This is a genomic window from Cupriavidus sp. 22TCCZM04-2 (genome assembly GCF_057798895.1).
In genome coordinates this window covers 113874-227026 of the sequence record NZ_JBYOJS010000009.1, presented here as the reverse complement: position 1 = coordinate 227026, position 113153 = coordinate 113874, and the positions used below count along the sequence as shown (strand labels likewise).

Here is a 113153-nt window from a genome sequence, read left to right as displayed (position 1 = left end):
GCGCGCGTTTCCTGGCGCTGATGCCGTACACCGACCTGCACAAGAACTGATAGTCCAGGCCATAGGTCCGTAAAGGAGAGAACACGATGCAAATTATTCTGCTGGAAAAAGTGATCAACCTGGGCAACCTGGGTGACATCGTCAAGGTGAAGGATGGTTACGCCCGTAACTTCCTGATCCCGAGCAAGAAGGCCCGTCGCGCCACGCAAACCGCGATCCAGGAATTCGAAGTGAAGCGCGCCGAGCTGGAAAAGGCCGCCGCCGAGAAGCTGGCCGCCGCGCAAGCCGAAGGTGAGAAGCTGAACGGCCAGACCGTTCAGATCTCGCAGAAGTCGGGTGTGGATGGCCGTCTGTTTGGTTCCGTGACCAACGCCGACATCGCTGTGGCCCTGGGCAACCAAGGCTTCAAGCTGGAAAAGGCTCAGGTTCGTCTGCCGAACGGCCCGCTGAAGACGGTGGGCGACCACCCGGTCAGCGTTGCCCTGCACACCGACGTGGTGGTCGACGTGACCGTTGCCGTCGTGGGCGAGCAAGTCTAAGCACGACCTTGCCGTGCCGGTCCATCCGGCACATGCAAGCGAAAAGGCAGGAGCATGGCTCCTGCCTTTTTCTTTGTCTGCAGTACCGGCTGCATGGCCGCCCGTTTTGCTGCACACCCGGCGCTGTCAAGGCCTGATGTCAAATTGTTGCCGCTCAAATGTCAGTCGGGCAGCGTCCACCCGCCGGTATAATCTCACCCCATGAACGCGCCCGTCGCCGACCCCCAACTTGAAAGTCTCAAGGTACCGCCGCATTCGATCGAGGCCGAGCAATCGGTGCTTGGTGGCTTGTTGCTGGACAATTCCGCCTGGGACCGCATTGCCGATTTCATCTCCGAAGCGGACTTCTACCGCTTCGACCACCGGCTGATCTTCCAGAACATTGCGAAGCTGATCTCGGCGACCAAGCCCGCCGACGTCATCACCGTCTTCGAAATGCTGCAGGTGGCTGGAAAGGCCGAGGAGGTAGGCGGCCTGGCCTACCTGAACTCGCTCGCGCAGAACACGCCCAGCGCTGCCAACATCCGCCGCTACGCGGAGATCGTGCGCGAACGCTCGGTGCTGCGCAAGCTGGTTACCGTGGCGGACGATATCGCGTCGTCGGCGTTCGCTCCGCAGGGGCGTGAAGTCCGCGAATTGCTGGATGCGGCCGAATCGAAGGTCTTCGCTATTGCCGAAGAAGGTTCGCGCGGGCAGAAGGGCTTCCAGGAAATCCAGCCACTGCTGACGCAGGTGGTGGAACGTATCGACGAGCTGTACCACCGCGATTCGACCACCGACGTGACCGGCGTGCCGACCGGCTTCATCGACCTCGACAAGATGACCAGTGGCATGCAGGCCGGTGACCTGATCATCGTGGCGGGTCGTCCGTCGATGGGTAAGACGGCATTCTCGCTGAACATCGGCGAACACGTGGCCGTGGAGCAGGGGCTGCCGGTCGCGGTGTTCTCTATGGAAATGGCGGGCACCCAGCTGGCCATGCGTATGCTGGGTTCGGTCGGCCGCCTGGACCAGCACCGGCTGCGTACCGGCCGGCTGCTCGACGAAGACTGGCCGCGCCTGACCCATGCGATCCAGCGCATGAACGACGCGCAGCTCTTCATTGACGAGACGCCGGCGCTCAACCCGATGGAGCTGCGTGCACGCTCGCGCCGGCTGGCGCGCCAATGCGGGCAGCTCGGCCTGATCATCATCGACTACCTGCAGCTGATGTCCGGCTCCGGCGGCGGCGAAAACCGGGCGACCGAAATTTCGGAAATCTCCCGTTCGCTCAAGGGTCTGGCGAAGGAACTGAACTGCCCGGTCATCGCGTTGTCGCAGCTGAACCGAAGCCTGGAACAGCGTCCGAACAAGCGCCCGGTGATGTCCGACCTGCGTGAATCGGGCGCTATCGAACAGGATGCCGACGTGATCCTGTTCATTTACCGCGACGAAGTCTACAACCAGGACTCCCAGGACAAGGGTACGGCCGAAATCATCATCGGCAAGCAGCGTAACGGCCCGATCGGCACGGTGCGCCTGACCTTCCTGGGGCAGTTCACGAAGTTCGATAACTTCAGCGGCGGCCCGGCCTTCTTCGACAACGACAACTGAAGTCAAGCCTGCCGGCAACCGAGCGTCTCGTTTGCGACATATCGGCAGGCATTGCTGCAACAACCCTGTAAAATATTGCGCTTTGATGACGGTGGCCGGAAATGCCGCTGTCGCGCGATGCATTGCGCAACCTCCAGCAACAAACCAAGCGGCGTACTGCGCTGCGACAAGGAACATTCCATGTTCGGCCGATTCATGCCCACAGAGGGCAAGTTCTTCGAATACTTCAACCAGCATGCCGACTGCGCGGTGACCGCCGCCCACGAACTGCAGACCCTGGTCAATGACTTGCCCAATGCCGAGGCGCATGCCCGCCGGGTCCAGGCGACCGAAAAGAAGGCCGACCGGATCACGCACGACACCATCGACCTGCTGCACAAGACCTTCATCACGCCGCTGGACCGCGACGAGATCCACAAGCTCATCACGACCATGGACGACATCCTGGACCTGATGGAAGACGTGGCCGAGACCATCTCGCTGTACGACGTGACCAGCCTTACCGACGAGGCGCTGCGCCTGGCGGCCATCTGCGTGCAGTGCTGCGACCAGGTCAAGATCGCGGTGGGCCTGCTCGAGGACATGGGCAATGCCAGCACCATCCTGAAGACGGCCCAGCAGATCGACCAGCTCGAATCGGAAGCCGACCGCGTGATGCGCTCGGCCATGTCCAAGCTGTTCCGCGACGAGACCGACGTCAAGCGCCTGATCAAGCTGAAGGCCATCTACGAGCAGCTCGAAACGATTACCGACAAGTGCGAGGACGTGGCCAACATCATTGAAGGCATCGTCCTGGAAAACGCCTGAGCGGAATCGGCATGCATACCATTCAAATGAGCCTGTGGGTGATCGGCCTGCTGGTGGCGCTCGCGCTGCTGTTCGACTTCATGAACGGCTTCCACGACGCGGCGAACTCGATCGCCACAGTGGTCTCCACGGGCGTGCTCAAGCCTCACCACGCGGTGGCGATGGCAGCGATGTGCAACGTCGTCGCGATCTTCATCTTCCACCTGAAGGTGGCAGCCACCGTGGGTACCGGCACCGTAGACGTCAATATCGTTGACCACTACGTGATATTCGGTGCGCTGGTCGGGGCCATCGCCTGGAATGCGATCACGTGGTACTACGGCATTCCGTCGTCGTCCTCGCATGCACTCATCGGCGGCCTGGTCGGCGCAGCGGTGGCCAAGGCGGGCACCGGCGCGCTGGTGGGCAACGGCTTGCTGAAAACGGTGGTGTTCATCGTGGTCTCGCCGCTGCTGGGCCTGATCCTGGGTTCGCTGATGATGGTGATCGTGGGCTGGACGTTCTTTCGCACGCCGCCGTCGCGCGTGGACCGCTGGTTCCGCCGGCTGCAGCTGGCATCGGCCTCGCTCTACAGCCTGGGCCACGGTGGTAATGATGCGCAGAAGACCATCGGCATCATCTGGATGCTGCTGATCGCGAGCGGCCATGTCGCCGCTGGCGGCGAGCCTCCGATCTGGGTGATCGTAAGCTGCTATGTGGCCATCGGCATGGGTACGCTGTTCGGCGGTTGGCGCATTGTGCGCACCATGGGCCAGAAGATCACCAAGCTGAAGCCGGTCGGCGGCTTCTGTGCCGAGACCGGCGGCGCCATTACGCTGTTCATCGCATCGGCGCTGGGCGTGCCGGTGTCGACCACGCACACCATCACTGGTGCCATCGTCGGTGTGGGCTCCGCGCGGAAGATGTCGGCGGTGCGCTGGGGCGTGGCCGGCAATATCGTCTGGGCGTGGGTGCTGACGATTCCCGCTTCCGCGTTCATGTCCGCGATTGCGTGGTGGATCGGCCGCCATATCCTGTAAGATGCGGCGGTTCCTCCGGTCATGACAAAGAGCCAGGCAAGTGCCTGGCTTTTTGTCATTCATGGCGCCCTATTTGTTGGCGAAGGCGGCGATCGGGTCGTCGTCGACCGGCGGCGCGGATTCGGGCGGCATTGCCGGCGTCGGTACGGGAGCCGGTACCGGGCTCGCTGCCGGGGCCGGCAGCGGCTGGTTGACCGCCGCCACCACGCGTCGCGCGCCGTTGTACCGGGATGCCCAGTAAGACTTGCCCATGTCCTCAAGGCGCACGGTGCCGCCGGTGGATGGCGCGTGCACGAAGCGGTTCTGGCCGACGTAGATGCCGACATGGGAGTTGGCGCGGCCCGTGGTGTTGAAGAAGACCAGGTCACCCGATGCGACCTCGCTGCGGTCCAGAGCGGAGCCGCGCGTACCCATGGCTTCGGTGGTGCGCGGCAGGTTGACGTTGGCGGCGCGCGCAACCACGTATCGCACCAGGCCACTGCAATCGAAGCCGCTGTCAGGCGTGTTGCCGCCGTAGCGGTAAGGCGTGCCGACCAGTGACATGGCCTGGATGGAGATTTCTTCGAGCCCGGCGCTCGGGTCGATCATCGGCTTGCCCGGCGCACGGGGCAGATTGGCATGGCGGGACGGGGTGCCGGCGCAGGCCGCCAGCAGCAGGGCGGCGGCACAAACCAGCGGCAGCCGTGCCGCGATGGGAACCGCGGGCAGGCGCAGCCGGATGGCCCGAAGGGCAAGGGATTGGCGCGAAGGCATCCTGTCTGGGTCGGTCGCCAGCCCCGACCCCGGATTTTCGCTACCAGCGCAACTGAGCGTCGCGGCTTCCGGTGCCGATCCTGATGGTCTTGGTCTGGCCCTTGTAACTGGCCTCGATATTGTAGCTGCCTTCGGGCGCACGTATGAGGCAGCGTGGGCCGGCGGCACGGAAGGCCGCGACCTCCTGCTCGTCGCGCAACAGCCGCACGGCGACGTCCGAGAGGAACTCCCCATTGTTGCCCTGTGTGAACAGGATACCCATGTTGAAGTTCTTTTCCAGGCCGGCCAGCGCCGCGCGTTCGTCGTCGGCAACGCCGCCGCAGACATAGCTCACCGGGCCCATGGTGCGGATCACCATGGGGTCGGCCGCCCGCGCTGGCCGCCAGGCGGTGGCCAGAGCCATGGCCGCCGCGGTCAGTGCGACGAGCGCCAGCATGCGCTTGCGGTCCCATCGGGGACACACGGCGCGCGTGCATAGCGCGGTGGGGCGATGCTGGCCCGGCGATTGCTGATGACTCATCGATGCCTCCTGTCGAGCGATCTCATCGCGAACAAAAAAAAGCGCCCGCGGCACGGGCCGGGGCGCGGATTCTGGCCGCCGGCCTCGCTGCGGGGGCAGCCCGGCGGCACGCCTTACAGCACGTCGCCGGCGTGGTCGGCTAGCCGCGAGCGCTCGCCGCGCGCAAGGGTGATATGGCCGCTATGGCTCCAGCCCTTGAAACGATCGACCACGTAGGTCAGGCCCGACGAACCTTCGGTCAGGTACGGCGTATCGATCTGCGCGATATTGCCCAGGCAGATGATCTTGGTACCCGGGCCCGCGCGCGTGACCAGCGTCTTCATCTGCTTCGGCGTCAGGTTCTGCGCTTCATCGATGATGACGAACTTGTTGACGAAGGTGCGGCCGCGCATGAAGTTCATGCTCTTGACCTTGATGCGCGAGCGGATCAGCTCCTGCGTTGCCGCGCGGCCCCATTCGCCCGCGCTGTCATCGCTTTTCTGCAGGACTTCGAGGTTGTCGTCGAACGCGCCCATCCACGGCTGCATCTTCTCTTCCTCGGTGCCGGGCAGGAAACCGATGTCCTCGCCGACCGGTACGGTGGCGCGGGTGACGATGATCTCGTTGTACAGCTTCTGGTCCAGCACCTGCTCCAGGCCCGCCGCCAGCGCCAGCAGCGTCTTGCCGGTACCGGCCTGGCCGAGCAGCGTGACGAAGTCGATGTCCGGGTTCATCAGCAGGTTGAGCGCGAAATTCTGCTCGCGGTTGCGGGCGGTCACGCTCCACACGTTGTTCTTGTGGTGCGTGTAGTCCTTGAGCGTCTGCAGCAGCGCGGTCTTGCCGTTGATCTCCTTGACCTGCGCATAGAGCGGCAGGCTGCCATCCACGGGTTCGAGATAGACGAACTGGTTGACCAGGAAGGAGGGCACCAGCGGACCGGTCAGGCGATAGAACATCGCGCCGGTCTTCGGATCCTGCCAGCTCTCGACGCCCTTGCCGTGCTTGGCCCAGAAGTCGCCGGGCAGTTGCATCACGCCGGCGTAGAGCAGGTCCTTGTCTTCCAGGACCTGGTCGTTGTAATAGTCCTCGGCCGGCAGTCCCAGCGCACGCGCCTTGATGCGCATGTTGATGTCTTTCGACACCAGCACGACCTGGCGCTCCGGGTACTGCTGCTGCAGCGCGCTGACCACGCCCAGGATCTGGTTGTCGGCCTTGCCCTGCGGCAGGCCTTCGGGCAGCTTGATGTCGTTGAGCCGGGTCTGGAAGAATAGCTTGCCCTGCGCGTCGCGGTTGCCGAGCTTGGCCAGCGGCAGGCCCTCGTCGAGCACGCCGCCGGTGTCGCTTACCAGCGAATCGAGCGTGCGGCTGACCGTGCGCGCGTTGCGCGCGACTTCGCTCATGCCCTTCTTGTGGTTGTCCAGTTCCTCGAGCGTCATCATGGGCAGATAGACGTCGTGCTCTTCGAAGCGGAACAGGGAACTCGGGTCGTGCATCAGCACGTTGGTGTCGAGCACGAACAGCTTGCTCGGGCCTTCCGACTTGCGTGCGCGGCGCGTCGGGCCGGCCGCGGGTTTGACCAGGCTGACCGGGGCCGTGGCGACCGGCGTTTCCGGCAAGGTTGGCGCTGGGGTCGAGCGGGCGCGGGTACCGGCGGCGGCGCGCGCCTTGACGGCGGGCGCGCCGGTTTCACCGGTTTCCAGCAATGCCACGCGCTCGAGTGCCGACACAGGTTTCTTCTGCTGTGCGACGGCTTTGGCCTTGGGCACCGCGGAGACCGGAGCAAACTCGCTCGGATCCAGCAATTGGGCAGGCTTGGCGGGCATGGTGGGCAGCGGCATGCTTGGCTTTCCTTTCAGGGGGACAAGATGGGGGCGGAACTATCCGTGCGGCATTTCGCAAGGAAAATGCCAACAGCCACCGGAGCATGCACGCGCGAGGCACCCGGGGCATCGGATAAACAAAAAAGCCGCCATTCCTGCGATACAGGTTTGGCGGCTTGCATGCGGACCTGCGACACGGCAGATCCGCCACCGGCCTGCGGCGCGAACCGCCTGGGCCAGGAAGTCGAATCAGCGTGGCATCCGGAATCTGAACTCATTACGAGCCAATGTATCCGAAGGTTTTGGGTTTGGCAATTGCCACTCATGCGGAGAAAGTGCGGTGTCGCGGCGATGCCAAACGGGCCCGTCTCGCCACCTCGTTGGATGGTGGCCATGCGCATGCGTGTCAGAGGCCGCGAACGATCTCCAGCACCTCGTCCACGTGGTTGGGCACCTTGATGCCGCGCAGCTCGTGGCGCAGGATGCCCTTGCCGTCGACGATGAAAGTACTGCGCTCGACGCCGCGGTGCTCCTTGCCATAAAGCTTTTTCATTTTCATGACATCGAAAAGATTGCAGACCGCCTCGTCCGGGTCCGAAATCAGTTCGAACGGCAACTCGAGCTTCGCCTTGAAATTCTCGTGCGAGCGCAGGCTGTCGCGCGAGATGCCGAACACGGCTACGCCGGCCTTGACGAAGTCGTCGTGCTGGTCGCGGAAGTTCATGGCCTCGGTGGTGCAGCCGGGGGTGTTGTCCTTCGGGTAGAAGTACAGCACCACGGTCTTGCCGCGCTGCTCGGACAAGCGGAAGGTGCCGCCGTCGCCGGTGACCGGCGCGCTGAAGTCTGGTACGGCCTTGTTGAGACTGACTGTCATTGTTGTGGCTCCAGGGGAGGGGCAGTATCGGAGAGGCTGCGAGGGTCCGCACGAAGGCCGCGCGGGTAGCGCGCCTGCGTCACGAGGGGAGCAGATTGGGGCGCGCGCGCGGACTTCAAGCGTGGCGCCTTCTCAACTTTTCCAGTCCGGCCAATGACGGCTCAGCGGCCTGCGGCTTCGGGTTCCAGCAGCAGCACGGCGGCCACCTTGCGGCCTTCGGCCATCAGGATATTGTAGGTGCGGCATGCGGCCTGCATGTCCATGGCATCCACCCCGACATGCTTGCGGGCCAGGGAGGCCGTCAGCCGCGGGTGCGGAAAGCGCAGGCGAGAACCCGTTCCCAGCAGCACGACCTCGGGCGCCAGTGCCGCCAGCGCCTCGAAGTGAGCGGGTTCGAGGTCTTCGAAGCGGTCCACCGGCCACGGACGGATCTCGCCCTCAGGAAGCACCAGGATGGAATGCGTGTGACGTATCAGGTTGATTTCAATGTAGTCCGGCCCATAGGCGGTGACGGTATTGAGCGCCTGCGGCTGGTCGGCGTGAAGTTTCAATTGGGGGCCCCGAAGGCTGTCTGGCCGGCGCCGTGGCGTTCCGCCCGGGGCGGATGGCCGGCAGCGCGGGCAGGCAGCGGGTTGGCGGCAGTGATGCAGGCGCCGGCGGCGGCGGGTTTCGCCGGGGGCCGGGGCACGCTGCAATGCAAGAATTGCTGCCGAAGTCTGTCATAATCCGATAAATTATAGCTTTTGCCTCCGTGTCTGCCACGTTCACGGCACGACAGCATTGCACCGCAACGGACGGCGCACCCAAACTCCATCCGGATCCCCATGTTCGCTGCCGCCGACGCGGCAGTTTTCGCCTCCGCCGACATCGCCGTGAAACCCATCCAGAAATCCAACAAACTCAATAACGTTTGCTATGACATCCGCGGCCCGGTGCTGGAAAAGGCCAAGCAGATGGAGGAAGAGGGGCACAAGATCATCAAGCTGAATATCGGCAACCTGGCCGTATTCGGTTTCGATGCGCCGGAGGAAATCCAGCAGGACATGATGCGCAACCTGCCGAATTCGGCGGGATACTCGGATTCGAAGGGCATTTTCGCCGCGCGCAAGGCGATCATGCACTACACCCAGCAGAAGAATATCCAGGGCGTCGGCCTGGAAGACATCTACGTGGGCAACGGCGCCTCCGAACTGATCGTGATGGCGGTCAACGCGCTGCTCAACAGCGGCGACGAAGTCCTGGTGCCGGCGCCGGACTACCCGCTGTGGACCGCCGCGGTGAGCCTGTCGGGCGGCACGCCGGTCCACTATATCTGCGACGAGTCCAACGAGTGGATGCCTGACCCGGACGATATCCGCGCCCGCATCACGCCCCACACCAAGGGCATCGTCATCATCAACCCGAACAACCCGACCGGCGCGCTGTATTCGGACGAACTGCTGCTGGAGATCGTCGCGATCGCGCGCGAGCATGGGCTCATCATCTTCGCCGACGAGATCTACGACAAGGTCCTGTACGACGGCAACGTCCATACCTCGATCGCCTCGCTGTCGACCGACGTGCTGACGGTCACGTTCAACGGCCTGTCCAAGAACTACCGCTCGTGCGGCTACCGGGCTGGCTGGATGGTGGTGTCTGGCGACAAGCGCCCGGCGCTGGACTATATCGAGGGCCTTAACATGCTGTCCTCGATGCGCCTGTGCGCCAACGTGCCGGGGCAGTGGGCCATCCAGACCGCGCTGGGCGGCTACCAGAGCATCAACGACCTGGTGGCAGAAGGCGGCCGCCTGCGCCGCCAGCGCGACCTGGCGTACGAGCTGATCACGGCGATTCCGGGCGTCACCTGCGTCAAGCCCAAGGCCGCGCTGTACCTGTTCCCGAAGCTGGACCTGTCGATGTACCCGGTGCAGGACGACCAGGAGTTCATCTATGAACTGCTGCAGGAGTCCAAGGTGCTGCTGGTGCAGGGCTCCGGCTTCAACTGGGACAAGCCGGACCATTTCCGGATCGTATTCCTGCCGCACGAGGAAGACCTGCGCGAGGCGATCAACCGCATCGCGCGCTTCCTGGAGGCGTACCGAAAACGCCACGGCAAGGTGGCTGCCTGATCGGGCGGCCGCTGCATCTCATCCTTAGCAACCTAGAGTCAGATTGTCCATGAACCCCATCAAAGTTGGCCTGCTCGGCATCGGTACCGTCGGTAGCGGCACGTTCAACGTGCTCAAGCGCAACCAGGAAGAAATTCGCCGCCGCGCCGGCCGCGGCATCGAGATCGCCCTGGTGGCAGATCTCAACACCGAGCGCGCACGCGAGCTGACCAACGGCGAAGTCGAGATCGTCAACGACGCCAACGTGGTGGTGACCCGCCCGGACATCGACATCGTGGTCGAGCTGATCGGCGGCTATGGCATCGCGCGCGAGCTGGTGCTCAAGGCCATCGAGAACGGCAAGCACGTGGTCACCGCCAACAAGGCGCTGCTGGCCGTGCACGGCAACGAGATCTTCGAAGCCGCGCGCCGCAAGGGTGTGATCGTCGCGTTCGAAGCGGCCGTGGCCGGCGGCATCCCCATCATCAAGGCGCTGCGCGAAGGCCTGACCGCCAACCGCATCCAGTGGATCGCCGGCATCATCAACGGCACCACCAACTTCATCCTGTCCGAAATGCGCGACAAGGGCCTGGATTTCGACACGGTCCTGAAGGAAGCGCAGCAGCTCGGCTATGCCGAGGCTGACCCGACCTTCGACATCGAAGGCGTCGATGCCGCGCACAAGGTCACGCTGATGAGCGCGATCGCCTTTGGCATGCCGGTGCAGTTCGACAAGGCCCACGTGGAAGGCATCACCAAGCTGGCCGCGACCGACATCAAGTACGCCGAGGAACTGGGCTACCGCATCAAGCTGCTGGGCATCACGCGCCGCCGCGACGACGGCGTGGAACTGCGCGTGCATCCGACGCTGGTGCCGGCCTCGCGCCTGATCGCCAACGTGGAAGGCGCGATGAACGCCGTGCTGGTGCAGGGCGACGCCGTGGGTGCCACGCTGTACTACGGCAAGGGCGCCGGCGCCGAGCCGACCGCTTCGGCCGTGATTGCCGACCTGGTCGACGTGACCCGCCTGCACACTGCCGATCCGGGCCACCGCGTGCCGCACCTGGCGTTCCAGCCGGACGAGCTGTCGAATGTGCCGGTGCTGCCGATCGAGGAAATCAACAGCGCCTACTACCTGCGCATGCGCGTGGCGGACGAGACCGGCGTGCTGGCCGAGATCACGCGCATCCTGGCCGAGGCGGGCATCTCCATCGACGCCATGCTGCAGAAGGAATCGCGCGAGGGGGAGCCGCAGACCGACATCATCATCCTGACGCACGTGACCCGCGAGAAGCAGGTCAATACCGCCATGGCGAAGATCGAGTCGCTGCCGACCGTGCTGTCGGCGGTCACGCGCCTGCGCATGGAAGAACTGAACTGAGCGGCAGGATATTCCGGACCCATGAAATACCAGTCGACCCGCGGCCATGAAGTGCCGCAAACGTTCTCCGAAATCCTGCTGGGCGGCCTGGCGCCGGACGGCGGCCTGTACCTGCCCGTGCAGTATCCGCAGGTCACCGCCGACGAGCTGGAAGCCTGGCGCAAGCTCTCGTATGCCGATCTTGCGTTCGAGATCCTGAGCAAGTTCTGCGATGACATCCCGGCCGAGGACCTGCGCGCGCTGACGCGCAAGACCTACACCGCCGAGGTGTACCGCAACGCGCGCGCCGGTGACAACACCGCCGACATAACGCCCCTGCGCACGCTTGGCGAAGAAGGCGGCACCAATCTCCAATTGCTGGGCTTGTCCAACGGCCCGACGCTGGCCTTCAAGGACATGGCCATGCAGCTGCTGGGCAATATGTTCGAGTACGCGCTGGGCCGCGCCGGGCTGGAGCTGAACATCCTCGGCGCCACCTCGGGAGATACCGGCAGTGCTGCCGAATACGCGATGCGCGGCAAGCGCGGGATCCGCGTGTTCATGCTCAGCCCGCACCGCAAGATGAGCGCGTTCCAGACCGCGCAGATGTTCAGCCTGCAGGACCCGAACATCTTCAACCTGGCGGTGGACGGCGTGTTCGACGACTGCCAGGACATCGTCAAGGCGGTTTCGAACGATCTGGACTACAAGGCCCGCCAGCGCATCGGCACGGTCAACTCGATCAACTGGGCGCGTGTAGTGGCCCAGGTGGTGTACTACTTCAAGGGCTGGCTGCTCGCGACCTCGGGCCCGGGCCAGAAGGTGTCGTTCTGCGTGCCGTCGGGCAACTTCGGCAACGTCTGCGCCGGCCATATCGCGCGCATGATGGGCCTGCCGATCGACAAGCTGGTGGTGGCCACCAACGAGAACGACGTGCTCGACGAGTTTTTCCGCACCGGCGCGTACCGCGTGCGCAAGTCGGCCGAGACCTACCATACGTCCAGCCCGAGCATGGATATCTCGAAGGCGTCGAACTTCGAGCGCTTCATCTTCGACCTGCTCGGCCAGGACGCCGGCAAGCTGTCGGCGCTGTTCCGCGACGTGGAAGAGAAGGGCGGCTTCGACTTGTCCGGCACTCCGGAATTCGAGCGCATCCGCGGCGAATTCGGCTTTTTCTCGGGCCGCAGCACGCACGACGATCGCGTGGCGACCATCCGTGACATGTCGGCCCGCTACGGCATCACCATCGATACCCACACCGCCGACGGCATCAAGGTGGCGCGCGAGCATCTCAGCGCCGGCGTGCCGATGGTAGTGCTGGAAACCGCGCTGCCGGCCAAGTTCGCGGACACCATCCGCGAGGCCCTGGGCCACGAGCCCGAGCGTCCGGCTGCGTTCGAAGGCATCGAGAAGCTGCCGCAGCGCTTCGAGGTCATGGCCAACGACGTCGGCCAGATCAAGGCCTTTATCGCCGGTCACACCGGCCTGTAAGCGCGGGCGCCTCCGGGTGGCTGCGGCGCCGCCGCATGCCTTGGCGGCGTCAACTCGCTACAATCAGGCTAGCCGTGGCCCAGACCCGGCCCCCGCATTGCCCGCACCCGTCGATAGACGCTGTGCGACGCAATGCGCGGGCCGTTTTTCATGGGCGCTCCGAACCCACACATCCCATCATGACCCAAGCTGCAGCGTCTTCCCGCCCCCCGATGCTGACCATGGCCCAGGCGCTCGACGCCCTGCTGGCCGCCGCCCGTCCGCTGGCCCAGGTTGAACACGTCGACACCCTGGCCGCCAACGGCCGCGTGCTGGCTGCTCCGGTCACCAGTTCCCTGCAGGTACCTCCCGCCGACAACACCTCGATGGACGGCTACGCGATGCGCGCCGCCGATGTGCCTGCCGCGGGAACGCGCCTGCCGGTGTCGCAGCGCATTCCGGCCGGCCATGTCGGCACCGACCTGGCGCCCGGCACCGCCGCGCGCATCTTCACCGGCGGGTTGATCCCGCCCGGGGCCGATGCCGTGGTGATGCAGGAGCAATGCGTGGCGGATGGCAACGACGTGATCGTCAACCACGTGCCGCAATCGGGCGAATGGATCCGCAGGGCCGGCGAGGATATCGAGGCCGGCAGCGTCATCCTGCCTGCCGGCACGCGGCTTACGCCGCAGGCGCTGGGACTGGCCGCCTCGGTGGGCCAGGCACGCCTGGACGTGGTGCGGCGCGTGCGTGTCGCGGTGTTCTTCACGGGCGACGAACTGGCCATGCCGGGCGAACCGCTCAAGCCCGGGGCGATCTACAACTCGAACCGCTTCACGCTGCGTGGCCTGCTGGAAAACCTGGGCTGCGAAGTCAGCGACCTGGGCATCGTGCCGGACACGCTGGCCGCCACGCGGGAGACGCTGCGCAAGGCCGCACAGGGCCATGACCTGATCATTACGTCGGGCGGCGTCTCGGTCGGCGACGAAGACCACATCAAGCCCGCAGTGGAAGCCGAAGGGCGCCTCGACATGTGGCAGATCGCCATCAAGCCGGGCAAGCCGCTGGCGTTCGGGCAGGTCGGCAACGACGGCAGCGATCCGGCGTTTTTCCTCGGCCTGCCGGGCAACCCGGTATCGAGCTTCGTCACCTTCCTGCTATTTGTGCGGCCCTTCATCCTGCGCCTGCAGGGCGTGGCCGACGTGACGCCGCGGCGCCTGCCGCTGCGCGCGGACTTCGAGTTGAAGAAGGGCGATCGCCGCAACGAGTTCCTGCGCGCGCGCATCAATGCCAATGGCGGCCTGGACCTGTTCCCGAATCAAAGCTCGGGCGTGCTGACCTCCACGGTGTGGGGCGACGGCCTGATCGACAACCCGCCCGACCGGGCAATCGCGCACGGCGATACCGTGCAGTTCATTCCGTTCGACGGCCTGCTGGCATAGCGGGCGGTGCGGACGGTGCAAGAAGTCGTGATGAACATCGAACTACGTTTTTTTGCCAGCGTGCGTGAACAGGTCGGCGTTGCCGCTGAGCGCACGGAAATCCCCGCCGATGTGCGCACGGTGGGCGAGGTCCGCCAGTGGCTGCGCACGCGCGGCGGAGCCTGGGCCGAGGCGCTGGCAGAAGGCCGCGCACTGCGCATGGCCGTCGACCACGCCGTGGCCCGAGCCGATACGGCCATTGCCGATGGCTGCGAAGTGGCCTTTTTCCCGCCGGTAACCGGAGGCTGATATGACCGTCAGGGTACAGCGCGAAGATTTTGACCTCGGCGCAGAAGTCGCCGCCCTGCGGGCCGGCCGGCCCGGCGTTGGGGCGGTGGCAAGCTTCATCGGCACCGTGCGCGATGTGAGCGAGGGCAGCGCGGTCAGCGCGATGGAGCTTGAGCACTATCCGGGCATGACCGAGAAGGCGTTGGCGCAGATCGAGGCCGCTGCCTGCACGCGTTGGGAACTGTTGGGCGTGACCATCATCCACCGCGTCGGGCCGCTGCTGCCGCTCGACCAGATCGTGATGGTGGCCGTGGCGTCCGCGCACCGCGGCAACGCATTCGCGGCATGCGAATTCATCATGGACTACCTCAAGTCCGAAGCACCGTTCTGGAAAAAGGAAGAAACGCCGGAAGGCGCGCGCTGGGTCGATGCCCGCGTGACCGACGAGGCGGCCCTGAAGCGTTGGGGGATCCCGTCCATCAACGCCAGCGGCGCCGAGGCCGGCAGCGACGGCGGCAACTGATGGGCCCGCTGGGGTTCGTGGCGGTCGGCATTGGCGCGGCGATCGGCGCATGGCTGCGCTGGGGGTTCTCGGTCATCTGGAACGCCCTCAATCCCGCCTTGCCCTACGGCACCCTGGCCGCGAACCTGCTCGGCGGCTACCTGATCGGCGTGGCCGTCGGTTTCTTCGATTCCCATCCGGGGCTGCCGGCCGAATGGCGCCTGCTGGCCATTACGGGCTTCCTTGGCGGCCTGACCACGTTTTCCACGTTTTCCAGCGAGGCGCTGGCCAACCTCATGTCGGGCGACTACGGTTGGGCGCTGCTGCATGTGGCCAGCCATCTGGGTGGCTCGCTGCTGCTGGCCGGGCTGGGTTTGTGGACTTACCGCTTTTTGGCCTGACCGCAGGCGGGCGCGGCGCGGGTGCCGCATGGTACGGGAAAGCCATGCATTGACATCGGCCGCCGGCGGTCTATACGATGAAACGTGAATCAGCCCTCACGTTTCGCGGTGCCGCACCGGGCAGAGGAGGCCGGACGGCGGGGCAGGTCGCGGGACGCTGGTAACGCACACAGAGGGCGCCCGAGCGCCACAGTGGAGACACGATGTCCCAGACCGAATCGGGCAGGACTGACTCCGGCATCTGCCCGCCCAAGACAGCGCGCGGGCAGAAGACCCGCGAATCGCTGCTGCGTGCCGCCGAAAAGGTGTTCGGCGAGAAAGGCTACTACGTCGCATCGATTTCCGAGATCACGCAGGAAGCCAAGGTCGCCATGGGCACCTTCTACCTGTACTTCAAGGACAAGGAAGACATCTTCCGCGCGCTGGTCCACCACATGCTGGAGTTGTTGCGCGCCCACCTGCGCAACCACCTGGCATCGGCCACCAGCCAGCTGGACGCCGAACGGCTCGGACTGAAGGCTTTCCTGTCTTTTGTTTCCCGACACAAGAATCTCTACCGGATCGTGCTCGACTCGTATTCGGTGGACGAGACCATCTATAGCGGCTACTTCCAGGTCTTTGCGGACCTGTACAGCCGGCGCCTGAGCCGCGCGGCCGAGCAGGGCGAGGTGTGCCCGGGCGACGCCGAGGTGCGCGCCTGGTGCTTGATCGGCATCAGCAATTTCCTTGGCATGCGCTACGCACTGTGGAAGCGGCCGGCCTCGATGGACAAAGTGGTCGATGCCGCCTTCGACATGATCACGCGCGGCTTGCAGGCGCGGTGAGGGCGTTCTTACCGTGGTCTTCCGCACAGTCTGCACAGTGCCGTCGGCCATATTCGCTACCATGACCGGTGTGTTGCCGGCAGCGGCTGCTGTGGCTCGGGTTGCAGTCGCGCCCTGAACCGCGCCATGCACGCCGACCGGCAAGGTCGAACAACACATGCTGCGCGCACGCTTCCCGGGCCCGGGAAGGCGGCGGGTGGCCCGGCAGTTTGCAGTTCGGAAGTCTTCTCGGCATGAGCGGATAGTCAGCAAACCAGGAGGGTCCCATGCAGCATGACAACTTTCATCGCCGCGGCAAGATGGCTTTTGCTGCGGCCGCGGCATTGCTGTCCGCGGCCTGTGGCGGCAGCGACAGCGGCGACGGCAACACCAACCCCAATATCAAGCCGGCCAATATCGGCACGGTGACGATCAAGGCCTATGACGGCATCACGGACGACTTGCTGACCGCCGGCCTTGGCAAGGATGGGTTGGCAAGCGCCACGGCGCCGGTGCCCGCCAGCCCCAACGCGCCAACCGCGGCCGAGCTGCGCCGCTACGCGATCTACACAAACTACCGCGCGATCGTGGACACCACCGCCGGCGGGGGCTTCGGTACGTTCTACGGGCCCAATGTCGATGCGCAGGGCAATGTCACGACCGGGCAGGGCAGGATCGCCGGCGTCGAATACCTGGCCTTCTCCGACGACGGCAGCGGGCAGGAGAACGTGACGATGCTGGTGCAGATCCCGAACACGTTCAATCTCAGCAAGCCTTGCATGATTACCGCGACTTCGTCGGGTTCGCGTGGCGTATATGGCGCGATTTCCGTGGGCGAGTGGGGCCTGAAGCGCGGCTGCGCCGTCGCTTATACCGACAAGGGCACTGGCGCCGCACCGCACGACCTCGATACGGACACCGTGCCGCTGATCGACGGCACGCGCGCGACGCGCAGCGCCGCCGGCAGCAACGCACAGTTCGCGGCCAGGCCGGGCATCCTGTCGCTGGCCGATTTCACGACGCAGGCACCGCATCGCCTGGCCTTCAAGCATGCCCATTCGCAGCGCAACCCGGAGAAGGACTGGGGCAAGTTCACGTTGCAGGCCATCGATTTCGGCATTTGGGCGATCAATGACCGCTTTGGCCTGGTCGCCCGAAATGGCGTGCGCCAGCGGACCCTGGGCAAGAACGCGATCCTGGTGATCGCCTCCAGTGTCTCCAACGGTGGCGGGGCGGCGATCGCGGCGGCCGAGCAGGACGCCACCGGCATGATTGACGGCGTGGCCGTGGCCGAGCCCAACCTGAACCTGCCGCCGAATGCCAACATCCTGGTCAAGCGTGGCGGCAGGCAGGTCAATGCATCGGGGCGCCTGCTGTATGACTACATCACCACGGCCAACCTGCTGCAGCTATGCGCGTCGCAGGCGACCTCGCTGGTCAATGCGCCGGCGTTTGCGACCAACCAGTTCTACATCGCCCGGTGCCAATCACTGGTCGACAACAACTTGATCTCCGGCACCACGGTCAGCGACCAGGCGGCAAGCGCGCTGCAAACGCTGCACGATTCTGGCTGGGAGCCGGAATCGGATGCGCTGCATCCGTCGCTGGCCCTCTTCGACACGGCGGCCTCGATTGCCGTGACCTATGCCAATTCCTACGCCCGGGCCAGCGTGACCGACCGGCTGTGCGGCTACAGCTTCGCCGCCACGCTGACCGACTTCAAGCCGGCGGCGATCGCGCCCGCGGCGCTGGCATCGATGTTCTCGACCGGCAACGGCGTACCGCCGACCAGTACGGTGCAACTGATCAATGACCGCGACCTGCAGCATGGCCCGTTCCTGAATGGCCAGTCGGTGTCCGCCTCCAGCAACCGGCCCGATGCCAACTTCGACGGAGCCAGATGCCTGCGGGACTTGCTGACTGGCACCGGTTCCCAGGCGTTGGCGCTGCAGTCGGGCCTGTCCGAAATACAGCGTTCGGGCAACCTGCGTGGCAAGCCTGCGCTGATCGTGCACGGCCGCAGCGATGGCCTGTTGCCGGTCAATCACACCTCGCGGCCATATCTCGGCTTCAACCGGCAGCAGGAAGGCGCAGCCAGCAAGCTGTCGTATATCGAGGTCGAGAACGCGCAGCATTTCGATGCCTTCATCGGCGCCGTGTCGGGTTACAGCAACCGCTACGTGCCGCTGCACCTCTACCTGATCCGGGCGCTGGATGCGGTCTATGACAACCTCACGACCGGCAAGGCGCTGCCGCCGTCGCAGGTGGTGCGGACGATCCCCCGCGGCGGCGCCACCAATACCACCACCGCGCCGACGCTGCTGCCGGCCAACGTGCCGCCGATCTCGGCAAGTCCGGACAACGGCAACCAGATCACCGCGAGTACCGGGTCTGTACAGGTACCGGATTAATCCGTGTTCCGGATGGGCTCGCCGATGGGTCGGCGAGCCGCGCCCCGGTGGCGTATCCGCCGCTTGGGCCACTGACCTGCCTGCTCGCGCCATAGACCGATTTCTGCACTTTTTATCGTGCGAGGATCGCGTCGGCGTGGTCTTGAAATGTCAAGCCGAAGCCTTATCTTTCGGTAAGACATACAGTGTCCGGCCGGGCGAGCTCCCTAGCATCAGGACACTCACCGAGAGAGGGAATCCTATGCGTCTTGACAAACTGACTACCCGGTTCCAGGAAGCGCTCGCCGATGCGCAAAGCCTGGCACTGGCCAATGACAACCAATACATCGAACCGCAGCACCTGCTGCGCGCGCTGATCGCGCAGAACGACGGCGCCGCCAAGGCGCTGCTGCAGCGTGCCGGCGTGAATGTGAACGGGCTGCAGACTGCGCTGGACGCGGCCATCAAGCGCCTGCCGCAAGTGCAGGGCACGAGCGAGGTCCAGGTGGGCCGCGACCTCGTCAACCTGCTCAACGCCGCCGAGAAGGAAGCCATCAAGCGCGGCGACCAGTTCATCGCCAGCGAACTGTTCCTGCTAGCCGTGTCGGAAGACAAGGGCGACGCGGGCCGCATTGCGCGCGAGAACGGGCTCAACCGCAAGCCGCTGGAAGCGGCCATCCAGGCCGTGCGTGGCGGGGATACCGTCAACAGCGCCGACGCCGAAACGCAGCGCGAGGCACTCAAGAAGTACACCATCGACCTCACCGAGCGCGCCCGCCTGGGCAAGCTCGACCCGGTGATCGGCCGTGACGACGAAATCCGCCGCGCGATCCAGATCCTGCAGCGCCGCACCAAGAACAATCCTGTGCTGATCGGCGAGCCGGGCGTGGGCAAGACCGCGATCGTCGAAGGCCTGGCGCAGCGCATCGTCAACGGCGAAGTGCCCGAGACCCTGAAGAACAAGCGCGTGCTCGTGCTCGACATGGCCGGCCTGCTGGCAGGCGCCAAGTACCGCGGCGAGTTCGAGGAACGCCTGAAGGCGGTGCTGAACGACGTCGCCAAGGATGAGGGCCAGACCATCGTCTTCATCGACGAGATCCACACCATGGTCGGCGCGGGCAAGGCCGAAGGCGCGATCGACGCGGGCAATATGCTCAAGCCGGCGCTGGCGCGCGGCGAGCTGCACTGCATCGGCGCGACCACGCTGGACGAATACCGCAAGTACATCGAGAAGGATGCCGCGCTCGAGCGCCGCTTCCAGAAGGTGCTGGTGGACGAGCCGTCGGTGGAAGCGACCATCGCCATCCTGCGCGGGCTGCAGGAAAAGTATGAGCTGCACCACGGCGTGGAGATCACCGACCCGGCCATCGTCGCCGCGGCGGAACTGTCGCACCGCTATATCACCGACCGCTTCCTGCCCGACAAGGCGATCGACCTGATCGACGAAGCCGGTGCGCGCATCAAGATGGAAATCGACTCCAAGCCGGAGTCGATGGACAAGCTCGAGCGCCGCACCATCCAGCTCAAGATCGAGCGCGAAGCGGTCAAGAAAGAGACCGACGAAGCCTCGCTCAAGCGCCTGGACCTGATCGAGCAGGAGATCACGCGCCTGGAGAAGGAGTACGCGGACCTCGACGAGATCTGGAAGGCCGAGAAGGGCGCCGCGCAGGGCACGGCCGCGCTGAAGGAAGAGATCGAGAAGGTCAAGCTGGACATCGCCAAGCTGCAGCGCGAAGGCAAGCTCGACAAGGTGGCCGAGCTGCAGTACGGCAAGCTGCCGGGCCTGGAAGGCAAGCTCAAGGCTGCGACCGACGCCGAGGCCAGCGAGCAGAAGCAGCCCAACAAGCTGCTGCGCACGCAGGTCGGCGCCGAGGAAATCGCCGAAGTGGTGAGCCGCGCGACCGGTATTCCGGTGTCGAAGATGATGCAGGGCGAGCGCGAGAAGCTGCTGAAGATGGAAGACCGCCTGCACAACCGCGTGGTGGGCCAGGACGAAGCCGTGCGGCTGGTGTCCGATGCCATCCGCCGTTCGCGAGCGGGTCTGGCGGACGAGAACAAGCCCTATGGCTCGTTCCTGTTCCTGGGACCGACCGGCGTCGGCAAGACCGAACTGTGCAAGGCACTGGCCGAATTCCTGTTCGACTCGGAAGAGCACCTGATCCGCATCGACATGAGCGAGTTCATGGAGAAGCACAGCGTGAGCCGCCTGATCGGCGCGCCGCCCGGATATGTCGGCTACGAGGAAGGCGGCTACCTGACCGAGGCCGTACGCCGCAAGCCGTACAGCGTGGTGCTGCTCGATGAAGTCGAGAAGGCCCACCCGGACGTCTTCAACGTGCTGCTGCAGGTACTGGACGACGGCCGCCTGACCGACGGCCAGGGACGCACGGTGGACTTCAAGAACACGGTGATCGTGATGACGTCCAACCTCGGTTCGCAGATCATCCAGTCGATGGTGGGCGAGCCGCAGGAAGCGGTGAAGGGCGCCGTCTGGCAGGAAGTGCGCACGCATTTCCGTCCGGAGTTCCTGAACCGGATCGACGAGGTCGTGGTGTTCCACGCGCTCGACCAGAAGAATATCGAGTCGATCGCGCGCATCCAGCTGCAACGCCTGCAGGCCCGCCTGGCCCGCATGGACATGACGCTGGAGGTCAGCGAGCTGGCGCTGGAGAAGATCGCGAGCGCGGGTTATGACCCGGTGTTCGGGGCGCGTCCGCTCAAGCGGGCGATCCAGCAGCAGATCGAGAACCCGGTGGCGCGCGCCATCCTGGAAGGCAAGTTCGCCGCCAAGGACGTGGTGCCGGTGGACTACGAGGACGGCGAGTTCACGTTTGGGCGCAACCTCGACTAAATCGACCGGACGGTGTGCATCCAATAAGGACCTCTGAGGAGGTCCTTATTTTTTGTCCGCAATCGTGGGGCGGTTGATCTTCATCAACTGGCCAATGGGAACGGCCCGCTAATATCTGAACCGTCATGGAGATGCGGGGGCGCTCTTCATGACTTGTCTACCCGTTTCCAAATGGAAACTTGGCCCGCACCGCTAACACGGTGCGGGCGTTTTCTTTTGGGCATCCGGTTTTCGGCTCGGGCCGCCGTGCTACAGCTGGCGCATGTCCATTGCGCCATGCGCGCCCGACAGAATCACTCTGCAATGTCCTTGCATCTGGCGCTGGCAGGGCCCGGATCGGTGCCGTGCGCAGGCATGTGCATATTTCCGACCGATCTTATGCGGAAAACACGCAAGGTTCGGCGAAAGCATTCGTTCCGTTCAGATAGGCCGCTCGGTAGTCTTGCTCCTGACAGAAGCCCAGCCGCCACGGCGGGCAGCCAATGAGGCGCTCCAGCGCCATTCACGACACCTGACGGGAGCAACTAGATGATTCGCAAGCTGGCCATCGGCCTGGCCGCAGTGGCCGCCCTTGGCGCCGCGCAGACAGCGACGGCAACCACACTGCTCAATGTTTCCTACGATCCGACGCGCGAGCTGTATGTGGACGTGAACGCCGCATTCGCCAAGGCATGGAAGGCGCAGGGCGGCGATGCCGTGACGGTGCGCCAGTCGCACGGCGGCTCGGGCAAGCAGGCCCGTTCGGTGATCGACGGGCTGGATGCCGACGTGGTCACGCTGGCGCTCGGCTACGACATCGACGCCATTGCCGAGAAGGGCCTGCTCAAGTCCGACTGGCAAAAGCGCCTGCCGCACAACGCTTCGCCCTACACGTCGACCATCGTGTTCCTGGTGCGCAAGGGCAACCCCAAGGGCATCAAGGACTGGAACGATCTGGTCAAGCCGGGCGTGCAGGTTATCACGCCGAACCCCAAGACCTCCGGCGGTGCGCGCTGGAACTACCTGGCGGCATGGGGTTATGCGCTGCGCCAGCCGGGCGGCAATGACGCCAAGGCGCGCGATTTCGTCGGCGAGCTGCTCAAACACGTGCCGGTGCTCGATTCGGGCGCGCGCGGCGCCACCACCACGTTCGTGGAGCGCGGCCTGGGCGACGTGCTGATCGCCTGGGAGAACGAAGCGATCCTGGCGATCAAGGAGCTGGGACCGGACAAGTTCGACATCGTCGCGCCGTCGGTGTCCATCCTGGCCGAGCCGCCGGTTGCCGTGGTCGACAAGGTGGTGGACAAGAAGGGCACCCGCAAGGCGGCCGAGGCCTACCTGCAGTTCCTGTACACCGACGAAGGCCAGGAGATCGCGGCCAAGAACTATTACCGGCCGATCTCCCCGAAAATCGCCGCCAAGTACGCGGCGAACTTCCCGAAGGTCAAGCTGTTCACGATCGATGAAGTGTTCGGCGGCTGGCAGACGGCGCAGAAGACCCACTTTGCCGATGGCGGTTCGTTCGACCAGATCTACCTGCCCGGCAAGAAGTAATCCACCGAGACGGACGGGCCGGGGCCGGTGTCCCGGGCATCCGGCACCGTCCCGCCAACCCGAAGAAGGAAGCCCCGATGTCCATCCTCACCCTGTCCGGCAGTCCCTCGGCGCAATCGCGCTCCGCTCACCTGCTGGCCCACCTGCGCGGCGAGCTGGAAGCGGTTGGCGAAGGCACCCGCCACATCGACCTGCGCGGACTGCCCGCCGGCCCTCTGCTGGCCGCGCGCGCCGATGATCCCGCCATTGCCGCCGCCGCGCGCGCCGTCGCCGAGGCGCAAGTGGTGGTGCTGGCCACGCCGGTCTACAAGGCGGCGTACAGCGGCTTGCTGAAAGCCTTCCTCGATTTATTGCCGCAGACCGGCCTGCGCGACAAGGTCGTGCTGCCGATCGCCACCGGCGGCAGCCTGGCGCATGCGCTGGCGATCGACTATGCCCTGCGTCCGGTCCTGTCGGCACTCGGTTCGCGCCATATCCTGCCCGGCATTTTTGCCGTGGACCAGCAGATCGAGATCGACGGAAGCGAGCCCGCGCGCTTTGACGCCGCGCTGGCTCTGCGCCTGGAAGAGGGCGTGCTACGCGTGCGCGAGGCACTGGCCCGTGCGCGCATCGACGTCCCGCTTGAATTCGTGCCGGTCCCGCCGGCCCGGCGCGCCGTGCAAGCCGCGGTGGCGCAGCGATGTCCTGCCTGAGCTGATCCGTAGCCCGGCCGGCCACTAGCGCGTCAGCGCTGGCCGGCCTCACCGGCAATCCTGTTGTCATGCCGCCTGTGCACCAGGCCGGCAGGGCGGGTTGTTGCCCGGGTTGCTGCACACATCGGCCGACGATCCGGCCAAGACCATCCATCCATGCAGGCAGATTGCCGGACGCGTGCCGGCTCAGGAAAGAATCCATGACATCGTCGACCTTGTCGCCGCTTGCCGGCGAATCCGCAACCACTTCGCGCCACCCGCAGATCGCGAACCAGCGTCGGCGCCGCGCCCTGATTGCTGCACTCGTGATCGCCACCGGCGTGGCCTATGGCCTGGTGCCGGGCCGTGCCGAAGCCCAGTCGAAGACCGTCGATGCCAAGGTGCTGCGCATCGGCTACCAGAAGTACGGCACGCTGACGCTGCTGAAGGCGCGCGGCACGCTGGAGAAGCGCCTTGCGCCGCAGGGAATCACCGTCAAGTGGACCGAGTTCCCGGCCGGCCCGCAACTGCTGGAAGGCCTCAATGTCGGCGCGATCGATTTCGGCACCGTTGGCGAGGCGCCGCCGATCTTTGCGCAGGCCGCCGGTGCACAGCTCGCGTATATCGGCAACGAGCCGCCGGCGCCGACTGCCGAAGCCATCGTCGTGCCCAAAGGCTCCGCCATCAAGAGCGTGGCGGATCTGCGCGGCAAACGCGTGGCGCTGAACAAGGGCTCGAACGTCCATTACCTGCTGGTGCGCCAGCTCGAGAAGGCTGGCATTCCTTACAACGAGATCCAGCCGGTCTATTTGCCGCCGGCTGACGCGCGCGCTGCCTTCGAACGCGGCGCGGTCGACGCATGGGTGATCTGGGACCCGTTCCTGGCTGCCGCCGAAAAGCAGCTCGGCGCGCGCGTGCTGGCCGATGGCCGCGGCGCGGATGGCAAGAACGTGGTCAGCAACCATCAGTTCTATCTGGCGTCGCGCCCGTATGCGGAGGCAAAGCCGGAGATCGTAAGGCTGTTGCTCGATGAACTGGCATCGCTGGGTGCGTGGGCCGAGAAGAACCCGAAGGACGCGTCAGCAGTTCTGATCAGGGAGGTCGGCCTGGAGCCTGCCGTGCTGGAACTGGCCGTATCGCGGTTCTCGTATGGCGCGCGGCCGGTGAACGCCGAGGTGCTCGCCGAGCAGCAGCGCATTGCCGATGTCTTTCATTCGCTCAAGCTGATCCCGAAGCCGATCAAGGTCTCGGACGCAAGCTGGCAGCAGGCGCAGCGCTGAGGCGCGCGGCCACAACGATAACGAGGTTCCGACATGCAAGTTTTCTGGTTTATCCCGACACACGGCGACAGCCGCTACCTGGGCACATCCGAAGGTGCGCGTGAGGTCGGCATCGACTATCTGAAGCAGGTAGCCGTCGCCGCCGATACGCTTGGCTATGAAGGCGTGCTGATTCCTACCGGCCGCTCTTGCGAAGATCCGTGGGTAGTGGCTTCTGCGCTGGCTGCCGTGACACAGCGCCTGCGTTTTCTCGTGGCCGTGCGCCCGGGATTGATGACGCCGACGCTGGCCGCGCGCATGGCCGCCACGTTCGACCGCATCTCGAATGGCCGTCTGCTGGTGAATCTGGTGACGGGCGGTGACGTGGCCGAGCTGGAGGGCGACGGTTTGTTCCTCGATCACGCTGCGCGCTATGAGGCCTCGGCCGAATTCATCCGCATCTGGCGTGACGTGCTGGCGGCAAGCCACGACAGTGGCGAGATCAGCTTTGAAGGAAGTCATCTCAAGGTGAAGGGCGCGCGCGTGCTGTACCCGCCGTTGCAACGGCCGCATCCTCCGGTGTACTTCGGTGGTTCTTCCGCAGCCGCGCACGAACTCGCGGGTGAACAAGTCGATACCTACCTGACCTGGGGCGAGCCGCCGGCGGAGGTCGCGCAGAAACTCGCCGATGTGCGCAGGCACGCGGCACGCCACGGCCGCACGGTGAAGTTCGGCATCCGCCTGCACGTGATCGTGCGCGAGACCGAAGCCGCCGCCTGGGCCGCGGCCGACGATCTGATTAGCCGCCTCGACGACGACACCGTGGCGCGCGCGCAGGCGGTGTTCGCAAAGATGGATTCGGAGGGCCAGCGCCGCATGGCCGCCTTGCATGCCGGCGGCGGCAAGCGCACGCGCGAGGCACTGGAAATCGGTCCGAACCTGTGGGCCGGCGTGGGCCTGGTGCGTGGTGGCGCGGGCACGGCGCTCGTCGGCGATCCGCAACAGGTAGCGGAGCGCATGGGCGAATACGCGGAACTGGGCATCGACACCTTCGTGCTGTCCGGCTATCCGCATCTGGAAGAGGCCTACCGTTTCGCGGAACTGGTGTTCCCGCTGCTGCCGCGTTCGGTGCGTAGCAAGTTGCCGGGCCAGGTGCTGTCGGGGCCGTTCGGTGAAGTCATGGCGACCGGCATCGTGCCGCGCGCTTCGCAAAGCTGAGGAGATCGCCATGTCTGCTTCCTTGATCGCATCGCGCCGCGAATGGCGCACCGTGGCGCGCACGCTGGCGCCATGGGTAGTGCCGGCGCTGCTGTTCGTCGCCTGGCAGGCCGCATCGGAGTTCGGCTGGTTGTCCACACGCGTGCTGCCCGCGCCATTGGCCGTGGTGCGTGCTGCGTGGGAGCTGGCCCGTTCCGGTGATCTGTGGACTCATGTCTGGGTCAGCACGTGGCGCGCCGCTGTGGGCCTTGCCGTGGGCGGTGGCCTGGGTTTGCTGCTCGGACTGCTGACCGGCACGTTCCGCAGCGCTGCCACGCTGCTCGACAGCACGCTGCAGATGATCCGCAACATCCCGACGCTGGCGCTGATCCCGCTGGTGATCCTCTGGTTCGGCATCGACGAGACCGCCAAGCTGTTCCTGGTTGCGCTGGGTGTGTTCTTTCCGGTGTACCTGAATACGTTCCACGGCATCCGCTCCGTCGATCCGGGGCTGGTCGAAATGGCGCGCAGCTATGGGCTGTCGGGCTGGTCGCTTTATCGCGAGGTGATCCTGCCCGGCGCGCTGCCCAGCATCCTGGTTGGCGTGCGATTCTCGCTGGGCCTGATGTGGGTGATCCTGATCGTGGCCGAGACTATCTCCGCGCAGTCGGGCATCGGCTACATGACCATGAACGCGCGCGAGTTCCTGCAGACCGATGTGGTGCTGGTCGGCATCCTGCTCTATGCGCTGCTCGGCAAGCTGGCCGATGTGATGTCGCGCGGGCTGGAGCGCTTCTGGCTGCGCTGGCATCCGGGTTATCAAGCCGCCTGAAGCAAGGGAGAACTGACATGCAAAGCAATCCGGTAGAACAGGCCGCGCTCGCGTATGCCGATGCAAATCTGAAGGAAGTGCGCCGGGCGCGCCAGGCTGATGCGCCCGGCGGCGGTGTGGCGCTGCACGTGCATCAGGTGATCAAGCGCTATGACGGGCGCGCGGTGCTGCACCGTATCGCGCTGAGCGCGGCACCGGGGGAGTTCGTCGCCATCGTCGGGCGCAGCGGCTGCGGCAAGAGCACCTTGCTGCGGCTCGTTGCCGGGCTGGAAGCCACGGACGAAGGCACCATCACGCTCGATGCGCAACCGGCCCGCGCGCGGCAGCAGGACATCCGCGTGATGTTCCAGGACGCGCGCCTGCTGCCGTGGAAGCGCGTGCTGGAAAACGTCGCGCTGGGCCTGCCGCGCGAGCGTCGCGAAGAGGCAGCGGCGGTGCTGGCGCAGGTCGGCCTGGCGGATCGCGCGGAAGCATGGCCGGCACGGCTTTCCGGCGGCCAGCGCCAGCGTGTTGCCCTGGCGCGCGCGCTCGTGCATCACCCGCGGTTGCTGCTGCTTGACGAGCCGCTCGGCGCGCTGGATGCGCTCACGCGCATCGAGATGCAGGGGCTGATCGAATCGCTGTGGGGCCGGCTCGGCTTTACCGCGCTGCTGGTGACGCACGATGTGTCCGAGGCCGTGGCACTGGCGGACCGCATCGTGCTGATCGAGGACGGCCACATTGCGATGGATGAACCCGTCGCGCTTGCCAGGCCACGGCAGCACGGTTCGGCAGCGTTCGCGCAGTTGGAAGAGCGTGTGCTGCGTCGAGTCATGCAGCACACCCCGTCCGTCGGCTCGCCACCGCAGGTGGAGCAGGAACCCACGGCGGACTGGTCGCTGGTACGCACGGTGGAGTCGGTGCGCTTCGCGGTGTAACGCATCCGAAACCCGCACATCGTCATTACACAATCTTCATACGCCTTCACCAAAGGAGCTTCTATCATGAGCATTCAGGCCATCAACGTACGCAACCAGTTTCGCGGCAAGGTCGCCGCCATCATCGAAGGTCCGGTGGTTTCCGAAGTGGATGTGGAAACGCCGGCCGGCATCGTTACCTCGGTCATTACCACGCGCTCGATTCGCGACCTCGGCCTGACGCTGGGCAGTGAAGTCGTTGCGTTGGTCAAGGCGACCGAGGTATCCATTGCCAAGCTGTAAGTTGCCGCGGGCCATGTGCGCACGGCCCGCAGCGTGAACATCAAACGAAATCCCCGTGCCGGGAGGCGCGAAAGGAAACAGAAGCATGGCCATCGCAGGCGCGAATGCACCCGAAGCCAGGTCCAGCGCTCTCGAGCGCTACCTTGACACGCTGCCGCGGCAGCCGCTGGCCGACCGCCAGCTGTGGCGCGATGCGCGCGGCCAGGTGCAGGGCCAGTTCTTCAACTGTTCGCTGACCAGCGCGTTCGAGCCGCTGGTGACGCTGGCCGACCGCGAGGTCGTGGCACACGAAGGCGCAGTCCATACCTATGCGGAGGATGGCATGGGCCTGGCCGCGTGGAAGCTGTTTGCCATGGCGGCCGATGACACGACGCTGGTGTCGCTGGACCGGCTGTCGCGCCTGCTGCATGCGATCAATTACTTTGCGGCCGAAGGTTCGCACAAGCTCGTGCTCAATGTGCACAACCGCTTGCTGGCCGCGGTGGCGGATGACCACGGCGCCGCGTTCCGGCGCGCGCTGCAGTCGCTCGGACTGCCGCTGGAGCGATTCGTGATCCAGGTGCCGGCCAGTGCCAATGATGACCTGCCGCTGCTGCTTCACGTGGTGGGAAATTATCGCCGCAATGGCTTTGCCGTGAGCCTGCAGGCCTCCGACCCGGCCGAGGCCGGCGCGCTGATGGCGCATGCGGTGCCGGACTGGCTCAAGCTCGACATGCGCCGCACCTGGACCGATCGCCAACTCGCCGGACTGCGCGCGAGCGCGGCCAGTTCCGGCGTGACGCTGATCGGCCGGCGGCTGCAGGACGCGCTGAGCGTGGAGCGCCTGCAGGCGGCCGGCATCGGACTGGGGCAGGGGGTATTTGCCGGTGGACTGGTAACGCCCGCAAACCTGCGTGACGCGCGGACATTGAGCGAGGAGGTGGTATGACGGATCGCAGTAAGCCGGTTCCCCGGCTGGACATCCCCCGGCATCTGCAGGTGCTGACCGTGCCGGGCTTGCATGGCAGCGGCCCCGGCCACTGGCAGAGCCGCTGGGAGCAGCGCTTTCCCGACTGGCAGCGCGTGGAACAGCATGACTGGTCGCGTCCCAGCCTGCCGCTGTGGGCCGAACGCGTGTCGGAGGGCGTGATGCGCGCGCAGCGCGTGGCGGCACGCGGCGCCGTCCTGGTCGCGCACAGCTTCGGCTGTCTGGCGACGCTGCGGCAGGCGGCGCTGGATCCGGCCTGGATTGCGGGCGCGCTGCTGGTGGCGCCGGCCGACCCGGACAAGTTCGGCGTCGCCCACCTGCTGCCTACCTACCGGCTGCCGTTCCCGACGATCCTGGTGGCGAGCCGCAATGATCCATGGATGCCACAACGCACGGCCTTCAGCTGGGGCACGCTGTGGGGCAGCGAGCTGATCGATGCGGGCAGCCTGGGTCACATCAATGCCGATTCCGGCTTGGGCGAGTGGGGCGAAGGGCTGGCCCTGCTCGGCACGTTGGTGCAGCGCATTGGATTCGAAGGTAGCGCAGAAGCCACGGGAGACCAGGCTGGCCCGTGGGAAGCAGGCGTAGAAGTGGCTTCCGCGGTTCCTTATATCTAATTCGTCTAAGAAAATTCGTAAAGATTCGTTCTGTTTATAAGGACGAATCTGCAGAATTTGTCTCGTAGGCCGGCGCTTTATGCGCCGGTTTCATAAGTGAGGCCCGTCTGGCGAGGGGCCCACCACAGACGAGACCACATGCCACCCTCCATTTCCCTGGCGGAGACGCCATCCCCGGCCGCGCCAGAATCGGGCGCCACCCGCAGTGCGCCGGGACGCAACGGCCGCCAGCGCTTCACCGTGCTGCCCGGCTTTGGACTGTCGCTGGGCTTCACGATCTTCTATCTGACGCTGATCGTCCTGATTCCGCTGTCGGCGGTATTCCTGAAGACGTTCACGATGACGTGGGATGGCTTCTGGACCACGGTGACGGCGCCGCGCGTGGTGGCTTCCTACCAGCTGAGCTTTGGCGCGTCGCTGATCGCGGCAATCATCAATACGGTCTTCGGGCTGGCGGTGGCGTGGGTGCTGGTGCGCTACCGCTTTCCCGGCAAGCGCCTGATCGATGCGCTGGTGGACCTGCCGTTCGCACTGCCTACCGCGGTGGCGGGTATCGCGCTAACGGCACTGTTCGCGGGCAATGGCTGGATCGGCCGCTACCTGGAGCCGCTCGGCATCAAGGTCGCCTTCAGCCCACTGGGCGTGGTGGTCGCGCTGACGTTCATCGGCCTGCCGTTCGTCGTGCGCACGGTGCAGCCGGTGCTGGAAGACGTCGAACAGGAACTGGAAGAGGCCGCTGCCAGCCTCGGGGCCACGCGCCTGCAGACCTTCGGGCGCGTGATTCTGCCTGCCATCCTGCCGGCGCTGTTGACGGGCTTTGCGCTGTCGTTCGCGCGGGCCACTGGCGAGTACGGCTCGGTGGTGTTCATCTCCGGCAACATGCCGATGGTCTCGGAAATCGCGCCGCTGATGATCTATTCCAAGCTCGAGCAATACGACTACGCGGGCGCTACCGCGGTGGCCGTGGTGATGCTGGTGATTTCCTTCGCGCTGCTGCTGCTGATCAACCTGCTGCAGGCCTGGACCCGCCGCCACCAGTCTGGCGCGCGCGACGGCCTGGCACTCGAAGCGCCCGCCACGGGCAAGGAACACTGACATGGCCGGCGCAGTTTCGGGCCGCCTCGGGCGGCAGGGCACGGCCCACCATAAATTTGACGCGACCAACGAAGCGCCGTGGGTGCGTTACACGCTGATCACCGTGGCGGTGCTGTTCCTCGCGCTGTTCCTGTTCGTGCCGCTCGCTTCGGTCTTCTACGAGGCGCTGCGCAAGGGCGTGCAGACCTACTGGGAAGCGCTGGTCGAGCCGGATGCCTTGTCCGCGATCCAGCTCACGCTGACGGTGGCCGCGATCGCCGTGCCGCTGAACCTGGTGTTCGGCGTGGCGGCGGCGTGGGCCATCGCCAAGTTCGAGTTTCCCGGGAAGAACCTGCTGATCACGCTGATCGACCTGCCGTTCTCGGTGTCGCCGGTGATTTCGGGCCTGGTCTATGTGCTGCTGTTCGGCGCGCAAGGCTGGTTCGGGCCGTGGCTCGAGACGCATGACATCAAGATCATGTTTGCGGTGCCGGGCATCGTGCTGGCCACCATCTTCGTGACCTTCCCGTTCGTGGCGCGCGAGCTGATTCCACTGATGCAGGCGCAGGGCAGCGAAGAGGAAGAAGCGGCCATCGTGCTGGGCGCATCGGGCTGGCAGACGTTCAGGCATATCACGCTGCCCAATATCCGCTGGGGCCTGCTGTACGGCGTGATCCTGTGCAATGCGCGGGCGATGGGGGAGTTCGGCGCGGTGTCGGTGGTGTCGGGCCATATCCGCGGGCTGACCAATACCATGCCGCTGCATGTCGAGATCCTCTACAACGAGTACAACTTCGCGGCGGCATTCGCGGTGGCATCGCTGCTGACGCTGCTGGCCCTGGTCACGCTGGGCATCAAGACGCTGGTGGAACTTAGCGCCCGCAAGGAAAACGAAGACGCTGCCGCGGAAGTCCCATTGGCCGCTTTGCAAGGACAGGCATCATGAGCATTAAGGTCAAGAACGTAGAGAAGCGCTTTGGGGATTTTGTCGCGCTGGACAACGTCTCGCTGGACTTCGAAGAGGGCGAGCTGACTGCGCTCCTCGGGCCATCAGGCTGCGGCAAGACCACGCTGCTGCGCATCATCGCGGGCCTGGAGCGTGCCGACGCGGGCCAGATCGTACTGGCCGGGCGAGATGCCTCGCAGCAGCATGTGCGCCAGCGTCAGGTGGGCTTCGTGTTCCAGCACTATGCCTTGTTCAAGCATATGAGCGTGTTCGAGAACGTGGCCTTCGGCCTGCGCGTGAAGCCGCGCGCCGAACGCCCGAGCGAGGCGCAGATCCGCGAGAAGGTGAAGTCGCTGCTGGAACTGGTGCAGCTCGACTGGCTGGCCGACCGCTATCCCGCGCAGCTGTCTGGCGGCCAGCGCCAGCGTATCGCACTGGCCCGCGCGCTGGCGGTGGAGCCGCGCGTGCTCTTGCTCGATGAGCCATTCGGCGCGCTCGACGCCAAGGTGCGCAAGGAACTGCGCCGCTGGCTGCGGCGCTTGCATGACGATCTGCACGTTACCAGTGTGTTCGTCACGCACGACCAGGAAGAAGCGCTGGAAGTGGCCGACCAGGTGGTGCTGATGAACCGTGGCCATGTCGAACAGTTTGGCTCGCCTGAAGCGGTCTACAACCATCCGGCCACGCCGTTCGTGTTCGGCTTCCTCGGCAACGTCAACCTGTTCCACGGCCGCCTGGAAGTGGGCGAGAGCGGCGGCCTGCTGCACACCGGCGAAGCGGTGCTGCCGGTGGTGGGCAGCGGCCACGAGACCGCCGGCGATGCGGTGGCCTATGTGCGCCCGCACGACCTCGATCTCGAGCGCTATGCGCCGGGCACCGACGGCATCGCCGTCACGCTGCGCCGCGCGCTGACGCTGGGCCCGGTCGCCCAGCTCGAACTCGAGCGCGAGGACAACCAGGACGTGATCGAGGTGGCCCTGCCGCTGGAGCGCTACCGCCACGCGGGCTTCCGCGAAGGCGAGCTGCTTGCGGTACGGCCGCGCCAGCTGCGCGTCTTCAACCAGCCGACACCATAACAATCGAACGCGCGCGGCAACGGCGCGGCAACAAGCCGACAAGGGGCAGGGCAATGAATTTCCAGCAACTCCGATCCATCCGCGAGGCGGTGCGCCGCCAGTTCAACCTGACCGAGGTCGCCAACGCGCTCTACACCTCGCAGCCGGGGGTATCGCGCCAGATCCGCGAACTGGAGGAAGAACTCGGTGTGGAGATTTTCGAGCGCTACGGCAAGCGCCTGACCGGGCTGACCGAACCGGGCCGCGAGATCGTGCGCATTGTCGAGCGCCTGCTGCTCGAGGCGGAGAACCTGCGCCAGGCTGGCGACGAATTTGCTGGCCGCCATACCGGTCGCCTGACGGTCGCCACGACCCACACGCAGGCGCGCTACGCCTTGCCCCGCGTGGTGCAGTCGTTCCGCCGCGCCTATCCGCACGTCACGCTGGCGCTGCAGGAAGCGTCGCCCACGCATATCGTCGAACTGCTGCTGACCGGGCAAGCCGACATCGGCATTGCGACCGAGGCGCTGGCCACCGAGTCCGGACTGACCTCGTTCGACGCCTACACCTGGCAGCACGTGCTGGTGGTGTCGCCGGATCATCCGCTGACACGCCTGCCCGAACCGACGCTGGAGGACGTGGCCGGCTTCCCGCTCATCACGTACGACGCTGGCTTTACCGGACGGCGCAAGATCGACGGCGCCTTTGCCGAGGCTGGCCTGCAGCCAGAGATTGTGCTGACCGCGCTGGACGCCGACGTGATCAAGACCTATGCGGAGCTGGAACTGGGCGTGGGCATTATCGCGTCGATGGCCTATGACGAGCGCAAGGACACCGGCCTGGTGCGGATTTCCGCGGACCACCTGTTCGCCTCCAATACCACCAGCGTGGCGTTGCGCCGAGGCGCCTACCTGCGCGGCTACGCGCACGCCTTCATCAATATGTTCGCGCCGCACCTGTCGCGCGACACCGTCAGCAGCGCACTGGGCGAAGCCGACACGCAGCAGGCGCTGGCAGCCTGAGACCCGCGCCAGGCTGCACCAATCGCCACACGGGCCACGGCGCTGGCCCGCTGCTGTGCGGGCTGCTGCGCACGCCGCAGTCCATCCGGCCACCGCGCGGTTCGCGCCGCGCGCCCGCCATTCGTCGCAAGACGCTTTCCTTCTGGCCCACAAGCGTCGTAAAGTGCCTGCACATGCCGGGGAAGCCGTCTCTCCGGTCCATGCCGCAGCGCAACAGATATTGCGCGCGATCCCATCGACGAAGGAGAGAGACCATGAAAGCTGGCCGCAACGGCCGGGGCGTGTTTGTCCCGTTGATCCTGACCCTGGCTGGGGGCGTACTCCTGCTGCAACACCGCGGCATGCTGCCCGCGCAGTTCGCCCACGACTGGTGGCCCGTGCTGCTGATGGTGGCGGGCGTGGTCCTGCTGGCACGCCGACTTGCGCTGCGGTGCTGATCCCGTCGACTGCCCGACGACCGCGATGCGCGTTGACCGCCCGCATCCGGACCCTCCCGCATTGCACCCGGCACAGGCCGCGCTAACATGAATGCCATGGACCGCTGTCTTTCCTCCGCCCATCCTTCGCGGCTGACCATGCTTGGACGCGACCTGCTGTTCGTGCTATGCATGAACACGGTGATCGCCGTCAGCCTGAACTATGGCTTCCAGACCGGCGGCACGTTGTGGCACAACTTCGTCTATAGCCACCTGATTGGCTTGTCGATCTGGCTGCTGATCGATATCCCGCGCGTGCTGATCTGGTGGAATGAACGCCCGCGGCGCTGGCCATTCCTGATCCTGGCCGCCGCCGCCGTGCCCATGGGCGTGGTCCTGGGCAGCTGGGCCACGCGCGAGGTGCTGGACTTGCCGCCAAAGCTTTCCGCCGAAACCGGGGACATGCTGCGCATGTGCCTGGTGGTGGGCATGCTGGCGTCGGCGAGCATGATCTACTTCTACTGGTCGCGCGAAAAGCTCGCTTACCTGGAGCGCCAGGCCGCTCTGGACGCCCTGCAGCGCGAGGAGGCAGAGAAGCAGCTCGTACGCGCGCAGCTGATGGCGCTGCAGGCGCAGATCGAGCCGCATTTCCTGTTCAATTCGCTGGCCAACCTCGACGGGCTGATCGCTACCGACCCGCGCACGGCGCGCAAGCTGCTGCAGCGGCTGATCGGGTTTCTGCGCACCTCGCTGCTGCATACGCGCGCGGAACAGTGCACGCTGCGCCAGGAGTTCGAGCTGCTGCGCAGCTACCTGGATATCCAGGGCATGCGCTTCGGCACGCGGCTGGGCTATGACATCGACCTGCCGCCCGCGCTGGACGGCGTGGAGATCCCGCCCATGCTGATCCAGCCGCTGGTGGAGAACGCGGTGACGCATGGCATCGAGCCCTGCATGCGCGGCGGCCATATCACGCTGTCGGCGCGCGCGGCCGGGGACGATGCGGTGCAAGTCATCATTGCCGATACCGGCGTCGGGTTTGGCCATGGCTCGGGCAAGGGCTCGGGACTGGGCCTGACCCATGTGCGCGAACGGCTGGCGCGTATTTTCGGTGCGGCGGCCAGCATGCAGATGGAAGAAAACACGCCGCGCGGCGTGGTGGTGCGGCTGACGCTGCCGCTGACCCGGCACACCGAGTTGCCGGTGCCGCCGCCGGTGCACGCCGCGGTGCCGGCCACGCCTGCCGGCGTAACGCCGGCCATGCCGCGCCCTTGATCATTCGAGTCGGGCACCGTCCAATGCCCGCTCATTCTGCCTACTGACGCTGGTCACGCCCCCTGATCTCCGCCATGACCCCAACCCTGCTGATTGCCGATGACGAACCTTTGCTGGCCCGCGTGCTGGAATCCGAGCTGGCGGTGCTGTGGCCCGAAGCCAGGATCGCCGGCGTAGTCCATGACGGCGTGTCGGCGCTCGATGCGGCGCGCCAGTACCAGCCCACCGTGGTGTTCCTCGACATCCGCATGCCCGGCATGAGCGGCATGGATGTGGCGCGCGAGCTGGTCGACTTCGATGTGCCGCCGCTGGTGGTATTCGTTACCGCCTACGACCAGTTCGCGCTGGAGGCATTCGAGCGTGCCGCCGTCGACTACGTGCTCAAGCCCGTGCAGCACGAGCGGCTGGAGGCGACCGTCGCGCGCCTGAAGGCGCGCCTGGCGGCGGCCCTTGCCGATGCCGAGCCAACGGCCCCGATCGACAACGGCCAGCTCGCCCAACTGCTCCATCGCCTCGAAGCGCTGGAACACCCGGCCCTGGGCGCGCGCGGCGCGCCGGAGCCGCAGGGCAACTACCTGCGCTTTATCCGCGCGCTGGTCGGGCAGGAGGTGCGCATCATCCCGGTCGACGAGGTGATCTACCTGGAAGCCACCGACAAGTATGTCAACGTGGTCTCCGCCGGCGGTGAAGCGCTGATCCGCACCAGCCTGCGCGAACTGACACAGCAGCTCGATCCGGAGCGTTTCTGGCAGATCCACCGCGGCACGGTGGTCAATATCGCATGCGTGGCCAGCGCGGTCACGCAGTCGCTGGGGCGCGTGTCGCTGCGCTTGCGCGACCGGCCGGAAGCGCTGCCCGTGGCCAGGCAATACGCGTACCTGTTCAAGCAGATGTAGCGGCCGCGGACATTGCGGCGCGCGCTGCACCGGTATGCAGCCGGTTGCGGTTTTCCTCTATGATGCGAGCTTCGGTACGCGCAGTTGCCTGCCCTCGGGGACAGGCGTGCGGCGCGTCTGCCCGCCCAGCTGGCTCCATCCCGCGAATCCGCCGCCATGACTACCGCCGCTCTCGATCCCAGCCGCAATCCGCTTCGCCATGATGCCCAGGTGATCGGCCTGGTCGGGCTGGCGCATGGCGTCTCCCACTTCTATCACCTGCTGCTGGCACCGCTGTTTCCGTGGATCAAGGCGGAGTTCGGCCTGAGCTATGCCGAGCTTGGCCTGCTGATGACGGTCTTCTTCGCGGTGTCGGCGGTGGTGCAGACGGCTTCGGGTTTCGTGGTCGACCGCGTCGGGGCGCGGCCGGTCTTGTTTGCCGGGCTGGCGTTCCTGGGCTCGGCCGCCTTGCTGCTGTCGGCCAGCTCCGGGTATGCCGCGCTGCTGCTCGGGGCCGGCGTGGCGGGGCTGGGCAACGGCGTATTCCATCCGGCCGATTTCACGCTGCTGAACAAGCACGTGTCGCAGCCCCGGCTGGGCCACGCGTTCTCGGTGCACGGCATCTCCGGCAACCTCGGCTGGGCGGCCGCACCGGTGTTCCTCGTGACCATTGCCAACCTGGCCACGTGGCGCGTGGCACTGGCTGCCGCGTCGATCGTGGCGTTCGGCGTGCTGGCGGTGCTGCTGGTCCTGCGCCACGTGCTCGACCCGCGCGAGCTTGGCAGTGCGGTGGGCCGTCCCAGGGCCGCGCAGGCCGGCGCCGGTGGCAGCCTGCTTGGCTTCCTGAAGTTGCCGCAGGTGTGGGTGTGCTGGGCCTTCTTCCTGCTGACCACGTTCTCGGCGGCCGGCATCCAGAGCTTCGCACCGACCGCGCTCACGCAGCTCTACGGCATTCCGTTCACGCTGGCCACCGCGTCCTACACCATCTACATGCTATGCAGCGCCGGCGGCATGCTGGTCGGCGGGTTTGCCGCCAGCCGCACCAGCAACCATGACCGCCTGATCGCGCTGAGCTTCACCGTGTCGGGGCTGATGGCCATCCTGGTAGGCCTGAACGTCGCGCCGGGCCTGCTGGTGCCGGCGCTGCTCGGCGTGATCGGCTTCGGGGCGGGTACGGCCGGCCCTTCGCGGGACCTGCTTGTGCGTGCGGCGGCCCCTGCCGGTGCCACGGGGCGCGTGTACGGCGTGGTCTATTCGGGCCTGGACATCGGCCTGGCCAGCGGGCCGCTGTTCTTCGGCGCGCTGATGGACGCACACTTGCCCAACTGGGTGTTCTTCATGATCGGCGGCTTCCAGCTGCTGTCGATCTTCACCGCGGTGACGGTCGGCAACGGCAACCGTTCACGCCGCGGCGCCGCGGCACAGGCGCCTGCCGTCTAGGCCGGGCTGCCGCGGCGTCGCATTCCCGCGCGCCGGCCACGCCGGCGCTCCCGCGTTTCTCCGAGGACCCTTCATGTCATCCAAGCCTGTTTCCGCCGGCACCGCGCAGCCTGAACCAATGTGCGGCGGCCATATCCTGGTCGACGCGCTGCTGGCGCACGGTGCCGAGCTGGCCTTCGGCGTGCCCGGCGAGAGCTACCTGGCGGTGCTCGACGGCTTTCACCGCCGGCGCGACCAGATGCGCTTTGTCATCTGCCGCCAGGAAGGCGGCGCGGCGGTCATGGCCGAAGCCTATGGCAAGCTCACGGGCCGCCCGGGGCTGGCCTTCTGCACGCGCGGACCGGGCGCGACCAATGCCAGCATCGGCGTGCACACTGCCTTCCAGGATTCGACGCCGATGATCCTGTTCATCGGCCAGGTCGGCCAGGACTTCGCGGACCGCGAGGCCTTCCAGGAGATCGACTACCGCCGCATGTTCGGCCAGATGGCCAAGTGGGTCGCGCAGATCGACCGCGTTGAACGGATTCCCGAGTACATCGCGCGCGCCTACCAGACCGCCACCTCGGGCCGGCCGGGCCCGGTGGTTCTGGCCTTGCCCGAAGACATGCTGGCGCAGAAGGCGGTCGTGCCGCAGCTCGCGGCCTACCAGCGCGTACTGAGCTGGCCAGGCGATGACGATATGCAGCGCCTGTCGGACAGGCTCGCGGCGGCGGAGCGCCCGTTCCTGCTGCTTGGAGGCAGTGGCTGGACGCCCGAAGCGTGCGTGCAGATCCAGCGGTTCGCCGAACGCTTTTCACTGCCGGTGGGTTGTGCGTTCCGCGGCCAGGACCTGTTCGACAACCGGCACCCGAACTATGCCGGCGATGTCGGCATCGGCATCAACCCGGCCCTAGCCGAACGCGTCCGCAATGCGGACCTCGTGCTGGCAATCGGGCCGCGCCTTGGCGAGATGACCACGGGCGGCTATGCGCTGATCCGCGCGCCACGGCCGGCGCAGCAACTGATCCATGCCCACGCCGGGGCGGAGGAGCTGGGCAGCGTCTACCAGGCGGACCTGATGATCCACGCCTCGATGCCGGCGATTGCCGCGCGCCTCGCGGCATTGCCGTCGCCGGCGGCGCCGCCGCGCTGGCAGGGCTGGGCACGCGACGCGCATGCCGACTACGAACGTTACCTGGCCCCTGCCGCCTATACGGGGCAGGGCGTCGACATGGCCGACGTGATCCGCACCCTCGACCGCCTGCTGCCTGCGGATGCCGTCGTGACCAACGGCGCGGGCAATTACGCCAGCTGGCTGCACCGCTATTTCCACTATCGTCCGTTCGCGGGGGGCGGCCGCGGCCAGCTTGCGCCGACCAGTGGCGCCATGGGCTACGGCGTGCCGGCTGCCGTGGGCGCAAAGATTGCGTTCCCGCAGCGCACGGTCGTGGCGCTGGCGGGCGATGGCTGTTTCCTGATGAACGGGCAGGAACTGGCCACCGCCATGCAATACAACGCGCCGGTGATCATCATCGTCGTCAATAACGGCATGTATGGGACCATCCGCATGCACCAGGAGCGTGAGTACCCGGCCCACGAATCGGGCACGGCGCTGCAGAACCCGGACTTTGCCGCGCTGGCCCGTGCCTATGGCGCGCGCGGCGCGACGGTGACGACGACCGGGGCGTTTGAACTCGCGCTGCGCGAAGCGCTGGCCGCACCGGTGTCCACGCTGATCGAGATCCAGGTGGATCCGGATGTGATCACGCCGCGCACCACGCTCAGCGCGATACGCGCGCAGGCGCTGGCCAGCGGCAAGCCGTAAGGCCCGACTGTCCGACTTCCGTCGGTACCGATTTTCTTCCTTGCAGGAGTTTTCGATGAAACATGCCACCACCGATCTGTGCGATGCCAACGAACTGCGCCTGGCCGACGGCACGCTGCGCGTCATGGCGCCGGGTTTCCGTGCGCTCGGCAAGCAACTGGCCTTTGCCGGCCAGGCCGCCACGCTGAAGGTCTTTGAAGACAATGCGCTCGTGCGCGAGGCACTGGAATCGCCGGGGCAGGGCCGCGTGCTGGTGGTCGATGGCGGCGGCTCGATGCGCTGCGCGCTGGTAGGGGGCAACCTCGGGTTGCTGGCCGAGAAGAACGGCTGGGTCGGCATCATCGTCAACGGCTGCGTGCGCGATACGGCCGAGCTGGAGGTCTGCGACATCGGCATCCGCGCGCTGGCCACGCATCCGCAGAAGAGCCAGAAGCGCGGCGCCGGCGAGCGTGACATCGCGGTGCAGATGCCGGGCGCCGTGGTGCGCCCGGGCAACTGGATCTACGTCGATGCGGACGGCGTGCTGGTGTCCGAAGAACAGCTCGGTGCCTGACATGACCAGGGTCTTTGTCTACGGCACCCTGCGCGCCGGCGAGGTCAACGACCTGAACGCCGCGGCGCGCCAGCACGGCATTGCCGGGCCCACGCTGCTCGGCACGGCGACCATTGCAGGCCGGCTCTATGACTTCGGTACCTATCCGGGCCTGGTGCTCGATCCCCAGGCCGGCCCGGTGGTCGGTGATCTCTATGAGGTGCCCGACGCGCTCGTGCCGGTGCTCGACGAGATCGAGGAGATCTATCCCGGCCAGTCCTCGCTGTTCGTCAGCGCACAGCACGCCGTGCTGCACGATGGCCAGCTGGTGGCCTGCCTGCTGTATCCCGTGGCCGATGCTGCGGTCGCGGGCCTGCCGCGGATTGAAGGCGGCGACTGGGTGGCTTACCGCAAGTCGCGTGATACCGCTGCGGTCTGATACCCCTTCGTAACTGAGTCGAAACGGCGCCCATCTGTGGCGCCTTTTTTATTTTGTGGCGAGCGGTCCGCGCGCGGGTGTGCCGCCCCAGCGCCCATGCGAAGTTCCTTTTTCTGCGCAAATTTCATAATGTGGAAATATGTTTTGAACGGCAAAATTGCGTAGTTTGCAGAGCACAACGTCATTTCTCATGATGAAAAACCATGTTTCGTATTATGAAATAAATTATGTAATTATTTGATTTAATTGAATAAAAAAGCAGTATGCAAGCTGCATTCAAGGCTGTTGCGTCGCGGGATGCTTCTCTAAACTCTTATATAAGACACAGCATGCGCGGCGGCAAAAACGCTTCCCTCGGCCAGAAGAACGGAACAGGGGGCGCACGTCACCAGTTTTCTTTGCCATTCCCCAATTTGTCGCTAGGAGAGTGATATGAACCGCGAACAACAGATCCAGGCACTGCAGAAGGATTGGGACACCAACCCCCGCTGGAAAGGCGTCCGGCGCAATTTCACTGCTGAAGACGTGGTACGCCTGCGCGGCTCCGTCCAGGTCGAGCACACGCTGGCCCGGCGCGGTTCAGAAAAGCTGTGGAACCTGCTGCAGACCGAGCCGTTCGTCAACTCGCTCGGCGCGTTGACCGGCAACCAGGCCATGCAGCAGGTGAAGGCGGGCCTGAAGGCGATCTACCTGTCGGGCTGGCAAGTCGCCGGCGACGCCAACCTGGCCGGCGAAATGTACCCAGACCAATCGCTTTACCCGGCCAATTCCGTGCCGCAGGTGGTCAAGCGCATCAACAATACGTTCCAGCGCGCTGACCAGATCCAATGGAGCGAAGGCAGCGGCGACACCGATTTCTTTGCCCCGATCGTGGCCGACGCCGAGGCCGGTTTCGGCGGCGTGCTGAACGCGTTCGAATTGATGAAGTCGATGATCGAAGCGGGCGCCGCCGGCGTTCACTTCGAAGACCAGCTGGCCTCGGTGAAGAAGTGCGGGCATATGGGCGGCAAGGTGCTGGTCCCGACCCGCGAAGCCGTTGCCAAGCTGACCGCGGCCCGTCTGGCTGCCGATGTTTCCGGCGTGCCGACCCTGGTGATCGCCCGTACCGACGCAGAAGCTGCTGACCTGCTGACCTCGGACGTGGACGAAAATGACAAGCCGTTCTGCACCGGCGAACGGACCGTGGAGGGCTTCTACCGCGTCCGCAACGGCCTGGAGCAGTCGATTTCGCGCGCCCTGGCCTACGCGGAAGTGGCGGACCTGGTGTGGTGTGAAACCGGTAAGCCGGACCTCGAGTTCGCCAAGAAATTTGCCGACGCCGTGCACGCCAGGTTCCCGGGCAAGATGCTGGCCTACAACTGCTCGCCATCGTTCAACTGGAAGAAGAATCTCGACGATGCCACCATCGCCAAGTTCCAGAGGGAACTGGGCGCCATGGGCTACAAGTTCCAGTTCATCACGCTGGCCGGCTTCCACTCCCTGAACTACTCGATGTTCAACCTGGCCTACGGCTACGCCCGCAACCAGATGAGCGCATTCGTGGAACTGCAGGAAGCCGAGTTCAAGGCGGCCGAGAAGGGGTTCACCGCCGTCAAGCACCAGCGCGAAGTCGGGACCGGCTACTTCGACGCCGTGACCCAGACCATCGAAGGCGGCCAGTCGTCGACGACCGCCCTGAAGGGATCGACCGAAGACGAGCAGTTCTTCGAAGACAAGAAAGTGGCCTGACTCTCCTGGCCACCGTTTGCTGAAACATAGATCGGGGGGAACCGAGTAGTCTCTTGGTTCAGCAGACCACAGGAAGCGCGTGCGACCATCACGCGCTTCTTTTTCAGGCACCGCGCCGTTTCTCTCAGGAGGCGGCGCGGTTTTTTTTAAAAAGGGGGCTGCAGCACGGAACAAGTCAAATGTAATCAATTGTCATAATTGGTGGTTATCGCGTATCAGCTCGTCCCCTCTGCCGCAAAAGTGGAATAAAGTCCCCGTGGCCTTGAATGAATGACACATTCAATGCACATCCAAAACACATTCCATTTGCACGCCTGACGTGCGTTGATTCCGCGACAACATGAAAGCACCTCTCTACATTGCCCTGGCAGCGACGGCTGCCGCGTCCCTGGCCGGCTGTGCCGGCACCAACCTTGACGACATGATGGCTGCCGGTTCGAGCCTGGCCAAGGCGGCTACGCTCAGCGACGCCGACGTCAGGAGCTTGTCGGACCAGGCTTGCACCGAATCGGACAAGACCAACAAGATCGCAGCAGCCAACAGCACCTATGGCCGGCGTCTGGCGAAGGTTATGGCCGGGCTGAAGAACTCCGACGTGCCGAACGTCAACGCCAAGGTCTACATGACGAAGGACGTCAACGCCTGGGCCATGGCCAACGGCTGCGTGCGCGTGTATAGCGGCCTGATGGACATGATGACCGATGAGGAGGTGCGCGGCGTGCTGGGCCACGAGCTTGGCCACGTGGCGCTGGGCCACACCAAGAAGGCGATGCAGGTGGCCTACACCGCGACCGCCGCACGCGGCGCGGCGGCAGCAGCCGGCAACGGTGCGGTGGCCGCGCTGTCGTCGTCGCAACTGGGCGAGCTTGGCGAGAAGCTGATCAACGCGCAGTTCTCGCAATCGCAGGAATCGGCGGCCGACGATTACTCGTTCGACCTGCTGACGAAGAACAAGGCCGGCACCAGCGGCCTGGTAACCGCGTTCCAGAAACTGGCCAAGCTCGATGGCGGCAAGTCCAGCATGTTCTCCTCGCATCCGGGTTCGGAAGCACGCGCTCAGCATATCCAGGAGCGCATCAGCAAGGGTTCCTGAGCCCGCTGCGTAAGCCAGCGTCCAATGAGGAAGGGCCGGGAAATTTCCCCGGCCCGGTCAGAGATCAGCGGCCCACGGCCGACGATCTGAGGTCAGCGATATACGATCACCGGAATGTCGGTGTGGGTCAGCACCTTCTGGGTTTCGGAGCCCAGCAGCAGGCCGGACAAGCCGCGCCGGCCGTGCGAAGCCATGAAGATCACGTCGCAGCCGTGGCGCTCCGCGGCGTCGATGATGCCCAGATAGGGCACCGCGAACGTCGACATGTCGGAGTCGAAGGTCACGCCCGCAGCCGCGGCGAGACCCTCCACCTCCTTGAGGTACAGCTTGGCCTGGTTTTCGATACGGTCCTTGAAGGCCTGCGGCGCCTCGACCACGATTTCGCTGAACGGGGTGTACGGATACTCCTCAAGGCAGACATAGGCGGTGATGCGCGCGCCAATGGCCTTGGCCAGCTCCAATCCGCCGTTGATTGCCTTCTTGGAGAGTTCGGAACCGTCGGTGGGAAGCAGAATGTGTTGGAACATGCAGGACTCCTTTCATGCGGGGGATGAGGGGAGGGGCAGGCCCGGTTGCCACCTTTACACGACCTTGGCTTGCGACCGGAAAAGCGCCTGTCTGAACTGCATTGTAGTCAGTGTGCCGAGTAGGGCATTGCGCTATATCAATTGCAACAAAGTGCGACAGCGCACGCTCGCACGCGCGTGCCTCGTTTTAGCTGGCCATGGCGGCCATTGCCGGGTGCGCCGGTGCGGGTTCGGTCCGGCGCCAGTAGGCCGGGTTGCCATAGGTGTTCTTCAGATGGTCGATGAACAGCCGTACCCGCAGTGGCAGGTGCTTGCGCTGCGGAAACACCGCGTGGATGCCGATCGGGGGCGCCTGGAACTCGTCGAGCACCGTCACCAGCCGGCCGCTTGCAATTTCGTTGCCGACCTCCCACCACGACCGCCATGCCAGCCCGTGGCCTTGCAGGCACCATTCGTGCAATACGGCGCCGTCGGTGCATTCCATCGTGCCGCCGACCTTGACCGTAACCGCTCGGCCTTCCTGCTGGAAGACCCAGCCGCGCTGGACGTTGGCGCTGGCGCCGAAAGCCAGGCAGTTGTGACGCTGCAGGTCCTCAGGCAATGCTGGCGTGCCCGCGCGCGACAGATAGTCGGGTGATGCCACCACCACACGCCGGGTTTCCGCCAGGCGGATGGAAACGAGGCTGGAATCGGGCAGGTCCCCCAGGCGGATCGCGCAATCGAAGCCTTCATTGACCAGGTCCACCACGCGGTCGGACAGATCCAGCGTAATCGTCACATCCGGGTGCGATTCAATGAACAGCGGCACCAGCGGCGCCACATGCTTGCGTCCATAGCCCGCTGGCGCCGTGACGCGCAGGTGGCCGCTGGCCTTCACGCCACCCGCGGAAACGCTGGCCTCGGCGTTGTGCAGGTCGTTCAGGATGCGCTGGCAGTCTTCCAGAAAGGCGGACCCCTCGAAGGTCAGGCTGATCTTGCGGGTCGTGCGGATCAGCAGCTTGACGCCCAGCCGTTCTTCCAGCGCGTCGATGCGCCTTCCGATGATGGCCGGCGCGACGCCTTCCGCCGCAGCTGCAGCGGACAGACTGCCGCGCGAGGCCACGGATACAAAAGTCTCCAGTTGTTTGAAATGGTCCACGAATGATTATTTGCGATGCCTGCGCGATCACCCGGGCGTGCCCGCGGACGGCGATCTTGCGCGAATGAGAGGGAATTGGTGTTTATTGTCGAACAAGTCAGCCAAGATTAGATGCCGAAAAGTAAAAGATCAAGTGACCCGGGCCGACTTTGCCGCACTGCAGCGTCTGCCTACAATTCGATGCATTCAATGGTGTACAGCCCCACGCAACAGCCTGCGGCAAGACCTGACCCAGGAAACCAGAGCGCCCCATGAACAAGATCCGCGCAGTCGTCTTCGACGCCTACGGCACGCTGTTCGACGTGTATTCCGTCACGGCGCGCGCGGAGCAACTGTTCCCGGGCAAGGGCGAGGCCCTGGCGCTGCTGTGGCGCGAACGGCAGATCGACTACACCCGTGTCCGCACCATGGCGAGCCCCGATGGCAAGTACTACAAGCCATTCTGGGCCCTGACCGTGGATTCGCTGCGCTATGCCGCGGAACGGTTGAAGGTGAAGCTGGACGACGCGACCGAGGCGCAGCTGCTCAAGGAATATGCATGCCTGTCGGCCTTTCCCGAGAATCTGGGCGCGCTGAAACGGCTGCGCCGCGCCGGACTGCCGCTGGGCATCCTGTCCAACGGCAATGCCGAGATGCTCGATATCTCGGTCAAGAGCGCGGGCATGCATGGCCTGTTCGACCATGTGCTGTCGGTCGACGCCGTACGTCAGTACAAGACCGCCCCGGAGGCCTATGCGCTCGGGCCGAAGGCATTCGAGCTGCCAGCCGAAGAGATCCTTTTCGTCTCATCGAACGGCTGGGATGCCTGCGGCGCCACCTGGTTCGGCTACACCACGTTCTGGATCAATCGTGCCGGCCATCCGGCGGAGCGGCTCGACGTAGCGCCCTCCGGCACCGGGCACGACATGAATGACCTGCTCGATTTTGTCCGCGCCAGGGGCGTGGACGTCTGAACGACAACGAGGGGTCGACTCTCTAACCAGCTATCGACTAACAGGAGAAGACTGATGGCTATCACGTTGCCCGCGGGCATGAAGATTACCGGCGAGATCCTGCCGGCCTACGAAGATATCCTCACGCCGGAAGCCCTGGCGCTGGTAGACAAACTCCACCGCGCCTTTGAACCGCGCCGCCAGGAACTGCTGGCCGCCCGCGTCGAGCGCGCCAAGCGCCTGGACGCCGGTGAAGTCCCCGACTTCCTGCCCGAAACCAAGCACATCCGCGAAGGCGACTGGAAAGTCGCGCCGATCCCCAAGGCCCTGGAATGCCGCCGCGTGGAAATCACCGGCCCGGTCGAAGCCAAGATGGTCATCAACGCCTTCAACTCGGGCGCTGACAGCTACATGACCGACTTCGAGGATTCCAACACCCCGAACTGGCACAACCAGATGCAGGGGCAGGTGAACCTGAAGGCCGCCGTGCGCCGCACGCTGACCCTGGAATCGAAGGGCAAGCAGTACAAGCTGAACGACAAGATCGCTACGCTGCAGGTGCGTCCGCGCGGCTGGCACCTCGACGAAAAGCACGTCACCATCGACGGCAAGCGCGTCTCGGGCGGCATCTTCGACTTCGCGCTGTTCCTGTTCCATAACGCCAAGGAGCAGATCGCCCGCGGCGACGGCCCGTTCTTCTACCTGCCGAAGATGGAAAGCCATCTGGAAGCACGCCTGTGGAACGACATCTTCGTGATGGCACAGAACGAAATCGGCCTGCCGCAAGGCACCATCAAGGCCACCGTGCTGATCGAGACCATCCTCGCCGCGTTCGAGATGGACGAAATCCTGTACGAACTGCGCGAGCACAGCGCTGGCCTGAACGCCGGCCGCTGGGACTACATCTTCTCGTGCATCAAGAAGTTCAAGAACGACAAGAACTTCTGCCTGGCCGACCGCGCCAAGGTCACCATGACCGCGCCGTTCATGCGCGCCTACGCGCTGCTGCTGCTGAAGACCTGCCACTACCGCGGCGCGCCCGCCATGGGCGGCATGAGCGCACTGATTCCGATCAAGAACGATCCGGAGAAGAACGCCGTCGCCATGCAGGGCATCATCAGCGACAAGCGGCGCGATGCCACCGACGGCTACGACGGCGGCTGGGTGGCCCACCCGGGCCTGGTCGAGCCCGCCATGAAGGAATTCGTGGACGTGCTGGGCGACAAGCCCAACCAGTTCGAGAAGCAGCGTCCGGACGTGAACGTGAAGGGTTCGGACCTGCTGGACTTCCAGCCGGAAACCCCGATTACCGAAGCCGGCCTGCGCATGAACATCAACGTCGGCATCCACTACCTGGGCGCCTGGCTGGCCGGCAACGGCTGCGTGCCGATCCACAACCTGATGGAAGATGCGGCCACCGCCGAAATCTCGCGTTCGCAGGTGTGGCAGTGGATCCGCTCGCCCAAGGGCAAGCTGGAAGACGGCACCAAGGTCACCGCCGAACTGGTGCGCACGCTGATCCCGGAAGAGCTGGCCAAGGTGAAGGCCGAGGTCGGCGGCGAGACGAAGACGTATGATCGCGCTGCCGAGATCTTCGAGCAGATGTCGACGTCGGAAGATTTCGCCGAGTTCCTGACGCTACCGCTGTACGAAGAAGTCTGAGACAGACAAGGCTCGATGAAGTGAAAAACCCGCGGTGTTCGCCGCGGGTTTTTTGTTCCTGGAAACGCGCGGCGCTTTCACCGGGTCGTGTGCGAATCCGGCACGATGGTCCTCAGCATTGCCTTTCGGTAGGTGCGTTGCACGGCAAGCGTTCGGCACAGCAAGCGCAGAACCCTCATCGAATGATGCGTGGGGTGGCCTTTCGATTTCAGCACCCGCAAATGATGCAGGCGCACGCGGATTTCTTTCCGCAAGGTTGCAATGCGCTGATCCAGCGGCAATATGTCCCGCTCCATCAGCAGGAGCCGCCGAAGCTCCTGCAGCTCCTGCCGGCTATAGCGCATGCCTTTCATTTCGCCCCTCCTCCTAATCGTGAGAGGGGTTCCGCATCTTTCGTTCCCGACACCATCGCGTGGAGAGCGGCGTGGCCTGACATTGTTATGGCGCGGACCGAAAGTACCGCGCGAAGGCCATATTGAAGTGGCGCGGCTTGCCGACTGTCGGTAATGAAGCGGTCACGAACCGCTATGCCTTCCGACGTAGGGCTTGCGCTGCTCCATCGCGTTTCGCCTTTGTACCTGCCAGCAATAGAAATAAGTACACTGCAGTGCAATTTCTACATTGCGCGCATGCCGCAGCGCACGAAGGCTTTCCCGCAAAAGGCGGAGCAGGCGATACGCGAAGTGCGTATCCTGGCCTTCCTGTCGCGCTGCCCGTATCAGCTGGATGTGTGCGCGAAGTCTCAGGCGCGTCTGCTGAATCGCGCTGTCAAGTTCCGTGATGCGGTCTCGGGCGATTTCCGTCTGGGCGACCATGGCAGGATCCTCGAGTGGAATGTCTTGAAGCAGTGCGCTTCGGCGGGCATCACGCAATTCTCTTGCCTGAGTAGGCTGCCATCGCCGAACCGGCCGAACCGGCCGACCCGGCCGACCCGGCTTCTGCAAGTCCTGGCGATTCGCGTTACCCTGATCGGCTACCGGTATAGATGGGCGATTTGCGCCAAAGACACCATGACCCAACCGCTTCGCATCGACTTCGTTTCCGATATCTCATGCCCATGGTGCGCCATCGGCCTGTCCTCGCTGCGGCTGGCGCTGTCGCGCCTTGGCGATGCAGTGGACGCCGAGATCGCCGTGCATCCGTTCGAACTGAATCCGGACATGGCGCCCGGTGGCGAAGCCATTGTCGAATACCTGGGGAAGAAGTACGGGCGCACGCCGGAACAGATTGCGCAAACGCAGGACATGATCCGCGAGCGCGGTGCGTCGGTCGGCTTCACGTTCGGGCCGCGCACACGGGTCTACAACACCTTCGATGCGCATCGCCTGCTGCATTGGGCCGGGCTCAAGGGCCGTCAGTTGCCGCTCAAGCTGGCGCTGCTCCAGGCCTATCATGGCCGGGGCAGGGATCCGAGCAACCATGACGTCCTGGTCGAGATCGCGGAATCGGTGGGGCTGGACGCCAAGCGCGCGCGCCAGGTGCTGCAGGGCGGCGACTATGCCGATGACGTGCGCGAGGCCGAGCGGGAGAACCAGTCCATGGGCCTGACTTCGGTGCCGGCGATCATCTTCAATCGACGCTATCTGGTGAGCGGCGGCCAACCGGCCGAGGCCTTCGAGCAGGTGATCCGCGACATTCTTGCCGAGGCGTCGACGGCTTGACCGGCGTGTCCTGATCCTGCTGCACTGCTCTCCCTGATGCAACGAGGGGGCGGCCCCTTGCGGAGCCGCCCCCTTGCCATTGGGACAGGACTACCGGACTGCGATTGCTGCGCCGGGAACGCCTTCGTCAACGCATTGACTGCGGTGGCAGTCGCCCGGTGTCCGCGCCGGCATTCACGCCGACAAAAGGGACTGTTCGCGAAATCGAACTTTACGCGACGGGGCAAAACGCCTGAAGGTACGGCTTTGCCATTGCGCCCTTTTTGAAATGAACGATCAAGCCCCCCAGACCGCCAGCGCCGCGGATGTTGCCATCAGTGAAGGGCGCGGCGGTTTCTGCCTTGACAATCCCGCTTTGGAAAGCACGGGTGTCAGGATCACGCAGTGGCGCCGCGATTACGTGGAACTGGAGCTGGACGTTGCGTCCCATATGCTCAACCGCAGCCGTGTGATCCACGGCGGCACCCTTTGCACGTTGCTGGATGCCGCGACCGGTTATTCCGGCCTTTACACGCCCGCTGGCGAGGCGCCGCTGCATGCCGTCACGCTTTCGCTGACCTCGAACTTCCTGAGCAACGGGACCGGCAAGCTGCTGACCGCGAAAGGGACGGTCGACCGGCGTGGGCGCTCGATTTTCTTTTCCCGGGCGGAAGTCTGGCTGGATGAGGAGTTGCTGGTCGCAACGGGCGTTGCGACGATGAAGTACCTGAAGTAGGCGCGGTGCTTTCCGGGCTGGCGGCCGTTACGTCGAACTGATGGTGCTCGCGCCTTCCGTCTCGGGCACTACGGCGCCCGACGGGACCTTGTAGCGGTTGTATCCCCACAGATACTGCTCGGGGAAGCGCCGGACCATGTCCTCCACCTCGGCATTGATCCACGCGGCCTGCGCTTCAGTGGACTGCGGCATGGGTCCGGTCAGGCGTTTTACGTGCATCTTCCAGCCTCGCCCGCCGGGCAGGCGTTCGCCAGCCGCAATGATGAGCGGCGCGCCGGTTTGCGAGGCCAGCTTGCACGGCAACGTGATCGTATAGGCCTTGCGGCCAAAGAACGGTGCCCAGACCCCATCGCCCTTGGGCGCCTGATCAGGCAATAAGCCAACGGCCTCGCCTTGCCGCAAGGCGCGCACGAAAGCGCGCACGCCTTGCGCGGTAGCGGGGAACGCCTTCAGTTTCGAAGCGCCGCGCACGGTATCGAGCAGGTCCCGGAACAGCGCCTTGCGGTGGGGCCGGAACATGATGGTCAGCGGGATCCGTTCCGCGGCGTAGCGTGCCGCCAACTCGAAGCATCCCAGGTGCGGCGTCAGCATGACGAGTCCGCGGCCTTCCGCCAGGGTGTTCTCGATCACGTCCCAGTCTTCGCAAATCACCTTGTCGAGGCAGTCGTCGAGGCGAAACCAGACATGGGCCAGCTCGGTCATCATGGCGCCGGTCTCACCCGCGGCCTTGCGTGCGAAAGATGGCGCGGCGAAGCCGGCCTGGATGGCGTTCTGCTGCAGGTGCCGGCGGTATCCGCCGGGCAGGGCATAGACGAGCCGCCCCAGCATGCGCCCGGCCGCATGCGCAACGGGCAACGGCAGGGCGGCAACAAGCCGGACCACCGCGGAGAGCATGCTACTTGTAAAAGGCAGACGTTGAGGCATGGTCACGATTGAAGGGTGAAAGACTGGCGCGGTTCCGACGGCCCTTGGTAGTCGGCACAGCGGCGACGGAATGGCGGGACTGGCGGGCCAGTTCGTTCCACGGCGCTTGCCGGCGGATTCACAACTGCCGGATCAAATCAGGGGACGTGGGGCCGATCGCTTGGGCGTGCCGGCTCACGCGGGGTCTCCACGATGCACCGCTTGTGACGGGCAGGGGGCCTGTCAGGTGTCTGCGTGGAATCATTGGCGCGGCGCGGCATGCGGAGTTCTAGCGTCGAAGGACGCTCACTTTAGCATGCATCGATGGGCGCGCCGCCGGTTTCCCCGCCAAAGCGGGGTCGGTATGGGTGCCAGCCCCGATTGCAGGGCTGGCCAATGCGGGACTGGTCCCGCATCCCGGTCCATCGATCAGAACGACGGAACCATCGCGCCCTTGAACTGGCTCTTCATGAACTGCTTCACTTCCTCGGACTGATAAGCCGCCACCAGCTTCTTTACCCACGGCTTGTCCTTGTCCTGGGTGCGGACCACGATGATGTTGGCGTACGGGCTGTGGATGTCTTCGAGGCCAATTGCGTCCTTGGTCGGCTGCAGGCCGGCCGCGAGCGCGTAGTTGGTATTGATGACCGCGGCGCCGACGTCCGGCAGGGCGCGGGCCAGCTGCGCGGCGTCGAGTTCGACGATCTTCAGCTTCTTGGGATTCTCCGCCACGTCCAGCGGGGTCGCGTTGGTGCCGCTGGTGCCCGCGCCCGCCTTGAGCTTGATCACGCCCTGGGACTGCAGCAGCAGCAGCGCGCGGTTCTCGTTCGAAGGATCGTTGGGCACGGCCACCTTGGCGCCCTGCGGCAGGTCCTTCGGCGACTTCAGGTTCTTCGAATAGATGCCCAGCGGCGAGATATAGGTGTAGCCCACGCTCACCATCTTGTAGCCGCGCTGCTTGATCTGGCTGTCCAGGTAGGGTTGATGCTGGAAGCTGTTGGCGTCCAGGTCGCCGGCGTCCAGCGCGGCGTTCGGCTGGACGTAGTCGTTGAATTCCACAACTTTCACGTTCAGGCCGTTCTTCTTGGCCACTTTCTGCACGACTTGCCAGACTTCGGAGTCCGGACCGCTGACGGTACCCACGCGGATGGTCTGTTCCTGGGCCGACACGCTGCCCGCCGAGGCGATGAGGCCAAAGGCGGACACCGCAACCGCCAGACGCTTGAAAAGGGAGATGCTGCGCATAGGAGAGTTTGGATGTTATTGGAAGCTTGTGGCTTGAAAGGCGCTTCGCCCCGGCTGGATATGACCGGGCGGGTGCGGTCCAAGATTAACGCAATTGCGTCCAAACGGGGCCGCGCAGGGAATTTTGGCGTCTATTTCTTTTTCATATGCTTATGAAGCTGGCGAGGGCAAAAAAGCTGGCATTTAATGCCAGGGCGCGACGCCGGGCGGCGCTAGTCAGCGAAGATCTCGCGCAGTGTCTTCAGCGCTGCAAGCAGGGCGTCGTCGACAACCGTACCGGCCTTTTTGACAAGCCTGCCTTGATCGACGGTGCGGACCTGGTCAAGCAACATGAGACCTGCTTTTCCCTGGAACGTGACCGGGGTCCTAAAGGGCGCCGGGCGGCTGCCCGTCGTCATGGGCGCCACAATGACCGTGCGCAGATGGTCATGGAGTTCAGGCGGCGAAATCACGACGCAAGGACGCGTCTTGCGGATTTCGCTGCCAACAGTCGGGTCGAGTGCAACCAGCCAGACGTCCCCACGACTTACCATTGCAGGTCCTCATCGTCAGCGTTGGGAAAGTCGCCAAGGACCAGGGCGTCGTCCCCGGCTGCCGCGATGGCCTTGCTGGCTTCCACCCAGCCATGGCGCGGCTTGTTCTTCGGGCGCCGGATGACGAGCGCATCGTTTTCAATTTCCATGTCAACCTCATCTTCCAGACCAAGTTGGGCGAGGATCGGTTTCGGAATCAGCACGCCTTGCGAGTTACCCATCTTGCGAATCACTGCCTTCATTGCGCCACCTCGGGTTTGCTTGCCAGCCAGGATAAGTGCGGCAGCACAATGTTATAACAGACGGCCTTGCGTCGTGTTACCTTGCGAACCTTGTCGCGTGGTTGCATCACTGTGCAGGGTGGTCCAGGCGGAACCAGCAGAATCCTCTGAATAAGCCCCATCCCTTTCTGCGGGTCCTTTCCTCCATGGCTAGTGCCGAACCAACCCATACCCTTCACCCCGCCACTCGATAAAACAAAGCCCATGCCCAAACGGATCCGACAGCGTGGCTTGCCGGCCCCAGTCGAACTCCTGCGGCCAGTCCTCGAGTTCCGCGCCTGCCTCCAGCGCGCGTTCGATCGCGCTTTCGAGGTTGTCGACGACAAAATCGAGATGCACTGGCGTCCAGTGCCGGCGGTAGTCGCGCCGGGGGCTGCCGCGCGTGGTCGGGCGAGAGCCGGGCGGTTTGGCAAGCAAATAGATGGGGGTGGCGCCGCCCGTCATCTCGGCCACGGTATCGTCGAACAGCTTGCGGCTCAGGCGCAGGCCCAGTCCTTCCTGATAGAAGCCGATGCCGCGCGGCAGGTCATCGACATCGATATTGATCAGCAACTCCATCACGGTCTCCTGACAGCTTCGGGGAAATGCCCGCGCATTGTGCGCCGGCGCTCCTGACAACTCCTGTCAGGAGGGTTGTCACCGGGCGAGGCGTTCGCGTACCACGGGCCGCAGTGCGTCGCCGAGCGCAAGGTGCGCCTCGGCATCGAGATGGACACCGTCGACGGCGCTGCTCTCGATCACCGTGCCGGCATCGAACAGCAGGCATCCGAGCGCGTCGCATACCTCGCGCACCGCGTCCGGCAAGCCAGTCCACTTGTGCTCGCCGCCGGCGAACTTGGGCGCGAGCGGGCCGCGTGGCGTGCGGATCGGCGGCGGCACCACGACCAGCACCGGCGGGACCGGCATCCCGGGCTCGATCGGCGCCGTGCGAATGACGTTGACCAGCGCGCCGATGCCCTGCGCGGCGTGCCAGGCGTTGTGCGGGTGCATCGACTGGAAATCATTGTTGCCGAGCATCAGGATCACGAGCGCGAGCGGGGAATCGATCTCGACGCGCTGCGCCAGACCTTGCAGGCCGTTGCGTCCGGGCTTGAACGGGTCGTCCCAGACCGTGCGGCGGCCGTTCAGGCAGTCTTCGATGATGCGGACCGGGGCGCCCCCGTCGGCGTTCAGCCCGAGTTCCAGTCGCCCCGGCCAGCGTACGGGGAACGGCAGGCGCCGGCGCGTGCCGGGCACGATGCCCCATGAGAGGGAATCGGCATACACCAGGACTTGCAGGGGATCGACTTCAGGGCGCGTGGCGAGGGACATGCGGCGGCTCCGGACGGGCGTGGCGCAGATGCTGCGCTGCGCAGTGAAATGGTGCTGACGAACAGTCAAGACACTTCATAATATCGATTACATCAGAACACGGAGAATAAAGTTGCGTTTCGAGCACTTGGTAGAGATCAACGATCCAGGCAATCCTCAACTGGATCCGCTTACGCCTGACCAGCTCTGGCAAGGGCTGGTCCTGCGCGCCGAGTCGCCCGAACTGTTCGTCCTGGGCCTCGACCGTGCTGAAGTCGTTGGCCGTGGCGACGGCTGGATCGACCGCGTGCTGCATTTCGGCGCGGCGACCATCGATGACCGCGTGGTATTCGAACCGCGCCGCCAGGTCCGCTACCAGACCGCCGCGACGGCCGACCATGCCGGCGGCACTTTGACGATGGTGATCGAAACGCCAGCGCCGGGCGCGTTGCTGCTGCGCTTCATCTACGACACCACCATGCCGGCGGTGGATGCCAGCGGCGACGACCGCTACGCCGAGATCGTCAAGTCCGCCTACCACGAAGCCGACCTCGACACCGTCCGCAAGATTCGAGAGATCGCCGCTACGGGGCGCCTGGGGTGAGCCGGGTCCCGCACGCGCCGGAGGCATCCGGCGGCGGGTCGGGCGGGCCGACCCGGGCGGCGCTGCGCACGCGCTATGGCGACCGGCTGCGCTGGCTGGTACTGGTCACGCTGATGCTGGGAACGATGTCGTCCATTGTCTCGTCCACCATCATCAACGTTGCCATTCCTGACCTGAGCCGCCATTTCGTGCTCGGCCAGGAACGCGCCCAATGGGTGGCGGCCAGCTTCATGATCGCGATGACTCTGGCAATGCTGCTCACGCCATGGCTGCTCAATCGCTACGGCCTGCGGCGCACGTTCCTGGGCGCGCTCGCGCTGCTGGGCGTGGGTGGCGCGGTGGGCGGGCTGTCGCCGACCTACGGCGTGATGATTGCCATGCGCGTGGCAGAGGGCATCGCGGCGGGCATCATGCAGCCGCTGCCCAGCATCCTGGTGCTGCGCGTATTCGACGAGCGCGAGCAGGGCAGGGCCATGAGCCTGTTCGGCTTCGGCGTGGTGCTGGCGCCGGCGCTGGGCCCTAGCCTCGGCGGTTTCCTGGTGGAGGCCTTTGGCTGGCGTTCGATCTTCTTTGTCGTGGTGCCGCTGACCCTGCTCGGCGCAGCCATGGCGCGGCGCTTCATGGCCGTCGATTCGATCATGATGGGCGAGCGCAAGCCGCTGGACTGGCGCGGCCTGGCGCTGGCCGGGGTCGCGACGGTCTGCCTGCTGAACGGGCTGGTCGAACTGCGCGAAAGCGTGGCCGCCGGCATGATGCTGGCGGGGCTGGGCGTGGTGCTGGTGGTGGCGTTCGTCATGTGGCAGCTGCGCGCGGCCGATCCGCTCATGGACATGCGGCTGTACAGCTACCGGCAATTCTCGGCAGGCGCGGTGGTGGCCTTGATCTATGGCGCGGGCCTGTTCGGCTCGACCTACCTGCTGCCCGTGTACATGCAGATGGCGCTGAACTACACGCCGTCGCGCGCGGGCCTGGTGCTGCTGCCGGCCGGCGTCGCGCTGGCGCTGACGATTGCGCTGGCGGGGCGCCTGACGCAGCGGGTCTCGCCGCATTACCAGGTGTCATTCGGGCTGGCGTTGCTGTCGCTGTCGTTCCTTCTGATGGCGACGGGCTCGCCATCCACGCCGTACCTGCTGCTGGTGGCGCTGGCAGTGCTCGGACGCATTGGCCTCGGTTGCATCCTGCCGTCGCTGACGCTCGGGTCGATGCGTGGCGTGGATTTCTCCCTGATCGCACAGGGATCGAGCTGCATCAATTTCGTGCGCCAGCTTGGCGGGGCGATTGGTGTCAGCCTGGCGGGCGTCGGCCTGCAATGGCGGCTGAACCAGCACGGCGCGGTGCTGGGGCAGGGTGGCGATGTGCTGGCGCAGGCGGCGCGCATCCGCGCCTTCGATGAAACCTTCCTGGCTGTTGGCGTGGTGATCGCCACGGCCATCCTGGCTTCCTGGCGCATCCGGCCGAAGCCGGTGCCGCTCAACTGAGGCGGGGACGCCGGCGAAGCTCAGCTCGCGGCGCCGCTGCGCAGTTCTTCCACCAGGGCGATGTAGCTTTCCATCGCGGCGTCGCGGGTGGTGCCCTTGAGGGCTTCCCACGCTTCGAACTTGTAGCGGCCGACGAAATCGGTCATGCCCGGCTTGTCGCCGTGGGCGTCGCCTTCGCTGCCTTGCTTGAACAGCGCGTACAGGCGCAGCAGCGTCATGTTGCTGGGCCGCTCGCTCAGTTGCTTGACGTCGGTCTGGGCCTGTTCGAAGCGGGCTTGCAGGTCACTCATGGGGTCTCCTGGAGAGGGCGGGGAAAAGAATGGCCCGATGATAGTCCCCAATCCGGCACGCAGGCCTGCCAAAAAACCGAGGAAGGACTCGATTTGGGGCGCCACCGGCTACAATCGCGCCATGTCTTGGATTCTTGCTGTCGAAACTTCCACCGAGTGGTGTTCTGTTGCACTGGGCCGTGCCACGGCCGATGGCGCGGTCGAGTCATGGTCTCGCCATGACCATACCGGCGCGCGGTCTTCCGCACGCGTGCTGCCCGCGGCCGGTGAACTCCTGGCCGAAGCCGGCATTGCGCTGGCCGACTGTGCAGCCATTGCATTTGGCGCTGGCCCGGGCTCGTTCACTGGCCTGCGTACCGCCTGCGGCGTGGCCCAGGGACTGGCCTTCGGCGCCGGGTTGCCGGTCATTCCGGTCAATACGCTGATGGCATGCGCGGAAAGCGCCCGCGGCGCCACGCCTGCACTGCCGGCTGAGGTGTCCGTGCTGGTCGCGCTGGATGCGCGCATGGATGAAGCCTATTCCGCCGCCTTCCGCTGGGACGCCGCCGCGCGCGAATGGGCAACAGAGACGCGGATGCAGGTGGGTCCCCCGGAAACCGTGCCCTTGCCCGCCGGCGAATTCTGGGTGGCCGGCAACGCCGGCACGGTCTTTGGCGAACGGTTGGCCGGGCTGGCGCGTGCCACGCGTGTGCTGCCCGAGGCCATGCCCCACGCGCAGCCGCTGGTGGCCATCGCGCTGCGGGCCCTGGCGCGCGGCGAGGCGATCGATGCCGCGCTGGCCATGCCGATCTACCTGCGCGACAAGGTCGCCCAGACCATCGAGGAGCGCGAAGCGGCTGCTGCTGCCAAGGCCGCCGCGCAGGCGGCCGGCGGGAGCCAGTCGTGAGCGTGACCTACAGCCCGGATACAGCCGTGTCGTCGGCGTGGCCCGATATTCCGGTCATGCCTGTGCTGGCCGACGGCTGGGCGCTTGCCCGCATGTCCGCGCTGGACCTGCGGGCGGTGGCGGAGATCGAATCCCGCGCCTACAGCCATCCCTGGACGCGCGGCAATTTCGAGAACTCCATCAAGGCGGGCCATATGGGCCTGACCCTGCGCGATCCGTCCGGCACGCTCGTGGCGTATGCCGTGCTGATGCCCGTGGTCGACGAGATGCATCTGCTCAACATCACCGTGGATCCGCACCGGCAGCGGCAGGGGCTCGGTCGCCTGATGCTGGCGGTGACGCTGGCGACATCGCAGACGCACCACCTGCATACGATGCTGCTGGAAGTGCGGCCTTCCAATACCGGAGCGCTGGCGCTTTACCTCGAGGCAGGCTTCGTCGAGATCGGCCGGCGCAAAGGTTACTATCCCGCGTCCGGCAACGTGCGTGAAGACGCGCTGGTGCTGCGCCGGACCTGGCCCGGCAACGAGGACGCAGCATGAGCCGCCGCGCACAGTTCCTGGAGGTCCTTGGCATTCCCACGGAGTGGGTGCCGCGCAAGCCGGTGGGCGCGCCGCAGGAGGCCGCTGCGCAACCTGACCGCTCAGCCACCCTGCAGGCCGGACCCGAGGCGCAAGCCGAACCCCTGCAGGCGCCTGAGCCCGGGGAAGTCAGTTCGGCCGTGGTCATGGAGTCGGTGCCGGACTTTGAAGAGGCCGCTCTCGCTTTCGTAGCCGAGCCCGCGCGCACCGCTGCCGTTCCCGACCGCGAGCTTGAGATCGCAGCCATGGCGTGGCCCGTGCTCGATGCCGCCGTGGCGGCGTGCACGGCTTGCGGCCTGTGCGAGACGCGCACCCGTACCGTGTTCGGCGTTGGCGATCGCCAGGCGGAGTGGATGCTGATCGGCGAGGCGCCCGGCGAGAACGAAGACCTTCAGGGCGAGCCGTTCGTCGGCCAGGCCGGCAAGCTGCTGGACAATATGCTGGGGTCGCTGGGCCTCGCGCGCGGTCGCAATGTCTTCATCGCCAACGTGCTCAAGTGCCGTCCGCCGGGCAACCGCAACCCGGAAGCGGCCGAGGTCGTGCAGTGCGAGCCGTTCCTGAAGCGGCAGATTGCGCTGGTGCGGCCCAAGGTCATTGTCGTACTGGGCCGCTTTGCGGCGCAGTCGCTGCTGCGCACCACCACGCCGATCGGCAAGCTGCGCGGCACGGTCCACAGCTACGAGGGGATTCCCGTGGTGGTGACCTACCATCCCGCCTACCTGCTGCGCACGCTGACCGACAAGGCGCGCGCGTGGGAGGACCTGTGCCTGGCCCGCGAGATACACGACCGTGCGGGAGCTCAGGCCTGACCTTTCGCTGAGCCACGGCGGCAACGGCGTGCATGCGCCGCCGGCGCCGTTGTGGCAACAGGCGCTGTCGCAACGCACGCGCGACCTGGCCTGGTGCAGCTTGTCGCCGACCTTGCTACAAGGCCTGCCCGCCGCCGGTGACAGCGGCGCGCGACTGGCGCGCTGGCCCGCTGGCACCCAGGCTGCCTGGGAGCACTGGCTGGGCCAGGCAGACCCCGCTGGCCTTCCCGCCACCATTGCCGAACTTGCCAACGGCATTACCGATGCCTTGCCCGAAGAGCCCGGCCGCGCCCGCAGCCTGCGCCTTGGGCGTCATGCCGAACGCCTGCTGCAGTTCGCGCTGCGCCATGCGCAGGGGCTGGAATTGCTGGCGGCAAACGTACCGGTCAGGCGCGCGCATGGGCACGGCATCCAGACCCTTGGCGAACTCGACTTCGTCTGGCGGGACCAGGGCAGCGGCGAGGTGGTGCATTGGGAAATGGCCGCCAAGTTCTACCTGATGGCCGATGCCGATGACACGCAAGCGTTGGGGCTGCGCGGGTTTGTCGGGCCGAACCTCGTCGACAGGCTCGGCGACAAGCTCGACCATATCGTCCACCGGCAACTGCCACTGGCCAGGACCGCGGAGGCGCGCGGGTTGCTGGGCAGGGCGGTCGACCGCAGCGAGGTCTATCTGCTGGGGTGGCTGTTCTATCGCGACGGCCTGGTGCCCGAGGGGCTGGACCGCCTGGGCATTGCGGGCAACCACCTGCACGGCTGGTGGTCCACGCTCGACGACTGGTATGCGCGCGCCGGCCAGGCGGCTGGCACGCGCTGGTGCCGGTTGTCGCGCTCGGGCTGGTTGTCCGGCGCGCTGCTGGAAGAGGGCGAGACCGAAGCGGCGGACGCCCTGCGCGAGGCGCTGGCCGAGCGCTTTGCCGATCCGCATCCCGACCACGGCTGGCGCCGCGAGTCACCGATCATGCTGTGCGAGATGGAACCGGCCGGCGCGCAGGCGCCGGGCTGCTGGCGCGAGCGCTCGCGCGGGTTCGTGGTGCCGGATGGATGGCCGCAGCGGGCCCGCGCCCGTGCGGCCATTGCCGCGACTGCCGGGTAGATCCCGGCCGGCGCCGCCTTTGGCGCCGGCGAGGCAATCAGTGGTGCTTGTCCTCGCCGATCATGGCGAGCGAGTTGAAGGTGCGTACGTTGTACTTGTGCACCCGCATGACCAGCGCCATGGTGATGCAGATGAACAGGCCCAGCGCGACGATCACCAGCCCGATTGGCGCGTTCACCTTGATCAGCAGCGCGTACAGGCAGAGCATCAGTAGCACGGAGACGTTCTCATTGAAGTTCTGCACGGCGATGGAGTGACCGGCCGAGAGCAGCACGTGGCCGCGGTGCTGCAGCAGCGCGTTCATCGGCACCACGAAGTAGCCCGACATGGCGCCGACCACCATCAGGAACACGTAGGCGATGGCCATGTACAGCGGCATATGCAGCCCCAGCACGTCCACCGTGATCTGCGGCATGGCGTCCTTGGTGTAGAACGCCATCAGCATCACGGTGGCGCCCATGGCCACGCCAAAGGGCAGCACCGACAGCGACTTGCGCAACGGAATGCGCGCTGCCGCCATGATGGCGCCGACAGCCACGCCCACGGCGACCACGGCCTGCAGCAGGGCGCCCTGCGACAGGTTCAGGCCCAGCGATTTTTCCGCCCACTTCAGCACGATGAACTGCAGGGTGGCGCCCACGCCCCAGAACAGCGTGGTCACGGCCAGCGAGATCTGGCCGAGCTTGTCGCGCCACAGCGCGACGAAGCAGTCGCCGAACTCCGCGATCAGCTTGATCGGGTTCTTTTCCTGTTGCGGGTAGCGTGCGCCGGTATCGGGAATGAACAGGTTGAAGATGGCGGCGATCACGTAAAACAGCATGATCACGACCATCGCCGCTTCGGCCGGCGTGTTGATGCCCGTGTCGATGTAAGGGATATCAAAGCGCAGCAGGAGCTGCGAAATGTGCACCGAAATCAGCGCGCCGCCCACCACGGTGCCCAGGATGATCGAGCCCACGGTCAGTCCTTCGATCCAGCCGTTGGCCATCACCAGCTTTTCGGGGGGCAGCAGCTCGGTCAGGATGCCGTACTTGGCCGGCGAGTACGCGGCCGCGCCGAAGCCCACGATGCCGTAGGCGAGCAGGGGGTGCAGGCCGAACATCATGATGGCGCAGCCCGCTATCTTGATGGCGTTGGTGATGAGCATCACCCGGCCCTTGGGCATGGAGTCGGCGAAGGCGCCGACGAACGCGGCCAGGATGACGTAGGAGAGAACGAAGAACAGCTTGAGCAGCGGAGTCATCCACTGCGGGGAATGCAACTCGGTGAGAAGGGCAATGGCGGCGATCAGCAGCGCGTTATCGGCCAGCGACGAAAAAAACTGCGCGGCCATGATGGTGTAAAAACCCTTCTTCATGCTTTCGACTTTGTCTCCAGCGCGTCCGTCGTGCGCTCTGGGAAGGGCTACGCCCACCGGCGTTGCCATGGTTGGTTGCAGGGGACCCTGGGCTGCGGCCGCGTCGAATTGTGTCTCATACGCCGCGCGTGAGCGCTGCGCCGCTTGCCTGACCGTCATTGACATATTGCTTCGCGTTTAGAACATGGCCTGAGCGTCCGGCTTTATATCACGAAAACACGACAATCCTGAATCCGCAAAGGCGCCAGTTTGACAGCGCAGACGCTCCGCGATTCCCCGGGAATTGCGGGTGGGCGCTCGCGAGTGTGTTCAAATAACGGATACGCATCGCTAGCCGAATACCGGGTCTTCCCTGATCTGGTGCATGACCATGCCGGACATGACGCCCGACTCACACTGCGCGTCTGGAAGGATGCTTCCAGCGGCAGCGATGCATGCCTTGCGAGATGTCACTTCATGCCAAGACCGATTCACGCCGTCATCCACCAACCCGCCATTGCCAACAACCTGGAAATCGCGCGCCGTCACGCGCCGAACTCGCGCGTCTGGGCCGTGGTCAAGGCCAACGCCTACGGCCATGGACTGCGCCGCGTCTTTGCCGGCCTGCGCGCGGCCGATGGTTTCGGGCTGCTGGACCTGAATGAGGCCGTGCAACTGCGCGACCTCGGGTGGCAGGGCCCGATCCTGCTGCTGGAGGGCTTTTTCCAGCCCCAGGATGTGCCGCTGCTGGAACAATACCGGCTTACCACCGCGATCCATTGCGAGGATCAGCTCCGGATGCTGGAGAGCGCGCGGCCGAAGGGCCCGCTTGCGATCCAGCTCAAGCTCAACACCGGCATGAACCGCCTGGGCTTCCAGCCCGCGCAGTACCGCGCCGCGTGGGAACGCGCCCGTGCGATGCCGTGCGTGGGCAGCATCGTCCATATGACACATTTCTCGGATGCCGACAGCGCGCGCGGCATCGCCCACCAAGTCGCGGCCTTCGATGCCGCCACCGCGAACCTGCCGGGCGAGGCCAGCCTGTCGAACTCGGCCGCGGTGCTGTGGCATCCGGAGGTCCACCGTGCGTGGGTTCGGCCCGGAATCATCCTGTATGGGGCCTCGCCCACCGGCCGCGAGGCCGACATTGCCGGGGTTGGCCTGCAGCCGGCCATGTCGCTGCACAGCGAATTGATTGCCGTGCAGGACCTGCAACCCGGCGATACGGTCGGCTACGGCTCCATGTTCACCGCCGACCGGCCGATGCGCATCGGCGTGGTGGCCTGCGGCTACGCGGACGGGTACCCGCGCCACGCCGTTGGCTGGGGCGAGAACCGCGCGCCGGTGCTGGTCGATGGCGTGCGCACCGAACTGATCGGCCGCGTTTCCATGGATATGATCTGTGTGGACCTGGGGCCGTGCCCGAAAGCCAGGATCGGCAGCCCGGTCACGCTGTGGGGCCAGGGCCTGCCGATCGACGATGTCGCCGGGGCCAGCGGCACGGTCGGCTACGAGCTGATGTGCGCGCTGGCGCCGCGCGTGCCGGCCACCGTGGCGACCATCACCGCGTCGGACAGCGCGTCGCCCCTCCTGGCCTGATCCCGGCAAGGATCGACCTGTCCTGACGGCCGGCCGCCCACGGATGGCCGGCCGTGGCGTTTCCGGCACTCACCCTCAAGGATCTTCCGTTGGCCAAGACCAAGACCGTCTACACCTGTACCGAATGCGGCGGCACCGTGCCGCGCTGGGCCGGCCAGTGCCCGCACTGCAACCAATGGAACACGCTGGTCGAGACCGTGTCGGAGGGCAGCACGGCGGGCAAGCGCTTCCAGCCACTGGCGGCATCGGCCACGGTGCTCAAGCTTTCCGAGATCGATGCCGCGGACGTGCCGCGCTTTTCGAGCGGGATCGACGAATTCGACCGCGTGCTCGGTGGCGGGCTCGTCGCGGGCGGGGTGGTGCTGATCGGCGGCGATCCGGGCATCGGCAAGTCGACGCTGCTGCTGCAGGCGCTTGCGAACCTGGCTGCACAGCGGCGCGTGCTCTATGTGAGCGGCGAAGAGTCCGGCGCACAGATCGCGCTGCGCGCGCAGCGCCTGGGGGTGGAGAGTCCGACGCTGGGCTTGCTCGCCGAAATCCAGCTCGAGAAGATCCAGGCCACGCTGGAGGCGGAAAAGCCCGATGTGGCCGTGATCGACTCGATCCAGACGCTTTATTCCGAAGCCCTGACCTCGGCGCCGGGCTCGGTCGCGCAGGTGCGCGAATGCGCGGCGCAACTGACGCGCATTGCCAAGAGCAGCGGCACCACCATCATCCTGGTCGGCCACGTGACCAAGGAGGGCAACCTCGCCGGTCCGCGCGTGCTCGAGCACATCGTCGATACGGTGTTGTATTTCGAGGGCGATACGCATTCCTCGCACCGGTTGATCCGCGCATTCAAGAATCGTTTCGGCGCCGTCAACGAACTTGGCGTGTTCGCCATGACGGAGCGCGGCCTGCGCGGCATCAGCAACCCGTCGGCGCTGTTCCTGTCGCAGCATGAAGAGACCGTGCCGGGCTCCTGCGTGCTGGTGACGCAGGAGGGCACGCGCCCGCTGCTGGTGGAGGTGCAGGCGCTGGTCGATACCGCCAACGTGCCCAACCCGCGCCGCCTGGCCGTGGGCCTGGAGCAGAACCGGCTGGCGATGCTGCTGGCCGTGCTGCACCGGCACGCGGGCATTGCGTGCTTTGACCAGGACGTGTTCCTGAATGCGGTGGGCGGCGTGAAGATCACCGAGCCCGCGGCGGACCTGGCCGTGCTGCTGTCGATCCATTCGTCGATGCGCAACAAGCCGCTTCCGCGTGGCCTGGTGGTATTCGGCGAAGTGGGCCTGGCCGGCGAAATCCGTCCCAGCCCGCGCGGGCAGGAGCGGCTGAAGGAAGCCGCGAAGCTCGGCTTCACGCTGGCGGTGATTCCCAAGGCCAACGCGCCCAAGCAGAAGATCGACGGGCTTGACGTGATCGCCGTTGAACGCATCGAGCAGGCGATCGATCGCGTGCGCCATCTCGACTGACCGATGGCCGATCTGATAAACCGCGCGCCTGTGCCTGCGCCAATGGCGCGACGCCGACTATGCGCCGTTTGCTGCGTTGAACGCCGATGCCGAGGTGATGCGCTACTTTCCCGCGCTGCTGACCCGCGCGGAGAGCGACGGGCTGGCGGCGCGCTGCCGCGAGAAGATCGGACTCGTTGGGCTGGGGCTTCTGGGCTTGCGAGCGCAAGGCGGACGGCGCCTTCATCGGCTTTGTCGGGCTCAACGTCCCCGCGGCGACCTTGCCATTTTCGCCCTGCGTGGAGATTGGCTGGCGCCTGGCGCGCGACGCATGGGGGCAGGGCTTCGCCACCGAGGGCGCGCGTGCGGCGCTGGCGGTGGGGTTTGAACAGATTGGCCAGGAAGAGATCGTTTCATTCACGGCGTTGGCCAACCAGCGCTCGCGCGCGGTCATGGAACGTCTGGGCATGCATGAGGAAGCGATCCCGTTCGAACACCCTGCGCTGCCTGAGGGGCATCCGCTACGGCTCCATCGCCTTTTCCGCCTGTCGCGTGACAAGTGGGAAGCCGGGGTGCAGCGTTCCAGCTGAGGCCATGGGCATCCCTGCGGCAATCCGCCACATGGCACGAGCCGGCGATTCGCGCGTCCGCCAAAGAGGACATTTCGCAAAATCGGTAATAATGCCGACCAACAGCCGGAGCGGCCCCGCGCCGGCAACCTGGCCACAGAGATCCCGATCCATCCACCGTTTATGCAAGCCAATTCCCGCGCCTATTTCCTGCTGATTGCCATCATCTCGTTCGGGATGGTTGGCTTTGCGCTCTACCTGCAGTTCGAGAAGGGGTACCAGCCTTGCCCGCTGTGCATCATGCAGCGGTTCGCCTTTATCGGCATCGGCCTGTTCTCGCTGCTCGCGGCCATTGCGCAGAACACGCGTTCGCTGTGGCAGGGGCTGGGCATGCTGTCCGGCGTCGGCGGCATTGCCGTGGCCGTGTACCACGTGTCGCTGCTGCTGAACCCCAAGGCGAGCTGCGGCATCGACCCGCTCGAAAACTGGGTCAATGCCTTGCCGACCGCCAAGGTGCTGCCGCAGGTGTTTTATTCCGATGGCCTGTGCACTGCGCCGCTGCCGCCGGTGCTGGGCCTGTCGGTGCCGGCCTGGTCACTGATCTGGCTGTTCATCCTGACGCTGACGCTGGCGGTCGGGTTGATCCGGCGCGAGAAAAATTTCCGCTGAGGGAAAACAAAAAAACCGGCGCATCAGGCGCCGGTTTTTCTTTCTACCCACGACCTTCGATAAGGTCGTGGCAAGGGAGGGGACTAAAACCCTTCACACAATCTGCTCGATCTGCTCCTGCAGTTCCAGCCATTTCTCTTCCAGTGTTTCCAGCTCGCCATTGACTTCGCCCTGGCGCTTGAGCATTTCCATCAGCCTGGACTTGTTGGCCTCGGCATAGCTGGTCTCGTCGGCCATGAACTGGTCGATCTCTGCCTTGGCGGTCTGCAGCACCGCCATGCGCTTCTCCACCTTTTCCAGTTCCTTGGTGAGAGGCTTGCGCAGTTGCGCGAGGCGTTGTCGTTCGTCGGCTTCGGCACGGCGCTGGTCCTTGCGGTTGACCCCCGCTGACGCACCGCCCGATTCCGCCTGGTGAGCGGCCACGGCGGCATTGCGTTTGGCTGCGGCTTGCTGGAGCAGCCAGTCGCGGTAGTCGTCCAAATCGCCGTCGAACGGCTTGATGGTGCCGTCGGCGACCAGCATGAACTGGTCGGCGGTGGCGCGCAGCAGGTGCCGGTCGTGCGAGACCAGGATCAGCGTGCCTTCGAACTGCGCCAGCGCCATGGTCAGCGCTTCACGCGTGTCGAGGTCCAGGTGGTTGGTCGGCTCGTCGAGCAGCAGCAGGTTGGGCTTCTGCCAGACGATCAGCGAGAGCGCCAGCCGGGCCTTCTCGCCGCCCGAGAACGGCTCGATCGGCGCGGTCGCCATGTCGCCACGGAAGTTGAAGCTGCCGAGGAAGTCGCGCAGCTCTTGCTCGCGCGTGTCCGGCGCCAGCCGGGCCAGGTGCTGCAGCGGCGAGTCGTGATCGCGCAGCGTTTCGAGTTGATGCTGGGCGAAGTAGCCGATCTGAAGCCCTTTGCCAAGGCGCAGATTGCCAGTCAGCGGATCCTGGGTGCCCGCCAGGGTCTTGACCAGTGTCGACTTGCCCTGGCCGTTGGCGCCGAGCAGGCCGATGCGCTGGCCGTTCTGGATCGACAGCGCCAATTTGTGCAGGATGGTCACCGGCGGATCGGCCTCGGCATAGCCGCAGTCGACGCCATCCAGCACCATCATAGGATTCGGGGCCGCATCGGGTTCGCGGAACTCGAACGCGAAGCCGGCCGCGACGTGGACCGGCGCCAGCCGCTCCATCTTTTCAAGCGCCTTCACGCGGCTTTGCGCCTGGCGCGCCTTGGTGGCCTTGGCCTTGAAGCGCGTGATGAACGATTCGAGGTGCGCGATTTCCTTCTGCTGGCGCACATAGGCCGATTGCTGCTGCGCCATCTGCTGCAGGCGCAGGGTCTCGAACAGCGTGTAGTTGCCGCCGTAGCGGCGCAGCTGCTGGTTCTCGATATGGACCGTGACATTGCAGATCGCGTCCAGGAATTCGCGGTCGTGCGAAATCATGACCAGGGTGCCCGGGTAGCGCGCCAGCCAGTCTTCGAGCCAGACGATGGCGTCCAGATCCAGGTGGTTGGTTGGTTCGTCGAGCAGCAGCAGGTCGGACGGGCACATCAGCGCCTGCGCCAGGTTCAGGCGCATGCGCCAGCCGCCCGAGAACGATGACACCGGCTGCGACACCTGCGCCAGCGTGAAACCCAGGCCCAGCAGCAGCGCTTCGGCACGGGCCGGCGCGGTGTAGCCGTCGGCATCGGCAAAGCCGGCATGGGCCTCGGCCTCCGCGCTGCCGTCGCCGACCGCTTGCGCTTCGGCGATGGCCGCTTCGATCTCGCGCAGGCGTGTGTCGCCGTCGATCACATAGTCCACCGCGCTGCGGGCCACAGCCGGCGTTTCCTGCGCCACGTGGGCAATGCGCCACTGCGCCGGGACGGACAGGTCGCCGCCATCCGGATGCAGCTCGCCGCGCAGCATCGCGAACAGGGTGGACTTGCCGCTGCCATTGGCGCCGACAAGGCCCACACGCTCGCCCGGATTGAGCGTCACGCTGGTGTGGTCGAACAGCACCTTGGTGCCGCGCTGGAGGACAAGCTGGTCGATTCGGATCACGAGGAAGGCAGGAACGTCGGTAACGGGGCAAACGGCGGAAAGCGGCGCGAAAGCGCGAGGCAGCCCGGCATAGGCGCTGGCCGGCATTGTAGCGTTTCCAGCAGGCACCCCCCGTGCGGATAGCGGCGAAGCCTAGGGATTACCCTCGAACAATGAAATCTCTATTTTCTTGTTTTGCGTCTGCGTGTAAATTAATTTTCATTGCAGACTTGTGACTGATGCCTGATTTTCCACATCGGCCTATGCCCGACACCATGCCGGATGGCACCTCGATCTCCGAACGTATTGCACGCAGCCTGCCTGCGCTGACGCCCGCACATCAACGCATGGCCGAGTACGTGCTCGCCAATCCGTTCCGCGCGGCGACCATGCGCATCGACGAGTTTGCGGCCGCGGTACAGGTGTCGGTCGCCACGGCCAACCGCTTTGCGCGTGCGCTGGGGTTTGACGGCTATCCGCAGTTCCGCGCGGAACTGGTGCGCGGATTCGAGGCGACGCTGGCACCTGTGGAGCGCCTGCGCTCGGAACTGGAGCGGCCGTCCACGGCTGCGGAAGCCTTCGCCGCATCGCTGGACGATGCCGCGGCCAACCTCGAGGCCACGCGCCGGGCATTGGACGCGGATGCCTGCGAACGCGCGGTTTCCGCGATTCTTGCCGCGGATCGTGTCTATATCGCCGGCTTCGGTGCCAGCGGTTATCTGTCAGGCCTGCTGCAGCACGGGCTGGAAATGCATTGCCGCGTGGTGACTTCCGTTGCGGGTGCGGGCGGCGCATCGCACGCGGCGCGCCAGCTGTTCAAGCTGAGCCCGGCCGATCTCGTGATTGCCATTGCCTTTCCGCGCTATGTGTCCGACACGGTAGTACTGGCCCAGCGCGCCAAGGCACGCGGGGCGCAACTGCTCGCGCTGACCGACGGCCCGACGTCGCCGCTGGCGCCGATCGCCGATATCGCGCTCTACGCGCAGGCCGCCAACCGGCTGTCCGCCAATTCCGACGCCACCGTGCTGGCCCTGATCGAAGCGCTGTGCGGCGCCGTGGCGCACCGGGCCGAGCGCCCGGTCAAGGCCGCTGCCGAAATGACCGAATTCCTCCTGCCCTGGCTGTACGGCGCCCATGCCGGCAATACCGGTAGCGCGGCCAGCACGCCGGCAGCGCAGCCCTTGTCGCAAGCCGGCGGCGAAGGCGAGCCCGGTGCCGTGCGCCGCAACTCTTCCAAGCATCTCAAAGCGTAGCCTCCCATGAACCAAGCAGTCATTGCCATCCACGGCGGCGCCGGCACCATCACGCGCAACGCCATGGACCCCGCCCGCGAACGCGAATACACCGAGGCACTCGAACACGTGCTGCTGGCCGGCCAGCGCGTGCTGGCCAGCGGCGGCACCGCCGTCGATGCGGTGACCGAAGCCGTGCGGCTGCTGGAAGAGTGCCCGCTGTTCAACGCCGGCAAGGGCGCGGTGCTGACGCATGCCGGCACCTACGAACTCGATGCCGCCATCATGGATGGCGCGACGCTCGACGCCGGCGGGGTCGCGTGCGTGACACGTCTGCGCAACCCGGTGCTGGCCGCGCGCGCGGTGATGGACCACAGCGAGCATGTGCTGTTCGCGGGAGAGGGCGCCGAAGCCTTCGCCCGGGCACATGGGCTGGAACTGGTATCGCGCGACTACTACTACACGCAAGCCCGCTACGAGCAATGGGAGCGTGCCCGCGCGGTGGAGGGCATGGCGCTGCTAGATCACGATGCCGCCACGCTGGCCGCGCGTGCGCTCTCCGGCAAGGCTGATCCGATCGATCCGGACAGCAAGTTCGGCACGGTGGGCGCCGTGGCCTGCGACAGCTTCGGCAACCTGGCCGCGGCAACGTCAACGGGCGGTGTCACCAACAAGCAGGTGGGCCGCGTCGGCGATACGCCGCTGATCGGCTCGGGCTGCTATGCCGATGACGTGGCAGCCGTTTCGGCCACGGGCACCGGTGAAATGTTCATCCGCACCGTGGCCGCGCACGATGTCGCGGCGCAAATGCGCTATGCCGGCCTGTCGCTGGAAGAATCCGCGCGCCGCGTGGTCATGGAGAAGCTGCCCGCCATTGGCGGCCGCGGCGGCCTGATCGCGGTGGACCGCGCCGGCAACGTCACGCTGCCGTTCAACACCGAAGGCATGTACCGCGGTTTTGCCCGCGCGAGTGGCCCGGTGAGCGTGTCGATCTACGGCTGACGCCCGACGCGCGCCGTTCCCTTTCAGCAATTCCCGCAGCAATCCAAGGGGTGCCAGTGGCTGAACTCTCTTCCCAAGCAAACATTGAGCTGCCGCCGCAGCGCGTGGTGTCGGTGGACGGCCTGACCGTCCGCTTTGCCACCTCGGAGCGTACCGTCGAAGCCGTGCGCAACCTGTCCTTCCACGTCGACCGTGGCGAGACGCTGGCCGTGGTCGGGGAATCCGGCTCCGGCAAGTCGGTGACCTCGCTGGCGCTGATGCGGCTGGTCGAACATGGCGGCGGCAAGATCGTGTCGGGCAGCATGGCGTTGCGCCGGCGCAGTGGCGAGATCATTGACCTGGCGCGCGCTGGGAATGCCACGCTGCGCAGCGTGCGCGGCGCGGACGTGGCGATGATCTTCCAGGAGCCGATGACTTCGCTGAACCCGGTGTTCCCGGTGGGCGAGCAGATCGCGGAATCGATCCGCCTGCACCAGGGCAAGAGCCGCTCCGCCGCGCGCGCCGAGGCGCTGCGCATGCTGGAACTCGTGCGCATTCCGGAAGCGAAGCGCGTGCTGGACCGCTTCCCGCACCAGTTGTCCGGTGGCATGCGACAGCGCGTGATGATCGCCATGGCACTGTCGTGCAAGCCCGCATTGCTGATTGCCGATGAGCCGACCACCGCGCTGGACGTGACCATCCAGGCCGAGATCCTGCAACTGATCCGCGGCCTGCAGGCGGAGATGCATATGGGCGTGGTGTTCATCACGCACGACATGGGCGTGGTGGCCGAAGTGGCCGACCGCGTGCTGGTGATGTACCGCGGCGAAAAAGTGGAAGAGGGCGGTTCGGACGAAGTGTTCCGCGCCCCGGCACACCCCTATACGCGTGCGCTGCTGTCGGCCGTGCCGCGGCTTGGCGCCATGGAGGGCACCGATTTGCCGGCCAAGTTCCCGCTGCTGCGGCTGGGCGATTCGGCACCGGAGCCCGAGGCGCCCCAGGACACCGTGTCCCCCGAAGCCAAGCCGATCCTGCGCGTGCGCGACCTGGTGACGCGCTTCGACGTACCGGGCGGCGTGTTCGGCCGCGTCGCGCGGCGCGTCCACGCGGTGGAGAAGGTCAGCTTCGACCTCTACCCGGGCGAGACGCTGGCGCTGGTCGGCGAATCGGGCTGCGGCAAATCGACTACCGGACGTTCGCTGCTGCGGCTGGTGGAGAGCCAGAGCGGCACCGTCGAGTTCGGCGGACAGGACATCAGCCGCATGGAGGGCGCTGCCTTGCAGCACCTGCGGCGCAATATCCAGTTCATCTTCCAGGATCCGTTCGCCTCGCTCGATCCGCGCGTGCCGATCGGTTATTCGATCATGGAGCCGCTGCTGGTGCACAAGGTGGCAAGCGGCAAGGAGGCCGAGCAGCGAGTGGCCTGGCTGCTCGAGAAGGTGGGGCTGGAAGCGGCGCATGCGGCGCGCTATCCGCACGAGTTCTCGGGCGGCCAGCGCCAGCGCATCTGCATTGCGCGCGCACTGGCGCTCAACCCGAAGGTGGTGGTGGCGGACGAGTCGGTGTCCGCGCTCGACGTGTCGATCCAGGCCCAGATCGTCAACCTGATGCTGGACCTGCAGCGCGAGCTGGGCATCGCCTTCCTGTTCATCTCGCACGATATGGCGGTGGTGGAGCGCGTGAGCCATCGCGTGGCGGTGATGTACCTGGGCCAGATCGTGGAGATCGGCCCGCGCCGCGCGATCTTCGAGAACCCGCAGCACCCGTACACGAAGAAGCTGATGGCCGCGGTGCCGATTGCCGATCCGTCGCGCCGGCATCTGCGGCGCGAACCGCTGTCGGACGAGATCCCGAGCCCGATCCGCGCGGTCGGCGACGAACCGGTGGTGCAGCCGCTGGTGCCGGTCGCCGGCAGCGTGGGAATCGGCCACTTTGTAGCCCGGCACGCCGTTGGCGGTGCCTACTGAATTATCCAAGGAGAATCAAGATGTCTGCACGGATGTTTTCGCCCAGGCTGATGGCCGGGCTGTTCACGATTGGCGCGATGGGTGCGCTGGCAGCCGCTCCGGCCTTTGCCGCCAAGGACGCGGTGATGGCCGTTGCTTCCACGTTCACCACGCTTGACCCGTACGACTCGAACGACACGCTCTCGCAGGCCGTGTCCAAGAGCTTCTACCAGGGGCTGTTTGGTCTGGACAAGGACATGAAGCTGGTCAACGTGCTGGCCGAGAGCTATGACGTCAGCAAGGATGGCCTTACCTACACCATCAAGCTCAAGAAGGGGGTCAAGTTCCACGACGGCACCGCGTTCGATGCCGCCGCGGTCAAGGCCAACCTGGATCGCGTGATCAACCCGGCCAACAAGCTCAAGCGCTACACGCTGTTCAATCGCGTGGCGAAGACCGACGTGGTGGACAGCAACACCGTGAAGATCACGCTGAAGGAGCCGTTCTCGCCCTTCATCAACGTGCTGTCCCATCCCTCGGCCGTCATGATCTCTCCGGCCGCACTGCAGAAGTATGGCAAGGACATCGCCTTCCATCCGGTCGGCACCGGCCCGTTCGAGTTCGTGGAATGGAAGCAGCCCGACCACCTGAAGGGCAAGAAATTTGCCGGTTACTGGAAGACGGGCTACCCGAAGATCGACACGATCACCTGGAAGCCGGTGGTGGACAACAACACCCGCTCGGCCGTGATGCAGACCGGCGAGGCGGACTTCGCCTTCAGCATTCCGTTCGAGCAGGCGGCAGTGCTCAAGAACAGCCCGAAGGCGGACCTGATCGCGGCGCCGTCGATCATCCAGCGCTACCTGTCGCTGAACACCATGGTCAAGCCGTTCAACGATCCCAAGGTGCGCCAGGCCATCAACTACGCCATCAACAAGGATGCGCTGGCCAAGGTGGCCTTCGCCGGCTACGCCGTGCCGGCCGAGGGCGTGGTGCCGCCGGGCGTGGATTTCGCCGAGAAGCTGGGCCCGTGGCCGTATGACCCGGCCAAGGCACGCGCGCTGCTGAAGGAAGCGGGCTACCCGAACGGCTTCGAGACCACGCTGTGGTCGGCCTACAACCACACCACCGCGCAGAAGGTGATCCAGTTCGTGCAGCAGCAACTGCAGCAGGTCGGCATCAAGGCCAGCGTGCAGGCACTGGAAGCCGGCCAGCGCGTGGAGAAGGTGGAAAGCGTGCAGAAGCCGGAAGACGCCGGCGTGCGCATCTACTACATCGGCTGGTCGTCGTCGACGGGTGAGTCCGACTGGGCGCTGCGTCCGCTGCTGGCATCGGAGTCGATGCCGCCGAAGCTGCTGAACACCGCCTACTACAAGAACGACCAGGTCGATGCCGACATCGCCGGTGCGCTGCGCACCACCGATCGGGCGGAGAAGGCGAAGCTGTACAAGGACGCCCAGGAACGCATCTGGAAGGACGCGCCGTGGGCCTTCCTGGTGACCGAGAAGGTGCTGTTCGCGCGCAGCAAGCGGCTGACTGGTGCGTATGTGATGCCCGACGGCTCGTTCAATTTCGACGAGATCGATATCAAGCAGTAAGCAGTAAGCCGAGAGTGGCCGCCTGCCCGCGTCGCGTGGGCATGGGCGGGCGGCCCGCGGCCTTTCCCTCTGAAGCGTCATGCTGAACTACTTCCTCAAACGATGCCTGGGCGTGATCCCCACACTGCTGATCGTCGCGGTGCTGGTGTTCCTGTTCGTCCACCTGCTACCCGGCGATCCGGCGCGGCTGGCGGCGGGCCCGGAGGCCGACGAAGCCACCGTCGAACTGGTGCGCAAGGACCTGGGCCTGGACAAGCCCATGCCCCAGCAGTTCGTGAACTTCTTCTCGAACGCCGTCCGCGGCGAGTTCGGGCATTCGCTGCGCACCAAGCGCCCGGTCAGTGAAGAGATCGGCGACCGCTTCATGCCGACGCTGTGGCTGACCGTTGCTTCCATGGCCTGGGCCGTCGCGTTCGGCATGGTGATCGGCATCTGCTCGGCGGTGTGGCGCAACCGCTGGCCCGACCGGCTCGGCATGACGCTGGCCGTGTCCGGCATCTCGTTCCCCGCGTTTGCGCTGGGCATGCTGCTGATGGAAGTGTTCTCCGTGCAGCTCGGCTGGCTGCCCTCGATTGGCGCCGAAAGCTGGAAGCACTACATCCTGCCATCGCTGACGCTGGGCGCCGCGGTGGCCGCGGTGATGGCGCGTTTCACGCGTGCCTCGTTCGTCGAGGTGCTGCAGGAAGATTTCGTGCGCACGGCCCGCGCCAAGGGTGTGCGCGAAACCGTGGTCGTCGCCAAGCACACGCTGCGCAACGCCATGATTCCGGTCGTGACCATGATGGGTCTGCAGTTTGGCTTCCTGCTGGGCGGCTCGATCGTGGTGGAGAAGGTCTTCAACTGGCCGGGCCTCGGGCGCCTGCTGGTCGATGCCGTGGAGATGCGCGACTACCCGGTGATCCAGGCCGAGGTGTTGCTGTTCTCGCTCGAATTTATCCTGATCAACCTGGTGGTGGACCTGCTCTACACCGTGATCAACCCAACCATCCGCTACAAGTAAGAGAGGGAGTCCGGCATGACTGAGATTTCCACGCCCGCCGCCAGCCCGGCCGCCGCGACAGCCGCGGCGCCGCAGGCCGTGCGTACGCCCTGGAGCGAGTTCTGGCGCAAATTCCGCAAGCAGCACCTGGCGCTCGGCGCCGGTGTGTTCGTGCTGCTGCTGATCGTGGTGGCGATCCTGTCGCCGCACCTGGTGCCATACGACCCCGAGAATTTCTTCGACTACGACGCGCTCAATGCCGGCCCGTCCGCGGCCCACTGGATGGGCGTCGATTCGCTCGGCCGCGATATCTTCAGCCGCATCCTGGCCGGCACGCGCATCTCGCTGGCGGCGGGCTTCCTGTCCGTCATCATCGGGGCGGTGATCGGCACCGTGCTGGGCCTGCTGGCGGGCTACTACGAAGGCTGGTGGGACCGCATCGTGATGCGTATTTCCGACGTGCTGTTCGCGTTCCCGGGCATCCTGCTGGCGATCGGCATCGTGGCGATCCTCGGCAACGGCATGGTCAACGTGATCTTCGCCGTGGCGGTCTTCAGCATTCCGGCCTTTGCACGCCTGGTGCGCGGCAATACGCTGATGCTCAAGCGGCTGACCTATATCGAGGCCGCGCGCAGCATCGGCGCATCGGACTGGACCATCCTGATGCGGCATATCCTGCCGGGCACGGTGTCGTCCATCGTGGTGTATTTCTCGATGCGCATCGGCACGTCGATCATCACCGCGGCGAGCCTCTCGTTCCTCGGGCTGGGCGCGCAGCCGCCCACGCCGGAGTGGGGCGCCATGCTCAACGAGGCGCGGGCCGACATGGTGACGGCCCCGCACGTCGCGATCTTCCCGAGCCTGGCCATTTTCCTGACGGTGCTGGCCTTCAACCTGCTCGGCGACGGCCTGCGCGACGCGCTCGATCCCAAGATCGACCGGCGCTGACGGCATGCAGAGGGAACAGGTAATGGCGCCGTTCATCGGCACGCTGCCCGCAGGCGCGCGCAACAGCATCACGGACGTGGCCGGTGTGACGGTCGGCCATTGCACGCTCGATGCCGGCGACCTGCAGACCGGCGTGACGGTGGTGCGGCCGCATAACGGCAATCCCTACTTGCAAAAGGTGCCCGCCGCCTGCGCCGTGATCAACGGCTTCGGCAAGAGCGTAGGCCTCGTGCAGGTGGAGGAACTGGGCGTGCTGGAGACGCCGGTTGCACTGACCAACACGTTCGCTGTCGGCGCGGTGGCGCAAGCGCAGATCCGCGAGGCGATCGCGGCCAATCCGGAGATCGGCCGGGCGCTGCCGACGGTCAACCCGCTGGTGTTCGAGTGCAATGACGGTTACCTGAACGATATCCAGGCCTTGGCGGTCAACGGTGGCCACTATGAGGCGGCCTGTACTGCTGCCAGCGCGGACGTTGAGGCCGGCTCGGTCGGGGCCGGGCGCGGCATGTCGGCGTTTGGCGTCAAGGGCGGCATCGGCACGGCTTCGCGGCTCGCCGGCGGCTACTGCGTCGGCGCGCTGGTGCTGGCGAACTTCGGGACGCCGGAATCTCTCGTCGTGGCAGGCCGGCATGTCGGCGGTGAACTGGCCGAACGACTTGCGGCGCCGGCGCTGGAGCCCGAGAAGGGCTCGATCATCATGATCGTGGCCACCGACGCGCCGCTGGACGCGCGCCAGTTGCGCCGGCTGGCGCTGCGTGCCGGCGCGGGTCTGGCGCGCACGGGTTCGGTGTACGGGCACGGTTCGGGCGATATCGCACTGGCGTTTTCCAGCGCGTACACCGTGCCGCACCATGCCGCCGATCCGATGCCCTGCGTGGCGCTGCTGCACGAAAGCCGCCTGGACCCACTGTTCCGCGCGGCGGCCGACAGCGTCGAGCAGGCCATCCTTCACGCACTGTGGCACGCCGTGACTGTCCGCGGCCGTGATGGCCACGTACGGCAGGCGTTACTGGACGTCATGCCCGAACTGCGCAATCCGACATGAAGCTGCTGATTTCCACCGATATCGAAGGTATTGCCGGCGTCTTCCACGCCGAACAGGCACGCCCAGGCAACGGCGAGTATGAGCGCGCCCGCGCCTGGATGACCGGCGAGGCCAATGCCGCAGTGCAGGGCGCGTTCGACGCCGGTGCCACCGAGGTGCTGGTCAATGACTCGCACGGCGGCTTCCGCAACCTGTTGCCAGACCAGATCGATCCGCGGGCACAGCTGGTTCTGGGCAAGCCGCGCTACCTCGGCATGATGGCCGGGGTGGAAACGGGCTGCGATGGCGTATTCATGATCGGCTACCACGGCCGTGCGCAAAGCCGCGGTGTCCTGGCACATACGATCAACAGCAGCGCCTTCGCGCGGGTGTGGCTGAACGGGCAGGAGTACGGCGAGGCCGGGCTCTACGCCGCGCTGGCCGGCGAGTTCGGCGTGCCGGTGCTGATGGCGAGCGGCGATGATGTGTTCATCGACGAGACCCGGCCGTTGATGCCGTGGGTGCGCTATGTGCGGACCAAATCGGCAAGCGGCTTTGGCAGCGGCAGCACGCTTGCGCCGGCGGCGGCGCGCGATGCCATCCGCGAAGCGGCCGCGCTGGCCGTGCGCGAACGGGCCACGGCCCACGCGTTCCGGATCGATGCTCCGATGAACTGCCGGCTCCAGACCCAGACGCCCGCGCACGCGGACCTGTTCTGCCAGTGGCCGGCGCTGGAGCGCGTGGATGGCGTCACGCTGGCGTTCCCGGCTGACTCGGTGCAGTCGGCCGTGCGCATGCTGAACTGCCTGTCGGCGATGTCGTTCATGCTGAAATAGCGGAACTGGCCGGTCGCGGCGCGATCAGCGACAATAGCCGGTTCGGCGCGGCCAGGTCTGTTGACCCGCCGGGCTGTCTTTACCCGCTATACCGCTATACCGCCATTCCGCAGACTCATGACCCAGGCACAGCACGGGGGCTGGATTCCCGTACGCAAGGACTTCGTCGACCTCGACACGCGCTGCCATGCGCGCGGCACGGGGCGGCACCATGGCTTTCCCGATGGCCGGGCCTACATCCTGCGTGATGCGCAGGGCCACGAGTACCCGTTCGGTGAAGCCTGCGCCAGGGCCGCCTTGCTCCATCCCACCCTGCTCGCGCAAGTGCCGGACTATACCGAGCGCGACATGGTGCGCCAGGCGGAGGCGCTGGATGCATCGCTCGCCGTTGCCAGCGTCCCGCGCCGCCGGCCCACCGTCGCGCAGCGCGACGCCGCGCAACGCCTGGCGGCCATCCGCTACCTGGTGCTGCGCATGGAAAAGGTCGCGGCCGTGCCGCGAGTCCAGCCGACGGTGCGCTTTGCGCCACTGCAGGATGTCTATGAGCAGTTCCAGCGTACCGGCGACATGAGCCGGGCCCAGGTGGCCCGCATTCTCGCCATCGAGAAGAGCCCCACCACGCCGCCGCGCCTCAAGGCCACCAACTTGCTGGATGTCTACACCGCCCACGTCAAGCTGGAACGGCTGATCGCGGCCTCCAACCGGCTCGACAACATCCGCTTCCTGCGCGGCCTGCATGACTGGCTGGCACGCCAGCTCGTCCTGTCGGCCGCGCAGATCGCCGCCGCGGGCCTCGAAATGCACCCGCAGGCATTCAGTTCGCCCGGGATCTGGGGGCCGGACGACGCCCGGCCTGGCGAGAGCGGGCAGCTTTTCTGACGCACTGCACGTAGGCAAGGCCAGGCGATTTGGCGTCTAATGCCAGCATCTCCGTTCGCGAGGGGCAGTCGCCATGGGCCAGGTATCGGGATGCTTTGCCACCAGTTATGCCGAGGCGCGGCAGAAATTCCTGGCCGCTGCGCGTGCCGCCGGCGCAACACTAGCCGAGTTTCCCCATCCGACCCGGCGCGGCAGCGCCGGGGAGGACCTTGCCATGGATGTCGCGTGGGTCGGGCCCGCCGACGCTCGCCGCGTGCTGATGGTGAGTTCCGGGGTGCATGGCGTGGAAGGCTTCTGCGGCTCCGGCGCGCAGGTGGCCCTGCTGGCCGATGCGGTCCTGCTGGCGGACTGCGCCGAAGCGCGCCTCGGCCTGCTGTTCGTGCACGCCGTCAATCCCTACGGCTTTTCCCATATGCGCCGGGTCAACGAGGACAACGTCGACCTGAACCGCAATTTCATGGATTTCGCGCAACCGCTGCCGGTCAACGCGCCGTATGCGGAGATTGCGCCAATGCTGGTGCCCGCGCACTGGCCGCCGTCGGGCGCGGAGCAGGCCCAGTTCATGAAGGCCGTGGCGGAAAGAGGCATGGCGTGGTACCAGACCGCGGTCAGCGGCGGCCAGTACCAGGACCCTCGCGGCCTGTTCTATGGCGGCAACAAGGAAACGTGGAGCAACTACACGCTGCGGCGCGTGCTGGCGCGCTTTGGCAGCGGGCGCAGCAGCCTGCGCTGGATCGACATCCACACCGGCCTGGGGCCATGGGGCTATGGCGAACCCATCTGCATGGGAGCCGACGACGACGCGCAACTCGGGCGCACCCGCGCCATCTGGGGCAACGAGGTGACGTCGATCTATGACGGGTCGTCCAGTTCGGCCCGGCTGACCGGGCTGGCCTGGCAGGCGGTAGCCAGCACACTGCCCGATGTCGACTATGCGGGGATCGCGCTGGAGTTCGGCACGCTGCCGGTTGCCGAGGTTCTTGACGCGCTACGCGGCGACCAGTGGCTCCATCTCCATCCGGAAGCCGACGAAAACCAGCGCACGCTGGTCAGGCAAGCCATGTGGCGCGCTTTTTATGGCGATACCGACGACTGGCGCGAGGGCGTGGTCGAGCAGGTGACAGAGGCGATCCGCAAGGCCATGCGCGCGCGGTAGCCGCCCAATCACGGCGCGGGGTGCGGAAACCCCTTGCAGGATATTCCACTATGTAAGCCGCTTCTGCGTGTCGCTGGGCAGCTCGTTGAAGCGCGAAGCGTAGTAGGCGGCAAAGCGGCCAAGGTGGCCGAAGCCAAGTGCCAGCGCAGTTTCGGTGATGCTGGCGCTGGGGTCAAGCATTAGACGGGTGCGCACCGCGTCCAGGCGGATATTGCGCAGCAGCTCCATCGGCGAGATGCCATGGTGATGGTGGCAAACGGCATTCAGCGTGCGGAAGCTCATGCCGGCGGCGCGCCCCAGGTCCTCGAGCGAGACCGGTGCGCAAAGGTGGGACTCGATGTAGGCCATCACGGCGTCCATTTGCCGCATCCTTCGGCTGGCCGCCGTGGCTTCCTCTTGCCCCGGCCCCGAAGCAGGCTCCAGCGGCAAGGGCAGGGTGGCGGTTCTCACGGGCTGGTGCAAGAGCAGAAACAGGGCCAGGCTTCGTTCCAGATGATCGACCCAATGGATCGCGCGAGCGCTGCTCACCATGCGCAAGAGCAATCACACGAATGGCGATCCTGAACAACTGGATCGTCGCCCAAGGGGCGCAAGGCCCGCCCCCCGGAAAAGAAGCCTCCTTGACGATCCGGGATTTGAGCGATGGCTAGTCTGTGGTTCCGCCCGGAGATGTTCAACCGCGGCCCATCATGAGGCCTGCCCCAGCGCGCGCATCGTCGCCCCGACAAGAGGTTCCTTGAGCTTGAGCGCGCGGCTCTCTATCAAATGCCACGACAGCACTGCAAGGGCTAGCGTCACAACACCGGAAGACACAAGCAACACTATGGCTGAGATGCCTGGAAAGAGGGTGACGATCGACTGCTGGACAGGGAAGGCGTAGATATAGATGCCGTACGAAAAGTCACCCAGCCGGTTGTAGCGGAACAGGGCAGGCGACTGCACAAATGCCGAGCAAACGACCAAGTATGGCATTGCCAAGAGGTACATCAGCGTAAACACATGGTGATTAGGAACAAAGGCACTGCCGACGATGGCGGCGAGCAGCAGCCCTGCGACGGGCGCGGACAGTTCCACGTAGGCGCCTACGATGTACAGGCTGGCACCTGCCAAGAACATCAGCGGCAATGCTGTCTTCTGCATTGCGGAGCCGCCGAGGATTGCGAAGATGCAATACAGGAACGCGGCCGCCGTGAATCCCAGCACCGCCGCACGGAACACGCGCCGGTGAGCGCGCCATGCGACCATCGAGATGACCCATAGCGCGGCCAGTGCGAAGTACATTCGGATCTCGTACATCATGGTCCACAGCGAGCCATTCACCGTATCCGGATACGGGTTGGTCGCGAATACGCCAGGCAAGGGATAGACTGCGCCGGCGATCAGCGTGGTCGTCTTCAGCAGGAACTGGAGCGTTGCTGGATCGATGAGGTATGCAGAGGCCGGCAGCGTAGTGAACGCCATGCCCAGGCCGAACACCACCAGCGCAACCATGACAAGCAGCGCCGGATAGATCCGCAGGAAACGCGCCCACAGAAACTCGAGTACGCTACCGCGCGCCAGGAGGCTCTTGGTCACGAGGAAACCGCTGGTCACAAAAAACACATCGACGGCAATCGTTCCGGGGGTCATCCCGATCAGCCTGCGCAGGGGCTCGTCATTGACGTCGCCGGAGGCCAGTGAGTAACTGTGGGTGACAAGCACAGCGAGCGCGGCTGTGATCCGCATCAGGTTGAAGTTGTTTTCGTCCTTTCTTCCCCCAGCGATATGCGCGAGCCTCATATGCCCTCCCGTTCCCAGTTAGCCGGCCTCGGTTGACGCAACGACGCCGACAGCTTTCGGGCAGCATAGACCGCAGTCGGGACATAAGCTGACGCTTGTCCGATAGCGCCGAGGGATTGGCGGAATAGCCAGGGAGGAGTGGGCGGCGTTGCATCGCACCTCTGTGGAGTTTGTTGCTGCCGATGCGACTCTCGGCCGACTTTTCCGCGCCGCGCGTGCGCGCTACCGACGTCCATATCCGCCAAGATCTCGGAACTTCCGGACACGCGCCCGTACCTGTCAGCCGTAGAAGCTATGATGCAAGCGGAAAAATCGACCAGCATTGGATGGAGGCGGCAGCTATGAAACATCCCGGCAACCCGTTGAAGACCGTTATCGGCGCTGAGCCGGGCAGGCCATCGTGAAGCGATTTCTACGCAGGGCATGCGCCGCGGGCGCCATGCTGGCAGGCCTGGTCGCGGGTGCTGTCGCCGTGTTGACTGGTAGTCCGCGAACTGCGGTCCGCGCGTTTGCCGCGGCAGGCGCGACGGCCGAAGTATCGGTGCAGCCTGCACCCGGGGGCGTCGACCAGGCGGATAGTCTGCAGGCTGCGCTCGACAACCTGCAGGCGGGACAGCGCCTGGTGCTGGCGCCGGGCACCTATGTGGTGGGCCACGTGCTTGCAGTGCGCGGCGAGCAGGTTGTGGTATCGGGCTATGGCGCGACGCTGGTCGCCACGAACCCCGACGAGCAGGCCATCATGATGACTGGCGCGAACTCGACGCTGGTCGGCGTGACGCTGACGGGCGTCGGCACGCAGCGGCTCGAGTCGGCCACGTCGACCAAGGTCGCCGTGGCCGGACAGGGCATCCAGGTGCTTGATGTCAACATCAATGGCGGTGCGAGCGTCGGCATCTTTGTCTCGCGCGGCAGCAGCATTGCTCTGGTTGGCAACAAGGTGCATGGCACGCTGGCCGACGGCATCCACATCACGGGCGGTTCACGCGACGTGCTCGTACAGGACAACGCGGTCACCGGCACCGGCGACGACATGGTGGGCATCGTCAGCTACCAGCGGGACAGCGCGCTCAGCCAGAACGTCTACGTAGCGGGCAACTATCTGGCAGGCAACGCTTGGGGCAGGGGCGTTGCTATCGTCGGCGGTGCCGACGTGACGGTCGCCGGCAACCGGATCGAAGGTGTGCAGAAAGCTGCGGCGGTGCTGGTGGCGCAGGAGGATGGCTATCGCACGGCCAGCGTGACCAATGTCTTGGTCGCGAACAATATCATCTCCGACGACCAGAACGCGACACAACTTGGGAACGACCTCCCCGCCGCAGGCCATGCCGCTATCGACATCAACACGGGCAGCGGAGCCGTGACGGAGGTACTGGTGACAGGAAACCAGGTGACGCGCGCGAGCTTCGACGGATTCCGGGCCCTGAACAATGTTTGCGGCGTCCGCGTTTCAGGCAACCGCTTTGCTGCGATCGGCGGCCTCGCCTTGTCGCTGCAGTACCGCAACTGTACGGAGACGCAGTTTATCTGCGACGCCAATACGCTCGATGGTGTGAGCCTCGCAGCCCCACCAGGATGTTCCAGCGCGGGCACCATCCCGGTTTCCGGCGCGGACGCGAGCCGCCTCCCGCCGGTGCGTACCTCCCTGCGCCAAGGCCTGCAGGCCTCGATGCCAGCGCGCCCGGCACGCTCGGGTTGAGGGATGCCCACGCACAGCGCTTCGCCCCCGGTTGGCGCGATCGGCGCATGACAGTCACCTGACCCGCGGCGTTTCCGCGAGCAGTTGCTGCAGGTATCTGCCGTAGTGGCTTTTCACGAGCGCAGAAGCAAGCCGACTCAGCTGCTCCGCATCGATCCACCGATGGCGGTACGCGATTTCTTCCGGGCATGCCACCATTAGCCCCTGGCGCTTCTGCAACGTGGAAACCAGCAGAGCCGCTTCGATGAGCGAGTCGTGCGTGCCGGCGTCGAGCCAGGCATAGCCGCGGCCCATGATGTCGACACTTAGCTCGCCCGCTGTGAGGTAGCGCGAGTTGATGTCGGTAATCTCCAGTTCGCCGCGGGCAGATGGCCGGATATCTGCCGCGATGTCGCACACCTCACGGTCGTAAAAGTACAGGCCGGTCACCGCATAGCTGGACCGTGGCGAAGCGGGCTTTTCCTCGATCGACAATGCGCGGAAGTCTTCGTCGAATTCGACCACGCCATACCGCTCCGGATCGTGGACGTGATACGCAAACACCGTGGCACCTTCCTCGCGTCGGCTCGTCCGGGTCAGTTGTCTGGCGAGATCGTGCCCATAGAAGATGTTGTCACCGAGGATCAGCGCCGATGGATTCCGGCCGACAAACTCACGCCCGATGATGAATGCCTGCGCCAGCCCATCGGGCGAAGGCTGTTCCGCGTAACGGATGTCTAGGCCCCACTGGCTGCCATCTCCGAGCAGGCCGGCAAAGCGAGGGGTGTCCTGCGGGGTGGAAATGACCAACACGTCGCGAATGCCAGCCGTCATCAACGTTGATAGCGGGTAATAGATCATCGGCTTGTCGTAGACCGGCAGCAGCTGCTTGGAAACGCTTTGCGTGACCGGATACAGTCGGGTGCCGGATCCACCGGCCAGAATGATGCCTTTTCTGGTCATGCCTGAATCTCCGTCGTGGATGGTCTTTCATGTATCTTCAGGGGCGCCGCGCCGGAAGCTGCTGTTTCGCGGCGATAGCACACCGCGAAGGCCGCGGCTCCGAACGCTTCGGTGAGGATGACGGAAATCACCGTTCCTTCGGCGCCCAGGTACCACACAAGCGGGACCACATAGATGAGATGGAGCAACGTCGCCACCGCGTAGACGTTCTGCACCAGACGGTGGCGCCCCAACGCGAGCAGGCCAAGGTTGCCAAACACAAAGGCAACGCTGGTAACCGGCAGCAGCACGCCCTCCAGCCGCAGCAAGAAGATCGCGGCGTGGAACGGTTCGCCCAGCCATATCCGGATGCCAAGATCCGCGCACAGCTCGATCGCGACGAACATCGCCACCGAGCAGCCGAACACCGCCAGCATGGCCTTGCGCATCAGCGCCTGCGCTGCGGCAGCATCTGTGGCGTTGTACTGGCTGATACGCGGGAAGAACGCGGTGCCGACGACGGTAAAGACAGTCTGGCCCGCCATGCGGATCTTGTCCGCCATGGAGAATTGCCCGACCGCGACCGACCCGTGGAAATAGTTGAGCAGGATGGCGTTGAAGTTGACGTAGAAGCTGACCAGCACAAGGGAAAGGAACACTGGATACCCTTCGCGCAACGACGCCGCGATCGCGCGCAATGGTACGGCGACCAGCGTGGCAAGTCGCTGCCGGTGGACCCCCCATAGCGCTGCAGCGGCCAGGAGGGCAGTGCCGATGCTGATTCCCAGCGCCGCAAGCGCTGCGTCGCCGGGCCCCCGAACCCACGCGACGACGCATAAAAGACTGACGGCCTTGGAGATGAAATTTGGCAGCACGAGCGACTTCATGCGCTCCTGCCCCTGGTACAGCCAGAACGGAGTGATCGCGTTGGCGACGACGCCGACGAACGCTGCGGCCAGGATTCCCCCGTGCTGCCGCAAGCTTGACACCATACCCACCGCGCCCAGCATGAGCAGCGCCGACACAAGGGTTAGCAGCAGCTTGGCGCCCATGGTGGCCGAGTACACCTCGGCCACCGCTTGTGGATCGTCGCGGTGCAGGGACACCAGGCGGGTTGCCGTGAGATTGTGGCCATAGTCGGTCAGCAGAATCAGGTATTGCGCCAGCGCCTGACAGTAGGCCAGGACGCCAAATTCGCTGACCCCAAGCACTCGGCCCAGAAACGGCAAAAGCAAGAGCGGGAACAGATAGTTGCCTGCCTGGATGAGGAGAAGGTAGGCAGCGGTCGCACGGATTGATGGCGGCATGGGCTTGTTGATACATGGAGATATCATGGTTGGCCCGGGACCGGGGCGCTGCGCCTGGCATGGTGCGGAGGCGCAGTGGAAGAGATCCGGTGTCGGGCCGGCTGGCCAAAGCATTGGAAGATCAGCCACAGCAGCGCGAGCGGCACGAAGTTCCGTCCGCTGAACAGGTTCGGCACACGCAGGATCTCCATCAGCGACACCAGCAGCACGGCATGGGCGCAACACCAGAAGCCATCCCCCGCGCGCCAGCCGGCATAGCTGCGCGCCAATATCCAGCCCATGAGCGCCGCCAGCAGTAGTGCGAACCACCCCCACTCGTAGAAGTGCACGAAGATGCCGGACGGATTGTTGAACTCGGGATCGCCAAAGTTGTTCAGGAACAGCCCATAGCCGTCGCCGCCACCCGTCAGCGGCCGGAACAACTCTCCTAGTATGGGGAACCTGATGAGCCAGTCGAATGTAAAGGTTGGCTCGCCGGTTCCCCAGCCCATGATCGTCAGCAGGCCGGCGCCGTTGTTCAGCGCTGTCGAGTAATACATCGCCAGCCGCTCAAGCGCGAAGTCGAAGATGTTGTCGTAGATATTGACGTAGTAGGTTTCCCAGGAGCGGCTGTATTCGTTCGCGATGAAGAAGCCAATCATCGGCACAATTGCGGCGAAGGGTCCCAGCGTGAGCAGCGCCGAGCGCCTTGGGAGGCTCCTGAAGCGGGCTGCCATCAGCGCGCAGGGAAGGATTACCTCTACCAGCGCGAGCCGCTCGGCAAAGATGAAGCTGCGTAACAGTGTCAGCACGACCAGCACGACCATGTGGGCCTTGTAACGATTGAAGCCGCGCACAGGTCTGCGGAAGACATAGAAGTACAGCGGCACGTAAGCCACGGTGGCTTGCGTGAGCGTGCTGATGCCGGCAATGCGGCCCTTCAGTTCAAGGACATCGTAGGTGTTTGCCCCGCCTTTCAGGAAGGACAGGAGGATGGCCGGCTGAGCGATCACGCCGCCCATCATGACCAGGTAGCCGGCCAGTGCGAGCCCGAATATGGCATCAAGGACTCGCACCGGAATTTCCGGGGGCTTGTGGCGGGCCGGCAGCACGAGGATACGTTCGGCGTATGCCGCGACGGTGAGTACACCGAGAAAGAGGGCCCCGGCCAGAGCATAGAAGCTGGTGAAGTAGACTCGCTCGATGGCCTTCTGTTCGCCAAGCAGGTCCAGCACGATCAGCGTGTAAAGCGGCAGGATGAAATACAGCAGCAGCCTGGCGGGGTCTTCCCACCAATAGCCTTCAGGGTGATCGGGGGTGTTGGTCATCGTAGCGACTCCGTCAGCGCGGCAGCGATTCGAGCGTATCGACTGTCACCGGCGCCAGCGACGCTGTCATGTCGCCCTGGATGTCAGCCGAAGGGCCAATCCCTGCAAGCGGGGAGGTCGACGCCTGCGCCATCGCGTTGCGCACTACGGTTAGAAGCTCCCGCCGGAAGCGCTCAGGTGAGAACTGGAGCGCATTGCGCCGGCATGCGGCAGGGTTGAATGGTCCGTTGTCCTCGAATCGGCACACCGCGCGCACGATGTCTTCCACGGTCTGGCGTGGAAAGAAGACGCCGGTGCGGAAGTTGCGGTCCGGGCTGTCGATGACCGTCTCGCGGGAACCGCCCCGTCCAAGGGCGATGACCGGCGTCCCGCACGCCTGCGCTTCCAGAGCCACAATGCCGAAATCTTCTTCCGCTGCGAAGACAAAGGCACGCGCGCGTTGCATATAGTCGATCAGCACCTCGGCAGGCTGATAGCCGAGCAGTCGAACGTTGGCGGGCGCCATGTCCCGAATGCGGGCGAGGTCCGGACCGGCGCCGATGACAACCAGACGTTTGTCCGGCATGGCAGCAAAGGCTTCGACGATCAATCCGACCTTCTTGTACGGCACCAGACGCGATGCAGTCAGGAAGAAATCTTCGCGGCACTCGCCAAGGTTGAACCGTTCGATATCGACCGGTGGGTAAACCACGGAGGCATCGCGCCCGTAGACTTTGCGAATGCGACGCGCAACGTAGGCGGAGTTGGCCACGAACAGGTCGACACCCTGTGCGGTCCGGTGGTCCCATATCCGCATGTAATGCAGGATTGCGCGGGCCAGCCAGCTCTTGACGCCGCGCGTCAGGCGGGACTCGTCCAGGTATTGATGTTGCAGATCCCACGCATAGCGGATCGGTGAATGCACATAGCTGACATGCAACTGGCCGGGGCCGGTGATCACGCCCTTGGCCACGGCATGGCTGGACGAGATCACCACGTCGTAGCCGGACAGGTCGAACTGCTCCACCGCCAGCGGCATCAAGGGCAGATAGGCGCGGAAGGACTGACGGGCGCGCGGCAGGTGCTGGATGAAGGATGTCCTGGCGTGCTTGCCTTGCAGGACCGCTCGCTCTGCGTCTGGGAAAAAATCCACCACGCAGAACAGGTCGGCTTCAGGCCAGATCTTCAGAATCTGTTCGAGGACGCGTTCGGAGCCCGCGTAGGTAGTCAGCCACTCGTGTACCACCGCAACCCTGCCGAACTCGTCCGCTGTGCGCAATGGGGTAGGTTTCATCGCTGTGAGAGCCATGGAGTAATCTCGCTGAGTAACCTGGCAGCAGTGGTGCGCCATGAATATCGTTCCACGTTGGCATAGCCCTGCGCACGCAATCTGTCCCGCAAGGTGTTGTCACGCATGACGTGAGTCAACAGCTCGCCAAGCTCTCGAGCGCTGGTCGGGTGAAAATAGAGCGCGGCATTGCCGCAGGCCTCGTGCACCGAAGGCAGGTTGGACGCCAGGACCGGACAGCCAAGTGTCATGGCTTCCACGGGAGGCAAACCATAGCCTTCGTAGAGCGACGGGAAAACAAAGCAGGCCGCATGGCGAAACAGTGCTTTGAGGTCTTCGTCATCGACATAGCCCACGCGTTTGACGAAATCTGGCGCTATCTGCTGCACCGACTGGAACACGGGCAACGTGGCCCCCACAATGACGACGTCGTATTCCGTCGTCTTGAGCAGCTCGATGGCCTCTACCACGAGCCTGAAGTTCTTGTGGTGGCTGGCACTACTGACAGCCAGTACGTAGGGCCGGCCCGATAGCTGGAACTTGCTGCGGATGTCCGGGGCTTGCGGCAGGCGCAGCATGTGGTCACCGCTCATTGGCAGGACGCCGATCTTGCGGTCTGGAATGCGATAGGCTTGGGAGAGTTCTCCGCGTGAGAACTCCGACACAGTGAGCACGCGCCGTGCGATGCGCCCTACCCACGGTGCCATCATGCGGTACCAGGCGCGGAACGCGCGCGTGTAGGCTTGCGGAATTCGTACTGGCGCAGCGTCATGCATGACTGTGACCTGGTTCGGAAACAGCAACGGCGCTGCGTTGCAAAGATTCAGCAGCAGCGTGCCGCGGGCAGCGAGCGGCAGCCTGACCTGCTCCCAGTATTGCCCCGTGCCGCCATGAACCGTCCGGATCCGCAAGTGCGGAAACTGCTGTGGATCCACCTTTACGGATGCCGGAACCAGAAGCTCGAATGACAGCCCGGCAGTGATAGGGTCATGGTCCGCAACGAGCTGGTCGATGCCGCGCACGACCTCGTGGGCAAAGCGGTCAACACCGGTGGCGCGCCTGCCCAGGAAGCGACCGTTAATGGAGACGGTTGAGGCAGCGGACACGGTAGCCGTTTCCAATAAGTTTCAATGCCCCGCACGGGCGAGGGGATTGGCTATATAGCGGACCGCGCGGTTGCTGATGGATGTCACCGGCACCAGGCAAAGCGCGGTCAGGCACCATACGGCGAGCTTCTTGCGCGCGCTCCAGAAGGGATTGGCGACAACCGTATGAAAGTAGCGGCCGGACTCATGACGGAACCAGTGCCATCGCCGGGTCAACGGCGCGCCATGGAGAAGGGCCGCAAAGTGAGCCTTCTCGGCGGAAAAATCGAGCAATTCGGCAGGCAGGGCAATGCCAAGCCGTTCCCAGGCCAGCCCGCGCAGGATGGCCCAGCGCCGGGCAGACTGCCTGGCTCCCGCCAGTGCATCTTCGGCATTGGCGAGCGACAGGTTGGCGCCGCCCGCACGGCCTGTTTGCGCCGTGGTGTGCCGATGCACGCGATAGAGGCCGAGCGGACGATCGAGCGAGCAAACGCCGCCGACCAGGGCAATGCCATAGATGGCGTAGAAGTCGGCACCGTGTATGTTGTCGGCAGTGACCGGGACAGGAAAGATGCGCCGGAGCGCATCCACGCGATAGGCGTTTCCCGAACCGGGCGGTGACGGGTACAGCCATCCGTCCCGCAGTCGCACGCCGCAGTCTGTCACATCGCTGGATTGCGGAACCTGCACCCCGGTGAGTGTCCCGTCCGCGGTCATTACCTCCAGTCGGAACTGAACCTTCACACAGTCGCCGGCCGCGAAGGCGGCCAGCACCGCCTCGGCGGCGTCCGGCTGCAACTGGTCGTCGGCGTCAAGGAAGAGAACGCAGGGCGTGTCGAGCCGACGCAGCGCGTGGTTGTAGGCCGAGACCTGTCCGCCGTTCGGTTGGAACACGGCTTCTATCCTGTCACCGTAGCCCAGGATGACGTCACGCGAACCATCGCTGGACCCGTCGTCGATTACCATAACCCTGACCCCGGGGGCCGTCTGGCGTAGCGCGGAGTCAATGGCTCCCCCCAGGTACGGCGCGTAGTTGTAGTTACAGATGACGATCGTCAGAAGAGCGGGGAAGGAGTTGGTCGGCATGACGGCCTCTGCGGTGGATGTCGGCTACAGGGAATAGTCGGCGTGGAAGCCGAGGCGGCATGCCTCGCCGTCGGCGATCGCGCGTTCAAGCAGATCGAGCCGGGCAGCAGCGCCATGACGCCTGCCGTAGATTCGCAGCAGGGCGAGGAAGACGAGGCGGTTCAGGCGGTATGTCAGGCCGGAGGTCGACCAGTGGTGCTTGTCGAACCATGCCTGGTTGCGGCTGCTGTAGTAGGCGCGGAAATCCGACCGGCTCAGCAGCAGGCACTCGAAATGGTTCTTCCAGTTACGCTTGACGTTCCACGATCCCTCAAGGTCTTCCAGGCGTGCGCTGGTCACCAGCGCAATGCGGCCCCCGCGCGCGGTCAGGCGCCATGTGTACTCGATGTCGTCCGCATACAGCACGAGTTGCCGCTCCGGCAAGCCGAGATCGAGGTAGAGATCGCGGTGCCCGAGGAATCCCCCATACGGCGCAAAAGGCAATGGCAGGACTTCCGGCATGTCCGCCGGCTTCGGGCGGCCCCATGGCGTGCGGCGCCATAGCTTGTAGGGAATGCGGGCCACATGAAAGCCGAAGTAACTGGAGCGCGGCGGCATCGCCAGCGCCACGGGAACACCCATCGCGATATCGGCCTGGTGATCCGGACGGAAGCCAAGCACCGCCGCACGCTGACGGCAATATTCGCGGGTGAGCCGATCCAGCTGATGGCAGAGGACATCGAGTGCACCGGCGCACGGGGCATTGTCATCGTCCATCAGCCACAGATAGTCAGTGTCGCGGCTGAGCGCTGCGTCGATGCCTACCGCATAGCCATTGGCCGACCCGGTGTTGGTCGGCAACCGGATCACGGTAACCCGCGCGCCCCAGTCGTCCTCGAGCCGGCTAAGGTCGGACGAGGAGTTGTTGCTGACGACCACGGCGTGTGCCACGCCCTCGTCCTCGAACGCCCGCCGCAACAGTTCGGCGCAATAGTGCAGGCGCGCGCCGTAGGTCACGGTTACCAGCGTGATGCGTTTGTGATGGGTATGTTTCATAACGGCCTTTTTCTGCTGATGACTGCTCGTTTCCGCGGATCATGCAGGCATGCCCGGGCGGTACGCGTCGGCGCCGTACGCATAGCTGTAGCGGTGCAGGTGGCCGGTGAAGTCGTTGAAGATCACGCCCCGTACAGCGACGTCGGCCTGCGCCAGCCGGCGCGTGCTTTCGTCGATCTGCTCCACGGTGGTGAGCCGGTGCCGCGCGACGATGAAGACGGTGCCCGCCATGCGTCCCAGCACGAGTGCATCCGACACCGGCAGCAAGGGCGGTCCGTCAAGCACCACCATGTCGTACTGGACGGCAACGCGTTGGACAAGTGCGGCCAGTTCCGGCTGCAGCAACAACTCGCTTGGCCCGGACATGTGCCATCCAGTGGCCAGGAAATCGAGGCCGTGCGATACATCGCGACGAAGCACGTCCTCGTACCGGCTCGTACCAGCGATCACCTCGGCCAGTCCCGGGCCGCGGTCCACATGGAATCGCTTGTGCAGCACGCCATTGCGCAGGTCGGCGTCAATCAGCAGCACACGCCGCTTCGAGGCACCTGCCAGCGTGGCGAGATTTGCGGCTACGAAGGACTTGCCGACACCACCCGTAGGGCCTGTGATCAGCACCACACGGTTAGGCGCATCGTTCAGAGCGAAGTGCAGGGTGGTGCGGACTGCGCGCAGGCTCTCGATCGCTGCATCGGGCACTAACGTCCGACCTGCGCTGCCTGCGCTGCCTGCGAGCCTGCGGGGCCAGGCAGGGCGGTAATCGGAAGTCAGCCGGCTGCGCGGCACCGTGGCATACACCGGCAGCCCCGTGCCTGCCTCGATCTCCTCGCGGTCTTGGACGGTACCCGCCACGCGGCGGCGGAGGACGGCCAGGACCACGCCTGCCAGTAAGCCAGTTAGCAGCGAGCCGCCCACTGCGACACCGCGCCGCGGCAGGATCGGCGTCTCGGGTGGCGTCGCGGGGTCGATCAGTCGAACATTGGCGACCTTGCCGGCGCGCACCAGGGTCAGCTGCTGGCGGGCGTTGAGGCGGTTCGTGTAGAGTTCGGTGTCCACCTGCATGTTGCGCTGCAATTGCAGGACCTTCTGCTCGACCAGAGGCAACCTGCGCGTGCGCGCCTCGATGACAGAGAGCTCGGCCGTCGCCCCCTGCAACTGGCCGTCGATTGCCAGCAGTGCAGGATGCTTGTCCGTGTAACGGGTGGACAGTTCCTGGCGCTTCTGCCGCAGGTCGACGACGCGCGTTTCGGCTTCCACGGCTTGCTGGAGCAGGGCGCGCGCCTCCTGGCTGGTATCCACGGTGCCCTGTTGCGCACGAAACGCGTTGTAGCGGCTTTCCGATTCTTCCAGTTGCCGCTTGAGCTGTGGCAATTGCTCATCCAGAAAGCGAATGGATTTGTCTGCCTCTTCCGAGCGGCGTCGCACGTTCTGTTCCACGTACTCCTTGCCGACCTCATTCAGGATCTGGCTGGCGCGGACCGGATCGACGCTGTCCAGCGCCACGCCGATGATGCTCGACTGCTTGCCGCGTTCCCCAATGGCCATGGTCCTTTGCAACCATTCGGTGGTAGCGATCTCGGAGTAGCGCCTGATGGAAAAGCTCGCGCCCGGCTCGCCGTCGGCGGCGCGGACCAGCAGGTCGATCGCTCCGTGCCGGGTTTCGGCATGTAGCGGCATACCGACCTTGCCGTGAAGCGTCAGCAACGGCGTGCCCCAAGAGCCGGGCAGTGTGAGGACATAGGAGCCCTCATGAGCGAGCGTCAGCACGAAGGTTTTGCCCTGCTGGGAAGCCGGCACGTCGAACATGGCAACATCGATGCGTTCCGCGCCATACACGTAGCCGCCAAGCGGATGCGAGAAACCATCCGTACGGGCGGCGAGCCACCATCCAATCACCGGCACATAGCGCGGGCTAGCCTCGATATACAGTTTCAGCTTCTCGACCGCGCGTGACACCACCATGCGCGAGTTGAGCACCTGGATTTCCGAAGTCGTGTCCGGCTTGATCTCAGAGGTCAGCTTGGGGTCGTCGGAAGTGGACCGGGTCCCGATGGAACTGGGTTCAACCTGGATCAGGATGTCGGAGCGGTAGAGGGGGCGCGTGAACAATGCATACGCGACCCCGGCGAGCAGGCACACGGACGTGGCGACCACGATCAGCCACCTGCCTGCGTACAGTGTCGTCAGATTGTTCAGGGCTCGGGCCGGCGGCCGGCTGGGCAGTTCATAGACCGGGTTCGAGATGTAAGAGGTCTTCATGCCGCACTCCTGCGTGGGTATCGACCGTGCATAGGCGCTGATTTCACGGGACAAGCGCCCGGCCGACGGTCGCAGTCTGGGCGGTGGGCAACAGCAGGTTGACAACGCGGCTCCAGCGAACCAGTGCCGACGCATCCACAAACACCACGTCGTTGGCCTGCAGCGAAAAGCCTTCCGCCAACGCCATGGCCGATGGCGTGCTCGCGTCGAGGTGGTACACCACTGGCTTGTTGCCATCGTCCCCACGCACGACATACACGTCTCGCGCGTCGCCGGAGTACTGGCTGATGCCACCGGCATCGCCAAGCGCCTGGTTCAGGCTCAGCTTGCCGTTATTGAGCGTCAGTGTGGATGCCCGCGCCACCTCCCCAAGTACGAAAACCTTGCTGTCGGTGGCAGCGTAGAAACGTACCAGGTCGCCGTCGCGCAGCAGGATGTCGGATGGATTACCGCCCTTCGCAATGAGATCTGGCAGGTTGATGCGTACGGTCTTGTCGCCACGTGTCAGAGCCACCCAGGAGCGGTCCGCCGTTGCGGTGAAGCCGCCGGCACGATTGATCGCCTCGGGTAGCGTCATTGGCACGTCATTGATGATCTGCAGACCAGGGGTCTGCACGGCGCCGTCCAGATAGACGCGCTTGCTGCGATATGCCTGGATGCGCAGTGTGATCTGCGGATTGCGCACGTACTCGGACAGGCGCCTGGTGAGAAGCTCGCGTGCATCAGCCTCGGTCAGGCCCGCCACAGGGACCATGCCGACGAAAGCGAACTGCACCATGCCGCGAGCGTCCACGGTATAGCCGGTTACCACCGCGTTGGAGCCGGCAGTGTCCACGCCACTGGTTACCTGCAGCGCTGGCATGTTGAGTTCCGGATGGCCCCACACCACGATGCTCAGCACGTCGCCGGGCCCCAATGCATAAGCGCGCGACTTGTCGTACAGCGCGCGAACCTCCTGCGGCACACCCTGGGGACGGGCGGCTTGCTCTGCATCGATCAGCGTACCGGTAATCTCGATCAGATTGTCGCGTGTAACCGACTGCACGCCTTTTATCGATGGCAGCTCGGGTACGGTGCCCACGGACGACGGCTGCGTCGCGCGCGTGGCATCGGGGGAAGAGCCGGACCCGGACTGGAACGACATCCCGGGCGCCATTGTGCAGGCGCCGAGGAGGGCTGCCAGGCCTGGCAGCAACGTCGTCGCCAGGATCCGGCGATGCGGTTGGTCAGTACGCGCCGCGGCCATGTAGCACCACCCCGATGGTCTTGAACAGGATTCCGATGTCACCCACGAACGACCAGTTCCTGACGTAGGCAACATCGAGCGCGACGCGAGTCCCGTAATCCGTTTCATTGCGGCCACTGACCTGCCAGAGGCCGGTAATGCCGGGAAGGACGCGGAGGTAATACGCGGCAGCATCGCCGTACCGCTCGAGTTCCTTCTCGACGACGGGGCGCGGACCGACGAGGCTCATGTCGCCGCGCACGACGTTCCACAGTTGTGGCAATTCATCGATGCTGGTACGCCGGATGAAGCGCCCGAGCGGGGTGACACGGACATCGTTCCTGAGCTTGAAATCCTTTTCCCATTCGGCGCGCGCCGCCGGGTCGGTCGCGAGCAATTCCTTAAGCACGGCGTCTGCGTTGAGTACCATCGAACGGAACTTCAGGCACTTGAACTTCCTGCCATCCACGCCTACGCGGGTGTGCCCGAACACGCAGGGTCCGCCGTCGCGCATTACCAGCATTGCCACCACGGCCAGCAGTGGCGACAGCAGCAGCAACAGCGCAAGCGCTGCTGCGACATCGAACGCCCGCTTGGCGCCAAGTCCCAGCGGTGACGGAAATCGCAGATCCGCGCCTGCCGGCAACGGCTGGGAGGGCGCTCCGAATGCGACCAATGCGCCGGGCAAGGTAGCTTCCGTACCCGGCCCGGCTGAAGAGGCCGCGGTCAGGCGGCTGGGTACGATGCCGGATCTTGCAAAGAGTGATTTCACAGTGAACATGGCGACGCTCCCTAGTAGAGGTTGGACTGCAGTCAATCTCCCTTGCCGCTGGCTGCGGCTGTCGGACGCCCGTCAGACGCAGCGCCCGTAGGTGTCGGCGACGCGGACAATGTCGTCCTCGCCGAGATACGCGCCGGACTGCACCTCGATGATCTCGAGCGGCAGCTTTCCGGGGTTCTCGAGCCGGTGCATCACGCCGATGGGGATGTAAGTGGATTCGTTCTCGCTGAGCAGGAACTGCTCGTCGCCACGCGTGACCCGCGCGGTGCCGCGTACCACCGTCCAGTGCTCCGCGCGGTGGTGGTGCAGCTGCAAGGAAAGAGAAGCGCCAGGATTCACCACGATGTGCTTGACCTGGAATCGCTCCCCATGGTCGAGCGAGTCATAGCTGCCCCATGGCCGCTGAACCTTTCGATGGGTCTCGGCCTCCGGCCCATGCTGGCGCGCGATGCGCTCGACCAGGCCCTTGACCGCCTGGACCCGCGAGCGGTCCACCACCAGCACGGCATCGGCGGTTTCGACCACGATCAGATTGAACGTACCCACGCAGGCCACCAACCGGCCCTCCGAATGGGCGTAGCACGAGGTGGCACCCTCGAACATCACGCGGCCGCGAGCTGCATTGCCGTCGTCGTCCTTGTCGATGGCATCCCATACGGCATCCCACGAACCGAGGTCAGACCAGCCCGCCTCCAGCGGTACCACAATGCCTTCTAGCGCGTCTGCGTGCGCCAGGTGCTCCATCACGGCATAGTCGATCGAGTCCGATGGCACCTCCGCGAACGACGCCGCGTGCGGATGAAAGAACGCGCCATCGTCGCGGCCAGCCGTGCAGGCGCTCACGCAGGCCGCGTGCATCGCCGGCTGGAGGTATTGCAGCGCGGCCAGCCAGGTGCTGGCGCGCACGACGAAGATGCCGCTGTTCCACCAGTATTCGCCGGACGCAAGGTACTGCGTCGCAAGTTCGGCGGCGGGCTTCTCCACGAACGCGTCGATCCGGTGTGCCATGCCGTCGAGCTGCGCACCGAGGCGGATATAGCCAAAGCCTGTGTCGGCGCGAGTAGGCGGCACCCCGAGTGTGACGATAGCCCCTTGTTCTGCAAAGCGTGCCGCGCGCAGTACGGCGAGGTGGAACGCATTGCCATCGGCAATCACATGGTCCGCGGGCATAGCGACGAGGATGCTGTCATTGCCATGCTCACAGGCCAGCAATGCGGCGAGCGTTAGCGCCGGTGCCGTGTTGCGCCCGACCGGCTCAACGACGATACGCGCGTCCACCCCTGCCTCGGCCAGTTGCTGGGCAGCCATGAAGCGGTGTGCTTCGCCGCAGACGATGATCGGCGCGGCGTCAGCGCCGGCGCTGCAATGGAGGCCGGCCAGGCGGCGTGCAGTGGTCTGCAGCAGAGAATCGTGGCCGATGATGTCGATCAGCTGCTTGGGAAAGTGCTTGCGCGACAGGGGCCACAACCGAGTCCCGGAGCCCCCGGCAAGCACCACCGCCGAAAGCCGCATGCCCAGGGCGGGCGGCGACGCCCGATTCTGCTCGACGAGCGCATCGGTGGAGGTGTCATCCACTACATCCAGCGGGTCAGTTGGGGGCATGATCTGCTCCTGTCCGGTGTGGGCCTGCAACCGGGGAAACGGCGGAAACCGTCTTTGTTGCAGCGAAGCATAGATGCGCCGAAAAGCCTCAGGACTGGACTGGCGGAAAATGCAGAATGATTGACCGATTAACTGGGAAGTAAATTATAAGAAGTAATGTTAGGGCCACATTTTGATGAGTTTGAAAATTCCGAAATGTCTGAAATTGAAAACGGCGCCACTCAGAATTGTCGCAATGCCCAAGATTGAGGCGCTCTGTTACTTTCTGTTTCGATTTGCCCAATCCACGTGCAGAAGCCGTTTTCTGGGGAATTAATACATTATCTATATCCAATCTAAAATCCCGTAATTAGGGAATGTGACTCAAATTAGATACATGGCATGATTGGCACGCCGCATTTTTGCAGAAACTCAACTGTTGCCGAGTAATGATCCGCCAACATAGCGGAACTTTCAGCCAGACGGCCTTCCACGGCGTCCAATTGTCGTTATGATGCAATGCAACAGATTTGATTTGCTGATTTAACGCAAGGGGGTGCTGATGTCATGGAGAACCTTGTCGATATGCTGCCGCCGGTCCGGTCCCTCGGTCCGTTACCGGTAGCCGCCCAACGGGAGATTCAGCGCATCGGGTTGCTGCTGTTTGAAGGCTGCTCGCTGCTTACAGCCGGCATCATTGCGGAAGCCTTCCGCGTAGCCAACGAACTCGAACTGCTGCGTCGCAGGCGACCTGTCTACCAGCTCTCCCTCTTGTCTTACCGCGGCGGCAATGTCGCGTGCTCCTCTTCCATCCGGATCTGGACGCAGAGCCTGGACGCGCTGGGTCAGCGAGGCTTCAATGCGATCTTCATTGCCTGCAGCGAGCGCGAGCCGGTCGTTGAGCGTGATGCGCGGCTCATGACCGCTATGCTCGAGGTCAGTGCAATGGTGCTGGAGCGTTCGCGCGCGGGGCGGGAGCCGATCCTGCCCCGCGTCTCCCGGGCGCATCCGATGCGTATCGCCGAGAGGGACAACGTTGTCGGCTCCATCCATGCCATGCCTTCCGTATTCTGGTGCCGCGGAGGCGTGGACTCCGCTCCGGACGTCATGCCATCTGCCGTCGATATGGCTCTGGCACAGATCGAGTCGGACCTTGGCTTCGTCATGGCCCGGGAAGTTGCAAGGCAACTCGCGCCGCAAAGGGACATGCAGATGGTGCGTCCGGATGCCGAGGAAGCTGGCGACGCGCCCGACATCGCATCGTCCGAAACCACCGAAAAGATTCGCGCGTCGGCACGGTGGATCGGGGAGCATTACACGGAGGCGATCTCCGTGGCTGACGCGGCGCGCGTTGCCGCCATGAGCGAACGCAACTACCTGCGGCGCTTCAAGTGGGCCCTGGGCGTGACGCCGTCGGAGTATCTGCTGCGCACGCGGCTGGACATGATTTGCCGGCTGCTGATAGAGACGGACCTGCCGGTCGACAAAATAGCGCGGCGCTGCGGGATGGGAAACGGGGACCGGCTCGCCAAGATTTTCCGCAAGCGCTTTTCGCTGTCGCCCACGTCGTATCGCAATCAGGGCAAGACGAAGCAGTGCGAGACAACCTAGCTACTGTAGGAGACCTGAGCATGCGCCACGACCTGCTGGATGTTGCGAAACTTGAGTGGATGTCCCGTGAGCTGTCGGAAACCTACCGTTGCGCCGAACCGTTTCCCCATATCTGCATCGACAACTTTCTTGACGAAGACGTCTATCGGGAAGCCAGCGATGCGTTTCCAGGCGCCACGGAGCGCGTCTGGTTCAAGTTTCACTCGGCCACCGAGAACCTGAAGCTGCAAAGCCAGGACTTCTACGCCATTCCGCCTGCGCTTCGGGCACTGATCATGGAGTTCAATGCCCCCGGATTCACCCGCTTCCTGGAGACACTGTCCGGCATCCAGGGGCTGGTGCCGGATCCTCACCTGCATGGCGGCGGCCTGCACCAGACGCTGCCTGGCGGCCACCTGGGCCTGCATATCGACTACAACTACCATCTCGAATGGAAGCTTGACCGTCGGCTCAATGTGCTGCTGTATCTCAATGACCAGTGGGAGGACAGCTGGTCCGGCCATCTGCAACTGTGGGACAACGAGGTCCAGCGCTGCGTGCAGAAGATCGCGCCGATCGGAAATCGGCTGGTTGTCTTCAATACTAATGAGTGCTCATGGCATGGGCATCCCGAACCCCTTGCGTGCCCGCGAGGCGTCACGCGACGGTCGATCGCGCTTTACTACTACTCCAACGGCCGGCCCGAGCAGGATGCTGCCGATGAGCATTCCACGCGCTTCCAGACGCGGCCGGGCGAGCGGTACGGCTTCACCGCACGCGACATCCTGCATGGCATTACGCCGCCTTATGCAAAGGCGTTGGCCAAGCGGATTGTCGGGCGATAGCGGGGACCGCACTCACTTGCGATGGAGAGATCATGCCACCATACGGCCACGCCGATGTCACAACACCGCATCGCGCTGACGAGGGCAAGGGAATGCCATATATGCTCGTCACCGGCGGTGCGGGCTTCATCGGCGCCAACTTCGTCCTGAATTGGCTGAGCCAGGATGTCACGGTCGGTATTATCAACGTCGACAAGCTGACCTACGCTGGCAACCGCAACACCCTGGCCTCCCTCGGAGGTGACGCCCGGCACATCTTCTCGCAGACTGATATCTGCGACCGCGCCGGCCTGGACCAGCTGTTTGCCGCCCATCAGCCGCGCGCTGTGGTTCACTTTGCCGCCGAAAGCCATGTCGACCGCTCCATCCACGACCCGGCCGGGTTTATCCAGAGCAATATCGTGGGCACCTTCAACCTGCTCGAGACCGCGCGCACTTATTGGGAAGGTCTGGATGCCGCCGCAAAGGCCGCTTTCCGCTTCCTGCACGTCTCCACCGACGAAGTGTTCGGATCACTGGGCCCCGGCGATCCCCAATTCTCGGAAACCACCGCCTATCGGCCGAATAGTCCGTATTCGGCCTCCAAGGCTGCGTCAGACCACTTGGTCCGGGCCTACCATCAGACTTATGGACTGCCGGTCCTGACGACCAACTGCTCGAACAATTACGGTCCCTTTCACTTTCCCGAGAAACTGATCCCGCTGATGATTACCAATGCCTTGGCTGGCAGGTCGCTGCCCGTCTATGGCGATGGCCTCAATGTGCGCGACTGGCTCTACGTGGGTGACCACTGCGCAGCGATCCGCGCAGTGCTGGCACGCGGCCGCGTGGGCGAGACCTATAACGTGGGTGGCTGGAACGAGAAGACCAACCTCGGTGTGGTCCACACCCTGTGTGACCTGCTAGATGAGCTCCGCCCCAAAGCTCTCGGCTCCTATCGCGACCAGATCACCTTCGTCAAGGATCGCCCGGGTCACGACCGCCGCTACGCTATCGATGCCCGCAAGCTCGAGCGCGAGCTGGGCTGGAAGCCTGCCGAGACATTAGAAACCGGTCTGCGCAAGACTGTTCAGTGGTACCTGGACAACCAAGCCTGGGTGCAGAACGTAATGTCGGGCGACTACCGGGACTGGACGGCTAACCAATATGCAGCATAAAGCGATCAGCGTCCCCACGTTCTTGGTGACGGGCAGCAATGGCCAGGTCGGCTTCGAACTGCGTCGTAGCCTTGCCCCGCTGGGCCGTGTCGTGGCATTGGATCGTACCGGCTGCGACCTATCATGCCCGGATGAAATCCGCCGCACGGTGCGCGAGTACCGGCCCGACGTGATTGTCAACCCGGGCGCCTATACCGCAGTGGACAAGGCGGAAACCGAACCGGATCTGGTCTTCGCCATCAATGGCACGGCTGCCGGAATTCTGGCAGAAGAAGCCAAGGCGCTCGGGAGCTTGCTGGTCCACTATTCCACGGATTATGTCTTCGACGGCATCAAAAACGGGACCTATGTCGAAACCGACCCGGTCAATCCACTGTCGGTGTACGGCAAGAGCAAGCTCGCCGGTGAACAGGCCATTGCCGCCACCGGTGCACGGTCGTTAATCCTGCGGACCTGCTGGGTCGCCGGCGCCCATGGCGGTAACTTCACCAAGACAATGCTTCGCCTGGGCAGTGAGCGCGAGAGCCTGCGCGTGATTTCCGACCAGTTTGGTGCACCCACCACTGCGACGCTGATTGCCGACGTGACCGCGCAGATCTTGGGACGACGTTGGCTGTCTGGCGACCCCATGTCGTTTCCCTCCGGCCTCTATCATTTGGCCGCTGCCGGTGAAACCACCTGGCACGCCTACGCAACTGAAGTACTGCGCTATGCCGCCGCCCGTGGTATCGAGTTGAAAGTCGATCCGGGGTGTATCGAGCCGATTCCCGCCACGGCGTATGCTATGCCGGCGCCACGCCCGGCCAACTCGCGCCTGGACACCAGCAAGCTGCGCCAGACTTTCGATATCCACCTTCCGGATTGGCAGCAGGGCGTGCATTTCCTGCTAGACCAGATTTTCTCCTGAGCCTGCTTACCATGCGCAAAGGCATCATTGCCACGTTGCCAAGCCGTCAGGGTGCTCCCAGGAGATCGCATATCGGAGCCAATGGATCCGTGCCGAGCAGGTCCTCGCACTGGCCTCGCCACTTTCCAAGAATCGGTATGGCAAATACCTCCAGCAGATTCATTTTGGAGCCTATCAAATGAGCTTAAATGTTATTCAAACTGATATTCCTGAGGTTCTGATCATCGAGCCAAAGGTGTTCGGTGATGACCGCGGCTTCTTCTACGAGAGCTTCAATGGGCGCTTGTTTGAGGAGGCAACGGGCGTGAAGCGAACCTTTGTGCAAGACAACCATTCGCGCTCCACACGCAATGTATTGCGCGGGCTTCACTATCAGATCAAGCATCCCCAAGGCAAGCTGGTGCGCGTGGTGGTGGGCCAGGTATTCGATGCTGCGGTGGACCTGCGTACGCGTTCGCCGAATTTTGGCAAGTGGGTTGGTGTCACGTTATCAGCAGAGAACAAGCGCGAGCTATGGGTCCCGGAAGGCTTCGCCCATGGCTTTGTAGTGATATCTGAATATGCGGAATTTCTCTATAAGACGACGGACTATTGGTATCCGGAACATGAGCGTAGCTTGCTCTGGAACGATGCGCAGGTAGGCATCGACTGGCCAATCAACGGCGAACCTGTCCTCGCCGCCAAAGACGCCGCTGCGAAATCAATCGGACATGCGGAGCTGTTTGCGTAGGGAACTTAGAAGCGGCAGATCACTTCGATTTCGGAAACGAGCGGCTAGCGTGGCTGCAACCGATTTTAGCGAGACATATCCCATGCAAGTTAGCCCTTCCATTTTCAAGGCCTATGACATCCGCGGGATCGTCGGCAAGACCCTCACCCTCGATGTGGCCCGCCAGATCGGCCTGTCGTTCGGTTCCGCAGCGGCGGACGCCGGCGAAAAGGCCGTCGTCGTCGGTCGCGACGGCCGTCTCTCAGGCCCCGACCTGATCGGTGGCCTGGTTGAAGGCCTGCGTGCCGCCGGCATGGATGTGATCGACCTCGGCATGGTCGCCACGCCAATGGTCTACTTCGGCACCAATATTGAGTTGGATGGCGTAAAAGCCACATCCGGCATCATGGTCACGGGCAGCCACAACCCGCCGGACTACAACGGCTTCAAGATGGTCTTGGCCGGCAAGGCGATCTTCGGCGAGCAAATCCAGGCCCTGCGCCAACGTATCGAGTCCGGCAACTTCACCAGCGGCGCGGGCGGCTACCGCCAGTACGATGTACGTCAACAGTACCTCGACCGCATCACCAGCGACGTGAAACTGGCCCGTCCGATGAAGATCGCACTCGACGCCGGCAACGGCGTGGCTGGCGCCTTCGTCGGCGATCTCTTCCGCGGCCTGGGCTGCGAGGTGACCGAACTGTTCTGCGAAGTGGATGGCAATTTCCCCAACCACCACCCCGACCCCGCCCACGTGGAGAACCTGCAGGACCTGATGAAGTGCCTGCGCGACACCGACTGCGAACTGGGCCTGGCCTTCGACGGCGACGGTGACCGCCTCGGCGTGGTCACCAAGGACGGCCAGGTCATCTTCCCGGACCGTCAGCTGATGCTGTTCGCCGAGGAGATCCTCGGCCGCAACCCGGGCGCGCAGGTGATCTACGACGTCAAGTGCACCGGCAAACTGGCCCCGTGGATCCGCCAGCACGGCGGCGAGCCGCTGATGTGGAAGACCGGCCATTCGCTGGTGAAGGCCAAGCTGAAGGAAACCGGGGCACCGATCGCCGGCGAGATGAGCGGCCACGTATTCTTCAAGGACCGCTGGTACGGCTTCGATGATGGCCTGTACACCGGCGCGCGCCTGCTGGAGGTCCTGTCGCGCCATGCCGACCCGAGCGCCGTGCTGAACGCGCTGCCAAACGCCAACAATACGCCGGAGCTGCAGCTCAAGTGCGCGGAAGGCGAGCCGTTCACGCTGCTCGACAAGATCAAGGCCAACGCGAAGTTCGTCGGCGCGCGCGAGGTGATCACCATCGACGGCGTGCGCGTGGAGTATCCCGACGGGTTTGGCCTGGCACGTCCGTCCAACACCACGCCCGTCGTGGTGATGCGGTTCGAGGCCGACAACGACGCGGCGCTGGCGCGGATCCAGGCTGAGTTCAAACGTGTGATCCTGAGCGAGAAGCCCGATGCGCGGCTGCCCTTCTGATTTTGTGCTTGCCCCTCTGAACGGCAGGCTTGCGCACCAGCGCCGATGGCGCGCGGTGTACGAGGCTTCCCCTTGACCAATCTTCTTCAACCTGAAAGATCCTCATGTCTGAGTCATTGCTGCTGACTGGTGCTACCGGATATATCGCATCGCATACGTGGGCGGCCCTGCTTGACGATGGGTACGATGTCATCGGTCTGGATAATCTGTGCAACAGCAGTCAGGTCGTGGTCGAGCGAATTGCCGCTATTTCGGGAAAAACCCCGCAATTTGTCAAAGGGGACGTGCGCGACCGCGCGTTGCTCGACCGCCTGTTTGCCGAGCATTGCATCACCGGCGCCGTTCATTTCGCGGCACTGAAGGCGGTAGGCGAATCCGTGAGCCAGCCGCTGGTGTACTACGATAACAACTTGAACGGTCTGCTGACCCTATGCGAAACCATGCAGGCCGCAGGGGTAAAGCAACTGGTGTTCAGTTCTTCAGCCACCGTTTATGGCAATCCGCACACAGTCCCGATTCTCGAGAACTTCCCGCTGTCCGCAACGAATCCCTACGGTCAGACCAAGCTGATGGGTGAGCAGGTCCTGCGCGACCTTGAAGAGTCTGATCCGGACTGGCGCATTGCCTATTTGCGCTATTTCAACCCGGTGGGTGCGCACGAGAGCGGGCTGATCGGCGAGGACCCCAGCGGTGTGCCAAATAACCTGATGCCTTACGTGGCACAGGTGGCGGGCGGGCGCCGCAAGAAGCTGATGGTGTTCGGCGGCGACTATCCTACGGCCGATGGTACCGGCGTGCGCGACTATCTCCACGTGTCCGACCTGGCAGACGGCCATCTCGCTGCATTGGCTTACCTGCGCGACCACCAGCAAGGGATAACGGTCAACCTCGGCACCGGCCGCGGCTACAGCGTATTGGAAGTGGTCAGGGCGTACGAGTACGCCAGCGGCCGCCCCGTGCCGTATGAAATCGTGGCCCGCCGAGCCGGCGATATCGCTTCCTGCTATGCCGATCCCGCGCTGGCACGCCGAATGCTGGGCTGGCGTGCGCGGTACGATCTTGACCGCATGTGTGAAGATTCCTGGCGCTGGCAATCTATGAATCCGAGTGGGTTTGCGGGCTGAAACTGTCCGCTTTGCCGATAGCACTGGCAAACGTACCGGCGCGAGGTCGATTGGTCGATCCCGTGCGCCAGCCCGCTTTCGGTTTAATACCGCAAAAAAACACAGGACGGATGCTGCAAGTCGGAGAGTACTGACTTACTGACGCCGTACGCAGCACGCTCGTGACGAGATAGCCTCACCGGTCCGTCCGTTCGTCCGGTGCGTGCAGCACCTCGCCAGGTTGCGTGACGAATCCAGCCTGCGTCGACCGTGTCGACATGCGTGGCCCGCCCCTCACGAGTCGTGCTTGCTCCTGTGGACGGACGTTACCGACTCTACATCCAGGTCGAAGAACGGACTGTCTGGCGGGGGCGGTGGCAGTCCGGCGCCCCAACTGGCGATGGCAAGCTTGATGTACTCGGCCATCTGATCGTCGGAAACGTCCCTGGGTTGGTCGATGGTGACGACATAGCGGCGATTGCTCATGATGGGGTCCCCTGTCCATGCGACATGGGCTCCGACCAGCCATTCGGGATACCTGCTGAAATGCTGTCGGATGTACCGCAGACCGCATTTTCACGGTCAGCGATATACAGGCACCGGATTCCTTCCGGGTTTCACTGCCAGCGGGCAGCCCCTTTAGACCCGGCGCCCGCGTGATGCCATCACGATCGTCGGATGCGCTGGTGCGCCGTCGGCTGCTTTCGGGTGCATATCGGCTTCGTTCACTATAGGCCTCGATCGGTTTACACCGGTCGACTGAGGACGGGGTTCTCTGGACAATCCAATTCGATCGGAAGTCGCCAGCGCCTACTCAGATCCTGGCCTGTTCGCACCATTTCACCACAGCGTCGCGAAAATCCTGGCAGATCGGCGACAGGTAACCGTCCGCACGCCAGAAGATCTCCAGTTCATGCTGCCAGGCCATGCCGGGGCCCTCGATCGCTTCGAGACCCTGTCCCTCGGCCTGCTGGAGGATGCGCGGCGGCATGATGCCGAGCAGGTCCGAATGACGCAGCAGTTCGCCGAACGCCACCGGCGATGCGGTGCTCTCCACGGCCACGCGCGGGGGTGGCAGGCCCACGGCGGTAAAGCGCTCTTCAAGCCATTGGCGCAGGTAGAGCGAGCTTGCGGGAACGGCCCAGCGTTCTTCGGTCAGGTCCGCCAGCGTATGGAAGCGCGCGCGGCGCGGATGCTCGCTGCGCGCCACGATCTGCATCGTCAGCGGGCCCAGCGGCAGCCCACGCACATCCTCGGGAACGGTGGTGGGACGCGCGGCCAGGATCAGGTCGACGTCGCCGTTCTGCAGCACCGCCAGCAAGCGGGCGCTCAGGTGGGTTTCGATCGAGAACACGGCCAGCGGCCGGCTCACGAAGAACTGCGCCAGCAACGGCGAGAGCAGCGACGGCACCAGATACGGGATGGCACCGAGCCGTACCGTGCCCGACTTGGCAACCCGCTGTTCGGCCAGCTCCTGCCGCATGTCGCTGGCGGCCAGCGAGATCCGCCGCGCGTGCGCATGCAGCGTCTTGCCCACGCTGGTCAGGACCAGCCCGCGCGGGGTGCGCTCGAACAGCGGCATGCCGGCCTCTGCCTCCAGCCGCGCCAGCGTCTTGGACAGGCCCGACTGTGTCACGCCCAGCACGGTGGCGGCGCGGTGCAGGTTGGCATGCTGGGTCACTACCAGGAAGGCTTCCAGGTCCTCGAATCGCATCGCGTCGGCTGGCGGGTGCAAGAGTGGGGTCGGGGCATTGTATAGCAGCCATTGGCGGCTCCATTCCCGCGGGGAATCGCGCCGGTACTCGCGGGAATCGCGCGGGCGCGGCGGCTGCCATAGACTGCGGCCAAGGCGCTGACAGGCAATGCACGAGAAAAATCGGGCGCCATAGACAGGAGACAAGCCAATGCAGATCCCATCCGCCGCACGCGGCGCGCGCCTGCGTGCCGCCTTGCTGGGCACCATGCTGAGCGCGGTGACCGCGACCGCCGCCATGGCGGCAGACACCGAGGCGTATCCGTCGCGGCCACTGACCATCGTGGTGCCGTCCGTGGCCGGCAACGTCAACGACGCCGTGGCCAGACTGATCGGGCAGGAACTGACCAAGACCTGGAACCAGCCCGTGATCGTCGAGAACAAGCCCGGTGCCGGCACGACCACCGGCACCAAGTACGTCGCCCGGGCGGACAGGGACGGCTACACCGTGCTGCTGACCTTCACCGCGCACGTACAGAACCCGTCGCTGTACCAGCGCATCGGCTATGACCCGATCGCGGATTTCGCGCCGGTGAGCGAGGTGGCCGTTTCCTACACCGTGCTGGCGGTGTCGTCGGACTTCCCGGCGCGCACGCTGAAGGATGTGGTGGCACTGCTCAAGGCCAATACAGGCAAGTATCCATATGGCTCCTATGGAGCCGGCACCACGGGCCATATCCTTGGCGAGCTGTTCAAGCGCGAGGCCGGGCTGGACATGACCCACGTGGCATACAAAGGTGGCGCACCGCTGGTCACGGACCTGGCCGCGGGCCATGTGAAGATCGGGCTCGTGCCGGTCGGCACGGCCATGTCGCTGCTGCAGAGCGGCAAGATCATCCCGGTCGCGCTGGCCGGTGCCGAGCGTTCGGCGCTGCTGCCCAATGTGCCGACGTTCCGCGAGGCCGGCTACAAGGGCTTCGAGCCCGATGCGTGGATGGGCCTGATGTTCCCGGCGGGCGTGCCCAGGGCGCGTGTCGATGCGCTGTCGCGCGAGGTCGCGCGCATCGTGCGGATGCCGGAGGTGTCGAAGCGCATGAAGGACCTGAACCTGGTGCCAGTCGGCAATTCGCCGGAAGCGTTTGCCGCGGTCATGAAGAGCGACCAGGATAAATGGAGCCGCATCATCCGCGAAGTCGGCATCACGATGGAATGAGGGAGGCTTGAGCACGGTATGAGCGATTACCTTGGACTGGTGTGCTCGCGCTGGTGTCACTGGAGCGAACTGGAACTGCAGCGTATCGAGCGGCGTCCGCTGGCGCCGGGCCAGGTGCGCATCCGCGTGCGGCATGCGGGCGTGGGCTTTGCGCTGAGCCTGTTCGTGTCGGGCAAGTACCAGCGCAAGCCGCCGCTGCCATTCACGCCTGGCACGGAGGCCGCGGGCGAGATCATCGAAGTGGCGCCCGACGTGACCCGTCTGCGGCCCGGCCAGCGCGTGGCCGCCGCGCTGGACTGGGGCGGGTTCGCGCAGGAAGTGGTGACCACTGCCGATACCGTCTATCCCGTGCCCGATGGACTGGATCTGGCCAGCGCCGCGGCATTGCCCGTCACCTACGGCACCGTCTGGGCCGCGCTCGCGTGGCGCGCCGCGCTGCAGCCCGGCGAGACCATGCTCGTGCATGGCGCGAGCGGCTCGCTGGGGACGGCGGCCGTGCAGGTGGGCCGCCTGATGGGAGCGCGCGTGATCGCCACGGCCAGCACCGGGGCCAAGCGCGAAGCCGCGGTGCGCAATGGCGCCGCGCATGCGCTGCCGTCCGATCCGCAGGCGCTGGCAGCCGAAGTCAAGGCGCTGTGCCCGCCTGGCGGCGTGGATGTCGTGTTCGATCCGGTCGGCGGCGATCTCTTCGATGCCTCGTTGCGCTGCGCGGCGCCGGGCGCGCGCCTGCTGTCCATCGGCTATGCGAGCGGGCGTATTCCGGAGGTCCCTGCCAACCTGCTGCTCGTCAAGAACCTGTCGATGATCGGCTTCAACTACGGCTACTACATCGGCTGGGGCCTGACGGACGAGCGCAGCCGCTTCGCGCCGCAGGTGCAGGACGTGGTGGGCAAGATCATGCAGGCCGTGGCGCACGGCGAGATGCCGAAGCCGGTGCTGCAGCATTTTGGCCTGCACCAGTGGCTCGAAGCCGTCGACACCACCATGTCACGCCGCGCGATCGGCAAGGTCATGCTCGACATGCCGTGATGCGGCGGCGCAACCAGCGAAAAGACAAACGGGAGACAGACATGAACAAGACCCCCGCGGCAGCCTCCGCGCCCGATGACGAACCGATGCTCGCCGGCCTGACGGTGCTGGACCTGAGCCAGGGCATTGCCGGCCCGTACTGCGGCCTGATCCTGCGCCAGCAGGGCGCGCGCGTGATCAAGGTCGAGCCGCCCGCCGGAGACTGGGGCCGCCAGATGGGCCGCGCGCGCGATGGGATGACGGCGATCGCCATTGCGTACAACGCCGGCAAGGAAAGCGTGGTGCTCGATACGCGCACCGATGCCGGCCGGGCGGCGCTGCGCAAGCTGGCCGACCAGGCCGACGTGGTCATCCAGAACTATCGCCCCGGCGTGGCCGAGCGCATGGGCGTGGGCTATGAGGCGTTGGCCGCGCACAACCCGGCGCTGGTCTATGTCTCGATCAGTGGCTACGGGCAGGACGGTCCGCTGGCCGCGTTGCCGGCCGTCGATACCACCATCCAGGCCTTCAGCGGCCTGATGCATGTGAATCGGGACGCGACCGGCCAGCCGCGCCGCATTGGCTTTTTCCTGGTGGACCTCAGCACGGGCCTGTACGCGGCGCAGCATGCGTCGGCGGCGCTGTTCCGCGCGGCGCGCGGCGGCAAGGGGCGACACGTAAAGATGTCGCTGCTGGAAGCGAGCGCGGCATTGCAGTCCTACCTGATGCTCGACGATGCCATGTTCCCGGACGCCGAGATGGCCGCCGCCAACGCGCCCACGGGCTTGTTCCAGGCCGCGGATGGTGCGCTCTATGTGAGCATGCTCAACGACGCCATGTTCGTGAGGCTGGCTACTGTGCTCGGTTTCGACGACTGGCTCGCCGATGCAAGCCTGCGCACCAGCGCGGGCCGCCTGCCGCGCGCGGCCGAACTGTGCCAGCGCCTGGGCGTCGCGCTGGTGCAGCAGCCGCTGTCGCACTGGGAGGCGGTCTTTACCGAGAACGATGTCTTGTTCGGACGCGTCGGGCATCCGCGCGAGATGCTCGGGAGCGAACATTGCGCGCAGGCGGGCGTGTTCGGCAGCGTGGCGCAGGCAGGGCTTGGCCAGTTGCCGTGGGCGAACCTGCCTGGCCTGGCGGGCACCGTGCGACCGCAGGGCCCGGCCCCGTTGCTGGGGGAGCACACGGTCTCTGTGCTTGCCGAGTTCGGACTTGTTGCCTGACGGGCAAGGGATGGCCGGCTGTCGTCAGCACTGGGACAGCGTATCGGCCAGCCATTCGATCACCGGCCGGAAGCGCGACGCGCCGCGGAACTCGGTCGGGTAGGCCAGCCAGATCTCGCGCATGACCTCGGGTACTTCGCGCAGGAGTCGCAGCCCCGCATCGTCGTGCGCGACATAGTGCGGCAGCAACGCGGTTCCGAGGCCCGCGCGCACCGCTTCACGAACCGCCAGCAGGTTGTTGGAGTGAAAGGCGATGCGGCGCTTCGCACCATGCGGCCAGGTGGCCTCGGGAATGCCATAGCCTTCGTCGAGCAGCGCGCATAGCGGCGTGCTGTCGTCCATCTGAATGGTGGCCGAACCATAGAGTCCGAACCGCACGGTGCCGACGCGCTGCGCGACGATATCGTCTTCCTGCGGTCGTGCAAGCCGCACGGCGAGATGCGCGTGCCGCCGCGCCAGGCTGGCACGGCGGTCATCGAGTTCAAGACGGACAACGATGTCGGGATTGGCCGCGTACAGCCCCGGCAGGCGCGGAATCAGGAAGTGGCTGCCCAGCGCGGCCGTCGCGGCCACGCGCACCACGCCGGACGTGCCGCTGCCCGTGCCCTCAAGCTCGCGCATCAGGCGGTCTGCCGATTGCTCCATCTGTCGCGCCGCCGTCAGCGCGTTGCGGCCTGCCGAGGTCAGTTCGAAGGCGCCTTCGGCGCGCGTGGCAACGGGCTTGCCCAACGCGGTCTCCAGTCGTCGGATGCGCCGGATGGCCGTGGCATGCGTGATATCGAGCTCGCGTGCGCAGGCCGAGTAGCTACCGGCGCGAATGAGCGTGGACAGGGTCAGCAGGTCGTCCCACGAAACTGTACGTTTTTGCACAGCGGCTGTGTGTGAGTGGGTAATTGGCGCACAGCATAGCGTGGTCTACGATGCCTGCACAACCTACTCGACCGGAGAATCCGCGATGTCTGCTACGACCCCCGTTACGCTGCTCGACGCCGTCGGCGCCAGCCGCAAGCCATCTGCCTGGGAGGACGCCGCGCTGATCCTCGTGGATCACCAGCGCGAATACACAGACGGCGTGCTGCCACTGGTCGGGATGCCGGAGGCCGTGGCCGCTTGCGCCGACCTGCTGGCGCTGGCGCGGCAGCGGGGTACGCCGGTGATCCACGTCATGCATCACGGCAAGGGCAAGGGTGCCTTCGATCCGGCGGGGCCTTATGTGTCGTTCATCGAAGGACTGACGCCGCAGGCCGATGAGCAGACCGTGGTCAAACACCTGCCCAACAGCTTTGCCGGTACGGACTTGGCCGCGCGGCTTGCGCAGCTGGGCCGCAAGGAACTGATCGTGGCCGGATTCCAGACGCACATGTGCATCAGTGCGACGGTGCGCTCGGCGCTCGATCATGGTTATCGCGTCACGCTGGTGGCCAATGCCTGTGCCACGCGCGACCTGCCTGATCCGCTCGGCGGCGAGCCGCTGCGCGCGGCGCAATTGCACCGTGCCACGCTGGCGGCCTTGCATGACCGCTTTGCGACGGTGGTGCCGGATGCATCGGCCTGGAAAGCTTGATTCCGGAAAGGCGCGCCGCAAAAACAAAAACGGACGGTGCCAAAGTGGCGACCGTCCGTGTTTGCGTTGTGCGTTGGTAGGCTCGATTGGACTCGAACCAACGACCCCCACCATGTCAAGGTGGTGCTCTAACCAGCTGAGCTACGAGCCTAGCGAAGCCGCAGATTATAGAGATGCCTTCGCGGCGGCGCAAGTATTTCGGAAATGTTTTTGTTCAGCCGGTGATGCGGTCCCGCAGCTCGCGCTTTAGCACCTTGCCGATGGCGCTGCGGGGTAGGCTGTCGACGACGTGCAGCGCGCTCAGCCGCTGGGTCTTGCCAAGGCGTTCGTTGGCCCAGTCGAGCACCGCCTGCGCCGTGGCGCCGTGCCCATCGCGCAGCGCGATAAAGCCGACCGGCGTCTCGCCCCAGCGCTCCGACGGCACGCCGACCACGGATACATCGAGCACAGCCTCATGCGTTCGCACCACGGCTTCAATATCGCTCGGGTAGATATTGAAGCCGCCCGAGATGATCACGTCTTTCATGCGGTCCATCAGCACCAGGAAGCCGTCTTCGTCGAAGCGGCCGATATCGCCCGTGCGGATAAAGCGATTGCCCTCGGCGTCATGCCATTCCACCTCGGCCGACTTGGCCGGCAGGTTGTGGTAGCCGTTCATCATGGCGCCGGAGCGGCCGACGACTTCACCAGTGCTGCCGGGCGGCAGTTCCTTGCCGTCTTCGCCGATGATGCGCACGTCCGCGCCCGTTGCGGGACGTCCGACCGTGTGCAGCTTGTCGGGGAACTCGTCGGCGGCCAGCATGCAGCCGCCACCGCCTTCGGTCATGCCATACAGCTCCGTCAGCTTGCCGGGCCAGCGGCGCAGCACTTCGGCTTTGAGCGCAGCGCTGAACGGCGCGCTCGTGCAGAACTTGCGCCGGAAGCTCGACAGGTCGTACTTGTCGAAGTCCGGATGGGCCATCAGGCGCTGGTATTGCACCGGCACCAGCATGGTATGCGTGACGCGATGGCGCTGGGCCAGTTCCAGGTACTTGCCGGCGTCGAACTTCGGCATCAGCACGGCCGTGCCGCCCAGCCCGATGGTCGGGAAGAAGCTTGCAAGCGTGGTGTTCGAGTAGAGCGGGGTGGAGAGCAGCGTGATGGCGTCGGTGCCGTACCCGGTCATCGCGCCGCGCGACACGTGCGCCCAGCGCATGCCGTGCGATTGCACGATGCCCTTGGGCATGCCCGTCGTACCGGACGAATAGATGATATTGAGCGGCAGTTCCGGCCGCACTTCCGGCTCCGTGAATGGTGTCCCCGCCGGTGCCAGCCAGGCCTGGAAAGGCTGGCCCGCGGCGCTGTTGTCCAGCGTCACGATACGCGTGGCGCCAAGCTGCGGCAGCACGGGCTGCAGGGCGGCGGCTACCGCGGCATCGACGAACAGGATGCCTGCCTCTGCATCGGCCACCATGTCGGCCAGGCTTTGCGCGGTGGAGGAGGGCGCGAGCGGTGCGACGACCACGCCGGCGCGGATGGCGCCGAGATACACGGCGGCATATTCGATGGAAGAGGTCGCACAGATCGAGATCGCGCCGCCGGGCTGCACGCCGTCGCGCTGCAGTGCTGCGCCGATGCGGGTCATGATGGCATCGAGTTCGCCATAAGACATCGATTGCTCGCCCTGCACAAGGGCGGCATGCGCGGGATGGCTCGCAGCGTGGCCGCGCACAAGGACGGACATGCTGGTGAAGGGGCGTTGCATCGGGGAGGTGTCGGTCATGGCATACAGGCCGGCGGAAGTTGTCCTTGCGCCGGCGATCGGGGATTCAGTTCGGGGAAGCTTATTGCACCTGGGCGCCGGAATCTTTAACAACCTTGCTCCAGCGCGTGATCTCGGCGTCGATGTGCGTGCGCAGCGCGTCAGGCGTGGAGCCCACCGGTTCATAGCCATTGGAGGCGAGATTGGCCTTCAGCTCGGGCTCCTTCAATACCGTCGCAATCTCGCGGCTGAGGCGGTCGACCACCGGAGCCGGCGTGCCGGCCGGTGCCAGCACGGCATACCAGCCGGTG

The 113153-nt window shown here is 65.1% G+C and carries 107 protein-coding genes, 1 tRNA gene and 2 pseudogenes (2 of these 110 cut by a window edge); 73 read left to right on the top strand and 37 right to left on the bottom strand.

All coding sequences use genetic code 11. From position 1 onward, the window contains the following. The 5 genes from rpsR to AC3FKG_RS15920 all read left to right on the top strand — a co-directional run. Positions 1–50 carry the 3' end of a 30S ribosomal protein S18 gene (gene rpsR, locus AC3FKG_RS15940; protein ID WP_483708371.1) on the top strand. It extends 229 nt beyond the left edge of the window, so the window shows 50 of its 279 coding nt (coding positions 230–279); the start codon falls outside the window, past its left edge; it ends in the stop codon at positions 48–50. Positions 51–86: 36 nt separating this feature from the next. Continuing rightward, positions 87–539, top strand: coding sequence for a 50S ribosomal protein L9 (gene rplI / locus AC3FKG_RS15935; RefSeq protein ID WP_483708370.1), 453 nt, complete (start codon positions 87–89; stop codon positions 537–539). A 201-nt stretch (positions 540–740) separates the two neighbouring features. Further along, on the top strand, positions 741–2132 hold the full coding sequence (locus tag AC3FKG_RS15930) for a replicative DNA helicase (RefSeq protein ID WP_483708369.1): 1392 nt from the start codon (positions 741–743) through the stop codon (positions 2130–2132). Between the two features lie 180 nt (positions 2133–2312). Next, complete coding sequence (locus tag AC3FKG_RS15925; protein WP_011298163.1) at positions 2313–2939, top strand: DUF47 domain-containing protein; 627 nt, start codon at positions 2313–2315, stop codon at positions 2937–2939. A gap of 11 nt (positions 2940–2950) precedes the next feature. Then, entirely contained in the window at positions 2951–3958 is a 1008-nt protein-coding gene (locus AC3FKG_RS15920) for an anion permease (protein ID WP_483708368.1), read from the top strand. A gap of 69 nt (positions 3959–4027) precedes the next feature. Here AC3FKG_RS15920 and AC3FKG_RS15915 read toward each other — a convergent pair whose 3' ends face one another. The 5 genes from AC3FKG_RS15915 to AC3FKG_RS15895 all read right to left on the bottom strand — a co-directional run bounded on the left by AC3FKG_RS15915 (position 4028) and on the right by AC3FKG_RS15895 (position 8455). Beyond that, the gene (locus tag AC3FKG_RS15915; protein ID WP_488743518.1) at positions 4028–4711 is read right to left on the bottom strand and encodes a C40 family peptidase; all 684 of its coding nucleotides are present in this window, start codon (positions 4709–4711) and stop codon (positions 4028–4030) included. Positions 4712–4751: 40 nt separating this feature from the next. After that, positions 4752–5147 (bottom strand): hypothetical protein, encoded by a 396-nt coding sequence (locus tag AC3FKG_RS15910; protein ID WP_483711500.1) that lies wholly within the window; start codon positions 5145–5147, stop codon positions 4752–4754. Between the two features lie 197 nt (positions 5148–5344). Continuing rightward, positions 5345–7048, bottom strand: coding sequence for a PhoH family protein (locus AC3FKG_RS15905; RefSeq protein ID WP_483708366.1), 1704 nt, complete (start codon positions 7046–7048; stop codon positions 5345–5347). Positions 7049–7436: 388 nt separating this feature from the next. Continuing rightward, positions 7437–7904, bottom strand: coding sequence for a peroxiredoxin (locus AC3FKG_RS15900; protein ID WP_483708365.1), 468 nt, complete (start codon positions 7902–7904; stop codon positions 7437–7439). A 161-nt stretch (positions 7905–8065) separates the two neighbouring features. Next, the gene (locus tag AC3FKG_RS15895; protein ID WP_483708363.1) at positions 8066–8455 is read right to left on the bottom strand and encodes an Mth938-like domain-containing protein; all 390 of its coding nucleotides are present in this window, start codon (positions 8453–8455) and stop codon (positions 8066–8068) included. 273 nt (positions 8456–8728) lie between these two features. Here AC3FKG_RS15895 and AC3FKG_RS15890 point away from each other — a divergent pair, with 273 nt between their 5' ends. The 32 genes from AC3FKG_RS15890 (at position 8729) to loiP (ending at position 43451) form a co-directional block, all read left to right on the top strand. Next, positions 8729–10012 carry a pyridoxal phosphate-dependent aminotransferase gene (locus AC3FKG_RS15890; protein WP_483708362.1) on the top strand — a complete coding sequence of 428 codons (1284 nt, stop codon included), beginning with the start codon at positions 8729–8731 and terminating at the stop codon, positions 10010–10012. A gap of 49 nt (positions 10013–10061) precedes the next feature. Continuing rightward, on the top strand, positions 10062–11372 hold the full coding sequence (locus AC3FKG_RS15885) for a homoserine dehydrogenase (RefSeq protein ID WP_483708361.1): 1311 nt from the start codon (positions 10062–10064) through the stop codon (positions 11370–11372). Between the two features lie 21 nt (positions 11373–11393). Then, positions 11394–12842, top strand: coding sequence for a threonine synthase (gene thrC, locus AC3FKG_RS15880; RefSeq protein ID WP_488743517.1), 1449 nt, complete (start codon positions 11394–11396; stop codon positions 12840–12842). A gap of 179 nt (positions 12843–13021) precedes the next feature. Further along, positions 13022–14263: a molybdopterin molybdotransferase MoeA gene (locus AC3FKG_RS15875; protein WP_488743516.1), complete on the top strand. Its 1242-nt coding sequence runs from the start codon at positions 13022–13024 to the stop codon at positions 14261–14263. A 30-nt stretch (positions 14264–14293) separates the two neighbouring features. Further along, the gene (gene moaD, locus AC3FKG_RS15870) at positions 14294–14551 is read left to right on the top strand and encodes a molybdopterin converting factor subunit 1 (protein WP_488743515.1); all 258 of its coding nucleotides are present in this window, start codon (positions 14294–14296) and stop codon (positions 14549–14551) included. A gap of 1 nt (position 14552) precedes the next feature. Further along, positions 14553–15053 (top strand): molybdopterin synthase catalytic subunit MoaE, encoded by a 501-nt coding sequence (gene moaE, locus AC3FKG_RS15865; protein WP_483708357.1) that lies wholly within the window; start codon positions 14553–14555, stop codon positions 15051–15053. Beyond that, positions 15053–15433: a fluoride efflux transporter CrcB gene (crcB, locus tag AC3FKG_RS15860; protein WP_488743514.1), complete on the top strand. Its 381-nt coding sequence runs from the start codon at positions 15053–15055 to the stop codon at positions 15431–15433. Before moaE ends, crcB begins: the two co-directional genes overlap by 1 nt. Positions 15434–15636: 203 nt before the next feature. After that, positions 15637–16257: a TetR/AcrR family transcriptional regulator gene (locus AC3FKG_RS15855; protein ID WP_483708355.1), complete on the top strand. Its 621-nt coding sequence runs from the start codon at positions 15637–15639 to the stop codon at positions 16255–16257. Between the two features lie 266 nt (positions 16258–16523). Then, on the top strand, positions 16524–18647 hold the full coding sequence (locus AC3FKG_RS15850) for a D-(-)-3-hydroxybutyrate oligomer hydrolase (protein WP_488743513.1): 2124 nt from the start codon (positions 16524–16526) through the stop codon (positions 18645–18647). A gap of 241 nt (positions 18648–18888) precedes the next feature. Beyond that, the gene (gene clpB / locus AC3FKG_RS15845) at positions 18889–21477 is read left to right on the top strand and encodes an ATP-dependent chaperone ClpB (protein WP_488743512.1); all 2589 of its coding nucleotides are present in this window, start codon (positions 18889–18891) and stop codon (positions 21475–21477) included. A gap of 528 nt (positions 21478–22005) precedes the next feature. Then, a complete protein-coding gene (locus AC3FKG_RS15840; protein ID WP_483708352.1) occupies positions 22006–23010 on the top strand; it encodes a sulfate ABC transporter substrate-binding protein in 1005 nt (334 codons plus the stop codon). A gap of 77 nt (positions 23011–23087) precedes the next feature. Continuing rightward, positions 23088–23702, top strand: coding sequence for an NADPH-dependent FMN reductase (ssuE, locus tag AC3FKG_RS15835; protein ID WP_488743511.1), 615 nt, complete (start codon positions 23088–23090; stop codon positions 23700–23702). A 200-nt stretch (positions 23703–23902) separates the two neighbouring features. Continuing rightward, positions 23903–24961, top strand: a complete 1059-nt coding sequence (locus tag AC3FKG_RS15830) for a sulfonate ABC transporter substrate-binding protein (protein WP_488743510.1) — start codon at positions 23903–23905, stop codon at positions 24959–24961. A gap of 33 nt (positions 24962–24994) precedes the next feature. Next, complete coding sequence (gene ssuD / locus AC3FKG_RS15825) at positions 24995–26158, top strand: FMNH2-dependent alkanesulfonate monooxygenase (protein WP_483708349.1); 1164 nt, start codon at positions 24995–24997, stop codon at positions 26156–26158. A 10-nt stretch (positions 26159–26168) separates the two neighbouring features. Continuing rightward, positions 26169–26969, top strand: coding sequence for an aliphatic sulfonate ABC transporter permease SsuC (gene ssuC / locus AC3FKG_RS15820; RefSeq protein WP_483708348.1), 801 nt, complete (start codon positions 26169–26171; stop codon positions 26967–26969). Positions 26970–26986: 17 nt separating this feature from the next. After that, positions 26987–27886, top strand: a complete 900-nt coding sequence (locus AC3FKG_RS15815) for an ATP-binding cassette domain-containing protein (protein WP_488743509.1) — start codon at positions 26987–26989, stop codon at positions 27884–27886. A gap of 66 nt (positions 27887–27952) precedes the next feature. Further along, positions 27953–28168: a TOBE domain-containing protein gene (locus tag AC3FKG_RS15810; RefSeq protein ID WP_011298135.1), complete on the top strand. Its 216-nt coding sequence runs from the start codon at positions 27953–27955 to the stop codon at positions 28166–28168. 85 nt (positions 28169–28253) lie between these two features. Beyond that, entirely contained in the window at positions 28254–29096 is an 843-nt protein-coding gene (locus AC3FKG_RS15805) for an EAL domain-containing protein (RefSeq protein ID WP_488743508.1), read from the top strand. Beyond that, entirely contained in the window at positions 29093–29752 is a 660-nt protein-coding gene (locus tag AC3FKG_RS15800; RefSeq protein WP_483708345.1) for an RBBP9/YdeN family alpha/beta hydrolase, read from the top strand. The genes AC3FKG_RS15805 and AC3FKG_RS15800 overlap by 4 nt, the downstream gene beginning before the upstream one ends. 138 nt (positions 29753–29890) lie before the next feature. Then, complete coding sequence (gene cysT / locus AC3FKG_RS15795) at positions 29891–30847, top strand: sulfate ABC transporter permease subunit CysT (protein ID WP_488743507.1); 957 nt, start codon at positions 29891–29893, stop codon at positions 30845–30847. A gap of 1 nt (position 30848) precedes the next feature. Further along, the gene (gene cysW, locus AC3FKG_RS15790; RefSeq protein WP_488743506.1) at positions 30849–31772 is read left to right on the top strand and encodes a sulfate ABC transporter permease subunit CysW; all 924 of its coding nucleotides are present in this window, start codon (positions 30849–30851) and stop codon (positions 31770–31772) included. Beyond that, a complete protein-coding gene (locus AC3FKG_RS15785; protein WP_483708340.1) occupies positions 31769–32848 on the top strand; it encodes a sulfate/molybdate ABC transporter ATP-binding protein in 1080 nt (359 codons plus the stop codon). The genes cysW and AC3FKG_RS15785 overlap by 4 nt, the downstream gene beginning before the upstream one ends. A gap of 53 nt (positions 32849–32901) precedes the next feature. After that, complete coding sequence (locus AC3FKG_RS15780) at positions 32902–33849, top strand: CysB family HTH-type transcriptional regulator (RefSeq protein WP_483708339.1); 948 nt, start codon at positions 32902–32904, stop codon at positions 33847–33849. Positions 33850–34103: 254 nt separating this feature from the next. After that, a complete protein-coding gene (locus AC3FKG_RS15775; protein WP_488743505.1) occupies positions 34104–34286 on the top strand; it encodes a LiaI-LiaF-like domain-containing protein in 183 nt (60 codons plus the stop codon). Positions 34287–34373: 87 nt separating this feature from the next. Continuing rightward, entirely contained in the window at positions 34374–35540 is a 1167-nt protein-coding gene (locus tag AC3FKG_RS15770) for a sensor histidine kinase (protein WP_483708337.1), read from the top strand. A 74-nt stretch (positions 35541–35614) separates the two neighbouring features. Beyond that, positions 35615–36436: a LytR/AlgR family response regulator transcription factor gene (locus AC3FKG_RS15765; protein ID WP_488743504.1), complete on the top strand. Its 822-nt coding sequence runs from the start codon at positions 35615–35617 to the stop codon at positions 36434–36436. A gap of 156 nt (positions 36437–36592) precedes the next feature. Then, positions 36593–37855, top strand: a complete 1263-nt coding sequence (locus AC3FKG_RS15760; RefSeq protein WP_488743503.1) for an MFS transporter — start codon at positions 36593–36595, stop codon at positions 37853–37855. 73 nt (positions 37856–37928) lie between these two features. Beyond that, complete coding sequence (locus AC3FKG_RS15755; protein WP_488743502.1) at positions 37929–39659, top strand: thiamine pyrophosphate-binding protein; 1731 nt, start codon at positions 37929–37931, stop codon at positions 39657–39659. Between the two features lie 55 nt (positions 39660–39714). Next, on the top strand, positions 39715–40212 hold the full coding sequence (gene rraA / locus AC3FKG_RS15750; protein WP_488743501.1) for a ribonuclease E activity regulator RraA: 498 nt from the start codon (positions 39715–39717) through the stop codon (positions 40210–40212). Between the two features lies 1 nt (position 40213). Then, positions 40214–40630 (top strand): gamma-glutamylcyclotransferase family protein, encoded by a 417-nt coding sequence (locus AC3FKG_RS15745; RefSeq protein ID WP_488743500.1) that lies wholly within the window; start codon positions 40214–40216, stop codon positions 40628–40630. Positions 40631–41062: 432 nt separating this feature from the next. After that, on the top strand, positions 41063–42358 hold the full coding sequence (gene aceA / locus AC3FKG_RS15740; RefSeq protein WP_483708330.1) for an isocitrate lyase: 1296 nt from the start codon (positions 41063–41065) through the stop codon (positions 42356–42358). 340 nt (positions 42359–42698) lie between these two features. Next, positions 42699–43451 carry a metalloprotease LoiP gene (gene loiP, locus AC3FKG_RS15735; RefSeq protein ID WP_488743499.1) on the top strand — a complete coding sequence of 251 codons (753 nt, stop codon included), beginning with the start codon at positions 42699–42701 and terminating at the stop codon, positions 43449–43451. A 92-nt stretch (positions 43452–43543) separates the two neighbouring features. Here the strand turns inward: loiP and AC3FKG_RS15730 are convergent, their stop codons facing one another. Continuing rightward, positions 43544–43978, bottom strand: a complete 435-nt coding sequence (locus AC3FKG_RS15730; RefSeq protein WP_483708328.1) for a universal stress protein — start codon at positions 43976–43978, stop codon at positions 43544–43546. A gap of 187 nt (positions 43979–44165) precedes the next feature. Continuing rightward, entirely contained in the window at positions 44166–45116 is a 951-nt protein-coding gene (locus AC3FKG_RS15725; RefSeq protein WP_483708327.1) for a LysR family transcriptional regulator, read from the bottom strand. Positions 45117–45367: 251 nt separating this feature from the next. On the opposite strand from AC3FKG_RS15725, the gene AC3FKG_RS15720 reads away from it, so the two are divergent. Together AC3FKG_RS15720 and aceB are read left to right on the top strand one after the other, a co-directional pair. Continuing rightward, on the top strand, positions 45368–46069 hold the full coding sequence (locus tag AC3FKG_RS15720) for a haloacid dehalogenase type II (RefSeq protein WP_483708326.1): 702 nt from the start codon (positions 45368–45370) through the stop codon (positions 46067–46069). 54 nt (positions 46070–46123) lie between these two features. After that, on the top strand, positions 46124–47710 hold the full coding sequence (gene aceB, locus AC3FKG_RS15715) for a malate synthase A (RefSeq protein WP_483708325.1): 1587 nt from the start codon (positions 46124–46126) through the stop codon (positions 47708–47710). Positions 47711–47787: 77 nt separating this feature from the next. On the opposite strand, the gene AC3FKG_RS15710 is transcribed toward aceB, so the two are convergent. Both AC3FKG_RS15710 and AC3FKG_RS15705 read right to left on the bottom strand, forming a co-directional pair. Beyond that, a complete protein-coding gene (locus AC3FKG_RS15710; RefSeq protein WP_483708324.1) occupies positions 47788–48063 on the bottom strand; it encodes a hypothetical protein in 276 nt (91 codons plus the stop codon). A 162-nt stretch (positions 48064–48225) separates the two neighbouring features. Next, positions 48226–48525: a hypothetical protein gene (locus AC3FKG_RS15705; protein ID WP_488743498.1), complete on the bottom strand. Its 300-nt coding sequence runs from the start codon at positions 48523–48525 to the stop codon at positions 48226–48228. A gap of 195 nt (positions 48526–48720) precedes the next feature. On the opposite strand from AC3FKG_RS15705, the gene AC3FKG_RS15700 reads away from it, so the two are divergent. Together AC3FKG_RS15700 and AC3FKG_RS15695 are read left to right on the top strand one after the other, a co-directional pair. Continuing rightward, the gene (locus tag AC3FKG_RS15700) at positions 48721–49371 is read left to right on the top strand and encodes a DsbA family oxidoreductase (protein WP_483711499.1); all 651 of its coding nucleotides are present in this window, start codon (positions 48721–48723) and stop codon (positions 49369–49371) included. A 268-nt stretch (positions 49372–49639) separates the two neighbouring features. Next, positions 49640–50086 (top strand): PaaI family thioesterase, encoded by a 447-nt coding sequence (locus tag AC3FKG_RS15695; RefSeq protein ID WP_483708323.1) that lies wholly within the window; start codon positions 49640–49642, stop codon positions 50084–50086. A gap of 27 nt (positions 50087–50113) precedes the next feature. Here AC3FKG_RS15695 and AC3FKG_RS15690 read toward each other — a convergent pair whose 3' ends face one another. From AC3FKG_RS15690 to AC3FKG_RS15665, 6 genes are all read right to left on the bottom strand, one after another. Continuing rightward, complete coding sequence (locus tag AC3FKG_RS15690; protein WP_483708322.1) at positions 50114–50980, bottom strand: lysophospholipid acyltransferase family protein; 867 nt, start codon at positions 50978–50980, stop codon at positions 50114–50116. Between the two features lie 438 nt (positions 50981–51418). Continuing rightward, entirely contained in the window at positions 51419–52234 is an 816-nt protein-coding gene (locus tag AC3FKG_RS15685) for a MetQ/NlpA family ABC transporter substrate-binding protein (RefSeq protein ID WP_483708321.1), read from the bottom strand. Between the two features lie 212 nt (positions 52235–52446). After that, a complete protein-coding gene (locus AC3FKG_RS15680; RefSeq protein ID WP_483708320.1) occupies positions 52447–52767 on the bottom strand; it encodes a type II toxin-antitoxin system PemK/MazF family toxin in 321 nt (106 codons plus the stop codon). After that, complete coding sequence (locus AC3FKG_RS15675; protein WP_483708319.1) at positions 52761–53009, bottom strand: AbrB/MazE/SpoVT family DNA-binding domain-containing protein; 249 nt, start codon at positions 53007–53009, stop codon at positions 52761–52763. The genes AC3FKG_RS15680 and AC3FKG_RS15675 overlap by 7 nt, the downstream gene beginning before the upstream one ends. A gap of 189 nt (positions 53010–53198) precedes the next feature. Beyond that, entirely contained in the window at positions 53199–53606 is a 408-nt protein-coding gene (locus tag AC3FKG_RS15670; protein WP_483708318.1) for a VOC family protein, read from the bottom strand. A gap of 78 nt (positions 53607–53684) precedes the next feature. Next, a complete protein-coding gene (locus AC3FKG_RS15665) occupies positions 53685–54359 on the bottom strand; it encodes an SGNH/GDSL hydrolase family protein (protein ID WP_483708317.1) in 675 nt (224 codons plus the stop codon). 112 nt (positions 54360–54471) lie between these two features. On the opposite strand from AC3FKG_RS15665, the gene AC3FKG_RS15660 reads away from it, so the two are divergent. Together AC3FKG_RS15660 and AC3FKG_RS15655 are read left to right on the top strand one after the other, a co-directional pair. Further along, a complete protein-coding gene (locus tag AC3FKG_RS15660) occupies positions 54472–54942 on the top strand; it encodes an SRPBCC family protein (protein ID WP_483708316.1) in 471 nt (156 codons plus the stop codon). Next, a complete protein-coding gene (locus AC3FKG_RS15655; RefSeq protein WP_483708315.1) occupies positions 54939–56420 on the top strand; it encodes a DHA2 family efflux MFS transporter permease subunit in 1482 nt (493 codons plus the stop codon). The genes AC3FKG_RS15660 and AC3FKG_RS15655 overlap by 4 nt, the downstream gene beginning before the upstream one ends. A gap of 20 nt (positions 56421–56440) precedes the next feature. Here the strand turns inward: AC3FKG_RS15655 and AC3FKG_RS15650 are convergent, their stop codons facing one another. Further along, positions 56441–56710, bottom strand: a complete 270-nt coding sequence (locus AC3FKG_RS15650; RefSeq protein WP_483708314.1) for an acyl-CoA-binding protein — start codon at positions 56708–56710, stop codon at positions 56441–56443. Between the two features lie 121 nt (positions 56711–56831). Here AC3FKG_RS15650 and tsaB point away from each other — a divergent pair, with 121 nt between their 5' ends. Genes tsaB through AC3FKG_RS15630 form a run of 4 tightly spaced genes read left to right on the top strand, consistent with a single transcriptional unit; the run spans position 56832 to position 60082 of the window. Next, positions 56832–57596, top strand: a complete 765-nt coding sequence (gene tsaB / locus AC3FKG_RS15645) for a tRNA (adenosine(37)-N6)-threonylcarbamoyltransferase complex dimerization subunit type 1 TsaB (protein WP_483708313.1) — start codon at positions 56832–56834, stop codon at positions 57594–57596. 56 nt (positions 57597–57652) lie between these two features. Further along, positions 57653–58138: a ribosomal protein S18-alanine N-acetyltransferase gene (gene rimI, locus AC3FKG_RS15640; protein ID WP_483711498.1), complete on the top strand. Its 486-nt coding sequence runs from the start codon at positions 57653–57655 to the stop codon at positions 58136–58138. Then, a complete protein-coding gene (locus AC3FKG_RS15635) occupies positions 58135–58986 on the top strand; it encodes a uracil-DNA glycosylase (protein WP_483708311.1) in 852 nt (283 codons plus the stop codon). Before rimI ends, AC3FKG_RS15635 begins: the two co-directional genes overlap by 4 nt. Then, positions 58967–60082 carry a DUF1853 family protein gene (locus tag AC3FKG_RS15630; RefSeq protein WP_483708310.1) on the top strand — a complete coding sequence of 372 codons (1116 nt, stop codon included), beginning with the start codon at positions 58967–58969 and terminating at the stop codon, positions 60080–60082. The genes AC3FKG_RS15635 and AC3FKG_RS15630 overlap by 20 nt, the downstream gene beginning before the upstream one ends. 37 nt (positions 60083–60119) lie before the next feature. Here the strand turns inward: AC3FKG_RS15630 and lplT are convergent, their stop codons facing one another. Beyond that, complete coding sequence (lplT, locus tag AC3FKG_RS15625) at positions 60120–61439, bottom strand: lysophospholipid transporter LplT (RefSeq protein ID WP_483708309.1); 1320 nt, start codon at positions 61437–61439, stop codon at positions 60120–60122. A 456-nt stretch (positions 61440–61895) separates the two neighbouring features. On the opposite strand from lplT, the gene alr reads away from it, so the two are divergent. The 4 genes and pseudogenes from alr (at position 61896) to AC3FKG_RS15605 (ending at position 65688) form a co-directional block, all read left to right on the top strand. Beyond that, positions 61896–63017: an alanine racemase gene (gene alr / locus AC3FKG_RS15620; RefSeq protein ID WP_483708308.1), complete on the top strand. Its 1122-nt coding sequence runs from the start codon at positions 61896–61898 to the stop codon at positions 63015–63017. 89 nt (positions 63018–63106) lie between these two features. Further along, complete coding sequence (gene radA, locus AC3FKG_RS15615; RefSeq protein ID WP_483708307.1) at positions 63107–64471, top strand: DNA repair protein RadA; 1365 nt, start codon at positions 63107–63109, stop codon at positions 64469–64471. A gap of 28 nt (positions 64472–64499) precedes the next feature. Beyond that, positions 64500–65040 (top strand): annotated as a pseudogene (locus AC3FKG_RS15610) (GNAT family N-acetyltransferase). A 162-nt stretch (positions 65041–65202) separates the two neighbouring features. Next, a complete protein-coding gene (locus AC3FKG_RS15605; protein WP_483708305.1) occupies positions 65203–65688 on the top strand; it encodes a disulfide bond formation protein B in 486 nt (161 codons plus the stop codon). A 93-nt stretch (positions 65689–65781) separates the two neighbouring features. Here the strand turns inward: AC3FKG_RS15605 and AC3FKG_RS15600 are convergent, their stop codons facing one another. After that, positions 65782–67713, bottom strand: a complete 1932-nt coding sequence (locus AC3FKG_RS15600) for an ATP-binding cassette domain-containing protein (RefSeq protein ID WP_483711497.1) — start codon at positions 67711–67713, stop codon at positions 65782–65784. 254 nt (positions 67714–67967) lie between these two features. Here AC3FKG_RS15600 and AC3FKG_RS15595 point away from each other — a divergent pair, with 254 nt between their 5' ends. The 10 genes from AC3FKG_RS15595 to AC3FKG_RS15550 all read left to right on the top strand — a co-directional run bounded on the left by AC3FKG_RS15595 (position 67968) and on the right by AC3FKG_RS15550 (position 79271). Beyond that, positions 67968–68945, top strand: coding sequence for a MurR/RpiR family transcriptional regulator (locus AC3FKG_RS15595; RefSeq protein WP_483711496.1), 978 nt, complete (start codon positions 67968–67970; stop codon positions 68943–68945). A 6-nt stretch (positions 68946–68951) separates the two neighbouring features. Continuing rightward, positions 68952–69926 (top strand): isoaspartyl peptidase/L-asparaginase family protein, encoded by a 975-nt coding sequence (locus AC3FKG_RS15590; protein WP_488743497.1) that lies wholly within the window; start codon positions 68952–68954, stop codon positions 69924–69926. 56 nt (positions 69927–69982) lie between these two features. Next, positions 69983–71872: a dipeptide ABC transporter ATP-binding protein gene (locus tag AC3FKG_RS15585; protein ID WP_488743496.1), complete on the top strand. Its 1890-nt coding sequence runs from the start codon at positions 69983–69985 to the stop codon at positions 71870–71872. Between the two features lie 20 nt (positions 71873–71892). Beyond that, entirely contained in the window at positions 71893–73449 is a 1557-nt protein-coding gene (gene gsiB, locus AC3FKG_RS15580) for a glutathione ABC transporter substrate-binding protein GsiB (protein WP_488743495.1), read from the top strand. 79 nt (positions 73450–73528) lie between these two features. Next, complete coding sequence (gsiC, locus tag AC3FKG_RS15575) at positions 73529–74449, top strand: glutathione ABC transporter permease GsiC (protein WP_488743494.1); 921 nt, start codon at positions 73529–73531, stop codon at positions 74447–74449. 15 nt (positions 74450–74464) lie between these two features. Beyond that, complete coding sequence (gsiD, locus tag AC3FKG_RS15570) at positions 74465–75376, top strand: glutathione ABC transporter permease GsiD (RefSeq protein ID WP_488743493.1); 912 nt, start codon at positions 74465–74467, stop codon at positions 75374–75376. Positions 75377–75398: 22 nt separating this feature from the next. Continuing rightward, entirely contained in the window at positions 75399–76421 is a 1023-nt protein-coding gene (locus tag AC3FKG_RS15565) for a DmpA family aminopeptidase (RefSeq protein ID WP_488743492.1), read from the top strand. Then, positions 76418–77236: a M55 family metallopeptidase gene (locus AC3FKG_RS15560; RefSeq protein ID WP_488743491.1), complete on the top strand. Its 819-nt coding sequence runs from the start codon at positions 76418–76420 to the stop codon at positions 77234–77236. The genes AC3FKG_RS15565 and AC3FKG_RS15560 overlap by 4 nt, the downstream gene beginning before the upstream one ends. Positions 77237–77353: 117 nt before the next feature. After that, positions 77354–78115 (top strand): hypothetical protein, encoded by a 762-nt coding sequence (locus tag AC3FKG_RS15555; protein ID WP_488743490.1) that lies wholly within the window; start codon positions 77354–77356, stop codon positions 78113–78115. 73 nt (positions 78116–78188) lie between these two features. Beyond that, positions 78189–79271, top strand: a complete 1083-nt coding sequence (locus AC3FKG_RS15550; RefSeq protein ID WP_488743489.1) for a M14 family metallopeptidase — start codon at positions 78189–78191, stop codon at positions 79269–79271. 48 nt (positions 79272–79319) lie between these two features. On the opposite strand, the gene AC3FKG_RS15545 is transcribed toward AC3FKG_RS15550, so the two are convergent. Together AC3FKG_RS15545 and AC3FKG_RS15540 are read right to left on the bottom strand one after the other, a co-directional pair. After that, positions 79320–79631, bottom strand: coding sequence for a helix-turn-helix domain-containing protein (locus tag AC3FKG_RS15545; RefSeq protein ID WP_488743488.1), 312 nt, complete (start codon positions 79629–79631; stop codon positions 79320–79322). Between the two features lie 327 nt (positions 79632–79958). After that, entirely contained in the window at positions 79959–81050 is a 1092-nt protein-coding gene (locus AC3FKG_RS15540) for an acyltransferase family protein (RefSeq protein WP_488743487.1), read from the bottom strand. A 439-nt stretch (positions 81051–81489) separates the two neighbouring features. Here AC3FKG_RS15540 and AC3FKG_RS15535 point away from each other — a divergent pair, with 439 nt between their 5' ends. Next, positions 81490–82746: a right-handed parallel beta-helix repeat-containing protein gene (locus AC3FKG_RS15535; RefSeq protein ID WP_488743529.1), complete on the top strand. Its 1257-nt coding sequence runs from the start codon at positions 81490–81492 to the stop codon at positions 82744–82746. Positions 82747–82800: 54 nt separating this feature from the next. Here AC3FKG_RS15535 and rfbA read toward each other — a convergent pair whose 3' ends face one another. The 11 genes and pseudogenes from rfbA to AC3FKG_RS15480 all read right to left on the bottom strand — a co-directional run bounded on the left by rfbA (position 82801) and on the right by AC3FKG_RS15480 (position 96621). Then, positions 82801–83688: a glucose-1-phosphate thymidylyltransferase RfbA gene (gene rfbA / locus AC3FKG_RS15530; RefSeq protein WP_488743486.1), complete on the bottom strand. Its 888-nt coding sequence runs from the start codon at positions 83686–83688 to the stop codon at positions 82801–82803. Further along, entirely contained in the window at positions 83685–84974 is a 1290-nt protein-coding gene (locus AC3FKG_RS15525; RefSeq protein ID WP_488743485.1) for an oligosaccharide flippase family protein, read from the bottom strand. The genes rfbA and AC3FKG_RS15525 overlap by 4 nt, the downstream gene beginning before the upstream one ends. A gap of 23 nt (positions 84975–84997) precedes the next feature. After that, on the bottom strand, positions 84998–86281 hold the full coding sequence (locus tag AC3FKG_RS15520; RefSeq protein ID WP_488743484.1) for an oligosaccharide repeat unit polymerase: 1284 nt from the start codon (positions 86279–86281) through the stop codon (positions 84998–85000). 13 nt (positions 86282–86294) lie between these two features. Continuing rightward, a complete protein-coding gene (locus AC3FKG_RS15515) occupies positions 86295–87569 on the bottom strand; it encodes a glycosyltransferase family 4 protein (RefSeq protein WP_488743483.1) in 1275 nt (424 codons plus the stop codon). After that, positions 87551–88654, bottom strand: a complete 1104-nt coding sequence (locus AC3FKG_RS15510; protein WP_488743482.1) for a glycosyltransferase family 4 protein — start codon at positions 88652–88654, stop codon at positions 87551–87553. The genes AC3FKG_RS15515 and AC3FKG_RS15510 overlap by 19 nt, the downstream gene beginning before the upstream one ends. Positions 88655–88675: 21 nt before the next feature. Next, positions 88676–89719: a glycosyltransferase family 2 protein gene (locus AC3FKG_RS15505; protein ID WP_488743481.1), complete on the bottom strand. Its 1044-nt coding sequence runs from the start codon at positions 89717–89719 to the stop codon at positions 88676–88678. A 24-nt stretch (positions 89720–89743) separates the two neighbouring features. Beyond that, positions 89744–90754, bottom strand: coding sequence for a glycosyltransferase (locus tag AC3FKG_RS15500; RefSeq protein ID WP_488743480.1), 1011 nt, complete (start codon positions 90752–90754; stop codon positions 89744–89746). A 39-nt stretch (positions 90755–90793) separates the two neighbouring features. Further along, on the bottom strand, positions 90794–93013 hold the full coding sequence (locus tag AC3FKG_RS15495) for a GNVR domain-containing protein (RefSeq protein ID WP_488743479.1): 2220 nt from the start codon (positions 93011–93013) through the stop codon (positions 90794–90796). A 43-nt stretch (positions 93014–93056) separates the two neighbouring features. Beyond that, a complete protein-coding gene (locus AC3FKG_RS15490) occupies positions 93057–94259 on the bottom strand; it encodes a polysaccharide biosynthesis/export family protein (protein WP_488743478.1) in 1203 nt (400 codons plus the stop codon). Next, positions 94240–94833, bottom strand: a pseudogene (locus tag AC3FKG_RS15485) (sugar transferase); the annotation flags it as partial. The pseudogene AC3FKG_RS15485 and the gene AC3FKG_RS15490, both read right to left, overlap by 20 nt. Before the next feature lie 258 nt (positions 94834–95091). After that, positions 95092–96621, bottom strand: coding sequence for a mannose-1-phosphate guanylyltransferase/mannose-6-phosphate isomerase (locus AC3FKG_RS15480; RefSeq protein ID WP_488743477.1), 1530 nt, complete (start codon positions 96619–96621; stop codon positions 95092–95094). Positions 96622–97167: 546 nt separating this feature from the next. Here AC3FKG_RS15480 and AC3FKG_RS15475 point away from each other — a divergent pair. The 7 genes from AC3FKG_RS15475 to galE all read left to right on the top strand — a co-directional run bounded on the left by AC3FKG_RS15475 (position 97168) and on the right by galE (position 104421). Continuing rightward, a complete protein-coding gene (locus AC3FKG_RS15475; RefSeq protein WP_488743476.1) occupies positions 97168–98211 on the top strand; it encodes a GlxA family transcriptional regulator in 1044 nt (347 codons plus the stop codon). Between the two features lie 20 nt (positions 98212–98231). Continuing rightward, the gene (locus tag AC3FKG_RS15470; RefSeq protein ID WP_488743475.1) at positions 98232–99035 is read left to right on the top strand and encodes a 2OG-Fe(II) oxygenase; all 804 of its coding nucleotides are present in this window, start codon (positions 98232–98234) and stop codon (positions 99033–99035) included. Between the two features lie 92 nt (positions 99036–99127). Beyond that, on the top strand, positions 99128–100192 hold the full coding sequence (gene rfbB / locus AC3FKG_RS15465; protein ID WP_488743528.1) for a dTDP-glucose 4,6-dehydratase: 1065 nt from the start codon (positions 99128–99130) through the stop codon (positions 100190–100192). Next, positions 100182–101099 carry a dTDP-4-dehydrorhamnose reductase gene (rfbD, locus tag AC3FKG_RS15460; protein ID WP_488743474.1) on the top strand — a complete coding sequence of 306 codons (918 nt, stop codon included), beginning with the start codon at positions 100182–100184 and terminating at the stop codon, positions 101097–101099. Before rfbB ends, rfbD begins: the two co-directional genes overlap by 11 nt. A 178-nt stretch (positions 101100–101277) precedes the next feature. Beyond that, entirely contained in the window at positions 101278–101829 is a 552-nt protein-coding gene (gene rfbC, locus AC3FKG_RS15455; protein WP_488743473.1) for a dTDP-4-dehydrorhamnose 3,5-epimerase, read from the top strand. 82 nt (positions 101830–101911) lie between these two features. Beyond that, positions 101912–103297 (top strand): phosphomannomutase/phosphoglucomutase, encoded by a 1386-nt coding sequence (locus tag AC3FKG_RS15450; protein ID WP_488743472.1) that lies wholly within the window; start codon positions 101912–101914, stop codon positions 103295–103297. Positions 103298–103401: 104 nt separating this feature from the next. Beyond that, positions 103402–104421, top strand: a complete 1020-nt coding sequence (galE, locus tag AC3FKG_RS15445; RefSeq protein ID WP_488743471.1) for a UDP-glucose 4-epimerase GalE — start codon at positions 103402–103404, stop codon at positions 104419–104421. A 273-nt stretch (positions 104422–104694) separates the two neighbouring features. Here the strand turns inward: galE and AC3FKG_RS15440 are convergent, their stop codons facing one another. Beyond that, positions 104695–104886, bottom strand: a complete 192-nt coding sequence (locus AC3FKG_RS15440) for a hypothetical protein (protein WP_488743470.1) — start codon at positions 104884–104886, stop codon at positions 104695–104697. Between the two features lie 328 nt (positions 104887–105214). Then, on the bottom strand, positions 105215–106114 hold the full coding sequence (locus AC3FKG_RS15435; protein WP_488743469.1) for a LysR family transcriptional regulator: 900 nt from the start codon (positions 106112–106114) through the stop codon (positions 105215–105217). A gap of 190 nt (positions 106115–106304) precedes the next feature. On the opposite strand from AC3FKG_RS15435, the gene AC3FKG_RS15430 reads away from it, so the two are divergent. From AC3FKG_RS15430 to AC3FKG_RS15420, 3 genes are read left to right on the top strand one after another with little or no spacing between them, the layout of a single operon-like run. Further along, positions 106305–107306 (top strand): Bug family tripartite tricarboxylate transporter substrate binding protein, encoded by a 1002-nt coding sequence (locus tag AC3FKG_RS15430; RefSeq protein WP_488743468.1) that lies wholly within the window; start codon positions 106305–106307, stop codon positions 107304–107306. An 18-nt stretch (positions 107307–107324) separates the two neighbouring features. Next, the gene (locus tag AC3FKG_RS15425; RefSeq protein WP_483708288.1) at positions 107325–108335 is read left to right on the top strand and encodes an NADPH:quinone oxidoreductase family protein; all 1011 of its coding nucleotides are present in this window, start codon (positions 107325–107327) and stop codon (positions 108333–108335) included. Positions 108336–108376: 41 nt separating this feature from the next. Continuing rightward, on the top strand, positions 108377–109537 hold the full coding sequence (locus AC3FKG_RS15420) for a CaiB/BaiF CoA transferase family protein (protein ID WP_488743467.1): 1161 nt from the start codon (positions 108377–108379) through the stop codon (positions 109535–109537). Between the two features lie 24 nt (positions 109538–109561). On the opposite strand, the gene AC3FKG_RS15415 is transcribed toward AC3FKG_RS15420, so the two are convergent. After that, on the bottom strand, positions 109562–110407 hold the full coding sequence (locus tag AC3FKG_RS15415; RefSeq protein WP_483708285.1) for a LysR family transcriptional regulator: 846 nt from the start codon (positions 110405–110407) through the stop codon (positions 109562–109564). Positions 110408–110492: 85 nt separating this feature from the next. Here AC3FKG_RS15415 and AC3FKG_RS15410 point away from each other — a divergent pair, with 85 nt between their 5' ends. Then, positions 110493–111101 carry a cysteine hydrolase family protein gene (locus AC3FKG_RS15410; RefSeq protein WP_483708284.1) on the top strand — a complete coding sequence of 203 codons (609 nt, stop codon included), beginning with the start codon at positions 110493–110495 and terminating at the stop codon, positions 111099–111101. Between the two features lie 74 nt (positions 111102–111175). Here the strand turns inward: AC3FKG_RS15410 and AC3FKG_RS15405 are convergent. The 3 genes from AC3FKG_RS15405 to AC3FKG_RS15395 form a co-directional block, all read right to left on the bottom strand. Then, a tRNA-Val gene (locus AC3FKG_RS15405) sits at positions 111176–111252 on the bottom strand. Positions 111253–111315: 63 nt separating this feature from the next. Continuing rightward, positions 111316–112863 carry a class I adenylate-forming enzyme family protein gene (locus AC3FKG_RS15400; protein WP_488743466.1) on the bottom strand — a complete coding sequence of 516 codons (1548 nt, stop codon included), beginning with the start codon at positions 112861–112863 and terminating at the stop codon, positions 111316–111318. Positions 112864–112924: 61 nt separating this feature from the next. Further along, positions 112925–113153, bottom strand: partial view of a tripartite tricarboxylate transporter substrate binding protein gene (locus tag AC3FKG_RS15395; RefSeq protein ID WP_488743465.1) — the 3' portion only. Its footprint extends 779 nt past the window's final position; 229 of the gene's 1008 nt are visible here — the last part of the coding sequence; the start codon falls outside the window, past its right edge — the gene reads right to left on this strand; the stop codon is at positions 112925–112927.

Excerpts from the sequence above, each read along its gene's own strand:
- AC3FKG_RS15520 (WP_488743484.1), bottom strand. The coding sequence starts at position 86,281 with ATGACCAACACCCCCGATCACCCTGAAGGCTATTGGTGGGAAGACCCC.
- AC3FKG_RS15670 (WP_483708318.1), bottom strand. The coding sequence starts at position 53,606 with ATGGAGTTGCTGATCAATATCGATGTCGATGACCTGCCGCGCGGCATC.
- AC3FKG_RS15850 (WP_488743513.1), top strand. The coding sequence starts at position 16,524 with ATGCAGCATGACAACTTTCATCGCCGCGGCAAGATGGCTTTTGCTGCG.
- AC3FKG_RS15830 (WP_488743510.1), top strand. The coding sequence starts at position 23,903 with ATGACATCGTCGACCTTGTCGCCGCTTGCCGGCGAATCCGCAACCACT.
- AC3FKG_RS15420 (WP_488743467.1), top strand. The coding sequence starts at position 108,377 with ATGAACAAGACCCCCGCGGCAGCCTCCGCGCCCGATGACGAACCGATG.
- aceA (WP_483708330.1), top strand. The coding sequence starts at position 41,063 with ATGAACCGCGAACAACAGATCCAGGCACTGCAGAAGGATTGGGACACC.
- AC3FKG_RS15755 (WP_488743502.1), top strand. The coding sequence starts at position 37,929 with ATGTCATCCAAGCCTGTTTCCGCCGGCACCGCGCAGCCTGAACCAATG.
- AC3FKG_RS15595 (WP_483711496.1), top strand. The coding sequence starts at position 67,968 with ATGCCGGATGGCACCTCGATCTCCGAACGTATTGCACGCAGCCTGCCT.
- AC3FKG_RS15430 (WP_488743468.1), top strand. The coding sequence starts at position 106,305 with ATGCAGATCCCATCCGCCGCACGCGGCGCGCGCCTGCGTGCCGCCTTG.
- AC3FKG_RS15565 (WP_488743492.1), top strand. The coding sequence starts at position 75,399 with ATGGCGCCGTTCATCGGCACGCTGCCCGCAGGCGCGCGCAACAGCATC.
- AC3FKG_RS15535 (WP_488743529.1), top strand. The coding sequence starts at position 81,490 with ATGCTGGCAGGCCTGGTCGCGGGTGCTGTCGCCGTGTTGACTGGTAGT.
- AC3FKG_RS15710 (WP_483708324.1), bottom strand. The coding sequence starts at position 48,063 with ATGAAAGGCATGCGCTATAGCCGGCAGGAGCTGCAGGAGCTTCGGCGG.
- rraA (WP_488743501.1), top strand. The coding sequence starts at position 39,715 with ATGAAACATGCCACCACCGATCTGTGCGATGCCAACGAACTGCGCCTG.
- AC3FKG_RS15665 (WP_483708317.1), bottom strand. The coding sequence starts at position 54,359 with ATGTCCCTCGCCACGCGCCCTGAAGTCGATCCCCTGCAAGTCCTGGTG.
- AC3FKG_RS15760 (WP_488743503.1), top strand. The coding sequence starts at position 36,593 with ATGACTACCGCCGCTCTCGATCCCAGCCGCAATCCGCTTCGCCATGAT.
- AC3FKG_RS15505 (WP_488743481.1), bottom strand. The coding sequence starts at position 89,719 with ATGCCGACCAACTCCTTCCCCGCTCTTCTGACGATCGTCATCTGTAAC.
- ssuD (WP_483708349.1), top strand. The coding sequence starts at position 24,995 with ATGCAAGTTTTCTGGTTTATCCCGACACACGGCGACAGCCGCTACCTG.
- AC3FKG_RS15690 (WP_483708322.1), bottom strand. The coding sequence starts at position 50,980 with ATGCTCTCCGCGGTGGTCCGGCTTGTTGCCGCCCTGCCGTTGCCCGTT.
- AC3FKG_RS15540 (WP_488743487.1), bottom strand. The coding sequence starts at position 81,050 with ATGAGGCTCGCGCATATCGCTGGGGGAAGAAAGGACGAAAACAACTTC.
- AC3FKG_RS15410 (WP_483708284.1), top strand. The coding sequence starts at position 110,493 with ATGTCTGCTACGACCCCCGTTACGCTGCTCGACGCCGTCGGCGCCAGC.
- AC3FKG_RS15470 (WP_488743475.1), top strand. The coding sequence starts at position 98,232 with ATGCGCCACGACCTGCTGGATGTTGCGAAACTTGAGTGGATGTCCCGT.
- AC3FKG_RS15680 (WP_483708320.1), bottom strand. The coding sequence starts at position 52,767 with ATGGTAAGTCGTGGGGACGTCTGGCTGGTTGCACTCGACCCGACTGTT.
- crcB (WP_488743514.1), top strand. The coding sequence starts at position 15,053 with ATGGGCCCGCTGGGGTTCGTGGCGGTCGGCATTGGCGCGGCGATCGGC.
- AC3FKG_RS15450 (WP_488743472.1), top strand. The coding sequence starts at position 101,912 with ATGCAAGTTAGCCCTTCCATTTTCAAGGCCTATGACATCCGCGGGATC.
- AC3FKG_RS15480 (WP_488743477.1), bottom strand. The coding sequence starts at position 96,621 with ATGCCCCCAACTGACCCGCTGGATGTAGTGGATGACACCTCCACCGAT.
- AC3FKG_RS15925 (WP_011298163.1), top strand. The coding sequence starts at position 2,313 with ATGTTCGGCCGATTCATGCCCACAGAGGGCAAGTTCTTCGAATACTTC.
- AC3FKG_RS15800 (WP_483708345.1), top strand. The coding sequence starts at position 29,093 with ATGACGGATCGCAGTAAGCCGGTTCCCCGGCTGGACATCCCCCGGCAT.
- ssuC (WP_483708348.1), top strand. The coding sequence starts at position 26,169 with ATGTCTGCTTCCTTGATCGCATCGCGCCGCGAATGGCGCACCGTGGCG.
- moaE (WP_483708357.1), top strand. The coding sequence starts at position 14,553 with ATGACCGTCAGGGTACAGCGCGAAGATTTTGACCTCGGCGCAGAAGTC.
- cysT (WP_488743507.1), top strand. The coding sequence starts at position 29,891 with ATGCCACCCTCCATTTCCCTGGCGGAGACGCCATCCCCGGCCGCGCCA.
- AC3FKG_RS15515 (WP_488743483.1), bottom strand. The coding sequence starts at position 87,569 with ATGGCTCTCACAGCGATGAAACCTACCCCATTGCGCACAGCGGACGAG.
- AC3FKG_RS15905 (WP_483708366.1), bottom strand. The coding sequence starts at position 7,048 with ATGCCGCTGCCCACCATGCCCGCCAAGCCTGCCCAATTGCTGGATCCG.
- AC3FKG_RS15810 (WP_011298135.1), top strand. The coding sequence starts at position 27,953 with ATGAGCATTCAGGCCATCAACGTACGCAACCAGTTTCGCGGCAAGGTC.
- galE (WP_488743471.1), top strand. The coding sequence starts at position 103,402 with ATGTCTGAGTCATTGCTGCTGACTGGTGCTACCGGATATATCGCATCG.
- gsiC (WP_488743494.1), top strand. The coding sequence starts at position 73,529 with ATGCTGAACTACTTCCTCAAACGATGCCTGGGCGTGATCCCCACACTG.
- tsaB (WP_483708313.1), top strand. The coding sequence starts at position 56,832 with ATGTCTTGGATTCTTGCTGTCGAAACTTCCACCGAGTGGTGTTCTGTT.
- AC3FKG_RS15720 (WP_483708326.1), top strand. The coding sequence starts at position 45,368 with ATGAACAAGATCCGCGCAGTCGTCTTCGACGCCTACGGCACGCTGTTC.
- AC3FKG_RS15785 (WP_483708340.1), top strand. The coding sequence starts at position 31,769 with ATGAGCATTAAGGTCAAGAACGTAGAGAAGCGCTTTGGGGATTTTGTC.
- gsiD (WP_488743493.1), top strand. The coding sequence starts at position 74,465 with ATGACTGAGATTTCCACGCCCGCCGCCAGCCCGGCCGCCGCGACAGCC.
- AC3FKG_RS15495 (WP_488743479.1), bottom strand. The coding sequence starts at position 93,013 with ATGAAGACCTCTTACATCTCGAACCCGGTCTATGAACTGCCCAGCCGG.
- AC3FKG_RS15550 (WP_488743489.1), top strand. The coding sequence starts at position 78,189 with ATGGGCCAGGTATCGGGATGCTTTGCCACCAGTTATGCCGAGGCGCGG.
- rplI (WP_483708370.1), top strand. The coding sequence starts at position 87 with ATGCAAATTATTCTGCTGGAAAAAGTGATCAACCTGGGCAACCTGGGT.
- AC3FKG_RS15885 (WP_483708361.1), top strand. The coding sequence starts at position 10,062 with ATGAACCCCATCAAAGTTGGCCTGCTCGGCATCGGTACCGTCGGTAGC.
- loiP (WP_488743499.1), top strand. The coding sequence starts at position 42,699 with ATGAAAGCACCTCTCTACATTGCCCTGGCAGCGACGGCTGCCGCGTCC.
- AC3FKG_RS15930 (WP_483708369.1), top strand. The coding sequence starts at position 741 with ATGAACGCGCCCGTCGCCGACCCCCAACTTGAAAGTCTCAAGGTACCG.
- AC3FKG_RS15435 (WP_488743469.1), bottom strand. The coding sequence starts at position 106,114 with ATGCGATTCGAGGACCTGGAAGCCTTCCTGGTAGTGACCCAGCATGCC.
- rfbC (WP_488743473.1), top strand. The coding sequence starts at position 101,278 with ATGAGCTTAAATGTTATTCAAACTGATATTCCTGAGGTTCTGATCATC.
- AC3FKG_RS15475 (WP_488743476.1), top strand. The coding sequence starts at position 97,168 with ATGGAGAACCTTGTCGATATGCTGCCGCCGGTCCGGTCCCTCGGTCCG.
- AC3FKG_RS15425 (WP_483708288.1), top strand. The coding sequence starts at position 107,325 with ATGAGCGATTACCTTGGACTGGTGTGCTCGCGCTGGTGTCACTGGAGC.
- AC3FKG_RS15705 (WP_488743498.1), bottom strand. The coding sequence starts at position 48,525 with ATGGTCGCCCAGACGGAAATCGCCCGAGACCGCATCACGGAACTTGAC.
- AC3FKG_RS15440 (WP_488743470.1), bottom strand. The coding sequence starts at position 104,886 with ATGAGCAATCGCCGCTATGTCGTCACCATCGACCAACCCAGGGACGTT.
- AC3FKG_RS15525 (WP_488743485.1), bottom strand. The coding sequence starts at position 84,974 with ATGCCGCCATCAATCCGTGCGACCGCTGCCTACCTTCTCCTCATCCAG.
- AC3FKG_RS15910 (WP_483711500.1), bottom strand. The coding sequence starts at position 5,147 with ATGCTGGCGCTCGTCGCACTGACCGCGGCGGCCATGGCTCTGGCCACC.
- rimI (WP_483711498.1), top strand. The coding sequence starts at position 57,653 with ATGCCTGTGCTGGCCGACGGCTGGGCGCTTGCCCGCATGTCCGCGCTG.
- rfbA (WP_488743486.1), bottom strand. The coding sequence starts at position 83,688 with ATGACCAGAAAAGGCATCATTCTGGCCGGTGGATCCGGCACCCGACTG.
- AC3FKG_RS15805 (WP_488743508.1), top strand. The coding sequence starts at position 28,254 with ATGGCCATCGCAGGCGCGAATGCACCCGAAGCCAGGTCCAGCGCTCTC.
- AC3FKG_RS15840 (WP_483708352.1), top strand. The coding sequence starts at position 22,006 with ATGATTCGCAAGCTGGCCATCGGCCTGGCCGCAGTGGCCGCCCTTGGC.
- AC3FKG_RS15920 (WP_483708368.1), top strand. The coding sequence starts at position 2,951 with ATGCATACCATTCAAATGAGCCTGTGGGTGATCGGCCTGCTGGTGGCG.
- AC3FKG_RS15555 (WP_488743490.1), top strand. The coding sequence starts at position 77,354 with ATGACCCAGGCACAGCACGGGGGCTGGATTCCCGTACGCAAGGACTTC.
- AC3FKG_RS15490 (WP_488743478.1), bottom strand. The coding sequence starts at position 94,259 with ATGGCCGCGGCGCGTACTGACCAACCGCATCGCCGGATCCTGGCGACG.
- AC3FKG_RS15500 (WP_488743480.1), bottom strand. The coding sequence starts at position 90,754 with ATGAAACATACCCATCACAAACGCATCACGCTGGTAACCGTGACCTAC.
- AC3FKG_RS15675 (WP_483708319.1), bottom strand. The coding sequence starts at position 53,009 with ATGAAGGCAGTGATTCGCAAGATGGGTAACTCGCAAGGCGTGCTGATT.
- clpB (WP_488743512.1), top strand. The coding sequence starts at position 18,889 with ATGCGTCTTGACAAACTGACTACCCGGTTCCAGGAAGCGCTCGCCGAT.
- AC3FKG_RS15545 (WP_488743488.1), bottom strand. The coding sequence starts at position 79,631 with ATGGACGCCGTGATGGCCTACATCGAGTCCCACCTTTGCGCACCGGTC.
- AC3FKG_RS15605 (WP_483708305.1), top strand. The coding sequence starts at position 65,203 with ATGCAAGCCAATTCCCGCGCCTATTTCCTGCTGATTGCCATCATCTCG.
- AC3FKG_RS15855 (WP_483708355.1), top strand. The coding sequence starts at position 15,637 with ATGTCCCAGACCGAATCGGGCAGGACTGACTCCGGCATCTGCCCGCCC.
- AC3FKG_RS15890 (WP_483708362.1), top strand. The coding sequence starts at position 8,729 with ATGTTCGCTGCCGCCGACGCGGCAGTTTTCGCCTCCGCCGACATCGCC.
- AC3FKG_RS15650 (WP_483708314.1), bottom strand. The coding sequence starts at position 56,710 with ATGAGTGACCTGCAAGCCCGCTTCGAACAGGCCCAGACCGACGTCAAG.
- rfbB (WP_488743528.1), top strand. The coding sequence starts at position 99,128 with ATGCCATATATGCTCGTCACCGGCGGTGCGGGCTTCATCGGCGCCAAC.
- AC3FKG_RS15590 (WP_488743497.1), top strand. The coding sequence starts at position 68,952 with ATGAACCAAGCAGTCATTGCCATCCACGGCGGCGCCGGCACCATCACG.
- moaD (WP_488743515.1), top strand. The coding sequence starts at position 14,294 with ATGAACATCGAACTACGTTTTTTTGCCAGCGTGCGTGAACAGGTCGGC.
- AC3FKG_RS15685 (WP_483708321.1), bottom strand. The coding sequence starts at position 52,234 with ATGCGCAGCATCTCCCTTTTCAAGCGTCTGGCGGTTGCGGTGTCCGCC.
- AC3FKG_RS15915 (WP_488743518.1), bottom strand. The coding sequence starts at position 4,711 with ATGCCTTCGCGCCAATCCCTTGCCCTTCGGGCCATCCGGCTGCGCCTG.
- lplT (WP_483708309.1), bottom strand. The coding sequence starts at position 61,439 with ATGAAGAAGGGTTTTTACACCATCATGGCCGCGCAGTTTTTTTCGTCG.
- AC3FKG_RS15815 (WP_488743509.1), top strand. The coding sequence starts at position 26,987 with ATGCAAAGCAATCCGGTAGAACAGGCCGCGCTCGCGTATGCCGATGCA.
- AC3FKG_RS15560 (WP_488743491.1), top strand. The coding sequence starts at position 76,418 with ATGAAGCTGCTGATTTCCACCGATATCGAAGGTATTGCCGGCGTCTTC.
- AC3FKG_RS15900 (WP_483708365.1), bottom strand. The coding sequence starts at position 7,904 with ATGACAGTCAGTCTCAACAAGGCCGTACCAGACTTCAGCGCGCCGGTC.
- AC3FKG_RS15700 (WP_483711499.1), top strand. The coding sequence starts at position 48,721 with ATGACCCAACCGCTTCGCATCGACTTCGTTTCCGATATCTCATGCCCA.
- AC3FKG_RS15875 (WP_488743516.1), top strand. The coding sequence starts at position 13,022 with ATGACCCAAGCTGCAGCGTCTTCCCGCCCCCCGATGCTGACCATGGCC.
- AC3FKG_RS15775 (WP_488743505.1), top strand. The coding sequence starts at position 34,104 with ATGAAAGCTGGCCGCAACGGCCGGGGCGTGTTTGTCCCGTTGATCCTG.
- alr (WP_483708308.1), top strand. The coding sequence starts at position 61,896 with ATGCCAAGACCGATTCACGCCGTCATCCACCAACCCGCCATTGCCAAC.
- AC3FKG_RS15770 (WP_483708337.1), top strand. The coding sequence starts at position 34,374 with ATGAATGCCATGGACCGCTGTCTTTCCTCCGCCCATCCTTCGCGGCTG.
- AC3FKG_RS15745 (WP_488743500.1), top strand. The coding sequence starts at position 40,214 with ATGACCAGGGTCTTTGTCTACGGCACCCTGCGCGCCGGCGAGGTCAAC.
- gsiB (WP_488743495.1), top strand. The coding sequence starts at position 71,893 with ATGTCTGCACGGATGTTTTCGCCCAGGCTGATGGCCGGGCTGTTCACG.
- thrC (WP_488743517.1), top strand. The coding sequence starts at position 11,394 with ATGAAATACCAGTCGACCCGCGGCCATGAAGTGCCGCAAACGTTCTCC.
- AC3FKG_RS15780 (WP_483708339.1), top strand. The coding sequence starts at position 32,902 with ATGAATTTCCAGCAACTCCGATCCATCCGCGAGGCGGTGCGCCGCCAG.
- AC3FKG_RS15695 (WP_483708323.1), top strand. The coding sequence starts at position 49,640 with ATGAACGATCAAGCCCCCCAGACCGCCAGCGCCGCGGATGTTGCCATC.
- AC3FKG_RS15400 (WP_488743466.1), bottom strand. The coding sequence starts at position 112,863 with ATGACCGACACCTCCCCGATGCAACGCCCCTTCACCAGCATGTCCGTC.
- AC3FKG_RS15730 (WP_483708328.1), bottom strand. The coding sequence starts at position 43,978 with ATGTTCCAACACATTCTGCTTCCCACCGACGGTTCCGAACTCTCCAAG.
- AC3FKG_RS15765 (WP_488743504.1), top strand. The coding sequence starts at position 35,615 with ATGACCCCAACCCTGCTGATTGCCGATGACGAACCTTTGCTGGCCCGC.
- aceB (WP_483708325.1), top strand. The coding sequence starts at position 46,124 with ATGGCTATCACGTTGCCCGCGGGCATGAAGATTACCGGCGAGATCCTG.
- cysW (WP_488743506.1), top strand. The coding sequence starts at position 30,849 with ATGGCCGGCGCAGTTTCGGGCCGCCTCGGGCGGCAGGGCACGGCCCAC.
- rfbD (WP_488743474.1), top strand. The coding sequence starts at position 100,182 with ATGCAGCATAAAGCGATCAGCGTCCCCACGTTCTTGGTGACGGGCAGC.
- ssuE (WP_488743511.1), top strand. The coding sequence starts at position 23,088 with ATGTCCATCCTCACCCTGTCCGGCAGTCCCTCGGCGCAATCGCGCTCC.
- AC3FKG_RS15635 (WP_483708311.1), top strand. The coding sequence starts at position 58,135 with ATGAGCCGCCGCGCACAGTTCCTGGAGGTCCTTGGCATTCCCACGGAG.